The sequence below is a fragment of the Pararhizobium sp. DWP1-1-3 genome (genome assembly GCF_049896125.1).
GTDB lineage: Bacteria > Pseudomonadota > Alphaproteobacteria > Rhizobiales > Rhizobiaceae > Pararhizobium.
Genome location: NZ_JAFCTR010000016.1, coordinates 1 through 112734, shown reverse-complemented (window position 1 = coordinate 112734; position 112734 = coordinate 1). Strand labels below are relative to the sequence as shown.

At 60.9% G+C, this 112734-nt stretch carries 106 protein-coding genes, 1 tRNA gene, 1 pseudogene and 1 riboswitch (1 of these 109 only partly in view); of the genes and pseudogenes, 54 read left to right on the top strand and 54 right to left on the bottom strand.

What is annotated here, in order from left to right; all coding sequences use genetic code 11:
• The 4 genes from pstA to phoB form a co-directional block, all read left to right on the top strand.
• Nucleotides 1–710, top strand: partial view of a phosphate ABC transporter permease PstA gene (pstA, locus tag ACP7BS_RS25030; RefSeq protein ID WP_426229341.1) — the 3' portion only. Its footprint begins 613 nt before the window's first position; only the last 710 of its 1323 coding nucleotides appear in the window; the start codon falls outside the window, past its left edge; the stop codon is at nt 708–710.
• 12 nt (nt 711–722) lie between these two features.
• A complete protein-coding gene (gene pstB / locus ACP7BS_RS25025) occupies nt 723–1538 on the top strand; it encodes a phosphate ABC transporter ATP-binding protein PstB (RefSeq protein ID WP_060636187.1) in 816 nt (271 codons plus the stop codon).
• Nucleotides 1539–1616: 78 nt separating this feature from the next.
• The gene (gene phoU / locus ACP7BS_RS25020) at nt 1617–2327 is read left to right on the top strand and encodes a phosphate signaling complex protein PhoU (protein WP_426124020.1); all 711 of its coding nucleotides are present in this window, start codon (nt 1617–1619) and stop codon (nt 2325–2327) included.
• Nucleotides 2328–2434: 107 nt separating this feature from the next.
• A complete protein-coding gene (phoB, locus tag ACP7BS_RS25015; RefSeq protein WP_062583052.1) occupies nt 2435–3118 on the top strand; it encodes a phosphate regulon transcriptional regulator PhoB in 684 nt (227 codons plus the stop codon).
• 21 nt (nt 3119–3139) lie between these two features.
• Here the strand turns inward: phoB and ACP7BS_RS25010 are convergent, their stop codons facing one another.
• The gene (locus ACP7BS_RS25010) at nt 3140–3520 is read right to left on the bottom strand and encodes a VOC family protein (protein WP_426240272.1); all 381 of its coding nucleotides are present in this window, start codon (nt 3518–3520) and stop codon (nt 3140–3142) included.
• A gap of 6 nt (nt 3521–3526) precedes the next feature.
• On the bottom strand, nt 3527–4060 hold the full coding sequence (locus tag ACP7BS_RS25005) for a GcrA family cell cycle regulator (RefSeq protein ID WP_426229339.1): 534 nt from the start codon (nt 4058–4060) through the stop codon (nt 3527–3529).
• Between the two features lie 433 nt (nt 4061–4493).
• Here ACP7BS_RS25005 and ACP7BS_RS25000 point away from each other — a divergent pair, with 433 nt between their 5' ends.
• The 3 genes from ACP7BS_RS25000 to ACP7BS_RS24990 all read left to right on the top strand — a co-directional run bounded on the left by ACP7BS_RS25000 (nt 4494) and on the right by ACP7BS_RS24990 (nt 7985).
• A complete protein-coding gene (locus ACP7BS_RS25000; protein ID WP_426240257.1) occupies nt 4494–5693 on the top strand; it encodes an aspartate aminotransferase family protein in 1200 nt (399 codons plus the stop codon).
• A gap of 46 nt (nt 5694–5739) precedes the next feature.
• Nucleotides 5740–6657 carry an ornithine carbamoyltransferase gene (argF, locus tag ACP7BS_RS24995; protein ID WP_426229337.1) on the top strand — a complete coding sequence of 306 codons (918 nt, stop codon included), beginning with the start codon at nt 5740–5742 and terminating at the stop codon, nt 6655–6657.
• Nucleotides 6658–6989: 332 nt separating this feature from the next.
• Entirely contained in the window at nt 6990–7985 is a 996-nt protein-coding gene (locus ACP7BS_RS24990; RefSeq protein ID WP_426240256.1) for an Hsp33 family molecular chaperone, read from the top strand.
• Nucleotides 7986–7998: 13 nt separating this feature from the next.
• On the opposite strand, the gene apaG is transcribed toward ACP7BS_RS24990, so the two are convergent.
• On the bottom strand, nt 7999–8391 hold the full coding sequence (gene apaG, locus ACP7BS_RS24985; RefSeq protein ID WP_426229335.1) for a Co2+/Mg2+ efflux protein ApaG: 393 nt from the start codon (nt 8389–8391) through the stop codon (nt 7999–8001).
• Between the two features lie 95 nt (nt 8392–8486).
• On the opposite strand from apaG, the gene ACP7BS_RS24980 reads away from it, so the two are divergent.
• Nucleotides 8487–9098, top strand: coding sequence for a CDP-alcohol phosphatidyltransferase family protein (locus ACP7BS_RS24980; RefSeq protein ID WP_426240255.1), 612 nt, complete (start codon nt 8487–8489; stop codon nt 9096–9098).
• Between the two features lie 12 nt (nt 9099–9110).
• On the opposite strand, the gene ACP7BS_RS24975 is transcribed toward ACP7BS_RS24980, so the two are convergent.
• The gene (locus tag ACP7BS_RS24975) at nt 9111–9521 is read right to left on the bottom strand and encodes a hypothetical protein (RefSeq protein WP_426240254.1); all 411 of its coding nucleotides are present in this window, start codon (nt 9519–9521) and stop codon (nt 9111–9113) included.
• Between the two features lie 202 nt (nt 9522–9723).
• On the bottom strand, nt 9724–10908 hold the full coding sequence (locus ACP7BS_RS24970) for an O-succinylhomoserine sulfhydrylase (RefSeq protein WP_426240253.1): 1185 nt from the start codon (nt 10906–10908) through the stop codon (nt 9724–9726).
• 44 nt (nt 10909–10952) lie between these two features.
• A riboswitch (SAM riboswitch) is annotated at nt 10953–11031 on the bottom strand.
• Between the two features lie 108 nt (nt 11032–11139).
• Here ACP7BS_RS24970 and ACP7BS_RS24965 point away from each other — a divergent pair.
• From ACP7BS_RS24965 to ACP7BS_RS24955, 3 genes are all read left to right on the top strand, one after another.
• Nucleotides 11140–12237, top strand: a complete 1098-nt coding sequence (locus ACP7BS_RS24965; protein WP_426240252.1) for a 2'-deoxycytidine 5'-triphosphate deaminase — start codon at nt 11140–11142, stop codon at nt 12235–12237.
• A 66-nt stretch (nt 12238–12303) separates the two neighbouring features.
• Nucleotides 12304–12377, top strand: a tRNA-Gly gene (locus ACP7BS_RS24960).
• 57 nt (nt 12378–12434) lie between these two features.
• Entirely contained in the window at nt 12435–12719 is a 285-nt protein-coding gene (locus ACP7BS_RS24955; RefSeq protein ID WP_426240251.1) for a hypothetical protein, read from the top strand.
• Nucleotides 12720–12747: 28 nt separating this feature from the next.
• Here ACP7BS_RS24955 and ACP7BS_RS24950 read toward each other — a convergent pair whose 3' ends face one another.
• Nucleotides 12748–14649: a glycosyltransferase gene (locus ACP7BS_RS24950; protein WP_426240250.1), complete on the bottom strand. Its 1902-nt coding sequence runs from the start codon at nt 14647–14649 to the stop codon at nt 12748–12750.
• Nucleotides 14650–14741: 92 nt separating this feature from the next.
• Between ACP7BS_RS24950 and ACP7BS_RS24945 the strand changes: the two genes are divergently transcribed.
• Nucleotides 14742–15614, top strand: a complete 873-nt coding sequence (locus ACP7BS_RS24945) for a transporter substrate-binding domain-containing protein (RefSeq protein ID WP_426240249.1) — start codon at nt 14742–14744, stop codon at nt 15612–15614.
• A 7-nt stretch (nt 15615–15621) separates the two neighbouring features.
• Here the strand turns inward: ACP7BS_RS24945 and ACP7BS_RS24940 are convergent, their stop codons facing one another.
• The 4 genes from ACP7BS_RS24940 to ACP7BS_RS24925 form a co-directional block, all read right to left on the bottom strand.
• Entirely contained in the window at nt 15622–16443 is an 822-nt protein-coding gene (locus ACP7BS_RS24940; RefSeq protein WP_426240248.1) for a sterol desaturase family protein, read from the bottom strand.
• Nucleotides 16444–16533: 90 nt separating this feature from the next.
• A complete protein-coding gene (locus ACP7BS_RS24935; protein ID WP_426229268.1) occupies nt 16534–16944 on the bottom strand; it encodes a tellurite resistance TerB family protein in 411 nt (136 codons plus the stop codon).
• 53 nt (nt 16945–16997) lie between these two features.
• A complete protein-coding gene (locus ACP7BS_RS24930) occupies nt 16998–17858 on the bottom strand; it encodes a thermonuclease family protein (protein WP_426240247.1) in 861 nt (286 codons plus the stop codon).
• Nucleotides 17859–17871: 13 nt separating this feature from the next.
• Nucleotides 17872–18537, bottom strand: coding sequence for a S24 family peptidase (locus tag ACP7BS_RS24925; protein WP_426229266.1), 666 nt, complete (start codon nt 18535–18537; stop codon nt 17872–17874).
• A 227-nt stretch (nt 18538–18764) separates the two neighbouring features.
• Here ACP7BS_RS24925 and ACP7BS_RS24920 point away from each other — a divergent pair, with 227 nt between their 5' ends.
• Both ACP7BS_RS24920 and ACP7BS_RS24915 read left to right on the top strand, forming a co-directional pair.
• Nucleotides 18765–19865: a calcium:proton antiporter gene (locus ACP7BS_RS24920; protein WP_426229265.1), complete on the top strand. Its 1101-nt coding sequence runs from the start codon at nt 18765–18767 to the stop codon at nt 19863–19865.
• Between the two features lie 174 nt (nt 19866–20039).
• On the top strand, nt 20040–20918 hold the full coding sequence (locus tag ACP7BS_RS24915) for a DMT family transporter (RefSeq protein ID WP_426240246.1): 879 nt from the start codon (nt 20040–20042) through the stop codon (nt 20916–20918).
• Here ACP7BS_RS24915 and mntR read toward each other — a convergent pair.
• The gene (mntR, locus tag ACP7BS_RS24910) at nt 20915–21364 is read right to left on the bottom strand and encodes a manganese-binding transcriptional regulator MntR (RefSeq protein ID WP_426240245.1); all 450 of its coding nucleotides are present in this window, start codon (nt 21362–21364) and stop codon (nt 20915–20917) included. The genes ACP7BS_RS24915 and mntR overlap by 4 nt on opposite strands.
• A 219-nt stretch (nt 21365–21583) precedes the next feature.
• On the opposite strand from mntR, the gene ACP7BS_RS24905 reads away from it, so the two are divergent.
• Together ACP7BS_RS24905 and ACP7BS_RS24900 are read left to right on the top strand one after the other, a co-directional pair.
• Nucleotides 21584–22942, top strand: a complete 1359-nt coding sequence (locus tag ACP7BS_RS24905) for an Nramp family divalent metal transporter (RefSeq protein WP_426240244.1) — start codon at nt 21584–21586, stop codon at nt 22940–22942.
• A 246-nt stretch (nt 22943–23188) separates the two neighbouring features.
• The gene (locus ACP7BS_RS24900; RefSeq protein WP_426240243.1) at nt 23189–24265 is read left to right on the top strand and encodes a Tim44 domain-containing protein; all 1077 of its coding nucleotides are present in this window, start codon (nt 23189–23191) and stop codon (nt 24263–24265) included.
• A gap of 49 nt (nt 24266–24314) precedes the next feature.
• Here the strand turns inward: ACP7BS_RS24900 and ACP7BS_RS24895 are convergent, their stop codons facing one another.
• The 9 genes from ACP7BS_RS24895 to ACP7BS_RS24855 all read right to left on the bottom strand — a co-directional run bounded on the left by ACP7BS_RS24895 (nt 24315) and on the right by ACP7BS_RS24855 (nt 33686).
• Nucleotides 24315–24674 carry a hypothetical protein gene (locus ACP7BS_RS24895; protein ID WP_426240242.1) on the bottom strand — a complete coding sequence of 120 codons (360 nt, stop codon included), beginning with the start codon at nt 24672–24674 and terminating at the stop codon, nt 24315–24317.
• Between the two features lie 504 nt (nt 24675–25178).
• Entirely contained in the window at nt 25179–25739 is a 561-nt protein-coding gene (locus ACP7BS_RS24890; RefSeq protein ID WP_426240241.1) for a YdeI/OmpD-associated family protein, read from the bottom strand.
• A gap of 357 nt (nt 25740–26096) precedes the next feature.
• Complete coding sequence (locus ACP7BS_RS24885; RefSeq protein WP_426240271.1) at nt 26097–26387, bottom strand: GIY-YIG nuclease family protein; 291 nt, start codon at nt 26385–26387, stop codon at nt 26097–26099.
• A gap of 387 nt (nt 26388–26774) precedes the next feature.
• Nucleotides 26775–27065, bottom strand: a complete 291-nt coding sequence (locus ACP7BS_RS24880) for a GIY-YIG nuclease family protein (protein ID WP_426240240.1) — start codon at nt 27063–27065, stop codon at nt 26775–26777.
• Between the two features lie 515 nt (nt 27066–27580).
• A complete protein-coding gene (locus ACP7BS_RS24875) occupies nt 27581–29797 on the bottom strand; it encodes an FAD-dependent oxidoreductase (RefSeq protein ID WP_426240239.1) in 2217 nt (738 codons plus the stop codon).
• 187 nt (nt 29798–29984) lie between these two features.
• Nucleotides 29985–31193: an acetyl-CoA C-acetyltransferase gene (locus tag ACP7BS_RS24870; protein ID WP_426229256.1), complete on the bottom strand. Its 1209-nt coding sequence runs from the start codon at nt 31191–31193 to the stop codon at nt 29985–29987.
• Between the two features lie 46 nt (nt 31194–31239).
• Nucleotides 31240–31569 carry a type II toxin-antitoxin system PemK/MazF family toxin gene (locus ACP7BS_RS24865; RefSeq protein ID WP_426229255.1) on the bottom strand — a complete coding sequence of 110 codons (330 nt, stop codon included), beginning with the start codon at nt 31567–31569 and terminating at the stop codon, nt 31240–31242.
• Nucleotides 31569–31829, bottom strand: coding sequence for an AbrB/MazE/SpoVT family DNA-binding domain-containing protein (locus ACP7BS_RS24860; protein ID WP_426229254.1), 261 nt, complete (start codon nt 31827–31829; stop codon nt 31569–31571). Before ACP7BS_RS24860 ends, ACP7BS_RS24865 begins: the two co-directional genes overlap by 1 nt.
• Nucleotides 31830–31889: 60 nt before the next feature.
• Complete coding sequence (locus tag ACP7BS_RS24855; RefSeq protein ID WP_426240238.1) at nt 31890–33686, bottom strand: acyl-CoA dehydrogenase C-terminal domain-containing protein; 1797 nt, start codon at nt 33684–33686, stop codon at nt 31890–31892.
• Between the two features lie 406 nt (nt 33687–34092).
• Between ACP7BS_RS24855 and ACP7BS_RS24850 the strand changes: the two genes are divergently transcribed.
• The 4 genes from ACP7BS_RS24850 (at nt 34093) to ACP7BS_RS24835 (ending at nt 40458) form a co-directional block, all read left to right on the top strand.
• Nucleotides 34093–38139: a peptidoglycan-binding protein gene (locus ACP7BS_RS24850; RefSeq protein WP_426240237.1), complete on the top strand. Its 4047-nt coding sequence runs from the start codon at nt 34093–34095 to the stop codon at nt 38137–38139.
• Between the two features lie 301 nt (nt 38140–38440).
• Nucleotides 38441–39367: a sulfite exporter TauE/SafE family protein gene (locus ACP7BS_RS24845; RefSeq protein WP_426240236.1), complete on the top strand. Its 927-nt coding sequence runs from the start codon at nt 38441–38443 to the stop codon at nt 39365–39367.
• Nucleotides 39367–40155, top strand: a complete 789-nt coding sequence (locus tag ACP7BS_RS24840) for a TIGR02186 family protein (RefSeq protein ID WP_426240235.1) — start codon at nt 39367–39369, stop codon at nt 40153–40155. Before ACP7BS_RS24845 ends, ACP7BS_RS24840 begins: the two co-directional genes overlap by 1 nt.
• A 66-nt stretch (nt 40156–40221) precedes the next feature.
• Nucleotides 40222–40458, top strand: coding sequence for an Lrp/AsnC ligand binding domain-containing protein (locus tag ACP7BS_RS24835; RefSeq protein WP_037104964.1), 237 nt, complete (start codon nt 40222–40224; stop codon nt 40456–40458).
• On the opposite strand, the pseudogene ACP7BS_RS24830 reads toward ACP7BS_RS24835, so the two are convergent.
• Nucleotides 40455–41686 (bottom strand): annotated as a pseudogene (locus ACP7BS_RS24830) (MFS transporter). The gene ACP7BS_RS24835 and the pseudogene ACP7BS_RS24830 overlap by 4 nt on opposite strands.
• Before the next feature lie 97 nt (nt 41687–41783).
• Here ACP7BS_RS24830 and ACP7BS_RS24825 point away from each other — a divergent pair.
• The 3 genes from ACP7BS_RS24825 to ACP7BS_RS24815 all read left to right on the top strand — a co-directional run bounded on the left by ACP7BS_RS24825 (nt 41784) and on the right by ACP7BS_RS24815 (nt 43034).
• Nucleotides 41784–42224: a winged helix-turn-helix transcriptional regulator gene (locus ACP7BS_RS24825; protein ID WP_426123971.1), complete on the top strand. Its 441-nt coding sequence runs from the start codon at nt 41784–41786 to the stop codon at nt 42222–42224.
• Between the two features lie 109 nt (nt 42225–42333).
• Entirely contained in the window at nt 42334–42585 is a 252-nt protein-coding gene (locus tag ACP7BS_RS24820; protein WP_426229247.1) for a type II toxin-antitoxin system Phd/YefM family antitoxin, read from the top strand.
• Nucleotides 42582–43034, top strand: a complete 453-nt coding sequence (locus ACP7BS_RS24815) for a type II toxin-antitoxin system VapC family toxin (protein ID WP_426240234.1) — start codon at nt 42582–42584, stop codon at nt 43032–43034. Before ACP7BS_RS24820 ends, ACP7BS_RS24815 begins: the two co-directional genes overlap by 4 nt.
• Before the next feature lie 34 nt (nt 43035–43068).
• On the opposite strand, the gene ACP7BS_RS24810 is transcribed toward ACP7BS_RS24815, so the two are convergent.
• The gene (locus ACP7BS_RS24810; RefSeq protein WP_426240233.1) at nt 43069–43380 is read right to left on the bottom strand and encodes a type II toxin-antitoxin system RelE/ParE family toxin; all 312 of its coding nucleotides are present in this window, start codon (nt 43378–43380) and stop codon (nt 43069–43071) included.
• A gap of 2 nt (nt 43381–43382) precedes the next feature.
• Nucleotides 43383–43649, bottom strand: coding sequence for a type II toxin-antitoxin system ParD family antitoxin (locus tag ACP7BS_RS24805; protein WP_113318498.1), 267 nt, complete (start codon nt 43647–43649; stop codon nt 43383–43385).
• A gap of 309 nt (nt 43650–43958) precedes the next feature.
• On the opposite strand from ACP7BS_RS24805, the gene ACP7BS_RS24800 reads away from it, so the two are divergent.
• Nucleotides 43959–44525: a dihydrofolate reductase family protein gene (locus ACP7BS_RS24800; protein WP_426240232.1), complete on the top strand. Its 567-nt coding sequence runs from the start codon at nt 43959–43961 to the stop codon at nt 44523–44525.
• Here ACP7BS_RS24800 and ACP7BS_RS24795 read toward each other — a convergent pair.
• The 6 genes from ACP7BS_RS24795 to ACP7BS_RS24770 all read right to left on the bottom strand — a co-directional run bounded on the left by ACP7BS_RS24795 (nt 44522) and on the right by ACP7BS_RS24770 (nt 50001).
• On the bottom strand, nt 44522–44773 hold the full coding sequence (locus ACP7BS_RS24795) for a PilZ domain-containing protein (RefSeq protein WP_426240231.1): 252 nt from the start codon (nt 44771–44773) through the stop codon (nt 44522–44524). The two genes, ACP7BS_RS24800 and ACP7BS_RS24795, sit on opposite strands and share 4 nt — an antisense overlap.
• A 44-nt stretch (nt 44774–44817) precedes the next feature.
• Complete coding sequence (gene pdeM, locus ACP7BS_RS24790; protein WP_426240230.1) at nt 44818–45543, bottom strand: ligase-associated DNA damage response endonuclease PdeM; 726 nt, start codon at nt 45541–45543, stop codon at nt 44818–44820.
• Between the two features lie 42 nt (nt 45544–45585).
• Nucleotides 45586–48120 carry a ligase-associated DNA damage response DEXH box helicase gene (locus ACP7BS_RS24785; protein WP_426240229.1) on the bottom strand — a complete coding sequence of 845 codons (2535 nt, stop codon included), beginning with the start codon at nt 48118–48120 and terminating at the stop codon, nt 45586–45588.
• Nucleotides 48121–48214: 94 nt separating this feature from the next.
• Complete coding sequence (locus tag ACP7BS_RS24780) at nt 48215–48673, bottom strand: GGDEF domain-containing protein (RefSeq protein WP_426240270.1); 459 nt, start codon at nt 48671–48673, stop codon at nt 48215–48217.
• 51 nt (nt 48674–48724) lie between these two features.
• Entirely contained in the window at nt 48725–49417 is a 693-nt protein-coding gene (locus tag ACP7BS_RS24775; protein WP_426240228.1) for a hypothetical protein, read from the bottom strand.
• Nucleotides 49418–49551: 134 nt separating this feature from the next.
• Entirely contained in the window at nt 49552–50001 is a 450-nt protein-coding gene (locus ACP7BS_RS24770) for a VOC family protein (protein WP_426240227.1), read from the bottom strand.
• 52 nt (nt 50002–50053) lie between these two features.
• Between ACP7BS_RS24770 and ACP7BS_RS24765 the strand changes: the two genes are divergently transcribed.
• The gene (locus ACP7BS_RS24765; protein ID WP_426240226.1) at nt 50054–50656 is read left to right on the top strand and encodes a TetR/AcrR family transcriptional regulator; all 603 of its coding nucleotides are present in this window, start codon (nt 50054–50056) and stop codon (nt 50654–50656) included.
• Nucleotides 50657–50668: 12 nt separating this feature from the next.
• Here ACP7BS_RS24765 and ACP7BS_RS24760 read toward each other — a convergent pair whose 3' ends face one another.
• Entirely contained in the window at nt 50669–51310 is a 642-nt protein-coding gene (locus tag ACP7BS_RS24760; protein WP_426229450.1) for a YitT family protein, read from the bottom strand.
• 143 nt (nt 51311–51453) lie between these two features.
• Between ACP7BS_RS24760 and ACP7BS_RS24755 the strand changes: the two genes are divergently transcribed.
• Both ACP7BS_RS24755 and ACP7BS_RS24750 read left to right on the top strand, forming a co-directional pair.
• Complete coding sequence (locus tag ACP7BS_RS24755; protein ID WP_426240225.1) at nt 51454–51954, top strand: RrF2 family transcriptional regulator; 501 nt, start codon at nt 51454–51456, stop codon at nt 51952–51954.
• Between the two features lie 22 nt (nt 51955–51976).
• On the top strand, nt 51977–52438 hold the full coding sequence (locus ACP7BS_RS24750; RefSeq protein WP_426229236.1) for a carboxymuconolactone decarboxylase family protein: 462 nt from the start codon (nt 51977–51979) through the stop codon (nt 52436–52438).
• 152 nt (nt 52439–52590) lie between these two features.
• Here the strand turns inward: ACP7BS_RS24750 and ACP7BS_RS24745 are convergent, their stop codons facing one another.
• Together ACP7BS_RS24745 and ACP7BS_RS24740 are read right to left on the bottom strand one after the other, a co-directional pair.
• Nucleotides 52591–53223 carry a YitT family protein gene (locus tag ACP7BS_RS24745; protein WP_426240224.1) on the bottom strand — a complete coding sequence of 211 codons (633 nt, stop codon included), beginning with the start codon at nt 53221–53223 and terminating at the stop codon, nt 52591–52593.
• 204 nt (nt 53224–53427) lie between these two features.
• Nucleotides 53428–54366 (bottom strand): tetratricopeptide repeat protein, encoded by a 939-nt coding sequence (locus ACP7BS_RS24740; RefSeq protein ID WP_426240269.1) that lies wholly within the window; start codon nt 54364–54366, stop codon nt 53428–53430.
• Between the two features lie 162 nt (nt 54367–54528).
• Between ACP7BS_RS24740 and ACP7BS_RS24735 the strand changes: the two genes are divergently transcribed.
• A complete protein-coding gene (locus tag ACP7BS_RS24735) occupies nt 54529–54795 on the top strand; it encodes a DUF6460 domain-containing protein (protein WP_426123949.1) in 267 nt (88 codons plus the stop codon).
• 1 nt (nt 54796) lies between these two features.
• Nucleotides 54797–55300, top strand: coding sequence for a CAP domain-containing protein (locus tag ACP7BS_RS24730; RefSeq protein WP_426240223.1), 504 nt, complete (start codon nt 54797–54799; stop codon nt 55298–55300).
• On the opposite strand, the gene ACP7BS_RS24725 is transcribed toward ACP7BS_RS24730, so the two are convergent.
• Complete coding sequence (locus ACP7BS_RS24725) at nt 55301–56395, bottom strand: quinone-dependent dihydroorotate dehydrogenase (protein WP_426240222.1); 1095 nt, start codon at nt 56393–56395, stop codon at nt 55301–55303.
• Nucleotides 56392–56739, bottom strand: a complete 348-nt coding sequence (locus tag ACP7BS_RS24720; RefSeq protein WP_426240221.1) for a DUF952 domain-containing protein — start codon at nt 56737–56739, stop codon at nt 56392–56394. Before ACP7BS_RS24720 ends, ACP7BS_RS24725 begins: the two co-directional genes overlap by 4 nt.
• Before the next feature lie 132 nt (nt 56740–56871).
• Here ACP7BS_RS24720 and ACP7BS_RS24715 point away from each other — a divergent pair, with 132 nt between their 5' ends.
• Both ACP7BS_RS24715 and ACP7BS_RS24710 read left to right on the top strand, forming a co-directional pair.
• Nucleotides 56872–57309 (top strand): hypothetical protein, encoded by a 438-nt coding sequence (locus ACP7BS_RS24715; protein WP_426240220.1) that lies wholly within the window; start codon nt 56872–56874, stop codon nt 57307–57309.
• An 84-nt stretch (nt 57310–57393) separates the two neighbouring features.
• Nucleotides 57394–58041, top strand: coding sequence for a response regulator transcription factor (locus tag ACP7BS_RS24710; RefSeq protein WP_426240219.1), 648 nt, complete (start codon nt 57394–57396; stop codon nt 58039–58041).
• A gap of 7 nt (nt 58042–58048) precedes the next feature.
• Here the strand turns inward: ACP7BS_RS24710 and ACP7BS_RS24705 are convergent, their stop codons facing one another.
• The 3 genes from ACP7BS_RS24705 to ACP7BS_RS24695 are packed head-to-tail and all read right to left on the bottom strand — an operon-like array spanning nt 58049 to nt 62313.
• Nucleotides 58049–58402 (bottom strand): helix-turn-helix domain-containing protein, encoded by a 354-nt coding sequence (locus ACP7BS_RS24705; protein ID WP_426240218.1) that lies wholly within the window; start codon nt 58400–58402, stop codon nt 58049–58051.
• Between the two features lie 14 nt (nt 58403–58416).
• A complete protein-coding gene (locus tag ACP7BS_RS24700) occupies nt 58417–58770 on the bottom strand; it encodes a hypothetical protein (RefSeq protein ID WP_426240217.1) in 354 nt (117 codons plus the stop codon).
• Between the two features lie 42 nt (nt 58771–58812).
• A complete protein-coding gene (locus ACP7BS_RS24695; protein ID WP_426240216.1) occupies nt 58813–62313 on the bottom strand; it encodes a PAS domain-containing hybrid sensor histidine kinase/response regulator in 3501 nt (1166 codons plus the stop codon).
• 240 nt (nt 62314–62553) lie between these two features.
• Here ACP7BS_RS24695 and mscL point away from each other — a divergent pair, with 240 nt between their 5' ends.
• From mscL to ACP7BS_RS24660, 7 genes are all read left to right on the top strand, one after another.
• Complete coding sequence (gene mscL / locus ACP7BS_RS24690) at nt 62554–62982, top strand: large conductance mechanosensitive channel protein MscL (RefSeq protein ID WP_426229227.1); 429 nt, start codon at nt 62554–62556, stop codon at nt 62980–62982.
• Nucleotides 62983–63206: 224 nt separating this feature from the next.
• On the top strand, nt 63207–64373 hold the full coding sequence (locus ACP7BS_RS24685) for a pyridoxal phosphate-dependent aminotransferase (RefSeq protein ID WP_426240215.1): 1167 nt from the start codon (nt 63207–63209) through the stop codon (nt 64371–64373).
• Between the two features lie 94 nt (nt 64374–64467).
• On the top strand, nt 64468–65460 hold the full coding sequence (gene galE / locus ACP7BS_RS24680) for a UDP-glucose 4-epimerase GalE (protein ID WP_426229225.1): 993 nt from the start codon (nt 64468–64470) through the stop codon (nt 65458–65460).
• A gap of 308 nt (nt 65461–65768) precedes the next feature.
• Entirely contained in the window at nt 65769–66539 is a 771-nt protein-coding gene (rfbF, locus tag ACP7BS_RS24675) for a glucose-1-phosphate cytidylyltransferase (protein ID WP_426229224.1), read from the top strand.
• Between the two features lie 5 nt (nt 66540–66544).
• Entirely contained in the window at nt 66545–67624 is a 1080-nt protein-coding gene (gene rfbG / locus ACP7BS_RS24670) for a CDP-glucose 4,6-dehydratase (RefSeq protein ID WP_426240214.1), read from the top strand.
• Nucleotides 67621–68184 (top strand): dTDP-4-dehydrorhamnose 3,5-epimerase family protein, encoded by a 564-nt coding sequence (locus ACP7BS_RS24665; RefSeq protein WP_426240213.1) that lies wholly within the window; start codon nt 67621–67623, stop codon nt 68182–68184. The genes rfbG and ACP7BS_RS24665 overlap by 4 nt, the downstream gene beginning before the upstream one ends.
• Nucleotides 68181–69410, top strand: a complete 1230-nt coding sequence (locus tag ACP7BS_RS24660; protein WP_426240212.1) for a methyltransferase domain-containing protein — start codon at nt 68181–68183, stop codon at nt 69408–69410. The genes ACP7BS_RS24665 and ACP7BS_RS24660 overlap by 4 nt, the downstream gene beginning before the upstream one ends.
• Nucleotides 69411–69510: 100 nt before the next feature.
• On the opposite strand, the gene ACP7BS_RS24655 is transcribed toward ACP7BS_RS24660, so the two are convergent.
• Nucleotides 69511–69816: a chorismate mutase family protein gene (locus ACP7BS_RS24655; protein WP_426240211.1), complete on the bottom strand. Its 306-nt coding sequence runs from the start codon at nt 69814–69816 to the stop codon at nt 69511–69513.
• Between the two features lie 172 nt (nt 69817–69988).
• Between ACP7BS_RS24655 and ACP7BS_RS24650 the strand changes: the two genes are divergently transcribed.
• From ACP7BS_RS24650 to ACP7BS_RS24625, 6 genes are all read left to right on the top strand, one after another.
• Nucleotides 69989–71206: a glycosyltransferase family 2 protein gene (locus ACP7BS_RS24650; protein WP_426240210.1), complete on the top strand. Its 1218-nt coding sequence runs from the start codon at nt 69989–69991 to the stop codon at nt 71204–71206.
• A 130-nt stretch (nt 71207–71336) separates the two neighbouring features.
• Nucleotides 71337–72053 (top strand): WbqC family protein, encoded by a 717-nt coding sequence (locus ACP7BS_RS24645; protein WP_426240209.1) that lies wholly within the window; start codon nt 71337–71339, stop codon nt 72051–72053.
• Nucleotides 72050–72775 (top strand): class I SAM-dependent methyltransferase, encoded by a 726-nt coding sequence (locus ACP7BS_RS24640; protein ID WP_426240208.1) that lies wholly within the window; start codon nt 72050–72052, stop codon nt 72773–72775. Before ACP7BS_RS24645 ends, ACP7BS_RS24640 begins: the two co-directional genes overlap by 4 nt.
• Entirely contained in the window at nt 72772–73647 is an 876-nt protein-coding gene (locus tag ACP7BS_RS24635; protein WP_426240207.1) for an NAD-dependent epimerase/dehydratase family protein, read from the top strand. The genes ACP7BS_RS24640 and ACP7BS_RS24635 overlap by 4 nt, the downstream gene beginning before the upstream one ends.
• Nucleotides 73644–74639: an ATP-grasp domain-containing protein gene (locus tag ACP7BS_RS24630; RefSeq protein WP_426240206.1), complete on the top strand. Its 996-nt coding sequence runs from the start codon at nt 73644–73646 to the stop codon at nt 74637–74639. Before ACP7BS_RS24635 ends, ACP7BS_RS24630 begins: the two co-directional genes overlap by 4 nt.
• Complete coding sequence (locus tag ACP7BS_RS24625) at nt 74636–75325, top strand: metallophosphoesterase family protein (RefSeq protein ID WP_426240205.1); 690 nt, start codon at nt 74636–74638, stop codon at nt 75323–75325. Before ACP7BS_RS24630 ends, ACP7BS_RS24625 begins: the two co-directional genes overlap by 4 nt.
• 117 nt (nt 75326–75442) lie before the next feature.
• Here the strand turns inward: ACP7BS_RS24625 and ACP7BS_RS24620 are convergent, their stop codons facing one another.
• From ACP7BS_RS24620 to ACP7BS_RS24575, 10 genes are all read right to left on the bottom strand, one after another.
• Complete coding sequence (locus tag ACP7BS_RS24620) at nt 75443–76207, bottom strand: cephalosporin hydroxylase family protein (RefSeq protein ID WP_426229211.1); 765 nt, start codon at nt 76205–76207, stop codon at nt 75443–75445.
• Between the two features lie 77 nt (nt 76208–76284).
• On the bottom strand, nt 76285–77439 hold the full coding sequence (locus ACP7BS_RS24615) for a DegT/DnrJ/EryC1/StrS family aminotransferase (RefSeq protein ID WP_426240204.1): 1155 nt from the start codon (nt 77437–77439) through the stop codon (nt 76285–76287).
• Nucleotides 77436–78563, bottom strand: a complete 1128-nt coding sequence (locus ACP7BS_RS24610) for a hypothetical protein (protein ID WP_426240203.1) — start codon at nt 78561–78563, stop codon at nt 77436–77438. The genes ACP7BS_RS24615 and ACP7BS_RS24610 overlap by 4 nt, the downstream gene beginning before the upstream one ends.
• 329 nt (nt 78564–78892) lie before the next feature.
• Nucleotides 78893–79897: a cytochrome d ubiquinol oxidase subunit II gene (cydB, locus tag ACP7BS_RS24605; RefSeq protein ID WP_426240202.1), complete on the bottom strand. Its 1005-nt coding sequence runs from the start codon at nt 79895–79897 to the stop codon at nt 78893–78895.
• Nucleotides 79887–81305: a cytochrome ubiquinol oxidase subunit I gene (locus ACP7BS_RS24600; RefSeq protein ID WP_426240201.1), complete on the bottom strand. Its 1419-nt coding sequence runs from the start codon at nt 81303–81305 to the stop codon at nt 79887–79889. Before ACP7BS_RS24600 ends, cydB begins: the two co-directional genes overlap by 11 nt.
• A 539-nt stretch (nt 81306–81844) precedes the next feature.
• Entirely contained in the window at nt 81845–83014 is a 1170-nt protein-coding gene (locus tag ACP7BS_RS24595) for a M20 aminoacylase family protein (RefSeq protein ID WP_426240200.1), read from the bottom strand.
• Nucleotide 83015: 1 nt separating this feature from the next.
• Nucleotides 83016–83855: an ABC transporter permease gene (locus ACP7BS_RS24590; RefSeq protein WP_426229205.1), complete on the bottom strand. Its 840-nt coding sequence runs from the start codon at nt 83853–83855 to the stop codon at nt 83016–83018.
• Nucleotides 83852–84580, bottom strand: a complete 729-nt coding sequence (locus ACP7BS_RS24585) for an ABC transporter permease (RefSeq protein ID WP_426240199.1) — start codon at nt 84578–84580, stop codon at nt 83852–83854. Before ACP7BS_RS24585 ends, ACP7BS_RS24590 begins: the two co-directional genes overlap by 4 nt.
• Nucleotides 84581–84750: 170 nt before the next feature.
• Nucleotides 84751–85533: a transporter substrate-binding domain-containing protein gene (locus tag ACP7BS_RS24580; RefSeq protein ID WP_426229203.1), complete on the bottom strand. Its 783-nt coding sequence runs from the start codon at nt 85531–85533 to the stop codon at nt 84751–84753.
• Between the two features lie 34 nt (nt 85534–85567).
• Complete coding sequence (locus ACP7BS_RS24575; protein ID WP_426229202.1) at nt 85568–86341, bottom strand: ABC transporter ATP-binding protein; 774 nt, start codon at nt 86339–86341, stop codon at nt 85568–85570.
• A 211-nt stretch (nt 86342–86552) separates the two neighbouring features.
• Here ACP7BS_RS24575 and ACP7BS_RS24570 point away from each other — a divergent pair, with 211 nt between their 5' ends.
• The 9 genes from ACP7BS_RS24570 to ACP7BS_RS24530 all read left to right on the top strand — a co-directional run bounded on the left by ACP7BS_RS24570 (nt 86553) and on the right by ACP7BS_RS24530 (nt 96630).
• Nucleotides 86553–87431: a dimethylarginine dimethylaminohydrolase family protein gene (locus tag ACP7BS_RS24570; protein WP_426240198.1), complete on the top strand. Its 879-nt coding sequence runs from the start codon at nt 86553–86555 to the stop codon at nt 87429–87431.
• Nucleotides 87428–88102 carry a TetR family transcriptional regulator C-terminal domain-containing protein gene (locus ACP7BS_RS24565; RefSeq protein ID WP_426240197.1) on the top strand — a complete coding sequence of 225 codons (675 nt, stop codon included), beginning with the start codon at nt 87428–87430 and terminating at the stop codon, nt 88100–88102. The genes ACP7BS_RS24570 and ACP7BS_RS24565 overlap by 4 nt, the downstream gene beginning before the upstream one ends.
• A 15-nt stretch (nt 88103–88117) precedes the next feature.
• The gene (locus ACP7BS_RS24560; protein ID WP_426240196.1) at nt 88118–89308 is read left to right on the top strand and encodes a pyridoxal phosphate-dependent aminotransferase; all 1191 of its coding nucleotides are present in this window, start codon (nt 88118–88120) and stop codon (nt 89306–89308) included.
• Nucleotides 89305–90915 (top strand): 5-guanidino-2-oxopentanoate decarboxylase, encoded by a 1611-nt coding sequence (locus ACP7BS_RS24555; RefSeq protein WP_426240195.1) that lies wholly within the window; start codon nt 89305–89307, stop codon nt 90913–90915. Before ACP7BS_RS24560 ends, ACP7BS_RS24555 begins: the two co-directional genes overlap by 4 nt.
• Nucleotides 90916–91064: 149 nt before the next feature.
• A complete protein-coding gene (locus ACP7BS_RS24550) occupies nt 91065–91493 on the top strand; it encodes a hypothetical protein (protein ID WP_426240194.1) in 429 nt (142 codons plus the stop codon).
• 106 nt (nt 91494–91599) lie between these two features.
• Nucleotides 91600–94131 carry a protein translocase subunit SecD gene (gene secD / locus ACP7BS_RS24545; protein ID WP_426229196.1) on the top strand — a complete coding sequence of 844 codons (2532 nt, stop codon included), beginning with the start codon at nt 91600–91602 and terminating at the stop codon, nt 94129–94131.
• A gap of 500 nt (nt 94132–94631) precedes the next feature.
• The gene (locus tag ACP7BS_RS24540) at nt 94632–94862 is read left to right on the top strand and encodes a hypothetical protein (RefSeq protein ID WP_426229195.1); all 231 of its coding nucleotides are present in this window, start codon (nt 94632–94634) and stop codon (nt 94860–94862) included.
• Nucleotides 94863–95013: 151 nt separating this feature from the next.
• Nucleotides 95014–95478 (top strand): RrF2 family transcriptional regulator, encoded by a 465-nt coding sequence (locus ACP7BS_RS24535; protein WP_426229194.1) that lies wholly within the window; start codon nt 95014–95016, stop codon nt 95476–95478.
• A 141-nt stretch (nt 95479–95619) separates the two neighbouring features.
• Complete coding sequence (locus ACP7BS_RS24530) at nt 95620–96630, top strand: KpsF/GutQ family sugar-phosphate isomerase (RefSeq protein ID WP_426229193.1); 1011 nt, start codon at nt 95620–95622, stop codon at nt 96628–96630.
• A 51-nt stretch (nt 96631–96681) separates the two neighbouring features.
• On the opposite strand, the gene ACP7BS_RS24525 is transcribed toward ACP7BS_RS24530, so the two are convergent.
• The 5 genes from ACP7BS_RS24525 to ACP7BS_RS24505 all read right to left on the bottom strand — a co-directional run bounded on the left by ACP7BS_RS24525 (nt 96682) and on the right by ACP7BS_RS24505 (nt 109571).
• A complete protein-coding gene (locus ACP7BS_RS24525; RefSeq protein WP_426240193.1) occupies nt 96682–97980 on the bottom strand; it encodes a capsule biosynthesis protein in 1299 nt (432 codons plus the stop codon).
• Between the two features lie 31 nt (nt 97981–98011).
• On the bottom strand, nt 98012–99592 hold the full coding sequence (locus tag ACP7BS_RS24520; RefSeq protein ID WP_426240268.1) for an LTA synthase family protein: 1581 nt from the start codon (nt 99590–99592) through the stop codon (nt 98012–98014).
• Nucleotides 99593–99715: 123 nt separating this feature from the next.
• Nucleotides 99716–100516, bottom strand: coding sequence for an SDR family oxidoreductase (locus ACP7BS_RS24515; RefSeq protein WP_426240192.1), 801 nt, complete (start codon nt 100514–100516; stop codon nt 99716–99718).
• Nucleotides 100517–100572: 56 nt separating this feature from the next.
• On the bottom strand, nt 100573–101988 hold the full coding sequence (locus tag ACP7BS_RS24510; protein ID WP_426240191.1) for an aminotransferase class I/II-fold pyridoxal phosphate-dependent enzyme: 1416 nt from the start codon (nt 101986–101988) through the stop codon (nt 100573–100575).
• Nucleotides 101985–109571: a type I polyketide synthase gene (locus ACP7BS_RS24505; protein WP_426240190.1), complete on the bottom strand. Its 7587-nt coding sequence runs from the start codon at nt 109569–109571 to the stop codon at nt 101985–101987. The genes ACP7BS_RS24510 and ACP7BS_RS24505 overlap by 4 nt, the downstream gene beginning before the upstream one ends.
• A gap of 621 nt (nt 109572–110192) precedes the next feature.
• Here ACP7BS_RS24505 and ACP7BS_RS24500 point away from each other — a divergent pair.
• Nucleotides 110193–111359 carry a polysaccharide biosynthesis/export family protein gene (locus ACP7BS_RS24500; protein ID WP_426229188.1) on the top strand — a complete coding sequence of 389 codons (1167 nt, stop codon included), beginning with the start codon at nt 110193–110195 and terminating at the stop codon, nt 111357–111359.
• Nucleotides 111360–111861: 502 nt separating this feature from the next.
• On the opposite strand, the gene rfbA is transcribed toward ACP7BS_RS24500, so the two are convergent.
• A complete protein-coding gene (gene rfbA / locus ACP7BS_RS24495) occupies nt 111862–112728 on the bottom strand; it encodes a glucose-1-phosphate thymidylyltransferase RfbA (protein WP_426240267.1) in 867 nt (288 codons plus the stop codon).
• Nucleotides 112729–112734: the final 6 nt, after the last annotated feature.

Sequence of the window (112734 nt, the reverse complement as noted above, 5' to 3'; positions counted from 1 at the left end):
TCACCTATGGTGCATCGAGCCGTCCTGAAGCTGCCGGTATCGGGGTCGCCGCTCTCGGTTCGCTCTACATGATGCTGATCGTCCTGGTGCTTGCCCTCCCGATCGGCGTTGCAGCATCGATCTATCTGGAAGAGTTCGCACCGAAGAACCGGCTGACCGATCTCATAGAGGTCAACATCAACAACCTCGCGGCCGTTCCGTCCATCGTCTACGGTCTGCTCGGCCTGTCGATCTTCATCAACTTCGCCGGCATGCCCCGTTCGGCTGCCGTCGTGGGTGGTCTGGTGCTGACATTGATGACGCTTCCAACGATCATTATCGCCACCCGTGCAGCCCTGAAGGCGGTTCCGCCATCGATCCGCTCGGCAGCTTTGGGTCTTGGCGCTTCCAAGATGCAGACGATCTTCCACCACGTCCTGCCGCTCGCCATGCCGGGCGTCCTGACAGGCACCATCATCGGTCTGGCGCATGCGCTCGGCGAAACCGCGCCGCTGCTCCTGATCGGCATGGTGGCCTTCGTCGTCGATTATCCGGGCTCGCCGATGGACCCGTCCACTGCTCTGCCGGTCCAGATCTACATGTGGGCCAACGAAGCCGAACGTGCATTTGTCGAACGGACTTCGGGTGCGATCATGATCCTCTTGATCTTCCTCGTCGTCATGAACCTTGGCGCAATCCTGTTGCGGCGTCGCTTTGAGCGGCGCTGGTAGTGAGGTAGAAACATGAACATGATGTCAGAAGCAGCAGTTGAAAAGGCGCTGGACCAGAAAATGAACACTGTTCCCTTCAAGATGATCGGAAAGGACGTTTCGGTTTATTACGGCGAGAAGCGTGCGCTTTTCGATGTGAACCTCAACGTTCGCGAAAACACCGTCACCGCGCTGATCGGCCCGTCGGGCTGCGGCAAGTCGACATTTCTGCGGACGCTCAACCGCATGAACGACACCATCGACAGCTGCCGCGTTACCGGCAAGATCACCCTTGATGACGGCGACATCTACGATCCGAGCATCGACGTGGTGGAACTTCGTGCCCGCGTCGGCATGGTCTTCCAGAAGCCCAACCCGTTCCCAAAGTCGATCTACGAAAACGTCACCTACGGTCCGAAGATCCACGGTCTCGCCCGCACCAAGGCCGAACTCGATCAGATCGTCGAGTCAAGCCTGCAGAAGGCCGGCCTCTGGAACGAGGTGAAGGATCGCCTGCATGAATCCGGCACCGGCCTTTCCGGTGGTCAGCAGCAGCGTCTGTGCATTGCCCGCGCCGTTGCCGTCAGCCCGGAAGTCATCCTGATGGACGAGCCGTGCTCGGCGCTGGATCCGATCGCGACCGCCAAGGTCGAGGAACTGATCCACGAACTGCGCACGAACTACACGATCGTCATCGTCACGCACTCGATGCAGCAGGCCGCCCGCGTTTCGCAGCGCACCGCCATGTTCCACCTCGGCAATCTCGTCGAGGAAAACGACACCGACAAGATGTTCACCAATCCGGACGACCAGCGTACCCAGGATTACATCATGGGCCGCTTCGGCTGAGGACTTAGCTTGCCACCCTGTCATGAGGGCAGGGTGGTGGCCTTCCAACCCGGATTGTGATCGCAAGGAAAAACAATCATGTCTACGCACATTGCTTCCGTCTACGACGAAGATCTGAAGTACCTGACCCGGCGTATCTCCGAGATGGGCGGCCTGGCCGAACAGATGGTGGCCGAATCCGTGCGCGCGCTGGTCAATTCCGACCTGGCGCTTGCCCAGAAGGTCATTTCCGACGACGCCATTCTCGATGAGGCCGAGCGCCAGATCGGCGAAAAAGCAATCGTCACCATCGCCAAGCGCCAGCCGATGGCTGCCGACCTGCGCGAAATCATGGGATCGATCCGCATTGCCGCCGATCTCGAGCGGGTCGGCGATCTCGGCAAGAACAACGCCAAGCGGGTCATCGCCGTATCGACCGCCAGCCTGCCGCGTCAGCTGGCCCGCGGCCTCGAGCATCTGGCCGAGCTTGCGCTCGTTCAGCTCAAGGAAGTGCTCGACGTCTATGCGTCGCGTTCGCCGGAAAAGGCCAACAGCATCCGCGAGCGCGACAATGAGATCGATGCGATCTACACGTCGCTTTTCCGTGAACTGTTGACCTACATGATGGAAGATCCGCGCAACATCACGCCTTGCACGCATCTCTTGTTCTGCGCCAAGAACATCGAGCGCATCGGCGACCACGCCACCAACATCGCCGAAACCATCTACTATATGGCGACCGGCGCGCAGCCTGTCGGCGAGCGACCGAAGGACGATACGGCCAACACGGTCGGCGCGATCGGTAACTGATCACGCGATAAAGTAAGTAAATTCTTACGCACTGATTGCGCGAGCGGCCGCTGGAGCCGCTCGGCAAGCCTTCGGCCATCCGGCCGGGCGCCAAGGAGCTGAACTGAATGTTGCCAAGAATTGCCGTCGTTGAAGATGAAGAGGCGCTCAGCGTCCTCCTCCGATACAATCTTGAGGCCGAAGGGTTTGAAGTCGATACGATCAATCGTGGCGACGAGGCGGAAATGCGCCTGCAGGAACGCCTTCCCGATCTCCTGATCCTCGATTGGATGCTGCCGGGGGTTTCCGGCATCGAACTGTGCCGCCGGCTGCGCCAGCGCTCCGAGACAGAGCGCCTGCCGATCATCATGCTGACGGCACGCGGCGAGGAAAGCGAACGTGTTCGCGGGCTCGCCACCGGCGCCGACGACTATGTGGTCAAGCCGTTCTCGACGCCCGAACTGATGGCGCGGGTCAAGGCGATGCTGCGCCGGGCCAAGCCCGAAGTGCTGTCAACGCTGCTGAAATGCGGCGATATCGAACTCGACCGCGAAACCCATCGCGTCCATCGCAAGACCCGCGAAGTCCGTCTCGGACCGACCGAGTTCCGCCTGCTGGAATTCTTCATGGCCTCGCCCGGCCGTGTCTTTTCGCGCTCGCAGCTTCTGGACGGCGTCTGGGGCCACGACATCTATGTCGATGAGCGCACCGTGGACGTCCATGTCGGACGCCTGCGCAAGGCGCTGAACTTTTCCAACATGCAGGACGTGATCCGCACCGTGCGCGGCGCCGGCTATTCGCTGGAAAGCTGAGCGCCGTACAGGAAAGAACCGTCAGGCACTGCCGAGCGGTTCGCCAATCTCGATGGCGTGACCATCCGGATCATAAAGGCGGAAGACCCTCTGCGCCCAGGCTTGCGTCTCGATGGGGTGGATGAGGTTTACATCGCCGGAAATGCGCTCGAAAAGCGCATCCAATTTATCGTGTTCGAAATAGAGCAGGATATTTTGTCGGCCATAGGGCTCGGGAACGACTGACGGCTGTCCCCAGACCGTCGTTTCCAGGGATTTGCCGTCATGGATGGCAAATCCCGTTTCAAACATAACAAAATTGCCGAAGTCTCGGCTGATCACCAATCCCAGTATCTCGCAATAGAAAGTCTTCGAGATGCCGATATCCCGCACGAACGGGATGGGATTGACGAAACGGCCGATCCGGCCTCAGCGGGCCCGGCGACGCTCGCCGGACGGCTGGTAGGCAAGCTTGGCGTGGAATGTGCAGTAGGGCGATGTGTCCGGGGAATCGTTGCCGCAGAAGTGGAACTCGTCCTTCATCGGATCGCCAATCGGCCACTTGCAGGTGCGGTCGGTAAGCTCGGTCAGGACCAGGCGGCGCGACATCGGAACGACAACGTTATTGCCGGCCGGCGCTGCTTCCTGATCCTCGCTCGCGCCGATTTCCACTTCTTCCTTCATGACGGTTGCACCGGCGGTGCGGGTCACTGTGCGGGTGGCGGTCATGCGCGACGCTGTGTAAGTCGGTGCACGCGGCGCAGCGGACGGTGCTGGACGTTTTGCACGTGCCGTTGCGGTGCTGCCGCCGGCCTTGGCGCGGCCCGGCAGGCAGAGACGGTGGACCTTGCCGATGACGGCGTTACGGCTAACGCCGCCGAGCTGTGCAGCGATCTGGCTCGCGCTCAAGCCTTCGGCCCACAATTTCTTGAGTTTTTCGACCCGCTCGTCAGTCCAATTCATGGTCTTGTCTCCATTCCCAGCGTTGGTGATGGTCGAATCCTCCACCGAGCCCTGGATATGATCCGAGGCTGAAACGCGATAACACTTTTGGTGACTAGGTCCGCCGCATGCGTTCTAGTAATTGTTTCTTAACGTAGAGCCCGGGGGACTCTCTGACAAGAGTCCGGGGAATCTCACCGAATCGATTTCTGAGTTTTCCCCAACTTGCTTGCTATGCGTGGCATTTTTGCAAGGGTATCCGGCTAAAAAAATTGCGTCCGCTGTATAGCCGCGAATTGCCGGAAATCAGGGGCTTTTGTTGACATCGCAGTGCGAAGTGAAGATAGTGCCCCTGCCGCCGAAAGGCGGCATTTTGATTTTTTGCGGGTTGGTCACAGCCCTATCGACGACGCCGATTGTACAATTGCCGTGATGGTTTGAGGAGACATGCGCCATGGCCGATGCCACGCCGCTTTATGACACATATGCACGCGCGCCCCTGCGCTTCGAGCGCGGCGAAGGCGTCTGGCTGATCGCCGAGGACGGTACCCGCTATCTCGATTTTGCTGCCGGTGTGGCGGTTAATTCGCTGGGGCACGCACATCCGCATCTTGTGTCGGCATTGAAGGAGCAGGCAGACAAGGTCTGGCACCTCTCCAACCTTTATGAAGTTCCCGGCCAGGAAAGCCTCAGCCGCCGGCTGACGGAAGCGACGTTCGCCGACAAGGTGTTCTTCACCAATTCCGGTGCAGAAGCGCTGGAATGCGCCATCAAGACGGCGCGGCGCTATCATTTTTCCAAGGGCCAGCCGGAAAAATTCCATATCATCACGTTCGAAGGCGCCTTCCACGGCCGCACGCTGGCGACCATCGCCGCCGGTGGGCAGGCAAAGTACCTGGAAGGTTTCGGCCCGAAGGCGCCGGGCTTCTATCAGGTGCCATTCGGCGACATGGGCGCCCTGAAGGCTGCCATCAGCGAAGAGACCGCTGCGATCCTGATCGAGCCGATCCAGGGCGAGGGCGGTATCCGCACGGTACCGAAGGAATTCATGCAGGAATTGCGTGCCCTTTGCGACGAATACGGCCTGCTGCTCATCCTCGACGAGGTCCAGAGCGGCGTCGGCCGGACCGGCAAGCTGTTTGCGCATGAATGGGCCGGCGTCACCCCGGACATCATGGCGGTCGCCAAGGGCATCGGCGGCGGTTTCCCGCTCGGTGCCTGCCTTGCGACCGAGGACGCGGCGTCCGGCATGGTCGCCGGCACGCATGGCTCGACCTATGGCGGCAATCCGCTGGCCATGGCCGTCGGCAATGCCGTTCTCGATGTCATCCTTGCCGACGATTTCCTGCAGAACGTCCGCGATGTTTCTCTGGTCTTCCGGCAGGGCCTTGCCTCGCTGGCCGATCGTTTCCCCGATGTCATCGAGGAAATCCGCGGCGAAGGCCTGATGCTCGGCATCAAGGCCAAGGTGCCGTCTGCCGATCTGCTGAAGGCCATCCGCGCCGAAAGACTGCTGGCGGTGCCAGCGGGCGAGAATGTCATACGCCTGCTGCCGCCGCTGGTGACGACAGCCGAAGAAGCCCGTGAAGGCCTGGCGCGGCTTGAACGCGCCGCCGAACAGCTGACAACGGAGCGACGACAGGCATCGGCCTGAACGATGCTTCGCTAACACGCTGAAAAAACACAGGACTTTGAATAGAATGGCCGGCACCAGACATTTTCTCGATCTTTCTGCCATGACGACAACCGACTTGCGGTCGATCATCGAGGACGCCCGCGTCCGCAAAGCCGACACCAAGGCCGGAACAGCCGAAAAGCCGCTGGCCGGCAAGATGCTGGCGATGATCTTCGAAAAGCCCTCGACCCGTACCCGCGTGTCCTTCGATGTCGGCATGCGCCAGCTCGGCGGCGAGACGCTGTTTCTGTCCGGTACTGAAATGCAGCTCGGCCGCGCCGAGACCATCGGCGACACGGCCAAGGTCCTGTCCCGCTATGTCGATGCCATCATGATCCGCACCACCGATCACAACCGGCTGCTGGAACTGGCCGAGCATGCCACGGTGCCTGTGATCAACGGCCTGACGGATGCCACGCATCCCTGCCAGATCATGGCCGATATCATGACGTTCGAGGAACATGCAGGCCCGGTCAAGGGTAAGACGATTGCCTGGACCGGCGACGGCAACAACGTGCTGCATTCCTTCATCGAAGGTTCGGCGCGTTTCGGCTACCGCATGAACATGGCCGTGCCGCTCGGCTCGGAGCCTGACGACAAGATCCTCAACTGGGCCCGCAACAATGGCGGCGAGATCAAGCTCTATCACGATGCCGATCAGGCCGTGGACGGCGCCCACTGCGTCGTCACCGATACCTGGGTGTCGATGAACCAGGAACACCGCGCCCGCGGCCACAACGTCTTCCAGCCCTTCCAGGTCAATGCCCAGCTGATGGCGAAGGCCGACAAGGACGCGATTTTCATGCACTGCCTGCCGGCCCATCGCGGCGAAGAGGTGACGGACGAGGTCATCGACGGCAAGCAGTCGGTTGTCTTCGACGAGGCCGAGAACCGTCTGCATGCGCAAAAGTCGGTTCTTGCATGGTGCCTCGGCGCTCTCTAGCGACTGTCGCGCAAAAGTGCCTAGCGGCAAAGCAAACCTGAAAGATCGCGGCGCTTTAGCCGGCTTGCCCGGCATATTGAAAACCGGGTGGTGGCACACGATCTAAGCAACACGTTGAATGACCGGCAGGCGGCACGTCCTCCTTTGCCGGTCATTCGTATTCAGAAATATCCATCCATCCGCGCCGCCGTCCTCCATGGAGGCGGCTGAGCGAACGGCCGTTTTTTCAGGAACGATCTGGACAAAGCGGGCTTGCGCAGGATCAATAGAAAGCATCGGACAGCGACCCGGCCTTCATGGCGGGAAAACGTCCGAGGGCTAGGAGCAGAGTGATGACGGAAGCAGACTTTGGCCTCGGCCAGTTCGATTTTGCCGGCGACGATCATGTCGTGCCCTTTCAGGTAGAAGGCCTCGACGTGCGCGGCCGCGCCGTCCAACTCGGCCCGATGCTGGATGCGATCCTCGAGCGCCACAACTACCCCCTACCGGTCGCCCGTCTCGTTGCCGAAACGGTCGTGCTGACGGTACTTCTCGGCACCTCGCTGAAATTCGAAGGCAAGCTGATCATCCAGACCAAGAGCAATGGCCCGGTCGATCTGGTCGTTGCCGATTTCGCCACGCCGGACCGGGTGCGCGCCTATGCGCGCTACGACGAGGAAGCTCTGAAGATTGCGGAAGAAAATGGCCTGACCCAGCCCCAGCATCTGCTCGGCGAGGGAATCCTTGCCTTCACCATCGATCAGGGCGCACATATGCAGCGCTACCAGGGTATCGTGCCGTTGGACGGCGCCTCGCTGGAAGAGATTGCCGGCGTCTATTTCCGCCAGTCGGAACAGATCCCCACCAAGGTTCGCCTGGGTGTCGCCGAACTGCTCGATCGCGATGAGAACGGCAAGCCACGCCATCGCTGGCGGGCCGGCGGCATGGTCGCGCAGTTTCTGCCGGAAACGCCGGACCGCATGCGCCAGCGGGACCTGCACGGTGGAGATGGCGACGCGACGGATGCCAACGCTGACTTCGAGGTCGATGATCTCTGGGGTGAAGCCAGCGTCATGGTTCAGACAATCGATGCCGACGAACTGACCGATCCGACCGTTGGTACAGAGCGTCTGCTTTACCGGCTGTTCCATGAGCGTGGCGTCAAGGTCTATCCGCCGCAGGCGGTCTACGATAAATGCAGCTGTTCACGCGAGCGGCTGCGCGATGTGCTGGCCGCCCTCAGCCAGGACGATATCGATCATGCGGCGGAGGACGGAATGGTGTCGGTCAGCTGCGAGTTCTGCTCGACGACCTACAGCTTCGAGGCAACGGAAGTGAAGCCGCAGTAAGACGCTGCGGCCGTCAGTTCAGCGTCCGGTTCTGGCCGGGCGAATCCAGCGAGAAGGCGGGGATGGCGACGTTGAAGGACACGCCTTGCGTGGTTTCCATCAAATAGTGGCCGAACATTACCCCTGATGGCGTATCGAGCGGGCAGCCGGAAGAATACTCATAAGTATCGCCGGGGTTGAGAACCGGCTGCTCACCGATGACGCCAGGTCCATTGACCTCGTCCACCTGGCCGTTTTCATCGGTGATATGCCAGTAGCGCGTCATCAGCCGGACCGTCTCGTCGGACAGGTTCGAGATCAGGATCCGGTAACCCCAGACGTACCGGCTGTCATCCGGATCGGATTGCTCCTCCAGATAATAAGGCTCGACGGTCACCTCGATGTCGCGTGTCAGCGCGCGGTACATATGCAAACCCTTTTCAAGTCCATAGGCGATATTCTACAGCAAGATGGTTTCGTCAAGAATAATGGACAGCGTAAACTGTCTGGATAGGGCACAGCATGCTGGACGGTCATCTCAGGAAGCGGCTCGACCCTTGGCTGGATCGTGCAGGTCAAGGTTTGGCGGTGCGCGGTATCGGGGCGGACACGGTTACCATCATGGGTTTCGTGATCGGCCTGGCGGCCGGGATCGCCATTGTTCTCGACGCTTATGTCTGGGCCTTTGTTCTGATCGGCTTAAGCCGGATTTGTGACGGCCTCGACGGCGCCGTCGCCCGGGCGACCCGAAAAACCGATTTCGGCGGTTTCCTCGATATCGTGCTCGATTTTGCCTTCTACGGTCTCATCCCGTTCGCCTTCATCCTGGCCGACCCTTATGAGAACGGCGTTGCCGGTGGGCTCTTGCTGCTGTCATTCTATGTGAATGGCGCCAGCTTCCTCGCATTTTCCATCATGGCTGAAAAACGCGGTCTTACGACGGAGCTGCGCGGCGCGAAGTCGCTCTATTTCACCACCGGTCTTGCCGAGGCGACCGAAACGATCGGCGTCTTCCTGGCCTTCTGCCTGTTTCCACAATGGTTTTGTGAGATCGCGGCGATCTTTGCGCTCGTCTGTTTCTATACGGCCCTGTCGCGCATCATGCTGGCCACTCAGGTTTTTGGTAGAAAGTAATTATGGCGGGGCCTATTGCTTGACGGACTGGGAGGTTAGGTAATCCAAATCTAATCGGGTCAACTGCTGCCGGAGCTTTTTGAGTTTCTGTTTCGCCATTCCTGTTCGGCCAAGCATCAAGCCTGCGGCGATGAAATACCATTCAAAAAACCAGCCAATCGCGCGGATAACGCCGACTAAAGTTACACAGAGCAGGACTGCGATCATAGGCAGAATGATTTTATCGGCCGCCAGTCCGAGTGATCCCCCCGTCACGGCGCCCAGAAATACCAGCATGGAAACGGGTAAAAATACCCAAAAGAATGCGATCATAAGTGGCAAGCATACTGCTGTGAGTGGCAGTCTAATCGCAGTTCTCAGCGCCCACAAATCATGGCGGGTAAAGTGAAATTTGAGGCGATTTTTGATTGGCGCAAACCCCATCCTTGCTCTCCTGATGCCGCAGGGCCACGCTATGGCAAAAAATGGAATTTGGGTATTATGTGGCTAAGCTTCCTGACGAGAAGCGCGCGCATCCCGCTGAATTCAAAACTGAATTTCTATAAATCAGCGCCTGTATACGAGAATATGATTAAGTATACCGGTGCCTCCCCCCAGCCAACCGGTGGGGAGGAGGCAGGATTGATCAGGCCTGAACCGACTTCAGAGCACGGGCGAAATCCTCGATCAGGTCTTCGCTGTCCTCGATCCCCGCCGAGAAGCGCACGGTGCCGGGCGAGATGCCGAGTTCCGCGCGGGCTTCATCGGAAAGGTTCTTGTGCGTTGTCGTTGCCGGATGGGTGATCAGGCTCTTGCTATCGCCGAGATTGTTGGAGATCAGCACCACGTCTAGCGCGTTCTGCAGCGCAAAGGCCGCTTCCTTGCCGCCCTTCAGCTCGAAGCAAACCAGCGTCGAGCCGCCCTTCATCTGCCGGGCGATGATATCGGCCTGCGGATGGTCCTTGCGGCCGGGATAGATCACCTTGGCGACCTGGCTCTGCTCGGCGAGGAAATCGGCGACACGCGACGCGTTTTGGCTCTGCTGGCGCACCCGCAAGGGCAGCGTCTCGATGCCCTTCAACAGCGTCCAGGCATTGAATGGCGAGAGGGCCGGGCCAGTGTGGCGGAAATAGTCGTGCAGGTGCTCGTTGATCCATTCCTTGTCGGACAGGATCACGCCACCGAGGCAACGGCCCTGGCCGTCGATATGCTTGGTGGCGGAGTAGACGACGATATGGGCGCCCAGTTCCAGCGGCTTCTGCAGCAGCGGCGTCGCAAAGACGTTGTCGACGATGACCTTGGCGCCGATCTGATCGGCGATCTTGGCGACGCCTTCGATATCGATCACTTCCAGCGTCGGATTGGTCGGGCTTTCGAGGAAGAACACCTTGGTGTTTGGCTTGACGGCCTTTTCCCAGTTTTCCAGGAAACGCCCGTCGATCAGCGTGAATTCGATGCCGTATTTCGGCGCCAGCGTTTCGACCACCCAGCGGCAGGAGCCGAACAGGGCGCGGGCCGCAACGATATGATCGCCGGCCTTCAGCTGGCAGAGGATTGCGGCGGAAACCGCAGCCATGCCGGATGCGGTGGCGCGCGCATCTTCGGCGCCTTCCAGCATGCACATGCGCTTTTCGAACATGTCGTTGGTCGGGCTGCCGTAGCGGGCGTAGATGAAGCCGTCCGTCTCGCCCTTGAAGCGCGCTTCCGCCGCTTCCGAGCTGTCGTAGACGAAGCCCTGCGTCATGAAGATGGCTTCGGAGGTTTCGCCATGGTTTGAACGGGTCGTGCCGCCGTGAACGAGCTGTGTCGCGGGGCGCCAATTGTTGCTCATCGATTGTCTCTTTCAAAACAAAAAAACCGGCCGCGTAAAGCAAGCCGGTTTCAAACCCGGCCTTTTTAGCTATTTGTTTTACGTGGCTGCAAGCCGACCGGCCAAATCACCACGGGATAAGTCAGTATTTACTGATTAGCCGCGCTTGCGTCAATTCCCGCGAACAAGAAGATATGTCACAGGGACAATTTGGGTTATGACGTGCCGGGTGCGGCAAAGAGGACGATGGAAATGACCAGGGCCACAGGCATTCTAGCCGATCGCGCCATTGCTGCGCTGTTTGATGCGGGACGGTTGAAAAGCGAGGCAAAGCTCGATGCCGACCAGATCCAGCCGGCCAGCCTTGACCTGCGTCTCGGCTCGATCGCCTTTCGTGTGCGCGCCAGCTTCATGCCCGGTCCCGGCCATCTGGTGGCCGACAAGCTCGACCGGTTGAAGCTGCACGTCATCGATCTGTCCGAAGGGGCGGTGCTGGAAACCGGCTGCGTCTACATCGTGCCGCTGATGGAAAGCCTCGATCTTTCACCGGAAATGTCCGCCTCGGCCAATCCGAAAAGCTCGACCGGCCGTCTCGACATCTTTACCCGCGTCATCACCGATCGCGCCCAGGAATTCGACAAGATCCCGGCCGGCTATTCCGGCCCGCTCTATCTCGAAATCAGCCCGCGCACCTTCCCGGTCATTGTCCGGCGCGGCTCGCGCCTGTCGCAGATCCGCTTCCGCATCGGCCATGCGCTGCTCACCGAAACCGAAGTGCTGGCACTGCATGAAAGCGACGTGCTCGTCGCCAGCGACAAGCCCAACGTCTCCGGGGCCGGCATTGCGCTGTCGATCGATCTCAAGGGCACCGGTGCCGATGGCCTGATCGGGTATCGCGGCAAGCACCACACCGCCGTCATCGATGTCGACAAGAAGGCCGAGCACGGCATCTTCGATTTCTGGGAACCGCTCTACAGCCGCGGCCGCGACGAACTGATCCTCGATCCCGACGAGTTCTACATTCTCGTCTCGCGCGAAGCCGTGCATGTGCCGCCGCTCTATGCCGCCGAAATGACGCCGTTCGATCCGCTGGTCGGCGAATTCCGTGTCCATTATGCCGGCTTCTTCGACCCCGGGTTCGGCCACGTCTCGGCCGGCGGCAAGGGCAGCCGCGCCGTGCTGGAAGTCCGCAGTCACGAAGTGCCGTTCATCCTCGAGCATGGCCAGATCGTCGGCCGCCTGGTCTACGAGCACATGATCGAGCGCCCAGAAGGTCTTTACGGCCTCGGTCTCGGTTCCAACTATCAGGCCCAGGGCCTGAAACTCTCCAAGCATTTCCGTTCGGAGTAAATTCCGCCGGAAAAGCGGCTGCCGCCTTGACAGGCAGCCATGCTTGGTGGAAACCTCGGGGGCAAGGCGGGTATGATGTAGTGGTAGCTTGTCAGCTTCCCAAGCTGATCGTGCGGGTTCGATTCCCGCTACCCGCTCCACTTTATTTCAGATATTGCAGGCGTATCCATCTTGAACAAGGAAGCGCCGTTCCGGCCATGGAAAAATCCACAAAGCGCATTCGTTTGGAAGAGGAACGAGATCAGCTCAAGGATGAGTTGGCAAACGAGTTCAAATTTTTCAGCGCCACCAACGAATTCCGCGAGGGGATGCTGCCCGAGATCATCGCGGTCATGACACGATACGACCGGATCGAACATGTCCTGAAGCGTTACCAGGATGAGGTGTTCACGCCGTTGGTTGAGCCGCAACTCGACATTGATGCTCCGCCGGTGGAGGGCGACACGCTGCATTTTCTCGGAAAAAAGCCTCCATCCGAATAGACCCCAGCCGTCCAAACGCCCGGAACCATCAGCTTTCACCGGGGTGGCAGACTGGAAGGTGCGGCGTCTTGTTCCAGGAAAACGGAGCCGTCCGCAACTCTAGCAGGGCCTTCCATGCGGCCAGGGACATAAACAGCCAGTACAAAGGCACGAAAATCCAGCGCCAGCCGACAGCCCGTTTTTCGCGGGCAGTCATCCGGCTTCGCCCAAGTGAGACGAAGACCGCGTAACTGCCGAAAATATTGACGATATCGCAGGTGAAGAGCCAGAAGGTCAGCCAACCCTGCGCATGCGTGCCGTCATCCAGCATCAGCCATGTCAGATAGACAAGGAAGCCGACGATGAAGGGATGGCTGAGGGCGGAAAGCAGCAGTCCGGCGATCAGAATCTGAAAGACGATGAAGGCTGGCCAGCCCATCTCGCAGCTCAGTTGACCGGGCTTGCGCATCAGCACCAGCCATGTCTGCAGCCACCCCTTGAACCAGCGCGTGCGCTGGCCAAGCCAGACGCACCGGGAAGTCGGTGCTTCCTCCAGTGTCGGCTTGAAGATGACGCGCGAACGGTAACCGAGGCGATGCAGCCGCAACCCGAGATCGGCGTCCTCCGTCATGTTGTAGGGATCCCAGCCGCCGATCCGTCTTAGCTCTGCCGTGCGAAAATGATTGGATGTGCCGCCGAGCGGCAACGGCAGGCCGGTTAGGGAAAGCATTGGCAGCAGCCCGCGAAACAGCCCGGCATATTCCAGCGCAAACAAGGCGCTCCACCAGGATTGCTGCGCATTGGTAACGATCAGCGGTGCCTGCAGGCAGATGACATGCTGTGGCGCGGCCGTGAAGGCGGCATGGGCCTCGCGCAATTGTTCGGGATGCGGCCGGTCCTCGGCATCATAGACCGTCACATAGGTACCGCGGACGCCGGGAAGGGCGTAGGCCAGGGCTTTCGGCTTGGTGCGGGGCATGTGGACCGGCACCCGAACGATCTCGTATTCGCGCGCCAGCGGTAAAGCCTCAAGTGCCGCAATGGTTGCGGCATCGTCTTCCTCGCAGATCAGCTTGATGTCGAGCCGCGAGCGTGGCCAGTCGAGTTGGTTGAGCCCATGGATAAGTTGCCCCACCACGCTTTCTTCCCTGTAAAGCGCGACAAGTACCGAATAGACCGGCAGCGGCCCGGCGGTGTCCGGAGGTTCCGCCATCCTCTCCTCGCGTCGTTGCAGCAAGGCGCTGACGAGCGCGTAAAGCCGCACCAGGAAATTGGCCAGGTAAAACAGTGTCAGCACGATATGCAGGATCAGCATGCTGATCAGCGGGACAGCCGCCGCCGCCGCGACCAGGGCACACAGCGCGACGCCGGCGTAAAAACCCTGCTTGCCCCAGAACGTGATGCGGGCGCTGTGGAGCGGCGCGGTCTCGAACAGTGCGCGCGTCACCGCCGAAACCCGCCGGTGGCTGCCGGCTCGCCAGACTGCACGGCGCACCGCCGATGGCGTCGACACGGCGAGCGACGCGCGCAGCAGCGGTGTTCGCTGCAGAAGTGCTGCAAGCCCGGCAAGTCGGCCAAGCGAGGGAACGATCACGGTGACCGGCGGGCGGCTCGCATGATGGACCCGCAGAATTTCCGGCCGGGCGATCTGGGTGTCGAGCCCTTCGATGTCCTGGACGCGGCCCGCATCGATATCGGGCATGAAATCAAGCTTCAGTGTTTCCGCCAGCGCTTCGAAATAGATGGTTTCGTCGATCTCGCCGGATGCGAGCAGTTCGTCCTCGACGGTGGTGCCTTGCGCCTGGGCGAGCTGCATTGCCCGCGCGATCGAAGGTTTGCCGATGCCCATCTGCAGCAGCAGCCGGCCCTCCTGTTTCAGGGCAGGCGCAAATCCTCCCCCTACGGTATCAGGCGGTGTTCGCCCGACCGATGGCCCATTCGCGGTAGCCATACCGGAATTGTCCGGATATTCTCCCAGACACATGAAAACCCCATTGCCGCGCCCCGCAGCAATACCCCTGTCTCATCCCGGGAATAATCATAATGCTACGCGCTTTCCGTGCATCTCTAAAATTTTACGGGATTTTCACGCTTTGCGTGTTGTCGGTTGCATCTTTTCCTGCCGTGTCGCGCGCGGCGGATGGAGTTCATGACTTGCCGCTCCTGTTTGACGCCCGCGAGCGGATTGCAAAGCCGGACTTGAGCGGTCTGGCGCGCCTGCGGTTTCTGACCACCGTGGATTTTCCGCCGTTCAACTTCATCGATCAATCCGGCAAGCTTGCCGGCTTTCATGTGGATCTGGTCCGGGAGATCTGCCGTGAGCTGGAAATCGACGCCAAATGCCAGATCCAGGCCGTGACCTTCGCGGAACTGCAGCCGGCACTGGAGGGCGGGCAGGGGGAGGCCGTCATCGCCGGGATCGGCACCAGCTCGGAACTGCGGCAGCGGTTCGCCTTTTCACGCGCCTTCATGAGGCTTCCCGCCCGGTTTGCGGCCAACCATCAGGTGCTGGGAAATGCTCTTTCCGTGGCGTCTCTGGCGGGAAAGCCGGTTGGTACTGTGTCGGGCACCACGCATGAGGCCATGCTCAAGGCATTTTTTCCGCACCTTGAAGCGCAGCCTTTTCCCAGCCGCGACGCCATGCTGGCAGCACTGAAGCAGGGGAGCGTTGCTGCGGTTTTTTCAGACGCCATGCAATTGTCCTTCTGGACGGCCGGCAGCGATGCCGCTGGTTGCTGCGCGCTGATCGACGGCGCCTATTTCTCGCAGCGCTTTCTGGGTGAGGGTTTGGCGATCATGAACCGCAAGGGCGACTCGGCCCTGACGCAGGCAATCGATCACGCGTTGCTGGAACTGTCCCGCAAGGGTCGGCTGAACGAGATCTATCTGCGCTATTTTCCGGCTGGTATTTACTGAAACCCTGTCAGCCGGTCTTTCGAAACGGCAGCAATAGCGACCAGGATAGCCGCGCCGGCGACGGATTGGGATACTGCGCAAGCCCGATCCGCATAGTCTCCGGCGAATGTTTAGAGCGCTCCCGGTAGGTTGAAAACAGCCGGTCCCAGAGGGAAAGGTTAAAACCGTAATTGGTATCCGTCTCGTCCGGATCGGCGGAATGATGGATGCTGTGCATGTCCGGCGTGACGATGAGGCGGCGCAACAGGCGATCGACGCGGGCGGGGAGTTTCAGATTGGCGTGATTGAACATCGCAGCCCCGTTCAGCACGATCTCGAAGATCAGCACGCTGACCGGCGGTGCGCCGATCGAAAGGATCACAACTGATTTCCACAGGACCGACAGCAGAATTTCCAGCGGGTGGAAACGCAGCGCCGTCGTCAGGTCGAGACCGGTATCGGCATGGTGAACCCGGTGGACGCGCCAGAACAGCGGCACCTTGTGAAAGAGCACATGCTCGACCCAGATAGCGAAATCGAGGACCACGAAGGCGAGGAGACCGCTCACAAGCGATGGCAGCCCGAGCATCGGCAAAAGCCCATATCCATGCGCGTCTGCGTAGAGTGCGACACCGGTGGCGGCGGCCGGAAAGATCATCCGCAGCAACAGCGACGACAGGATCAGGATGGACAGATTGGTAAACCAGCGCCTTGCTTTCAGCGCGCGCATCAGTTCAGGGCGCTCCAGCCGGGGGTGAGCCAGTTCGAGCAGGGCAAGCGACAGGAAGATTGCGGCAAAGAAGGTCAGGCGCCAGGCCGGTTCGCTGATGCCGAATATCTGTACTGTCATATCTGCCCTATGATCGTTTCGCCGATGGCCATTCTAACGCGACGGCGATCAAGGGAAATGCACTTCGGCGTGAAGCGGAAATCTGCCGCCTCACTTGCGGAAGCGGGCCATGGCGCCCCGCTCGATCGCAGCGCAGGTCAGCTTGTCCAGCCCCAGCCGGTCACGCAGCAGTTGCAGCAGCCGGATTTCTTCCTGGCGGATCGAAAGGTCGGCCGCAGCAAGCTCGACCGCCAGCGCATAAGCCGTATCGGAGAGACGCGCCGGAAGGGCTTCGCGCACGACTTCCAGTGCGATGTCCAGTCCTTCCGGTCCGTCGAGAAGGGCCGTGCATTCACGCGCCGCATGGATCAGACGGCCATGGTCGAAACCGTCGAACACGGGCAGGGAGCTGGTCAGCCTGCCGATGCGTTCCATCTCGGTATCGGTCATGGCGGTATCGACGGCCGACATCATCACCATGACGTAGATGAGGGCTTCGTGATGACTCATGGTGTCAGTCATGGCGTATCCGTGTTGCTGTTCCGGTATTGTGAAGTATGAACCGTCGCCGTGGTCTACAAGCCCTGATCGGTCGTATCCGCGCCGGCATTCGCATCTCCGGGTAGCGGTGTTTCGGCCGGCGGCGCCGTGGTTGTGTCGAAAGTTCTGGGATCATCTCCGAAGAAGCCAAGACGGGCCTTGCGGGCAGCTTCCACTTTGCCGGCCAGCGGCGATCCCGCCGGCACTTCCGCCCAGCCGCTTTCGGCGAGCCAGGCGGCAGGATCCGCATTGTTGAGGCGGCAGGTAGTGGTCAAGGTTCCCTGCCAGCTGTTTTTCGTTACGTTGCAGAGGAGTGCACGCGCCCTGATGAAATTGCGCAGTGCTGTTCGCGCGATCACGCCGCATGGCCATGTCCGTCCCGCTTCGCCGCAGACCCGATCCGCCTTTTGCGGGAGAATTCCGTCGAGTTGCAGCAGCCGGCCGCCGAATTGTATCAGGCCTGCCGACAGCGCCACCGGATGGCGCAGCACGGTGGGGAGCGGCTCCGGCCTTGCAACGGGCTGTGACAGCGGCGTACGGGGCTCTATGCGTTCCAGCGGCTGCGCTGTCACGTCTTCTGGAAGGCCGAATTGTTCAGGGGCAATATCGCGTACGGATACGCCATGCGGCTCGATTGCGCCGCTACCATTGCCATCGCCAATATTGGCGGAGCTCTCGGAGGCGGTGACCGGCTGCGCGTCCGCGGTTATGGCGTCGCCACCGAGGTCGGGCACATCGGCGTCGGGCACATCGGCCATGTCAGGTGTTTCGAGCGCGAAGTCCGGCGTGGCAGCGCTTTGCCGCCCTTGAATGGCTGACGCACCGGTCAGCAACAGGGCGACCGTCAGGGCAATTCCGGCGAGGCCGCCGCCGATGGTGAACAGGTGCCGCTTCATCAGGAAAACCGTCCTATTGGCTGGCCCAGATGATACGGGCGATCCATTCGACGTCGCTGAGTTCGAATGTGCGGTTGGGGTGTTCGGGGTTCAGTGACAGCAACTCGATGCTGCGCGGGGTTTGGCGCACCAAAACCTTGGCCATCACCTCGCCTTCGGCGGTCTTGACCACCACCCGGTCGCCGCGGCGGATCTGCGCGCCGGGTTCGACGATCAGCACATCGCCGTCGCGATAGAGCGGCAGCATGCTGTCGCCCTGGATTTCCAGCGCATAGACGCCGACCTTGGTACCGGGAGCGGCTGGAAACTCGACGACATCCCAGCCCTGGCCTGCCGGAAAGCCGCCATCGTCGAAGAAGCCACCCGCGCCTGCCTGGGCAAAACCGAGCAAGGGGATGGAGCCGGTCTGCGGCGGAAAAGCACCCTCCGGCAACGCTCCGGAAGCAGGTTCCGGCCGCAGGAAGTCCATGAACTGGTTGATGGTCGAACCGGTCGCGCCGAGAACCTTGGCGATCGATTCCGTCGACGGCCAGCGCTCGCGGCCATCGGCGGAATGACGCTTGGACTTGTTGAAAGAGGTCGGATCGAGTCCGGCCCGCCGGGCGAGGCCCGAAGGGGATAGCTGATGCCGCTCAGCGAGCGCATCGATGGCACTCCAGATCCTGTCGTGTGAAAACATCGTTGCGCATCCTGCAAGCGGTGAAGCGTGACGCTTTCCTGTGTTCTGGCTTCTTGCTGTCGTGAATATTTGTCCGTGCAGATTAGCCAAAATGCGGCGGGGAGTAAAGTGTGCAAGGAAAATAATCCTGTCTCTTGCCTGCGCAAACGCGCCCGCTCCGATTGAAATACGCCGCGTGCCGCCTATACTTCGCTGCACCTTATTCCGCTGGTTGCGAGGCGCCGCACTTGTTGATCCTTTTGAAGTCCGAAATCCTCTTGGGCGTAGCGCTTGTTTTTGCCGCCGCCGGCTTTCTGTTCGAGCATGCGCTGCTTCAGGCGGGGCAGATGGCAGCCCTTGCCGGTGCCGCCGTGCTGGTCTTTGCCATCGTGCTCGCGTCACTGCGCGTCGCCCATCATGCCGAAGTGCTGGCCGCCAAGGTCGGCGATCCCTATGGCACGATGATCCTGACGCTGTCGGCGGTGCTGGTCGAGGTGATCATCCTGGCGATCATGATGAGCGGCGAAGAGATATCGCCGACCCTGGTGCGCGACACGATCTATTCTGCCGTCATGCTCGACATCAACGGCATTCTCGGGCTCGCAGCCCTGTTGGGCGGCCTGAAACACGGCGAGCAATCCTATAACGACGATTCCAGCCGCACTTACAGCGTCATGATCCTGACGGCGATGGGCATTTCGATGATCGTGCCGGAATTCGTTCCGCAGGCCAAATGGCACTTCTATTCCGCTTTCACCATCGTTGCGATGGTGACGCTCTATGCGGTCTTCCTGAAGATGCAGGTTGGCGTGCACAGCTATTTCTTCAGCTACAGCTATCCCAAGCGCGAACATTCAAAGCGTGAAGGCGTGGAAAACCACACGTCCGAGGATGAACCGGTGGCTGCGTCCATAACCATCCTGATCATCGGCATCATCATCATCGGCGCGCTGGCGGAAATCATGTCGGGCCTTTTGACCGCCGGTCTCAAGGGCAGCGGCGCCCCGCCGATTCTGGCCGCGATCGTCGTGGCGGCCATTTCGGCCTCGCCGGAGATCATGACGGCAATGCGCGCGGCCCTTGCCAACCGGATGCAGGCCGTCGTCAACATTGCGCTCGGCGCCTCGCTTTCGACTGTCATCCTGACGGTGCCGGTGATGGAGGCGATCGCGCTTTATACTGGCCAGCCTTTCATCATGGCGATGACGCCGGTGCAGACGGTGATGGTGACGATCACCCTGATCGTCGCTGCCATCAACCTCAATGACGGCGAAACCAATGCCATCGAGGGCATGACCCATTTCGTGCTGTTCGCCACTTTCGTCATGCTGTCGTTTCTTGGTCTCTGAGGCCGGAGAACCGGGTGGGCTGACGCGCACGTCTGACGGCGGAGCGTCCGGCAGAATTCCCGGCGGCTCCCCCATTTTTCGCCACATGCCGGCCTGTTCTCCCCCTTCCGCCCCGGCGTGCCGCACGATATCACAGGCTGCGCGCGACAAGTGCCGCGCCATCGGGAGCCCTGCGTGAATACCTCCGTCCTTTCTGGCATTGTGCTGACGATCTTTTCCTATTTCCTGTTCACGCTGCAGGATGCCTCGGTCAAATGGCTGGTGGTGGCGCTGCCGGTCTGGCAGATCCTGTTCGTGCGCAGCGTGACGATTTTTGCGATCTGCGCCGCCATCGGCCGTGGCCCGCTGCTTGCCCGCTCGTTGCGCTCGCCGGTTCTCAAGCCGATGATCCTGCGCAACCTGCTTCTGCTGGCCGCCTGGCTGTCCTACTATACGGCCGCGCGCGATCTGGGCCTGGCGGAGCTGACGACGATCTATTATGCGGCGCCGATCCTGATCACCATTCTCGCCGTGCCGATCCTGAAAGAAGATGTGCCGCCGCTTCGCTGGATCGCGGTCATCGTCGGTTTCGCCGGGGTATTGGTGGCGACCGATCCGTTCGGCTCCGGCATGAAACTGTCCTTGCCCGTCTGGCTCGCTCTCCAGGCGGCGGTGTTCTGGGCGTTTTCGACGGTGCTTTTGCGCAAGACCGCGATGCAGGAGGTGACGCTGGTGCAGATGACGCTGTCGAGCGGCTTCTTCATCCTGTTCACCGGCATCGCCGTTGTCGTCACCTGGGTGACGCCAAGCCTTCTGGACCTCGCGCTGATGATCGGCACGGGGCTGATCGCCGGCATCGCGCAATATGCGCTGTTTGAAGGCATGCGCCGGGCGCCGGTCTCCGTGCTGGCGCCGTTCGAATATTCGTCGCTGATCTGGGCCTTCGGACTTGGATTTTTGATCTGGGGCGATGTTCCCGCAACCCAGGTTTTTGCCGGCGCAGCCCTGATCTTTTCCGCCGGCCTGATCATCATTCTGGGCGAACGTTTCGGACGGCGGTTGCGGGCCGGCTAGGCTTTCTTGTCGATGAACCGGCGGAAGGCTTCCAGCGTCTCGACGCTGACATGATGCTCGATGCCTTCGGCATCGATGCGCGCCGTTTCCGGGCTGACGCCAAGGCAACGCAGGAAGGCTTCGACCGTCTGGTGGCGTGCCCGGCTTTCGAGCGCCATCTTCTGGCCGGCCTCGGTCAGGAACACGCCGCGATAGGGCTTTCGCGACACCAGCCCTTCGGCGGCAAGCCGTGCAAGCATCTTGGCAACCGTCGGCTGCGCCACGCCGAGGCGGGCGGCGATATCCACCTGCCGGGCCTCGTTTCCATCCTCGATCAGGTCGGCGATCAGCTCGACATAATCCTCGATCAGCGCGCCTCGCCGTGCTTCGCGGGTCTGCCGGAAGCCCTCGGAATGAATGTCCGCGTCTGGGAGCGGGTCCGTGCGGGGAACGGGGCGGCGCGGCAAGGGTGCGGTATCCTCTCACGTTTCTTCAAGATCGTTTTTTTAAGTTTCATAACACGGGCTTGGATTTTTCATAATGATTTATCCCGTCCTCCACACTCCCTCGCATGTGCCTCTCTGTTTGCTGAAAAAAGCATGATCGATGAAATATAGCCTATTGCATAATGTTTTGCCTTGGCATAGCTTTCGGACAACAGACCATTCCGCATCCGGAGACCGTGCATGTCCAATTCCGAAGCCGCCCTTCCACCGCAAAAAAGCTGGACCTTTTCCAGCCCCAAGGAGGACGCGCGGCCAAGCCTCCCCGAAGTCAATGCCAGCATCGCCGTGCCCTCCGGTGGCGTCTGGTTCCGCCGGATGCTCGCCTTCATGGGGCCGGGTTACATGGTGTCGGTCGGCTACATGGACCCGGGCAACTGGGCGACCGATATCGCCGGCGGTTCGCAGTTCGGCTACACGCTGCTGACGGTCATCCTGCTGTCCAACCTGATGGCGATCCTCCTGCAGGCGCTGGCCGCCCGTCTCGGCATCGCCACCGGCCGCGATCTTGCCCAGGCCTGCCGCGACACCTATTCCAGACCCGTCAACTTCATGCTCTGGCTTGCCTGCGAAGCGGCGATCATCGCCTGCGACCTTGCCGAAGTGATCGGCACGGCGATTGCCCTGCAGCTTCTGTTCGGTATTCCGCTGATCGGCGGCGCGCTGATCACCGCGGCCGATGCCTTCCTGCTTTTGCTTTTGATGAACAAGGGCTTCCGCTATCTCGAGGCGTTCGTCATCGCGCTTTTGATCGTCATCGCCGGCTGCTTCATCGTCCAGATCGCTGCCGCCGCCCCGCCGATCGCCGCAGTCCTGCACGGCTTCCTGCCCTCGACCGAGGTGGTCACCAACCCGGCCATGCTCTACATCGCCATCGGCATCATCGGCGCCACCGTCATGCCGCATAATCTCTATCTGCATTCCTCGATCGTCCAGACCCGCAATTACAAGCGCACCGACGAGGGCAAGCGCGATGCGATCAAGTGGGCGACCACCGACAGCACGATTGCGCTGATGCTGGCGCTGTTCATCAACGCCTCCATCCTGATCATTGCCGCGTCCGTCTTCCACGCCAATGGCCGCACCGACGTGGCCGAGATCGGCCAGGCGTACGAACTGCTGTCGCCGCTGCTTGGTCTCGGCATCGCCTCGACGCTGTTTGCCGTGGCGCTGCTCGCCTCGGGCCTCAACTCGACGGTGACGGCGACGCTGGCCGGCCAGATCGTCATGGAAGGCTTCTTGCGGCTGCGCATTCCGCAATGGGCCCGGCGCCTCATCACCCGCGGCATCGCCATCGTTCCGGTCGTCGTCGTCACCTGGATCTACGGCGAGAAGGGGACCGCCGAACTCTTGGTGTTCAGCCAGGTCATCCTGTCGATGCAGTTGCCCTTCGCGGTCATTCCGCTGGTGCGCTTCGTCTCCGACAAAAAGAAGATGGGCACGTTCGTCATCCCGAAATATGTCGCGGCCCTCGCCTGGATCGTCGCCTCGATCATCGTCGTGCTCAATCTCAAGCTGCTCTACGACACGTTTATCGGCTAAGGCGGATCTGCCAAGCCGGGACGGGGAAAGGCGGCGTGTGTGCCGCCTTTTTCTTTGGGCATTATTATCCGGATTCAACCCGCGGGGATAATTTCCGAGGTGTTTTTCTGCAGTGTCACCCGCATTCGATGGCCGCTTTACCGTGAACTGCGGCGTAAAACCCTTCAATTCGCCGCTCGATGCCCCCATATGGGATGCAAGAGGCGCGCGCTTGCGGGCCGGGAGTGAACGATAGGATTGGGTTTCATGTTGAGAGTTGGACGCGTTCTTGCGACCTTTGCGGTTGCTTCCATGGTGATGCTGACGGTGGTCGATCTGGCTGAGGCCCGGCGCGGCGGCAGCAGCTTCGGCAGCCGCGGCACCCGTACATTCTCCGCACCGCCGGTGACCCGCACGGCGCCGGCGGATGCGACGCCGATCAACCGGACGATGACCCCGCAGAACCAGGCGACGACGCCCGGCGCTGCCGGCCAGCAGAACATGGGCCAGGCGGCCCGTCCCGGCGCCCAGCGTCCGGGCGGCTTCTTCGGCGGCTTCGCAGGCTCGATGCTCGGCGGTCTGGCCCTTGGCGGCCTGATCGGCATGATGATGGGCAACGGCTTTGGCGGCATGGCCGGCATGCTCGGCATGCTCTTGCAGATCGCGCTGATCGGCGGCGCCGTGATGCTCGCCTTGCGCTTCTTCCGCAATCGCCAGACGGCGGCACCGGCCGGCTACGCACCGCGTGGAGCGGGTAGCTCGCCGATGCAGGGTTTTGGCACACAAGGTCAGAACTCGGGCTCCGGTTCGGGCATGCCGTCTTTCAAGATCCCGTCCATCGGCGGCGGCGCGCTTGGTGGAGGTGCTCCCGGTAGGGGCGCAACCGCCGCTGCCCGCCCGGCACAGCCGCGCGTCGCCGATGATACGACCGACGAGATCGGTGTCGGCGGAGAGGATCTCGGCCAGTTCGAGGCGATGCTGAAACAGGTTCAGGCTGCCTACGCCGCCGAGGACTACGCCACGCTGCGCAAGCTGACGACGCCGGAAGCGATGTCGTGGCTGGCCGAAGAGCTGAGCGACAATGCCACCAAGGGCCTGAAGAACGAGGTCCGCGACGTGCACCTGGTGCAGGGCGATGTCGCCGAAGCCTGGAACGAGGGCGGCGATGATTACGCCACCGTCGCCATGCGCTACGAGAGCATCGACGTCACCCGCGACCGCGCCACCGGCCGCGTCGTCGAGGGCGATCCGGACAACCTGGTGGAGACCGTCGAACTCTGGACGTTCCTGCGCAAGCGCGGCGGCGACTGGCAGGTCTCGGCCATCCAGGGCGCGGCGGCCTAAGCGCTGCACTACCACTTCGACCTTCGACCGCCGGCACTGCCGGCGGTTTTCATATGCACTCGGCGTCATCCGGTAAGCCGGCAAGTCTGAACATTTCCCTCAAGGTTGCCGACTGACGCCGCGGCTCCTCGCGGATGCAGGGCGGAAAGCACCGGTGATAGCGGCCGGACGTTGCCTGCGCCTCCGAAAGCAAGCCCCGGCAGGCCTTTGCGCGGCGGCAGGGCGAGAGGCTGCAGGTCTTCCAATAGCCAAGCGAACTGGCGCTGACCTGTAGTATTTTCTGGCACTCCTGCTCCTGCTGGCGCTCCGTCAACCGGTGAAATTCACCCCAGGTGAAGCCGGGGATATAGGGCTTGGCATCGCGTTCCGCCTCGTCGCACTGCTGCTCCTCCTGCGTTCTGATCTTCATCTCGCCTTTCCTTTGCGCATGTTTCTGCGGTCACGCGGCAGTTCTGCCCGTGTTGAAATTCGTGGAGAGCCCACACGAGTGCGGAACCTCATTTTGAGTTTTAGTGCGTGGCTCCGCACTCGCGTGGCCTTCGGCGTTCGTTCGGGGTGTCCGGCCCCTACAGGTGATTGCCTTGCCTCGCTGTATGGCTTTCTTCACGGCATCCTTTCGGGATGCCCGGCCACTTGCACGGCTCAACCGAACCGGACCTGGCGGCCCGGGGGAGGCTTGATAGGCGGCGCTGCCTAAAGGCAGGACCACCATGGCTGTCACCTCCCTGGCCATTGCCGCACGTTACGGGTCAAACCAGGGCGCCGGCCTCCACCTGCCCGCGACCGTCTCGCGAAACACTCCGGCGGCGGAGACGGGAAGAAGTATGGCCGCATTTTTCAGACCGGGGATGAACGGGGATGATTTTTTATCCGAAAAGCCGGGCGCAACGGCATTTGGCGGCAAGGGGAGGCTTTATTCGTCCCCGCTGAGCCGGGCCATGGCTTTCTCGACGCGGGCCAGACGGATTTTTGGCGTGGTGGCTTTCAGGAGCGGCAGGATCAGCGCGTATTGGCCGGTTTTGTCGAGCGCTGCAAACGCGGCGGCAGCTGTCGCATTGCCGCTCAGCGCCGCCGCCAGCTCCTCCGGCAGCCCGGCATTGCGCTGCGGCTCATAGGCCACCGCCCAGCTTCCATCTGCCTTCGCCGCCGCTACCTGCGCAAGACCCGCCGCCTGCATCCGCCCGGCCTCGCTCAACGCCGCCACCCGATCGACATTCAACCGCGACCACGGACTTTTGCCCCGCCGCGGCGAATAGCGCTGCAGATAGGACTTTTCGTCAAACCCCTTCCGCTGACTGTCGATCCAGCCGTAGCAAAGCGCAACATCCAGCGCCTCGCCAATGGTGATCAGCGGCTTTTTGGCGTTTTTCTTGGCAATCAGCAGCCAGATGCCGGGGGACTGGGCGTGGTGGGTGGCAAGCCAGATGTCCCATTCGGCTGGGGTGGTGAAGGCGTGGGGGGTGAGGGCGTCCATGGGGTGGTCCGGGTTGGGGTGTGGCGATTGTATCGCGTGTGCGGGGTATGGCTAGGGGGCTCGTGGCGTCCTAGACATTTGCGATGAGGAGCGCCCCGCGGTCAGTTGGCTGGCGTCGGTGGCTCCCCAAAACTCCGTCATGCCTGTGCTTGTCACAGGCATCCAGCCACCGCGCGTCGGCGCGGTGAGGGAACACCTCAAGAGAAGCGAGTCTTTCGCGCCGCAGACGCGGCGCACTGGATTCCTGTGACGGGCACAGGAATGACGGAGGAGAGGGAGGTGCCTCGACCGACAGAGCCGAGTATGAGGCACCTGCGAGAAGCGATGCTCCGTCCACACCAACCCCAAAGCGTCCTCTCACAACCCATGCAGATAATGCGCGATATCCTCCCAGTTGGGGTTCATCGCCTCGATCAGGTTGAGCTTCCACTGGCGCGGCCATTTCTTGATGGTTTTTTCGCGGGTGATCGCCGTCGTCACCAGGTCATATTCCTCGAACCACACCAGCGTCTTGACGCCGTAGCGGCTGGTAAAACCCTTGGTGAGTTCGTTCTGATGCTCGAACAACCGGCCCGGCAGATCGCTCGTCACGCCGGTATAGAGCGTGCCGTTGCGCTTCGAGGCAAGGATGTAGACGTAGCCTTTCATGGCGGGAAAGGTGCGGCATGGGCGGCGGGCTGGCAAGAGGGTTGGGTGGTCGTTGTTTGGAGGGATGGTGGTTGGCGGCGGCATCATCGAGCGGCTGCGGGCCGCTTTCGGGGGCTGCGGCTTGCGCCCGACAGCCTCCCCACCCTCCGTCATGCCTGTGCCTGTCACAGGCATCCAGCCACCGCGCGTCCGCGCGGTGAGGGGGCGTTCATGTCCGCGGAGAGGAGGAGTCTTTCGCGCCGCAGACACGGCGCACTGGATTCCTGTGACAGGCACAGGAATGACGGAGGAGAGGGAGGTGCCTCGGCCGACAGAGCCGAGTGTGAGGAACGTGCAGGAAGCAATAGCAACGGGATGACGGCGCATTCAGGAAGCACCACCGTCCTCTCACAACCCATGCAGATAATACGCGATATCCTCCCAGTCGGGGTTCATCGCCTCGATCAGGTTGAGCTTCCACTGGCGCGGCCATTTCTTGATGGTATTTTCCCGGGTGATCGCCGTCGTTACCAGATCATACTCCTCGAACCACACCAGCGTCTTGACGCCGTAGCGGCTGGTAAAACCCTTGGTGAGTTCGTTCTGATGCTCGAACAACCGGCCCGGCAGATCGCTCGTCACGCCGGTATAGAGCGTGCCGTTGCGTTTTGAGGCAAGGATGTAAACGTAGCCTTTCATGGCGGGAAAGGTGCGGCATGGGTGGCGAAGTGGCAAGAGGGTTGGGCAGCTGTTGTTTGGAGGGATGGTGCCCACTAGCGGCATCCTCGAGAGACTGCGGACCGCTTTCGAAGGCTGTGGTTTGCACGCGGCAGCCTCCCCACCCTCCGTCATGCCTGTGCCTGTCACAGGCATCCAGCCACCGCGCGTCCGCGCGGTGAGGGGGCTTTCATATGGCGGCAAGGAAAAGGTCTTTGGCGCCGCAGACGCGGCGCACTGGATTCCTGTGACAGGCACAGGAATGACGGGGGAGAGGGAGGTGCCTCGAGCGAAAGAGCGGAGTGTGAGGAACGTGCAGGAAGCGACGGGCAACTGGAGGGAAATACCTGCAAGATAAGGACGGCGTCGCCAGCCACCAGATGCAGAGTGCAGGTCCGTCGCCGCGTTCCACCTCACGATGCAGGATATTTGCTGAGACAGGCCCCGGAGGGCCTGTCTGATGGTTCTGGATGTCGCCGGATATCAGGCGGCTTTTGTCAGGCGGCCTTGGCGGCTGGCGCATAGGGGTCGAACCGGCCGTAGAACGTTTCGCCCTTGGCGGCCATGTCTTTCAGCAGCGGCGTCGGCTGGAAATGGTCGCCGTAAGAAGCGGCCAGCTTTTCGCAGAGTGCCACGAAGGTTTTGACGCCCATGCCGTCGATATAGCTCAGCGTGCCGCCGGTATAGGGGGCAAAGCCAAAGCCGAGGATCGAGCCGACATCGGCTTCGCGCGGGTCGGTGACGATGCCTTCTTCGATGGTGCGGGCGGCCTCTAACGCGATGGTGACGAGGAAGCGCTGCTTGATCGTCTCGACGTCGAAGCTTTCGGCCGGCTTTTGCGGGTAGAGGTCCTTCAGGCCCGGCCAGAGCGACTTCTTGGCCGGCTTGGCCGGATAGTCGTAAAAGCCCTTGCCGTTCTTGCGGCCGCGGCGGTCGAGATCGTCGACCAGTTTGTTGATCAGCGTCATGTGGCGCGGATCGACGGAGCCTTCGCCGAGATCGGCGATCGAGGCCTTGAGGATCTTCTGGGAGAGGTCGATCGCCACTTCGTCGTTGAGCGACAGCGGACCGACCGGCATGCCGGCCATCTTGGCGATGTTCTCGATCATCGCCGCCGGTACGCCCTCGATGAGCATGTCATAAGCTTCGTGGATATAGCGGAAGACGCAGCGGTTGACATAGAAGCCGCGCGTGTCGTTGACGACGATCGGCGTCTTCTTGATCGCAGCGACGAAATCGAGCGCGGTGGCGAGCGCCACGTCGCCGGTTTCCTTGCCGAGGATGACTTCCGTCAGCATCATCTTTTCGACCGGCGAGAAGAAATGGATGCCGATGAACTGGGCCGGGCGCTTGGAATTCTCAGCAAGGCCGGTGATCGGCAGGGTCGAGGTGTTGGAGGCGAAGATGGCGTCGTCGGAGAGCACCGCCTCGACCTTTTCGATGACGTCCTTCTTGACCTGGCGGTCTTCGAACACGGCCTCGACGACGAGCTTGACGTTTTTCAGGTCGTTGTAATCGGCCGACGGGGTGATGCGGGCAAGCAGCGCCGTCGCCTCGTCCTGCGTCAGGCGTCCCTTACCGATGGAATCCTTGACCAGCCCTTCCGAATGGGCCTTGCCCTTCTCAGCAGCTTCGATGTCGCGGTCGATCAGGGTGACCTCGATGCCGGCGGCAGCGGCGACATAGGCGATCGAGGCGCCCATGAAGCCGGCACCGACAACGCCGATCTGCTTGAGGTCCGACTTCGGAATGCCGGCCGGGCGGCGGGCGCCCTTGCCGAGTTCCTGCATCGAGATGAACAGCGAGCGGATCATCGAGAAGGCTTCGGTGGTCTGCAGGATCTCGGTGAAATAGCGCTGCTCGATCTTCAGGCCGGTATCGAAGGGAACCTGCAGGCCTTCATAGACGCATTTGAGGATGGCAAGGCCGCCCGGATAGTTGCCGGACGTCTCGCGGCGCAGGATGGCGGAGGCTGCCGGCCAGAGCTGGGCCGCAGCCGGCGTCCAGATGCCGCCGCCGGGAACCTTGTAGCCCTTTTCGTCCCAGGGCTGGACGGGTTTGAGGCCGTTCTTGATCATCGCCTTGGCGGCATTGACCAGCTCGGCCGGCTCGGCGATCTCGTGGATCAGGCCCATGGCCTTGGCGCGCTGCGGGGTGAGCGACGAACCGGTGGTCATCATCTGCAGGGCGTCCTGCGCATTGGTCAGCCGCGGAACGCGCTGCGTGCCGCCGGCACCCGGGAAGATGCCGACCTTGACCTCGGGAAGGGCAAGCTTCACCGACTTGGAATTTGCGGCGACGCGGCCGTGGCAGGCGAGCGACATTTCGAAGGCGCCGCCCATGCAGGTGCCGTTGATGGCGGACACCCACGGTTTGCCGGAGGTTTCGAGCTTGCGGAACAGGCCGGTCATCTGGCCGGTCAGCTCGAACAGTTTTTGCGCCGCGTTATCCGGATCGAGCTTCTTCTGCTCGGCCTGGAAGGTGAACATGCCCTTGATCATCGACAGGTCGGCGCCGCCGGAAAAGGTCGACTTGCCGGAGGTGAAGACGACGCCCTTGACGGCCTCATCGGCGACGGTCTGGTCGACGATGGCGTCGAGTTCCTTCATCACCTCGACGGTGAAGACGTTCATCGACTTGTCGGGCATGTTCCAGGTGACGAGCGCAATGCCGTCGGCGTCGGTTTCGATGGTGAAATTGGTATAGGTGGTCATGATGGGATTCCTCTCCCTTGAAATCTTGGCTTCGCTCGATGCCGCCGCCGCCTGAAATTGGGGCGATCCGGCCGGGTTGAGCCCCTCCCCCTTGTGGGGAGGGGTTGGGGGAGGGGCTTCCTGCCGTGCGGCGAAAACCCCTCCCGGCCCTTCGGACCACCCTCCCCACAAGGAGGAGGGAAAGACCTCACACCCGCTCGATGATCGTCGCCGTACCCATGCCGGCGCCGATGCAGAGCGTCACCAGCGCGGTCTGCAGGCCGCGGCGTTCCAGTTCGTCGAGCACGGTGCCGAGGATCATCGCGCCGGTGGCGCCGAGCGGGTGGCCCATGGCGATGGCGCCGCCATTGACGTTGATCCTGTCATGGCTGATGTCGAAGGCCTGCATGTAGCGCAAGACGACGGCGGCAAAGGCCTCGTTGAGCTCGAACAGGTCGATATCGGCAATGGTCATGCCGGCCCGCTTCAACAGCTTTTCGGTGACATCGACCGGGCCGGTCAGCATCAGCGCCGGATCGGAGCCGATATTGGCGAAATGCTTGATACGGGCGCGGGGTTTCAGTCCCATGCTCTCGCCGCCGGCCTTGGAACCGACCAGCACGGCCGCCGAGCCATCGACGATCCCGGACGAATTGCCGGCGTGGTGGACGTAGTTGATACGTTCGATTTCCGGATGCGCCTGGATGCCGACGGCATCGAAGCCGCCCATCTCGCCGGGCATCTGGAAGGACGGATTGAGTGACGCGAGGTTCTGCATCGTCGTTGCCGGACGCATATGCTCGTCCTTGGCAAGGATGGTGATGCCGTTCTGGTCTTTTACCGGGATGACCGACTTGTCGAAATAGCCGTTGTCCCAGGAATGACCGGCGCGCTTCTGGCTCTCGACGGCATAGGCATCGACGTCGTCGCGGGAGAAGCCGTATTTGGTGGCGATGAGATCGGCCGAGACGCCCTGCGGCATGAAATAGCCGGGGAAATTGACCGACGGGTCCATGTACCAGGCACCGCCGGACATGCCCATGCCGACGCGCGACATCGATTCCACGCCACCGGCAATGACGATGTCATCGGCACCGGCGGCGATCTTGCCGGCGGCAAAATTGACGGCATCGAGGCCCGAGGCGCAGAAGCGCGAGATCTGCATGCCCGGCGCCTTGTTGGAATAACCGGCCTCGAAGGCGGCGGCCTTGGGGATCACGGCACCGGCCTCGAACACCGGATCGACGCAGCCCATGATGATGTCGTCGACGGTCGACGTATCAAGCCCGTTGCGGTCGCGCAGCGCCTGCAGCACTTTTGCGGCCAGACGCGGCGTCGGCACTTCGTGCAGCGCTCCATCCTTCTTGCCCCGGCCGCGCGGCGTGCGCACGTGGTCGTAAATGAAGACGTCGGTCATTGTTTCATCTCCCTATAGCGCTCGAGGCGCTCTTTATTCGTCAACTCTATTCGAACAGTGCCGAAACCCGGGCCAGAACTTCATCCGTAATGAAGTCCGGTGCCCTTTCAAAAAACCGGCCGCCTCGTGCTTTCATATCGACGGCTCTAATCTGATGACAAAGAATCACACCTGTGGCCTCAGTGCCTGCTCCTGTCAGCGAAACGGCAAATCCGGACGTTCGGGCGAACTGGCCGCCACTCGTAATGGGTGCGACGATTTGGGTGCCGTTTTGGTTGATAAGCCTCGGTGTGAGGACCAAAGCATAACGCGCTTTGGCCTGCTCTCGCCCGCGTGTCGGCTCCAGATCTACAAACCAGATATCGCCCCTGTCCATCAGTCTATGATCTCGTTGCCAACTGACGGCATATCCAGCCATTCTTGTTCTTCGGCCGTTCTTTCAGGCCAAGGGGTCCATTCGGCAATCAACTCCTCCAGTGTGTACTTCGGCCGCGCCCGGGCAACAGCGACGATCTTGCCGTCCTGCGCGGTCACGTCCAGCTTTGTATTGGCCTGAAGCCCGAGCTCTTCGAGGACCGGCTTGGGAACCGTCATCATCACCGATCCGCCCACATTGCGTAATGTCGATACAGCCATTTTCATCTCCATCGGAAAGTTATATCAATGTATAACTTTCCTCGGGTTTTGTCCAAGACCTCAAAACGCCGCCGCATCGAGCGCCATCATCGTGTCGGCACCGGTTTCGATGCGGGCTTTGCGCAGCGCGGTTTCCGGCATGATGCGTTCCATGAAGAATTTGGCGGTGATGAGCTTGTTCTTCAGGTAGGCCTCGCGATCGCCGGCACCCTCGGCCAGTTTTTCCTCTGCCGTCTTGGCGATCTTCGCCCACATATAGCCGAGCACGACGAGGCCGAAGAGGTGCATGTAGTCGGTCGAGCCGGCGCCGGCATTGTCGGGTTTTGCCATAGCGTTGCCCATGAACCACATGGTGGCCGCCTGCAGGTCGTTCAAGCCTTTCTTCAGGCCCTTGGTGTAGACTGCCAGCTTCTCGTCGGACCGGTTTTCCTCGCAGAAATCACCGATCTCCTTGAACAGCGCGGTGATCGCCCGGCCGCCGTTCAGCGCCAGCTTGCGGCCGACGAGGTCAAGCGCCTGGATGCCGTTGGCGCCTTCGTAGATCATCGCGATGCGGGCATCGCGGACATACTGGCTCATGCCGTGTTCTTCGATATAGCCGTGGCCGCCGAAGACCTGCTGGGCCATGACGGCGTGGTCGAAGCCCTTGTCGGTGAGCACGCCCTTGAGGATCGGCGTCATCAAGCCGAGAATATCGTCGGCTGCCTGGCGATCCGCATCATTGTCGCCGCGATGGGCGATGTCGGATTTCAGTGCGGTCCAGAGCGTGAAGGCGCGGCCGGCTTCGTTGAAGGCCTTGATGGTCATCAACGTGCGGCGCACGTCGGGATGGACGATGATCGGGTCGGCCTTCTTGTCCGGTGATTTGACGCCGGAGAGCGAGCGGCCCTGGATACGGTCGCGGGCATAATTGGCGGCGTTCTGATAAGCGACTTCGCTGACCGACAGGCCCTGCAGGCCGACGCCGAGGCGGGCTTCGTTCATCATCACGAACATGGCGTTAAGGCCCTTGTTCTCCGTGCCGATGAGATAGCCGACCGCATCGTCATAGTTCATGACGCAAGTCGAATTGCCGTGGATGCCCATCTTGTGTTCGATGGCGCCGCACGAAACCGTATTGCGGGCGCCAACGGAGCCATCGGCCTCGACATGGAATTTCGGCACGATGAACAGCGAAATGCCCTTCACGCCTTCCGGCGCTCCCTCGATACGGGCAATCACCAGATGGATGATATTGTCGGCCATGTCGTGCTCGCCGGCGGATATGAAGATCTTCTGGCCGGAAATCTTGTAGGAGCCATCGCCCTGCGGCACGGCCTTGGAACGGAGCAGGCCGAGATCGGTGCCGCAATGGGGCTCGGTCAGGTTCATCGTGCCGGTCCAGTCGCCGGCGACCATCTTCGGCAGATAGGTTGCCTTCTGCGCATCGGTGCCGTGGACGAGAATGGCTGCGATGGCGCCCTGGGTGAGGCCGGGATACATGGTCAGCGCCATGTTGGCAGACGACATGTATTCGCCGATCGCGGTGTGAAGCGTGTAGGGCAGGCCCTGGCCGCCGAATTCTTCCGGGACCGAGAGCCCGAGCCAGCCGCCCTCGCGGTACTGGTCGAACGCCTGCTTGAAGCCCTTCGGTGTGGTGACCGTCGCATCGTCGTTGCGCTTGCAGCCTTCCTGGTCGCCGGACAGGTTGACCGGGAACAGCACTTCTTCGGCAAGCTTGGCCGCTTCGCCGACGATCGCCTCGATCATGTCGGGTGTCGCATCGGCAAAGCCGGGAAGGTTGTTGTAGCGCTCGATACCGAGAACGTCGTTGAGAATGAAAAGCGTGTCTTCGACCGGGGCCTTGTAGCTGGGCATGTCTCGTGTTCCTCACCTGTAGCCGTGTCACGGGGCGGCTTCTCCAGCAGCGCTCCATGTAATTTCCATCATGCTACAAAACTTTGACGTGCGCGTAAACGTCAAAGTTTGTGGACGTGGCAAAATTTGATCCATCGCCGGAACCGGAGGGCCGCGTGTGCCGAAATGAATTCGGGAGGTCTCCCGATGCCAGCATGCGCGCAAATCGTTAAAAAATTTTCAGTCAGGTTAACGGCTTATTTACCACGTTTCGTGAAAGTGCGTGTTGAGATGGTCACAGCTGCATTAGTTTTGTCTTCGCGTCCTTGCAGCTCTGTCCGGATCGGTACCGGAACTCCCGGAAGGCGGGGATTTGCCTTTCTGAAGCCCGGATTCCGATCAAGGCCGATGAAAGAGGCGAAGAACGATGAACGGATCGCGATCAAACACTCCACGTCCCGGCGCCCAGTCTTATGGCGACAGGTCGTCTCTCGACGCGCTGAACCGCACGATCGAGGGCTTGGAAGCGCGCATCGAAGGTTTGATGGGAACGGCAAGGCGTGATCAGCGGGGAAGCGTCCCGGCCGAGCGCGATGTCCCGGTGGCTGTCGCCGACCCAATCACTGAAATCATGCAGCGGCAGCGGACGCTGACGGCCACGCGGGAACGCGAAGCTGTCCGGGAACGCGAAGCTGTCCGGGACCGCGACGCCGTCCGGGAACGCGACGCCGTTCGCGAACGTATCCAGCCCCGGGCTGAGCCGCGCACCTATGACGAGCGCGGCGTTCCTTCGTTCCAGTCTCCGGCATTCCAGGCACCCGTTCAGCCGCGTCGCGAGATGCCGGTGGCACCGCCGCTGAGCGAACAGCTGCGCAGCGAAACCTATCGCAGCGAGCCGTTCCGCCGCGAGCCGATCCGCCCAGAAATCACGCGCCCAGAAATCACGCGCCCAGAAAACCTGCGCCCAGAAAACCTGCGCCAGGAAACCATCCGCCATCAGCCGGCCCAGCGACCGGAGCCCGTTCGCAGCGAGCCGCTGCGCTCGGAGCAATACCGCAGCGAAGCGCAACGCCAGGATCCGGCCATGGCCGAGATTGCCCAGGCGCTGGTCGGCCTGCGTCAGGAATTGAAGAAGGACATTGCCGACGGACTGTCGCGCGAGATGACGACGCTGCGCGCCGAAATCCGCGGCATCACCGCCGATGCGGCCCAGGACCTGACGATGGCGGAAGATATCCGCAGCGATCTGCAGCGTCTGTCCGACAGCATCAATCAGCTCGGCCGGCAGGCATCGCCGTCGCAGGCCGATGCGCTCAAGGTCGAGTTCGACGAACTGCGCGTCATGATCGATGGCCTTGCCCGCGAGGATAGCGTGCACCGTATGGAAGCGCGCTGGACCGGTGTCGAAGACCGGATGAATGCCTTCGATGCCAACCGCGACGACGAACTGGTGGCGCTTGCCTACCGGCTTGATGAGATCAAGTCGCAGATCGGCTCGATGAACAGCGGCCCGGCCATTCACGCGCTGGAAGACAAGCTGGTTTCCGTCGCCCAGGCGATCGAAATGATCGGCCGCCATATGCATCCGGACGATCGCCAGATGACATCGCAGTTTGCCGACCTGGACGCGCGTCTCGACGAGATCAGCCGCGCCATCGTTGCCAGCGGCCGTGCTTCCGTTCCAGACAGCGCCGGCGCGACCCGCGTCGAAGGCCGCCTTGCCGACCTTTCCCGCCAGATCGACGGCCTGCAGCGGCCTGCCGACAATGGCGTCGGTTCCCGCATCGAGGCTCTGACGGCCCGTGTCGAGGAATTGGCCAACGAAGAGGCCGCCGTCCGCCTTGAAGAGCGTCTCGAGCAGTTGTCGCAGATGCTCGAACGGTCGCAGAAGGTGTCCTCCCAGCCGGACCTGACCGGATATCTCTCCGATATTTCCCGCAAGATCGACGCGCTTGATCAGGGTTCGGTCAACGACGCGCTCGCCGAGCGTCTCGATGATCTCGCCCGCCGGATCGACCAGCTGGATATGCCGGCCACCTCCCATTCCGGCGATGCGCGTTTCGACCGGCTCGAAGGCCAGCTTTCCGATATTGCCATCCGTCTCGAGGAAACCCACGCAGCGCCCTATGATGATAGCGAGATCCTGCGCAGCCTGCAGGACCAGATCGCCAACCTGTCGAGCCTTGTCAGCCAGCCACGCGAAATGGCCGCGGTCCCCGTCGAGTTCGAAGGCCGGATGAGCGCGCTTGAGGATTATCTGGCGACCAGCGACGAATATATCATCGAGGCAGCCCGCCAGGCGGCCGAGGCGGTGATGGAAGCCTATTCGAAGAACGGCATGGGCCATTCCGCCTCGGGCGGTTCGGATATGGCGGCGATCTCGGCGCTTGCCGACGATCTCAAGGTTCTGGAGGACATGAGCCGCTCGAGCGAGGAGCGCACGGCGCGCACGTTCGAAGCGCTGCACGAAACGCTCGTTCATATCGCCGAAAAGCTGGAGAGGCTGGAAGAGCGCGGTCAGGAACAGGATGCGCCCCGCGCCTTCGGCTCACGCGGCCTCAACAGCCAGCCGCCAATGCCCCACGCCACCCAACCGGTTTTCGAGACGCAGGACGATCCCTTCGCCGAAGCTGATTTTGGACGCCGCTACGAAGAGCTGAAGCGCGACATGCACGGGATCGCCGACGAGGCCGAGCCTGCCAGCCCTTCGCGCGAAGAGGTCGCGGAAGCCGTTGCCGAGCAGGCGGCCGTGCACCAGAGCGATGTAAAGACAGCGCCGGTGCCCGCCGCCAAGCCCAGCCTGCTTGCAGGGCTCACCAAGCGGTTTACCAGCAAGCGCACGGAGCCGGTTCGCGCCGTCGAGCGCCAGGTCATCGACCCGACGCCGTCGATCGATGCGGCCGATGCCATCGAGCCGGATATGGCCAACCAGCTGCTGGAGCCCGGCTCCGGCGTTCCCGATGTGAAGAAGATTCTCGAACGGGTTCGTGCCGGCCAGACCGGCCGCACCGCGCCGCCGAGCGAATCGGACAAGGCTGACTTCATCGCCGCCGCCCGCCGCGCCGCCCAGCAGGCGGCCGAAGAAGTCGATACGATGAACCGTGGCAAGAGCGGCGCCAGCGCCTCGCCGATCGGCGTCTTTTCCCGTCATCGCCGTCCTATCCTCATGGCGGTCGGTGCCGTGCTTCTGGCGATCATGTCCTATCCGCTGGTCAACACGCTGATCCGCGGCGAACAGGCGCCCGTCGAGGCGCCGGTGGCTGCGATCGAACAGCCGGTGACACATGAAGTGCCGGCCGCTGCAGAAACACCGGCAACGGAAAATGTAGCCCCTGCGACGGAGGCTGCCGATAACGACGTCGACCCGCTGACCTCGTTGCAGCCGCAGGCCGAAGACCAGACAACCGGACAGCCGGAAACCCCGCTGTCGGAAACCGTTCAACCGGACGCAAAACTGCCGGACGCCGCCGCGCAGCCCATGCCGGAAACCGGAGCGGTCGGCAGCCGGATGCTGTCGCCGGTCATCGAAGGTTCCGCACCGGAAACGGCAACGGGTCTGAATGCGGCAAAGGACGAGGTCAGCACTGCAGCGGCACAGCCTGCTGCGGGCGAAGCCGCACTGACCGTTCCCGCCGACATCAAGCCCGACGCGCTGGCCGAAGCCGCGAGGAAGGGTGATCCCCTCGCCATGTTCGAAATCGGTGCCGTCTATACCGAAGGCCGTGGCATCAAGGCCGATCTCGTCCAGGCGGCGAAATGGTATCAGCGCGCTGCCGACGCCGGCGTCATTCCGGCCGAATACCGTCTCGCCAGCCTTTATGAAAAAGGCACCGGCGTCAGCCGCGACCTGGTCAAGGCGCGCACGCTCTACCAGCAGGCCGCCGAAAAAGGCAATGCCAGCGCCATGCACAATCTCGCCGTCATGCTGGCAAGCGGCGGCAGTGCCGCTCCCGATTTCGCCGGCGCCGGCAAGTGGTTTGCCATGGCCGCCGATCGCGGCATCCGCGACAGCCAGTTCAACCTCGCCATCCTCTATGCTCGCGGCAACGGGGTAAGCCAGGATCTGGAAGAATCCTACAAGTGGTTTTCGATCGCTGCCCGAGACGGCGACGCCGATGCCGGCCAGAAGCGCGATGAAGTCGGCAAGGCCCTGAAGCCCGACCAGCTGAAAAGCGCCAAGGCGAAATTCGATGCCTGGACGCTGACGCCGCTGGACGCCAAGGCCAATTCGGTCGATGTGCCGGATACCTGGGTCGGCAAGGGCACGAAGACCGCATCGGTCGACATGAAGAAGGCGCTGCGCAACATTCAGGCGATCCTCAACAATAACGGCTTCGACGCCGGCAAGCCGGATGGCGAGATGGGCCAGAAGACCGTCGCCGCGATCAAGGCCTTCCAGAAGTCGATCGACCAGGAGCCGACCGGGCAGATCACCGATGCGCTCGTCAAGGAACTTCTGAAGCGGAACGGCTGAGGCTTTCTGTGGCCATTCGGGCACAGGCCGGCGATTTGACTAGCCATGCCCGGGAACGGCATCCGCGGCCGCAATAATGCCGCAGACCGGCCGGACAAACAAACGGGTTTCTGGTTAGGGTAAAGCCTGCAAAAGATTGACAGGCCTGACCCCGGGGCGCATGACGGAACGACGTTGAATTCGCGATTTTAACAATTGGTTTTCAAGACTGTTTCATTCCTTATCTCCCGTGGTGAATCACTTGCCACTTTGATGTTTTCCGCCCGCCTTGCGGGCTATTGGCATATTTAGAGGTCTGGCCGTGACGGTGTATCTGCCCATTGCAGAGTTGTCGGTGAACATTTTCATCATCCTCGGAATGGGCGCAGCCGTCGGCTTTTTGTCCGGCATGTTCGGTGTCGGCGGCGGCTTCCTGATCACGCCGCTGTTGATCTTCTACAATATCCCGCCCGTCGTTGCCGTCGCCACCGGTGCAAACCAGGTTGTCGCGTCCTCGATCTCCGGGGCCATCACCCATTTCCGGCGCGGCACGATCGATATCAAACTGGGAACCGTGCTGCTCTGCGGCGGTCTGGCGGGGGCGACGGTCGGTCTCTGGCTCTTTTCGCTGCTGCGCCGCATCGGCCAGCTCGATCTGGTGATTTCGCTCGCCTATGTGCTTTTGCTCGGCACCGTCGGCTCCCTGATGCTGTGGGAGAGCATCAACGCTCTGCGCCGTGCCGCCAGGAACGAGACCGTCACGCTGAAGCGGCCGGGTCACCACAACTGGGTGCACCGCCTGCCGCTGAAGATGCGGTTCAAGAAATCCAAGATCTATCTCAGCGTCATTCCGATCGCCTTGCTGGGCTTCTGCATCGGCATCCTGACATCGGTGATGGGCGTCGGCGGCGGCTTCATCATGGTGCCGGCGATGATCTATCTCCTGCGCATCCCGACCAATGTCGTCGTTGGTACGTCGCTGTTCCAGATCATCTTCGTGTCGGCCTATACCGTCATCGTCCAGGCGTCGGCCAACTACACCGTCGATATCGTGCTGGCCTTCGTGCTGATGATTGCCGGCGTCATCGGCGCGCAATATGGCGTGCGGGTGGGGCAGAGGCTGCGCGGCGAGCAGTTGCGGGCGCTTCTGGCGCTTCTGGTTCTGGCCGTCGGCATCCGTCTTGCCATCGAGCTGGTGATCCCGCCAAAGGAAGTCTATTCGATCGTCTCTGCGGGGATCGGTTTCTGATGCGGATCGTCTCGCGCTTCCTCTTTGCCGGTCTCCTGTTTTGTGCGCCGCTTGCCGCACGGGCCGAACCGGTCGATTTCACCGAGAAGCTGGATATCGGCATCTCCACCGACGAGATCGCCATCACGTCGGATTTCCGCGGCGCCGATCTGACGATCTTCGGCGCCATTGACGGTGCCGATCCGGGGCTTCTGGCGCAGGGCAAATACAATATCGTCGTGGCTCTGGAGGGGCCGAAGGAAAACACCACGGTACGGCGCAAGGAGCGTGTCTTCGGCATCTGGATCAACACCAGATCCATGACCTTTGAAAAGGTGCCGGAATCCTATTCCCTGTCGAGCACGCGCGATATCGAGACGATCGCGGCGCCCGGGAACATGAACAATATGGGCATCGGCGTCGATCACATGCCGTTGACGCCGATCGGCTTTATCGGCGATGGCAGCAACCTCACCGAATTCCGCGATGCGTTCCGGCGGCTACGGGAAACCACCGGCGTCTATCAGCGCGATCCCGGCGGCGTGCAGTTCATCAGTTCCAGCCTGTTCAAGGCCTCGTTGCGCCTGCCGGCCGACGTGCCGAACGGATCGCATATCGTCCGCGCCTATCTGTTCCGTGACGGCCTTTTCGTTGCCGCCAAGGCGCTGGAACTGCGTGTCGTCAAGACCGGCCTGGAGCAGGCGATCACCACGGCAGCACATCAACAGCCGTTCCTCTACGGTCTGGTGGCCGTGCTTTTGGCCGTCGTCACCGGTTGGCTGGCCAGCATCGTCTTCCGCAGGGACTAACCGGATGCGGCTTTGCCTCGTCGTGAAAACAGGCTATTTGCGATCGAAACATCAGGAGACTGAGCCATGAAGCCGATTTTCGTCCAGCTGCAATGCGCCCCCGGCAAGACCTACGAAGTCGCCGACGTGATCTACAAGAAGGAGATCGTCTCGGAGATGTATTCGACCAGCGGCGACTACGATCTTCTGATCAAGGTCTATGTCGATGAAGAGCAGGACATCGGCAAGTTCATCAACGACAACATCGCCACCGTGCCGGGCATCAACCGGTCGCTGACGACGCTGACGTTCAACGCGTTCTAGCCCGCCGGGCACTGTTCCAACGGCCGGTTTTCCCGGCGCGGCAGCGTGGCGGCCCAGTAGATGAAGGCGGCGAGGCTGACGGCACTGCCCAGAAGACAGACGCCGGCCCAGCCCGCATGGGCAAAGATGGCCGTCGATGCGATGGCGCCGCTGGCGCTGCCTGCCGAGTAGAACACCATGTAGCCGCCGATGATCCGGCTTTTGGCTTCAGGCCGAATGGCCAGGATCGCACTCTGATTGGTGACGTGGACGGCCTGGATCGCCAGGTCCAGAAGCACGGTGCCGGCGATCAGGGCTGGTATCGACGTGTGAAGCATGGCGATCAGTGCCCAGGAGGCGAGAAGCAGGCCGAGCGCAATCCTGTCGTCCAGTTGCCCAGGCCACGATCAGCCAATCGTCCGGCACCTCCAGCGGCAAGCGCACCGGCGACGCCTGCAAGTCCGAACAGTCCGATGGCCGTGTGCGACATCGCATGCGGTTCGACACTGAGCGGCAGTGCCAGCGATGTCCAGAAAATACTGAAAACGGCAAAGATCAGGAATGCCATGCCGGCCTTTCTGCGCAGCACCGGCTCTTCGATGAACAGCACGGGGATGGAGCGCAGCAGGCTCCAATAGGAGGGCGTCGGCTGGCTTTCGCGATGATCCGGCAGAATGCGGTGGAGCGCGATCGCCATCAGCAGCGTCAGCACTGCCGAGGTCAGATAGACCGACCGCCACCCGCCCACGTCCGACAGCAGACCCGCTATGAAGCGGGCACAGAGGATGCCGATGACCACGCCGCTGGTGACGATGCCGACGGTCCTGCCGCGCGCTGCCGGGGCAGCGAGAACGGCGGCAAAGGCGATCAGCGTCTGAACCAGCACGGACAATAGTCCGACGGCGGCCATGGCCGCCATGAACAGGCCGCCGGTCGGTGCCAGAGCGGCGGCCGCCAGTGCCAAGCAGAGCAGGAGCGATTGCACCGCGATCAGCCGGCGCCGGTCGAGAATGTCTTCAAGCGGCGTGATGAAGATCAGCCCGAGCCCATAGCCGATCTGCGTCACCGTCACGACGATGCCGATGGAGGCCGGGCTGATGCCGAAATCCCCGGCCATCGCCCCGAGCAAGGGCTGGGCGTAATAAACGTTCGCCACGCTCAGGCCGCCCGCCACGGCAAACATCATGGCCATTGCGCCGGAAATCCCGGCCGGGTCATGTCTCGCCGTATCTGTCATTGCACCGCGCATCAATTCTCCTTTCAATTTGGTCTTATAATAAGACCAGTTGCGCCGATGCGAGTCTAGTCCTATTTTAAGACCAGACAGCGAATGCGGAGGGACGATTTTGAAACGCACAAGCCTGACGCAGGCAGAATGTCCGGTTGCCCGCTCGCTGGATGCGATCGGCGACTGGTGGTCGCTGCTGATCGTTCGCGACGCATTCGACGGCATCAGCCGTTTCGGCGAATTCCGCCGCAGCCTCGGCATCGCCAAGGGAATGCTGACGGCGCGGCTGCGCGATCTGGTCGATTGCGGCGTCCTGGAAACGGCACCGGCATCGGATGGCAGCGCCTATCAGGACTATCTGCTGACGGAAAAGGGACGCGCGCTCTTCCCCGTCGTTGTCGCCCTGCGGCAATGGGGCCAGGAGCATCTTTACGCGCCCGGCGAACAGCATTCCGTGCTGGTGGACGTGGCCACCGGGAGCCCGGTGGAGAAACTCGAATTACGCTCGGCCGATGGCAAGCCGCTGGGGTGGAGCGATACGAGGGTTAGGAAGGTTTAGCGGCGGATACTCAGCTGGATTGCCCCGTTTGCCGAGGGGTATTCCGTAGTCTTGATTTCTCGGACTTTTGCGCTCAATGTAGTCACAAATGACCACAAGGAGTGAATGAATGTCGACGGTCAGTCTGCGGGATGCGAAAGCTGGATTTTCGAACCTTGTCGACGAGGCGATCAAAGGCGAGTTCGTGACGATCACGCGCCACGGGAAACCGGTTGCAGCACTTGTCAGTATCGAGGCTGCTGAAGCAGCCAGAAAAGCTATGAACAAGGCGCGGCCGAATTTCGGCGAGTATCTCATGACCTTTCCCGGCGGCGTGGAGCTTGAACGCAGTCCGTCGAAAATGAGAGATATCGATCCGTGAGCGGTTATCTGCTTGACACGAATGTCATCTCGAAATTTGCACCTGACAAACCGGCGCCCTCGGTCGCCTTGATCGCGTGGATGCGTGAGCAAGGCGCGGAAGGCAGACTATTCCTGTCCGCCATGACGATTGCGGAAATTGAAAAGGGGATCAGAAACCTTGAACGGCGCGGCGCCAGCGAAAAGTCGGCGCGGCTTCGGCAGTGGCTGGAGGGGATTGTCTCATCATTCGATGACTGCATCCTGCCGATGGATATTGCAGTTGCAAGGGTCGCCGGAGCAATCGAAGATGAGGCGGACGGACGAGGCCGGCATCCCGGGCTTGGCGATGTCATTATCGCCGCCACGGCAAAGCTACATGGTTTGACGGTCGTCACCGAGAATGTACGGCACTTCGAGCCACTCGATGTGATGGTTGAGCTTCCGGACAATCTGAGTTTCGTAGAATAAGTGGTATAAACTGCTTTAAATCAAAGCCGTGCGTCTAACGCCGCTCGTCGAACATCTCGGCGGTGAAATTCCGGCCGCCGTAGAAAATGCCGAGAATGATGACGGTGTCGGTCTCGACCGCAAATGCGATGCTGACACTGCGCCGATATCCGATGATGCGTAAGCCCGGCATCAGTTCGACACGCTCCGTGCCGCGCTCCGGGAAATCCGACAATTGTGTGCAGAATGTGCGGATGCCCGACACGAAGTTCCAAGCAGTTGTTGGGCCGGCACTTTCTGCAATTGTATCGTAGAGCGCATTCAGCTCTTCCTCCGCCTTCTGATGGAGAAGAACTTTGTAGCGCATGGTCATTTTGACTTGGCAAGCCGAGCTTGATGCCGCCCTTCCAATCTGGAAAAGGCGTCTTCGAGCGAAATGGCTGTCTGCGGGTTTTGGCGGATATCCTCCAGGCGCGACGGGATTTCGTCGCGCAGCCAGCGCTCGCGTGCCGCCTCGAAATCTTCAAGCATCCGCAACCCCGCCCGCACGACTTCGCTGGCATTGTTATAGCGGCCGGATTCAAGTTGTGCCTGGATGAAGCGTTCATAATGCTCGTTCAATGCGAAACTCGCCATCGCTCGTCCTCATGAAAGTGATAATTATTGACAATAATTATCATAATGAGCGCGATGGTAAAAGAGTCAGCGTTCACTCCAGCAGATCGGCAAGCCGAATAAATCCGGTCCACCCCAGCGCGACAAGGTGATCAAAGAGGCCGCGCATGATCAGTCGACGGCAGGCCGCTTGGATGGAGCGATACCCGGGTCGAGAAACCGCAACCGTCTTTCAGGCGCCTTCACGATAACCGATTGCATTTTGCAATCTGTTTGATTAACATCAGGCCGCTTGTGAATTCCAATCTGTTTTGATCGAAGGAGCTTGATATGGGCAAGGTCATCGTCTGGAATCTCGTCACCCTCGACGGCTATTTCGAGGGGGTGAAGAAATGGGATCTCGATTTCCACAGGCAGGCCTGGGGGCCGGAACTGGACGCGTTGAGCAAGGAATTCGGCAAGAAGGCCGAAGCGCTCGTCTTTGGCCGGGTCACCTATGAGGGCATGAAGGCCTATTGGGCGACTGCGGACGACGACACCGAAGTCAAGGCCTACATGAACGCGCTTCCGAAGATCGTCGCCTCGCATACGCTGGAAAAATCGGACTGGAACAACACCCGCGTCGTCAAGAACATCGCGGCCGAGCTTGCGCAACTGAAGCAGGCCACCGACAAGACCATCTACATTTTCGGCAGCGCCGACCTCGTCGCCTCGCTGTTGCAGGGCGATGTGATCGACGAGATCATGCTTTGCGTCGTGCCGGTCCTGCTCGGGCAGGGGACGCCGCTGTTCAAGCCTGCAGACCGGCGCATGCCGCTCAAGCTGCTGGAATCCCGGCCGCTGGAATCCGGCGGAATTATCCTGCGATATGGGGCGGAGAAAGATGAGGCGCGCTAGATGGCAGCGTCGAAACTGACACCCATCTCATTGAGCTTGCGCCATCTGACAGTGCAGTTGTAATTCCTGTCGTCTGCGCACATCAAAAGAAATTCATCGGGGAGCCCGAGGGCATTCTCGACAAGAAGCTTGGCGCCGCTTGCCGAGAGGTTGCGGATCGTGCAGTCGATCGACGAAGATCCGTGATTGAACACGATACGGCCGCTCTTGAGAGCCCGTGTCCTCGGTGAAACGCGTTTCTCCGTCATGCTCAGGCTCTCCGCTACGGTCTTCGCTCCCGGTATTCCTGCGCTCATCCCAGCAAATTGGCAAAGCGTACCGAATAGATCCGGTCCCGCCCCAGCATATGGGCGATGAGGCTCTGGTGGTCGAACAGGCCGCGCATGGCCTGGTGGCGCAAGTCGAGGCCGCCGGTGGTGACGCCGAAGGCGGGCATGATCAGGCGGCGGCCGTCGGTGGCGAAGCAGGCGCGGCGCATGTATTTTTCACGGCGGCGGACGGTGGCGGACGGATGGAGATGGCCGGCGATCTCGCCTGCGGTGGCGTTGAGCCCCGGTTCGTGGCGGAAGATCAATCCGCAATGGATGAGTTCGTCCATCGATGCACCGGGCAGGGCAGTGGTGCCGTCGGGATCGTGGTTGCCGTTGATCCAGATCCATTCGCGGCCGCGCGCCATGGTTTCGATCATGCCGCGAAACAGCCCGGGCATCAGCGCCGAGCCGACCCGGTCGTGAAAATTATCGCCGAGGCTGATGACGGTCTTCGGATTGTGGCGGGAGATCACCGCATCCAGAATGCGCAGTGTCGCCAGCGTATCATAGGGCGGCAGCATCATGCCGCGGCGGGCAAAGGCCGAGCCTTTTTCCAGGTGCAGATCGGAAACGACGAGTGTGCCGAGATCGGGCAGATAGAGACCGCCGAGCGGATCGCAGATGCCGATGACGCCATTGACGACGATACGGGCCGATTGCGCCGGATTGTCCGGGAGGGCGGAGATGGCATGGGCGATGCGGTGCATAGGATTTCCGGCGCGGCGTTGTGTTCAGTCTCTGACCAAGGTTTATGGCGATGCCGTGGCCAGCACGTCCGCAAACAGTTCGTCGGCGGCTTCGGCGAGCAGAAAGTCCTGCGCGTCGCCATTGACCGATTCCCGGCCGATTTCGAGCATGACCGGCACGGCCAGCGGCGAAATACGGCCGAGCGGCCGATGGGTGATATGCCCCTTGATTCGCGACAGCATATCGCCAAGCCGCTCGATTTCCAAAAGTCCGGTGGATGCATCGTTGCGGGTGGCCTCAAGCAGGATGTGATCCGGCTCATGGCTGCGCAGGACGTCATAGATGAGATCGGCGGAAACCGTCACCTGCCGTCCGCTCTTTTCCTTGCCGGGATGGCGCTGGTCGATCAGTCCGGCGATGACGGCGCAGTTGCGAAAAGTGCGTTTGAGCAGAAAACTTTCGTTCAGCCAGGCTTCGAGATCATCGCCCAGCATGTCCTCGTCGAACAGGTCGGCAAGCCACGGCCGGCCGGACGTGAAGGCGTCGCTCAGATCCTCAAGGCCCCAGACGGCCAGCGAATAATCGGTGGCAACGAAGCCAAGCGGCTTCAATCCGGCGCGGTCGAGCCGCCGCGTCAAAAGCATGCCCAGCGTCTGATGGGCCAGCCTGCCCTCGAAGGCGTAGATCACCATGTAATGGCGGCTGCCGCGGGGGAAGGTTTCGATCAGAAGCTCGTCTTCCTTCGGCAGCATCGAGAGGTCTTTTTGCAGGGAAAGCCAGTCGCGCACCTGATCGGGCAGCGTCGCGTGCCGGCTGGGATCGGCAAGCATCTTGCGGACCTGCTGGGCAAGATAGGTCGACAGCGGAAACTTGCCGCCATTGTAGGAGGGTACCTTCGGGTCGAGCTTGAAGCCCTGGCTGACCAGGCATTCGTTTTCGCGGATACCCTCAAAGCGCAGCACCTTGCCGGAAAACAGGAACGTATCGCCCGGCGACAGCATTTCGACGAAATTTTCCTCCATCTTGCCGAGCGGCATGCCGCCACGACCGAGAGCGCCACGGGCATTGTGCTTGACCATCCGCACGTTGAGCATCGGCGATTCGATGATGGTGCCGACATTAAGGCGGTATTGCTGCGCAATCATCGGATTGGACACGCGCCAAAAACCTTCGGGCGTCTTGCGGATCTTTGCGTAGCGTTCGTAGGCGCGCAGCGCATAACCGCCGGTGGCGACGAAATCGACGATGCGCTCGAAGGTTTCCCAGGTCAGATACGCATAGGGTGCTGCACTGGTGATCTCGGCATAGAGCGCCAGCGGGTCGAAGGGCGCAGCGCAGGCCATGCCGAGTACATGCTGGGCAAGCACATCGAGCGCGCCCTTGCCGACCGCGGGCGTGTCCTGCGCGCCGATATAGTTGGCGTCGAGGGCGGCCTGGCATTCCATCACCTCGAAGCGGTTGGCCGGCACCAGGATGGCGCGGCTCGGTTCGTCCATGCGGTGATTGGCGCGGCCGATGCGCTGGGCAAGGCGTGATGCCCCTTTCGGGGCGCCGACATGGATGACCATGTCGACGTCGCCCCAGTCGATGCCGAGATCGAGCGTCGAGGTGGCGACGACGGCGCGCAGACGGTTTTCGGACATGGCCGCCTCGACCTTGCGCCGTTGGCCGACATCGAGCGAGCCGTGATGCAGCGCAATCGGCAGGTTGTCGTCGTTGATGGTCCAGAGATCCTGGAAGACCCGCTCGGCCTGGCTGCGGGTGTTGACGAACAAAAGCGTGGTCTTGGTTTCGCCGATCGCCTTGTAGATATCGCCGATGGCGTAGACTGCGGAATGCCCGGCCCAGGGCACGCGCTCCTCGGTGGACAGGATGGATATTTCCGGCCGGGCGCCGCCGGTGACGGTGATCAGCCCGGCATGATTGTTTTCACCCTCTCTCTGCGGCGCCAGCCAGCGCTGCAGGTCCATCGGATCGGCGACGGTGGCCGACAGGCCGATTGCCTGCATTGTCGGCGCCAGCTGGCGCAGGCGGGCAAGGCCGAGCGAGAGAAGATGGCCGCGCTTGGACGTGACCAGCGAGTGCAACTCGTCGAGCACCACATATTTCAGGTCTTTGAAGAAGCGCTCGGCCTCGCCATTGGCGAGCAGCAGCGCCACCTGTTCCGGCGTGGTCAGAAGAATATCCGGCGGATTGAGCTTCTGGCGCTGACGCTTGGCGGCGGGGGTATCGCCGGTGCGGTTTTCGATGCGGATCGGCAGGCCCATGCCGCCAACCGGCTTCATCAGGTTGCGTTCGATATCGACGGCGAGTGCCTTGAGCGGTGAGATGTAGAGCGTGTGGATGCCGGTGAAGGCCGAGCCCGGCGGGATTTTTCCGCGCTCGGTGAGCGATACCAGCGAAGGCAGGAACCCGGCCAGCGTCTTGCCGGCGCCGGTCGGGGCGATCAGAAGCATGCTTTCGCCGCCCTGGACGCGGGAGAGAAGCTCCAGCTGATGCGCACGCGGCTGCCAGCCCTTTTCTTCGAACCAGCGCAGGAAGGGCGGCGGCAGGAGAATTTGCGTCTTGGCGCGCGGGATGGAATCGATCTGGTTCACATCGGTGAATGTAGTGCAATCGCGGGGGAAAAGAAGCGGGGCAAGACATGCAGTTTGGCTGGTCGCCGGCGGAACCGTATGAAGGGAAGTCCGGTTACGCTGCCTGCCCGGCCTTCGTCGTCTGTGCCGGACGTGTGTTTTGCCGGGGGTCGGAGGCGAGCACGGATGGCGCATCGGCCCGATAAGCCTCGATGCGGTTCCTGCCGCGGCTCTTGGCCCCATACAGCGCCGTGTCGGCGCGGCTCATAAGCTCGTGCAGCGGCAGGCCGGCGCAGGCCACAGCCGTACCGGCGCTGATCGTGACCGGGATATCGGTCTCGCCCACTTTGACTTTCAGCGACTGGACGGCGTTGCGCAGTCTTTCGGCAACGTCCTGCGGATCGAGATTGGATGAAGCGGGCAGATAGAGACCGAACTCCTCACCGCCAAGGCGGGCGAAGATTTCACCGTGGCGCAGGTTCAGCGCCATTTCCCTGGCGGCGGAGGCAAGCACGATATCGCCTGCGGCATGGCCAAACGTGTCGTTGACGCGCTTGAAGTGATCGATGTCGATGATGATGAAAGCGTCGCCTGCAAGCGGTGCGGCGGGTAGCGTCAGGAAGAACTAGCGGCGATTGCGGATCTGCGTCAGCGTATCGGTGTCGAGCAGCGTCGTCAGCATGGCTTCCACTCGTTCCTTGACGAAAACCAGCGAAAACAGAGCTATGGCGAAATGGCAAAGGATGAGCAGGAAGAAGGCGTCGCGCGGATGAAGGGGTGCTGTATCCGGCGCGATCAACCCAGCAACCACGAACACCGACAGGATGACCGCCACGGCAATCGCTGCCGCCAGCGCATATCTGGCCGACAGTTTTTCATGCCGGTCGTCCAGCATAAGCGTCACGGCCGAGGCACCCAGGAACAGGATCGAGCTGCCTTGAAAGATGCTCGTACGCCAAATGCTGTCGCGGTGAAATCCGGTGAGGAGCGCTGTCACGATAAGGCCTGCGGGAATTGCCAGCGCAAACCAGTCCCGTGAGCGCCGATTGTTGTTACCGCTAAGCCTCCTCATTCCAATCCAGAAGACGGCATAGCCAAGGGTGCCGAGCGAAAAGCTCGACAATGCCCACACGGAAAGCTGCAAAGCATGCTTTTCACCGAGGCCTGCAAATGTCGAGGCAACGGCCTGGAGGGTAAAGGCGGCGGCGAGGATGCCGAGCCCGTGACTGCTCGGCGATTGCCAGCGAACATACAGGAAGCAGAGCGCACCAATGAAAAATGACGACTTGTGGAGGAGCAGTACAGTCGCGAGGTCCAAGGCTGGTGTCATCCGCAGGTTATGGGCATATGAGGTGCCGTATAACAGGCATCGATTACCGAATTCTGAAATAGACCCGCAATGCCTCGAAAGGACTGTGCGCGCCGCTTTCATCGCCGCCGTGGCTGCAGAGCTTATGCGGACGCGCCTGCGTTCCAGCGCTTCTGCATTTCCTCCGGCGTCACCTGTTCGATGGTCTGCGACAGCATCCAGCGATGGCCATAGGGGTCGAGAACCTGCGCCACGCGCTCGCCAAAGCTCTGGTCTGCGGCCGGGCGTAACAGCGTCGCTCCGGCGGAAACCGCCTGCGCCACGGCGGCATCGGTCGATACCGTGTCGATATGGAAGGTGACGGGCGAGCCGCCGATCGTGTCGGGCGACAGGGCGCCGAAGTCGGGATATTCATCGGCGAGCATCATCAGCGTCTCGCCGAACCGCAGTTCGGCATGGCCGATGCGGCCGTCCGACGGGTCGGTCATGCGGAAGATCTCTTCGGCACCAAAAGCGCGGCTGTAGAACTCGATGGCCTGGGCTGCATTCTTGACGACGAAATAGGCGCTGACTTTGCGGGCAATACTGGTCATCGGACGCTCCTCCTTGACGGGTGTGTATATTAACGTTACGTATCGTAATGATATGAGTCAAGACCCAAATACACAACCGAAGAAACGCGGACGCCCGCCGAGTGAGGCCGCACAAAGGCGGGCGCTTGAGGCTGCCCATGACATCCTGATGGCGGACGGCTTTGGTCGCCTGACCATCGAGGCGGTGGCGGCGCGCTCAGGCGTCGGCAAGCCGACGATCTATCGCTCCTGGGCGAATGCGCAGGAACTGGCGATGGCTGCATTGCTGGTCAGTCCTTTGCCGCAAGCGGAAGCAAAGGGGGCGACGGCGGACGTCGCGCTCGGTGCGCAGATGCGCGGTCTTGTGACGGCATTCGCCACCACGCGCGGCCGGCAGATCACCATGGCACTGGCGGCGGCAGATCCGGAAAGCGAATTCACCAAGGCATTCCGCAATCAGGTAATCCTGTCGAGCCGCAATGCCGGACGCGTCATTCTCGAGCAGGCGCTGGCCCGGGGCGAGATCGCGCCGCCGATCGATCTGGAGGCCTTGCTCGACATGATCTACGGGCCGGTGTTCTTCCGGCTTCTGGTCGGGCATCGTCCGGTCTCGATAGAATTCGGCGATGCGGTGGTGGCGACCGCCCTGCGTGCCGTTACGCCTTCAGGGGCGTAGCTGCCAGCCTTCTCACATCGCGATATAGCGGTCCTTGCGGTGGTTCATTGCCAGCGTGATGTTCATGACGACGGCACCAGCGATCGAGCAGGCGATGATATAGGGGCTAGCGAGGAAGAACGAGCAGGCGACGATGGCGCCGTCGAAGCCGAGCTGGACAAGGCCGGCGCGCCAGCCGAAACGATCCTGCAGATAAAGCGCCAGAATGCCGATGCCGCCAAGGCTGGCGCGGTGGCGGAACAGGGCGAGCAGGCCCGCCCCAACCACAAGGCCCGCAAACAGCGCGCCGATCAGCGGATCGACATGGGTGATCCCCAGCGCCCGTGGCAGGACTTCGGACATGGCCGATGTCAGGGCGACGGCGATGAAGGTTTTCACCGTGAAAGCCAGGCCCATGCGGCGGAAGGCCAGATAATAGAAGGGCAGGTTCACCACAAAGAAGCAGGCGCCGAAGCTGAAGCCGGTCGCGTAATGGACGAGAAAGGCGATGCCGGGCGTGCCGCCCGTCAAAAGCCCGGCGCTGGAGAACAGCGTGATGCCGAGAACGGCCAGCATGCTGCCGGAGATCACGCCCTGGGCGTCATCGACGATCGAATGCCGCTCGGCGCTTGAGTTCATCAAGGCCGCAAAGGCCGATTTTGCAGGGGTTGCCATCATCGTCACTGTTTCCCGTCGTCCGTATCATGTTCTTCTATCTCCCGATTTTGCGAACGCAAGCTCTGTGATGAATTTCACCGCTTGACGGCTCGAATAATCGTGGATATAAATTATCCACGATAAAAAGCGGAGGTAAGGCGATGAAGCTGGGTGAGGGGGTCGAGCAAGCTATTCACAGCGTTGCGATGCTATCCGGCCTGTCCGAGGGCGGGGTTCTGTCGGCGGCTGCGATCGCCGAGTTTCATGGTGTCTCGACCAGCTATCTGCTCAAGCATCTGCAGTCTCTCTCAGGTGCCGGTATTCTGCATACCGTGCCAGGACCAAAGGGCGGCTACCGGCTGGCACGGCCGGCGGAGAAGATCACGCTGCTCGACATCGTGCTTGCCGTCGAAGGCCCTGCACCGGCCTTCCGCTGCGGCGAAATCCGCCAGCGGGGTCCGAACCCGGTCGGCAATCATCTGTTTTCCAAGCCCTGCAATATCTCGGCCACCATGCTGAGGGCGGAGCGCGTCTACAGGGCGGAACTGGCCAAGACCACGATTGCCGACCTCGGCGTGCAACTCGCCGAAATCGACGATGGATCGATCGCAGCAAGAGGCTGCGCCTTTCTGGAAATCCACGAACGCAAAGCGGCTCGCTGAGCCCTCAACAAAGGACAAGACCATGCACCCGCGTCTCGATATGACAAAAGCATCGCCGGAAGCCTTCAAGGCCGTGTTGGCGCTTGAAAATTACGTGCAGAGTTCCGGCCTGGAGCGCCGCTTCATCCACCTGATCAAGCTGCGCGCCTCGCAGATCAACGGCTGCGCCTATTGCGTCGACATGCACGTCAAGGAATCCCGTCATGACGGCCTAAGCGAGCAGTGGATCAACCTGTTGTGCGTCTGGCGTGAATCACCAGTCTATGACGTTCGCGAGCGGGCTTTGCTCGGCTGGGTCGATGCCGTCACCAACATCGCCCAGACCGGCGCGCCGGATGATGCCTTTACTGCCTTGAAGGAGCACTTCTCGGATGCGGAGATCGCCATCATTACCGTGACGATCGGCGCCATCAACGTCTGGAATCGGCTGGCCGTCAGCTTCCGTTCGCAGCATCCGCTGGACAAGGTGGCAAAGGCCGCGTGAGAAACCTCTTCTCCCCAGCGGGGAGAAGTGCCGAGCGACTGCGAGGCGATGAGGGGGCTTCGGCGAAGCCGAGGCATGCTAAAGCGCTTCAGACGAGCCACCCCCTCATCTGTCCTCCGGACATCTTCTCCCCAGCGGGGAGAAGAGGAAGATCAAAGCGCGATATAGCGGTCGGCGCGGTGGTTGATCGTCAGGAACAGATTGAGCACGACGGCACCAAGCACCGAGTAAAACACGACCGGCGGCGTGGTGACGAAGAAAGCGGCTGCCAGCACGCAGAGATCGATGGCAAGCTGCACCAGACCGGCGCGGATGCCGAAGCGCTCCTGCACATAGATGCCGAGAATGCCGACGCCACCGAGGCTGGCGCGGTGGCGATAGAGCGCCAGAACACCGTAACCCAAAAGCAGACCGCCGAGCAGGGCCGCCCAGGCGGGATGAATGCTGGCAATCTCGAACACCTGGCTTTGCACATTGGTCAGAGCTGAGGTGATGGCGATGGCGATGAAGGTTTTTACCGTGAAGGCCATGCCGAGGCGCTTCCACGACAGATAGAAGAACGGCAGGTTGAGCACGAAGAAGGCAAGACCGAAATTGATGCCGAGCGCATAATGCAAAAGAAAGGCGACGCCGGCGGTGCTGCCTGTCAAAAGTCCGGCACTGGCAAGCACATAGAGACCGAGGGCTGCAACGAGGCTGCCCGAAAAAATGCCCTGCACGTCCTCGACGGGTGTGTGGCGCGTCGCGCTTGTGTTCAAGAAGCCAAGGGCATTGACGATGCTCATGTCGCGATCTCCGAAGACGGCCAGGCGGCGCCCGAGTAAACCTCGAACGGCCGTGAAGGGAATGAATGAAGGTGCAGATGCGCCGGCAGTCCTTCGACCGTGGCGCCTGTGTGCAGTGCAGCAATTATCGGGAATCTGTCCGTCGCAATCAAGTGAAATACGTAAGCAATGCTGACCTATTTCAACTTCGCAACAAAACTGCGTTCACGCCGATCTGCGCGTAAGGAACAGAATGCCGAACACCGGTTTGCCGCCATCATTGCGAATGGCGGTTTTGCTGATCGCGAGAATATCAAGCCCAAAGCGCTTGCAGAGGCTCTGGATATAGGTTTCCGAGTGGGCGTAGCGCAGCGACGGCCGCAGAATAAAATCGCCCTCCACATCGGCATCCTCGACGGAAAAGGCGAACAGGCCGCTGCTGCCCAAGAGTTGCGACGCGATGACGAAGACGCTGTCGAGATTGCCGAGATACATCAAGACGTCGGCGGCGCTGACCAGATCGGCACGGTGGTCCGGCATGTCCGAAAACAGCCCGGAGGTTTCCGGCGGCATCGAAAGGTCGGCTTGCGCCAGACGGTCGTAACAGCCCTTGCCCTCCGCTTTTGCCAGCATGTTGGCGGACAGGTCGAACCCTTCCAGCCGATTCGCCTTGTCGCGGATGCGCTCGCCGAACAGGCCGGTGCCGCAGCCGAGGTCGATCACATTGGCAAACCGCGCTTCGCCCGTGTGGCCGGTAATCAGTGCTGCCAGCTTTTCCGGAACGGTATAATCCAGCTTTTCGACCAGTGCCTTGTCGAAGCGGTCGGCATAGTCGTCGAACAGTTGTGCGACGTAGAGGCTCGACGGCTGATCGGGTGTTTCGGCGCCGCCGAGAAGGGCAAGTTTCAGGCCGGCGCCAAAGATATCGTCCGGGTTGAGGGTGAGAACTTTGCGCAAGGCCGCGATGGCCGCCTCTTTGCGGCCGGATTTCTCCTCATAGTCGGCAAGACGGAACCAGCCGGCCGCCCAATCGGGCACAAGCTCCAGCGCCTGCGTCATCAAATCGGCGGCATCCGCATGATCGCCGCTATCGGCAAGCATATGGGCATATTCGGCGCGGCGGTCGGCGATGAGATCGCCGGAGGAAAGCTGGTTGAGCGACATGGTTCCGGGTCTCGATTGCGCGCCGCCGATCGACGGTCTGGGCTTCACGCGCTTGTCGCGTGGGACTGTAGAAATGGCAAGCGGCGATTTGACGGCAATGTTGACGGCTTGCGGCAGGGGCCATGGCGGCCTATGTGAAGAAAAACAGGAGAATCATGGGCCATGGCCGATGGAGTGAACAGGTTTCTGGGCGATTCGCCCCTTCGGGTGCTCGTCAAGCTGTTGGTGGTCTCGGTCATCGTCGGCTTTGTCATGGCCGTTTTCGGCTGGACACCCTATGGCATCTTCTACACGGTTCGGGATTTCATCCTCGATCTCTGGCATTCCGGCTTCGCAGCCCTTGGCCGCGTCGGCGATTACCTGCTGCTCGGTGCGGCCGTGGTGATCCCGGTCTTCATCATCCTGCGCGTCCTGAGCTACCGGCGGTAACATGCACGATCAGAATTTCACTGCCTCCCGGCGGACGTTCCTGCGGGCCGGTGCCCTGCTTTCGATCGGTATGCTCGCCAGCTGCGGCACGCCCAAGGTGACACCGAGCGGCAATGGCAGCGACCAGACCGATGCCACGCTCGGCTACATCAACGCGCTCAGAAAACAAAAGGGCCTGAAGCCGCTGGCCCGCGATCCGGCGGCAGCGCAAGCGGCCCTGTCGCAGGCTTCCCGCATGGCCAAGGCCGGAAAGATGTCGCACCTGATCGGCATGGGCGACAGTTTCCTGTCGCGCATGAAGGGCGGCGGCGTGGCGCTGCCTGCAGCCGAAAACATCGCCATGGGCCAGGACAGCGCCGAAAAGGCCTATGCCGCCTGGTTCCACTCGCCCAAGCACCTGGAGAACATGCTGGGCCCGAACTATAGTGGCCTCGGCGTCGCCGTGATGCGCAACCCCGCTTCCGGAAACCGGCCCTATTGGGCCATGGTGCTCTCGACCGGCTGATCAGGTTCGGGCGTCTTTGGACGCCCAATAATCCGTCCGGCTGCCGCGGATGTCGCTGATCGAGGTCAGCGCTTCGCGGTCGCAAAGCGCCGACAGGCCGCGGACGATCTTGCCCGGCAGTAGTGGCCCTTCATAGACCATGCAGGAATAGAGCTGGACGAGATTGGCGCCGGCGCGGATTTTTTCCGCCGCCGTTTCGGCCGACGAGACGCCGCCGACGCCGATGATCGGCAGGTCGGGACCGACGCGCTTGCGCATCTTGGCCAGCACGATGGTGGATTTTTCAAACAGAGGCTTGCCGGAAAGACCGCCGCTTTCCTTGGCCTGCCGCTGGTCCTTCAGCCCGTCGCGCGACAGCGTCGTGTTGGAGACGATCAGGCCGTCGAGATGATGGGCCAGCGCCACGGAGGCGATATCGTCCATGCCCTCTTCGGTCAGATCCGGCGCGATCTTCAGGAACACCGGCACGCGGCTACCGGCCTTTTTGGCTTCGTCGTCGCGGGCGGCAAGGACGGCGGCGAGCAGGGCCGCAAGGCTTTCGCGCGCCTGCAGATCGCGCAGGCCCGGCGTGTTCGGCGAGGAGATATTGGCGGTGAAATAGCGGGCGACGCCGTAGAACATGCGGATGCCGGTGACGTAATCGGCGATCCGATCGGCGCTGTCCTTGTTGGCGCCGATATTGACGCCGATCATCGCCTTGCGATCACAGGCCTTGAGGCGCTGGAGTGCGGCCTGATGGCCCTCATTGTTGAAGCCGAGGCGATTGATGACGGCCTGATCCTCGACCAGCCGGAAGATGCGCGGCTTGTCGTTGCCGGCCTGCGGTTTTGGCGTGACGGTGCCGATCTCGGTAAAGCCGAAGCCAAGTCTCAGCAGCGCTTCCGGCACGTCTGCATTCTTGTCGTAACCGGCGGCAAGGCCGATCGGGTTGGCAAAGGCGAGGCCGGCGACGGTCTGCGCCAGGCGGGGGTCTGCGGGGGCGGCGCAGGCCGGAACGAGACCGGTCTTCAGCCCCTTGATCGACAGGCCGTGGGCAGCCTCCGGATCAAGCAGGAAAAGGCCACGACGGGCCAGCGACTGGAAGACGTCGATCATTGGTCAAGCTCCGGGAAGACATGGTTGCCATCAGCGCCGCGCGGCAGCGGCTTTTCCCAGATGGCCGTATCGAGCGGCAAGGCGGCGTAGAGATGCGGAAACAAGGCGCCACCGCGCGATGTCTCGTACACCAGCGCTTGGCCCAGCTTTTCGCCATCGACGGCGACAAGCAGCAGGCCGTCCTGACCGGCGAAATACAGGGCGGCGGTCTGCTTGACCTGATCGGCGGTCGAAAAATGGATGTAACCATCGGTCAGATCGATCGGAGCGCCCTTGAATTCTCCGCTTTCGCGCGCATCCTGCCATAGAGTTGCCGGAACGATTTTGTAGATAATGCTGCGCATGCCGCCGTTTCCTGAAAGCCTGGACGATATCCTTTGCGGGATTGCCGCAATCTTCTGCGAATGTCCACCGGCAAGCGTGACGGGATCCTGATTTTTTGGGATCAGCGGAATTTGTCGAGCAAGGAGAATGCAATGAACAGGATGCTGATGCCGGTAGTAATCCTTGGCGGCGTGTTTGCGGCTTTTGCAGCCCTGGCACAGGAGCCGGCGCCCGGGCGTTATGCCATGCAGAAGACCGATAGTGGCATCGCGCGGCTGGATACGCAGACCGGCGAGGTCTCGCTCTGCCAGGAAAAGAACGGCGACATCGTCTGCCGGATGGCGGCCGACGAGCGCACCGCCTTTGAGCTGGAACTCGATTTGCTGACCAAACGCGTGGAAACTCTGGAAAAGACCGCCTCGGAAGGCCCCTTGGGCATCAAACCAAGGCTTCCGACGAAGGAAGAGATTGACCAGACGATGGGCGTCATGGAAAGAATGATGCGCAGTTTCATGGGAATTGTGAAAGATCTGGAAAGCGAGGAAAAGCCACCGTCCGACAAGACGGAGGACGTGCCTCAGAAGACCTGACCGGATCTGGACGGCACAGCGGACGAATTGGAGGATTTTTCCGCCGTGACGGGCCTTGCGGCCGTGCTCTTGGGAGGGAGCGTCATGACGTCAGGATTGACCATCATCATTGCGGACGATCACCCGCTGTTTCGCGGCGCCATGCGCCAGGCCTTAGCGGGCATGCCCGGCAACCCGGCGATCATCGAGGCCGGTGATTTCACCTCGGCGCGGCAGGCGGCGATCGACAATATGTCGGTCGATCTGATGCTGCTCGATCTGACCATGCCGGGTGTCAGCGGGCTTTCGGGGCTGATTGCGCTTCGGGCCGAATTCCAGAGCCTGCCGGTCATGATCGTTTCTGCCCATGACGACCCGGCGACCATCCAGCGCGCGCTCGAACTCGGCGCCTCGGGTTTCCTCTCCAAATCCGCAGGCATCGACGAAATCCGCCAGGGGATCGATACGGTCATGGCCGGCAATATCTTTACGCCACCGGGCTTTCAGCGCGGCATGGAGCACGAGCCGGAAGTGGCGGCATTGCTGCACCGGCTGCAGACGCTCACCCCGCAGCAATCCCGCGTGCTTGGCATGCTGGCCGAAGGCCTGCTCAACAAGCAGATCGCCTACGAACTCGGGGTCTCCGAGGCGACCATCAAGGCGCATGTCTCGGCGATCCTGTTGAAGCTCAACGTCGATAGCCGCACGCAGGCGGTCATTCAGCTGGGCAAGATTTCGGCTGTGGCTGCGTAGGAGCAGCCTAACGCCCCGTCGCCTGTTTTGCAGGGGCGATATTCGTGTTGATATCGCCGCGCGCCTGGCCCGATTGTTGGATGTCGATGACGATGTCCCTGCCGAGCAGGGACAGCGCGCGCATAAGTCGCCAGACGGAGTAGTCGCCGACATTGCCGTTGACGATTCTTGAGATGTCCGGCTGCTTCAGGTTGGTCAGTTCCGCAGCGGCTTTCTGGCTTAGAACCTTGTCTTCGATGGCAAGAGCAATCTCATTCGACAGCAGAAACTTGACCCTCATTTCCGCAGGGTCGCTATAGCCGCGGTCCTTGAGATAGTTTCCGCTTCCCAATTTGGCCGGTCCGGCTGCAGGGTCCGTCATTGTTTTCACCTATGTCAATTCTCTTCGCTTTTGCCGCGCATCGTAACGTTCGCGTAGCAATGCCCAATTTCCGGCATAAAACTGATCTGCCTGACGTTTTCTCTCCAAGAGCCGAGCAACCTGTTCCGCCGGAATTTCGCCGTCCTTTTTGTGTTGCTGTCGTGGAAGACGCGGAGTTCTTCGATCCCCTTCGCATTTCCCGATAGCGCCTGATGATGCCTGGCAGGCAGGCGTCGAAGGTTCTGTACCGCAGTTATCCGTGCATCGAATGCTTCAACCACTTCCGTCGGTTGGGAAAGGTAATCGTCTTCGACACGCTGCGACAGGAAGATCACCTCTTTAATATCGATTGCATCGTCCGATGTCATAAGCGAACCAATATAGCAAATTCACTATAAAATCAATTTTGTTTATTCCGCCGCTGCCTTCATCGACACCGACAGCTGCGTCAGCCAGGCTCGCATCGAGGCCGGGCGGACGGGTTTGTTTTGCAGGGTGATTCCGTCGCGTTCTGCGCTGGCCCGCACTTCCGGAGAGCGGTCGGCGGTGACCAACAATGATGGGATGTCGGTACCGAAATAGAGCCGGATGGCGCGGATCATGTCGATGCCGGTGCCGTCATCGAGGTGATAGTCGGCAATGATCGCGTCGGGGCGCAGGTCATGGGCGGTCAGGCCCTGCTGCCAGATATCGAGAGAGGGCGTGGTGGTCACATTGCAGCCCCAGCCCTCGAGCAGCAGCTTCATGCCCTCCAGGATCAGCGGCTCGTTGTCGATGCACAGCACACGCAGGCCATGCAGAGGCTCGGCAGTGCGCAGCAGTTCGGACGGCGCAGCCTTGACGCTTCCGGCGGCCGTGCGGTCGATCGGCATCCGCACGCGGAAGCGCGTGCCTTTGCCGGGTTTGGATTGCAGGTCGACGCTGTGGTTGAGAACGCGCGAGATGCGGTCGACGATCGACAGGCCGAGTCCAAGGCCCGCAGCCGTCTTGGCGCCCTCGTCGAGCCGGGCGAATTCCTTGAAAACCGTGCGGAACTTGGACGCCGGGATGCCGATGCCGGAATCGAGCACCTGGATGATCGCATCGCCACCCTCGCGGCGCACGCCAACCAGCACCTTGCCGGTCAGCGTGTATTTGATGGCGTTGGAGACGAGGTTCTGCACCAGGCGGCGCAAGAGATTTGGGTCGGTGCGCACCGTCAGCGATGTCGGCATGACGGTCAGCTTGAGGTTTGCGGCGCGGGCGACCGGTGCGAAATCGGTCTCGATGCGCCGCAAGAGGTCGTTGAGCGGTACGGATTGCAGGCGCGGCTTCATCGCACCGGTATCGAGCCGGGAAATGTCGAGAACGGCGCCGAGAATGGTTTCGACCGATTCCAGCGATGAATCGATGTTCTGCACCAGCACGCTGTTTTCCGATTCGCCGAGACGCTCGACCAGCGAGGACGAATAGAGGCGGGCGGCATTCAGTGGCTGCAGGATATCGTGGCCGGCAGCGGCGAAGAAACGGGTCTTGCCGATATTGGCCTCTTCGGCAGCAGCCCGGGCCTCGGCCACCTCCTTGTTGACGCGGGTGAGTTCGCCGGTGCGTTCGGCAACGCGCAATTCCAGCGTCTCGTTCGCCTGCTTCAGCGCCATGTCTGCCGCAACGCGCTGGGTAATGTCGGTATAGGTGGTGACGATGCCCTTGTCGGGCATGGCATTGGTGCGCACCTCGATGATGCGCGCGCCGCCGGAAAGTTCGAGCAGGAAGGGTTTGTCGAGCGTCAGGAAGTTGGCAATCAACCGCTTGCCGTCGTCCTTGCGGATATCCCCGCGCTGCGTCAGCATCGAGACGATATCCGCCAGCGGGAATCCGACCTGACCGGCGGTTTCCGGCAGGTCGAGCAGCTGGCGGAAGCGGCGGTTCCAGATGATCAGGTTGTTGGAACTATCAAAGACGGCGATGCCCTGATCCATCTGCGACAGCGCCGTCTGCAGCATGTCCTGATTGTATTGCAACGCCTCCGATGCCTGGTCGAGCAGCCAGGCGGTATCCGACGAGGTGTCGTCCAGCCGCTGCAGCACCAGCGACAGGACCAGCCGGGCGGAGGACGAGCCGATGGCGCTGCCAAGCAGCTGTTCGGAAAAATGGATCAACCCCATATCGGCCGGCAGGTGATCCTCCAGCCAGCGGCCCGACTGGCGCTCATAGGTCTGGAAGGAGCGCTGCATCCGTTCCTGGCCGAGATAGCGGGCAATCGTGGTTTTGAGGTCGAGCACGGTGATCTTGGTCTTGCGGCCGCGAAATGCCTTTTCAGTGCGCGATTTGCGGCGGATGAACACGCCTGCCTGTAGCCGCTCCAGCGGTTTTGGTGCCCGGGTGAGCGAGCCGATGACATAAGCGAGCACGTTGACCAGCAGGCTGAGCGCCGAGGCATTGACCAGCGGATCGGCTGCCGGTCCGGAAAAGATGGAGGTGAACGGGAAAAGGAAACCGAGAACGGTTGCCGCGACATGCGAATTGTCCGGTCCGCCGAGGCTCGGCAGAAACAGCAGATAGGCCCAGACGATGAAGCCGAGCGTCATGCCCGCAATCGCGCCTCGGGCGTTTGCCTGGCGCCAGACAAGGCCGCCGAACAAGGCCGGTGCCATTTGAGAGATGGCGGCAAAGGCAAGAAGGCCAAGCGAGGCGAGGCCCGAACTCATGTCGGCGGAGCGGTAGTAGGCGTAACCGAGCAGCAGAACCACGAAGATCGCCGTGCGCCGGACGTTGAGCAATGTGCCGGCCACATCCTGCGAGCCACCGCGGCCCATCAGGTTGCGCCGCAGGAACACCGGCATGATGATATCGTTGGAAATCATGATCGACAGCGCCACGGACGCGACGATGACCATGGCCGTCGCTGCGGAAAACCCGCCGATGAAGGTGATCATGGTCAGGACCGGCATGTCGGCGGCCAGCGGCAGCGTCAGCAGATAAAGGTCGGCATCGCCGCTGCCGGCGAATGTCAGCACGCCGGCAATCGCGACAGGCAGCACGAACAGGTTGATGGCCACGAGGTAGATCGGAAACAGGATGCCTGCGGTGCGCAGGTCCTTTTCCGTGCGGTTCTCGACCACCGTCACATGGAACTGCCGGGGCAGCATGATGATGGCGAAGGAGGACAGAACGATCAGCAGGATCCAGCGCGGCAGCGGCGTCTGGTAGTTCAGCGCCGTCATCACCTGCTGGTTGGCAAGAGCTTTCGCCCACAGGTCGCTCGGGCCGTCGAACAGGAAGAAGATCACATAGATCCCGGCGGTGACCAGAGCCAATAGCTTGACCACTGATTCCATGGCGATTGCCAGGATCAACCCGTCCTGATGCTCGGTCGCATCGGTATGGCGCGTGCCGAAAACGATGGCGAAACAGGCAAGGAAAAGCGTCACCAGTAGCGGCAGGTCGATGAAGTCCTGGCCGGAACCGATGCCATAGCCGCTGGTATCGACCATCGCCGATACCGAACTCGACACGGCCTTGAGCTGCAGCGCTATATAAGGAATGGCGCCGATCAAGGAGATCAGCGCGACGATGGCGGCAACCATCGGGTTCTTGCCGTAGCGCGCGGCGATGAAATCGGCAACCGAGGTCAGTTTCTCAGCCTTGGCGAGCGCGATGATCCGGCGGATGACCGGCAGACCGATGGTGAACATCAGGATAGGGCCGATATAAATGCCGGTGAATTCCAATCCGCGCTCGGCAGCAAGACCGACGCCGCCGAAATAGGTCCAGGATGTGCAATAGATTGCCAGGCTCAAGGCATAGACCAGCGGCCTGCCTCTGCCGGCAGGATCGGTCTTGCGCGCCTTGCGATCGCCATAGCTTGCCACCGCAAACAGCAGCAGCAGATAGGCGAAGGCGGCCCCGAAAATGATCGAGCCCGTGAGCATATCTCCTCCTTGTCCTCCACCAGAGCATAGGACAAGACGGATGCGAAGAAAATCGGCCCGGCCTAAGCCTTAAGTCAAAGAAACCGCAACTCTTTTTCAGGGCTCCGCGACCGATATATGCAAGGCTAATTTCGATTGCGTGATTTACATGATTTTGATTTCGGTTAGCATCCGGCCTGTACCCGGTTGCGTAGGAACAGGCCGCCGCAGCTGGTTTCAGTCTTAGACAAGGAGAGAGTAATGATAAATGAATTCAAGGCGTTTATTGCCCGGGGCAATGTCATGGACCTTGCGGTCGGTATCATCATCGGTGGCGCGTTCACGCTGATCGTCAATTCGCTGGTCAACGACATCATCATGCCGGTCATCGGTGCCATCACGGGCGGCCTGGATTTTTCCAATTTCTTCTTCCCGCTCTCCAGCACAGTAACGGCGACCTCGCTTGCTGCGGCACGCGAGCAGGGCGCAGTCTTTGCCTATGGCAACTTTCTGACCGTGGTGATCAACTTCCTCATTCTCGCCTGGATCATTTTCCTGATGGTCAAGGCCGTCAACAAGATGCGCGTTTCGTTGGAAAAGCAGAAGAACGAAGAGCCGGCAGCACCGCCACCGGTGGACGTTCAGCTTCTCACCGAAATCCGCGATCTCCTGAAAACACAGCGCGTATAAGACGCGTTTCGCGATCGTCAGGCCGGTGTCGATACATCACCAGAATCGATAAATCCGTCACCGAATATCGCGTGATCGTGATGTGAAAAACAGGTAGAAGCGGCGGGCAACTAGAGCGCCGCGCGCCCGATTGGGCGCACAAAAGGTGCTCTAGTATTTTTTAGCTGCGCATAACCGCGAAAATCGGTTCCAATTTTCGGGGTTATGCGCGAGGGAGCCCGCCGATGACCATACTTGCCAGCCTCAGCCCCCGATCGCTTTCTGCCCCTGAAAGCGGCATTGTCGAACTGGTGAATTATGCGCGCGGGCGCGACGGGCTCATTCCGCTCTGGGCGGGCGAGGGCGATCTGCCGACGCCGGATTTCATCTCGCAAGCGGCCCAGGATTCGCTGAAAGCCGGCGAGACCTTCTACACCTGGCAGCGCGGAATCCCGACATTACGCGAGGCGCTGTCGCGCTATTACCAGCGGCATTTCGCCAAAACGCTGTCGCCGGACAATTTCTATGTGACCGGTTCCGGCATGCAGGCCATCAAGCTTGCCATCGAGGCCGTGACCTCGCCGGGCGACGAGATGGTATTCCTGACCCCGGCCTGGCCAAACTTTGCCGCCAGCGCCGAATTGTCCGGCGTGCGTGCCGTCGCCGTGCCGCTGAGCTTCGAGGACGGCAAATGGCAGATCGACATCGGCAAGCTCGAGGCGGCGATCACGGAAAAGACGCGGGCTCTGTTCGTCAATACGCCCTCCAATCCAACCGGCTGGACGGCCACGCATGACGACCTGAAGGCCATTCTGGCACTGGCGCGCAAACATGGTCTTTGGATCATCGCCGACGAGATCTATGCGCTCTATTCCTACAATGGCGATCGCGCCCCGTCCTTCCTCGACGTGATGGAGGAGGACGAGCGCATCCTGTTCGTCAATTCGTTTTCGAAGAACTGGTCGATGACCGGCTGGCGGGCCGGCTGGATCGTGGCGCCGCCGGCGATCGGCCAGGTGCTGGAAAACCTGATCCAGTATTCGACATCGGGCGTAGCCCAGTTCATCCAGGCGGGTGCTGTGGTGGCGCTGGACCAGGGGGATGCGTTCGTCGCGGAAAACGTCGCCAAGGCCGCCCGTTCACGCGACCTTTTGTGCGATGCGCTGATCGCCACCAACCGGGTGCAGACCTTGAAACCGGACGGGGCGATCTACGCCTTCCTGAAGATCGATGGCGTCACCGATGCCCGGCGTGCAGCGCTGGATATCGTCGACAAGACCGGGGTTGGCCTCGCACCCGGCACCGCCTTCGGCGAGGGCGGATCGCTGTTCATGCGTGCCTGTTTTCTGCGTGATCCCAGGCAGATCGCCATCGCTGCCGAACGGCTGGCTGGCTATATCGCCGCACTCTGAACCGCCTTCGGCTGCTGTGCAGCGCACAAAAGTCTTGTGAAACGCGTCGCGAACGGGTTTTATCCCGCTCACTTGAACAGCGCAGGAGCAGGCAATGGCGGTATTGGTAACGGGCGGCGGCGGATATATCGGCAGCCACATGGTCTGGGCATTGCTCGATGCGGGCGAACAGGTCGTCGTCATCGACCGCCTGTCGACCGGCTTTCGCTGGGCAATCGCACCCGAAGCCCGTTTTTACGAAGGCGATATTGCCGACACGGCCCTGATGCAGCAGATCTTTGCCGACAACGACATCGACTCCATCATCCATTTCGCCGGCTCGATCGTCGTGCCGGAATCGGTCGCCGATCCGCTCGGCTATTACGAGAACAACACCGTCAAATCGCGCAGCCTGATCGCCAGCGCGGTCGAGGCGGGTATCCCCTATTTCGTGTTTTCCTCGACGGCTGCCGTCTATGGAACGCCGGACGTGCTCGAACCGGTGACGGAAAGCGTCAACCTTAAGCCGGAATCGCCTTACGGTTCATCGAAGCTGATGACCGAGATCATGCTGCGCGACACCGCGGCCGCACATGCCTTCACCTATACGGCGTTGCGTTATTTCAACGTCGCCGGTGCCGATCCGAAGGGACGCAGCGGCCAATCCTCCGCACTGGCCACCCATCTGATCAAGGTTGCCTGCGCCACCGCGCTTGGCAAACGCCAGTCGATGAGCGTGTTCGGAACCGATTATCCGACCCCGGACGGAACCTGCGTGCGCGACTATATCCATGTCTGGGACCTGGTTCAGGCGCATTTGAAGGCCCTGCAGCGCATGCGCGCCGGTGGCGGGTCGCTGGCGGCCAATTGCGGTTACGGCCACGGCTTTTCCGTGCTCGAAGTGCTCGATGCCGTGCGCCACGTGCACGGCGAAGATTTTCCGGTGACGTTTTCGGAGCGTCGTGCAGGAGACCCGGCGATGATCGTCGCCAATCCGGCGCTGGCCAAGCAGGAGCTTGGATGGGTACCGCAATATGACGATCTGAACGGCATCATCCGCAGTGCGCTGGATTGGGAATTGCATCTGATGCGGAAAAATTCCTTCTAAGATACAGTCGGTTCGGTGTCTTTCTGACGCTGACGTAGGGTCGCCAAGCGCAAAGCCGGGCGACCTCTCCAGTTTGACGACAGTTTCACCCTCTAGGGTACCGGTCAGAATAGACTGACTGGACCCGGAGCATGATGGAGTTTTCGCGCCTTAAAGACCGTATGACTGCAAGGCTTCTGGCATTGCAGTCGAAGGCGGCACATGGGCCTGGTGATGCTCGATCGCGGGCCGGCCGCATTTCTGCTTCCTCTCGCCAAGTCATCGCCGGCACTGCTCGCGATCGTCTTTGCGTCTAACGGGAGGGGCGGATGAAAGCTGTCATTCTTGCCGGCGGCCTGGGGTCGCGCATCGCCGAAGAAACCCATCTGAAGCCGAAGCCGATGATCGAGATCGGTGGACGGCCGATCCTCTGGCATATCATGAAGCTCTACTACGCCCACGGCGTGCGTGATTTCATCATCTGCTGCGGTTTCAAAGGCTATGTGATCAAGGAGTATTTCGCCAATTACGGCCTGCACATGTCGGACATCACCTTCGATCTGTCGCAGAATTCGATCGAATTTCACCGTCAGAGCGCCGAGAATTGGCGCGTCACGTTGGTCGACACGGGCGAAAGCTCGATGACCGGTGGCCGCCTCAAGCGGGTCGCGTCCTACCTCAAGGATGAGGAGGCTTTCTGCTTCACCTATGGCGACGGCGTCAGCAACGTCGATATCGGCAAGACCATTGCCTTCCACAAAACCCACGGCAAGCAGGCGACCGTGACCGCCGTCCGGCCGCCGGCACGCTATGGCGCGCTGCAGCTGGAAGGCACCGAAGTCCAGGGCTTCATCGAAAAGCCGGAAGGCGAAGGCGGTTTCATCAACGGCGGTTTCTTCGTGCTTTCCCCCCGCGTCATCGACCGGATCGAGGCGGATCATTCAAGTTGGGAAGGCGATCCATTGATGGGACTGGCCAGAGAGGGCGAGTTGCAGGCCTATTTCCACGACGGCTTCTGGCAGCCGATGGATACGCTGCGCGACAAGAACCACCTTGAAAGTCTATGGCAGAGCGGCGCCCCGCCGTGGAAGAGCTGGTGATATCTATGACAAACGAATTCTGGCGCGGAAAACGGGTGCTCGTCACCGGCCATACCGGCTTCAAGGGCAGCTGGCTGTCGCTTTGGCTGCGCGAACTGGGCGCCGACGTCTCGGGCCTTTCGCTGGCTCCGCAGACGGAGCCTTCCCTGCATCTGCTGCTCGGCGGCGGCATGGAGGGGCCGGGCATCATCGATATCCGCGATCGCGATGCCGTCACCCATCATGTGCTGAAGACCAAGCCACAGGTCGTCTTTCATCTGGCAGCGCAGGCTTTGGTGCGGGCGGGATACCGCAATCCGGCCGAAACCTACGATATCAACGTCATCGGCACAGCCAATCTGCTCGATGCCCTGCGGGTCTCGGAGGATGTGCGCTCGATCGTCGTGGTGACCACCGACAAGGTCTACCACAATGCCGAGACCGGCCTTGCCTTCATGGAGAGCGATCCGCTCGGCGGCCACGATCCCTACAGCGCCAGCAAGGCGGCAGCGGAGATCGTCGCGGCGAGCTATCGCGCCTCGTTCTTTGCCGCCCGCAAAATCGGTCTTGCCACGGCGCGCGCCGGCAATGTCATCGGCGGCGGTGATTGGGCCGAAGACCGGCTGATCCCGGATGCGGTGCGGGCATGGCAGCGTGGCGAAACATTGCAGGTGCGCCGTCCACGCGCCGTGCGTCCCTGGCAGCACGTGCTTGAGCCACTCGGCGGATATATGAGATTGGCGGAGCGCCTATGGCAGATGCCGGATGGTCCCGAGAGCTACAATTTCGGTCCGGATCACGGCGAGGCCGCCTCCGTCGGCGCCGTGCTGAAAATGGCCGAGCGGCATTTTGGCGGCGGCGCCATGGTTCTCGGCGATGGCACGGATGGTCCGCACGAAGCGGGCTACCTGGTGCTCGACAGTGCCAAGGCACGCGCCGATCTCGGCTACCAGCCGCGCTGGCGGCTAGTGGAAACCGTCAAGCGGACGATGGAGTGGTATAGAGCGCAAGGGCAGGGACAGGCGGCGCTTGACTTGTGCCTCGGCGATATCCGCGATTTTGCCGGACTTGCCACCAAGGACGAACCTTTGCGGGCGGCCGGATGAGCGCGCGGTTCACGGCGCACCAAACGCCGCTCCAGGGGCTTTGCGTCATCCGCCGCAAAACCATGTCGGACGATCGCGGCTTTCTGTCGCGGCTGTTCTGCGAAGAAGACCTTGCGGCCTTCGGCTGGCAGGGGCGCATCGCACAACTGAACGAGACCGGCACGCTCCACAGGGGCACGGTGCGCGGCATGCACTTCCAGATGCCGCCGCATGCCGAGATCAAGCTCGTCACCTGCACCCGTGGCCGCATCCTCGACATCGCCGTCGATATCCGGGCGCACTCGCCGACGTTTCTGCAGCATTTCGCCGTCGAGCTGTCCGAAGACAATGCCTGTTCGCTGCTGATCCCCAAGGGTTTCGCGCATGGCTTTCAGGCGCTGACCGATGCCGTGCGGATGATCTATGCCCATTCAGAGCCTTATGCGGCGTCTTCCGAGGGGGGCCTCAATCCGCAGGACCCCGCACTCGGCATCGACTGGCCTTTGCCGGTCGCCAACCTGTCGCCGCGCGATGCGGCGCATCCTTTGCTGTCGCCGGACTATCGTGGAGTAGCCGCATGAAATGCCGTCACTGCGGATCGACGCATATGGTGCCCTTTCTCGACCTCGGCACCGCGCCGCCGTCGAATTCCTATGTCAATGCCGGTGAACGGCATCTGCCGGAACTCTGGTATCCGCTGGTGATCCGCTGCTGCCAGGAATGCCGCCTGGTGCAGACCGAGGATTTTGCCGATCGCGAGACGTTCTTTTCCTCGAGCTATGCCTATTTCAGCTCGTTTTCGACCTCCTGGCTTGAGCATGCCAAGCGCTATGTCGCCGATATGCAGGCCCGTTTCGGCCTGACCCAAGCCTCCCATATCGTCGAGGTCGCCGCCAATGACGGCTATCTCTTGCAATATGCCAGGGAGCGCGGCATTGGCTGCCTCGGTATCGAACCCACGGCAAGCACTGCTGCGGCTGCGCGGGCGAAGGGTATCGAGATCGTCGAGGAATTCTTCGGCGCGGAACTCGGCGAAAAACTTGCGGCGGAAGGCCGTTCCGCCGATCTGACGGCCGCCAACAATGTGCTCGCCCACGTGCCCGATATCAACGATTTCGTTGCCGGCTTTACGCGGTTGCTGAAGCCAAACGGCGTCGCGACCTTCGAGTTTCCGCACCTGCTGAACATGGTGCGCGAGGCGCAGTTCGACACCGCTTATCACGAACACTATTCCTACCTGTCGCTGACATCCGTCAGCCGCGTCTTTGAAGCCAACGGCCTGTCCGTCTTTGACGTCGAAACGACGCCTTGGCATGGCGGCAGCCTGCGGGTGTTTGCGCAGCGCAGCGACAGCGGCAAACATCCGGTCACCGCGGCCGTGGCGGCAACGCTCGCCGAAGAGCAGGCTGCCGGCATGCTCACGGATGCCTTCTACACGGACTTCCAGGCGGCGGCGCAAACCGTGCGCGATGGCTTCCTGACCTTCCTGATCGACAGCCGGCGGGCCGGCCTGAAAGTCGCAGCCTATGGCGCTGCGGCCAAGGGCAACACGCTGCTCAACTTCTCCGGCGTCAAGCCTGACCTCTTGCCGTTCGTCGTCGACAAGAACCCCGCCAAGCAGGGCCTGCTGCTTCCCGGCAGCCGTATCCCGATTGTCACGGAAGAATTTCTCAAAGCCGAAAAACCGGAAAGAGTGGTGATACTGCCATGGAACCTTCAAGCCGAAATCAGACAGCAACTTTCGTATATCAGCGATTGGGGTGGCAAGTTCGTGACAGCGGTACCGACGCTGACGGTGCATCCATAGCGGACGGCGCCATCGCCGCACTGCCCGAGGCCACGGCCGAGGTGCCAGCCAAGAAAGCCGACACGGCCAGCCTCAAGATTGGTTGAACGCCGGTTTGCGGCTATTGTCCGCTTTCCCCCAGAATGCCCATCTCATGCTCGATCGAATGCTGGATCAGGCGTGCCCAGATATCCTCGTAGAAATCCGGATCGAGCCCCGCCAAGCCGGCGTTGCGGCGGGCATTCAAGCGGACTTCATCGACGCGCGAGGGGATGTCGGCCTTGAGACCTGCCGGTTTCTTGATGGCTGCAGCTCTGCCGATATAGCCCCAGCGCTCCTGGAAGAGCGCCATCAAGGCTTGATCGATACGGTCGATCTCGACGCGGATCTCGGCCATCGAAGCACAGTCTGCCGGGCTTTTCTGCATAAGGGTCTCCGGATACGTCATCACCGCGCTGCTGCATCGCAGGGCCGCATGCGACGGTGCTTACCAAGCCATGCAGCGGCTGGAAAGCCGAAAACCGGACTTATGACCAAAGGGTCGCGGGCAAGCTTCGCAAAAGCCTTCCCGGCTAGTCTGCGGCAAACGGAGAAACTTCATGTTCGCCCAGCCGAAACTGACGATTTGTGTGCCATCGCGTAACCGCCAGCCCTATTTCCAGGAAACGATCAGAAGTCTGCTGGCGAACATGCGCATGGACGTCGAGTATGTTTTCGCCGACAACTCGGATGACCCGTCGATCATGGACGACTTCATGGAGGAGGTTCTTGGCGACCCGCGGGTGAAATATCTGCCTTCGGTGGACCGGGTCTTGCCGATGGTCGAGAATTGGGATCGGAGCGTGGAGGCCGCCACCGGCGAATTCATCTGCATGATTGGCGATGATGATTACGTCGATGTCAATGTTGCCGACCTGATCCGGCGGTCCCAGGCCGAACAGCCGGCGATGGATGTCCTCATTTGGAGCCGCCTGACGTTCAACTGGCCTGGAAACCGGCCGCAGCGTTGTAATGTCGCCGTCAATCTCGACACCGGTGTGTATCGGGTTCCCCGGTCAACGGCCTATCATGAATTCTTTTCCTGGAGGGGCGGCAGCGCGTTCCCCAACATGGCGTTCGGGTTCTATCACGGCGCCGTATCGAAGCAGGTGATGGACAAGATGAAAGCGAAATTCGGCGGCAAATATTGCGAATATCCGGTCGTCGATTTCGAGAATATCTGCAAGGTTCTAGTGACTGCCGAGCACATGGTCTACTCGGGGCGGCCGTTCTCGGTGCTGGGCTCCTGCGCCAAGAGCAATTCGGCGAAGATCAAGACGGTCGATGAGTCCTTGCAGCAGATGGCGATTTTTACCGCCGAGACCGGGCGTGATATCAATAACGACCCGCACATGCAGGATTTCCCCTTTCCCTCCGTCCTCGGACTGACCGCTGCTATCGCACAAGTGCAGCATTGGTTCCTGTCGCGCTACGGCTATAGCCCGATGAAGGGCTGGGAAGCCAATTTTGCTGAAGCCTGCGGCAACAGCTGCAGCATCATGTCGACCTCTGCTGACAACGACCGGACCATCGAAGGCTATCGCGACGTCTTTTCGAAATGGAAGGGCGGCCAATACTTGAAGCATTTCAAGCCGGGCGATTTTGTCGATCCAACAGGAGCGCCCGTCTTCACCGGCATATCGGACGAGCAGCTCTATATCGACGAGGAGATTGGCGGCGTTCAGACGCCGGCGGAGCTCTATCATCTCGTCGCCCAGATGCTTGCGCCGCAGGAGGCAATGGTGCTGAATCTACCCGCGAACTTCAGGGCTGCCTGATGGCGGGATGGCAATGTCTCAGTCAGCCTCGCGAAAGACCCCCTCGGTAGTTTAGCCTTGTCGAATTCTCCGCCGAAGGATCGCATGGAGGTCCTTTCGCAAAACCATCGAGCGATGTCCTGAAGAGATCATGCGCCGGAATATCGTTATTTCACAGTCGATGTACTTTCCCTGGGTGGGTCTGCTGGAGCAGATCCGTCTGGCGGATGTCTTCGTTCATTATGACGACGTTCAATATTCCAAGGGCAGTTTCAGCAATCGTGTCCAGGTGAAGGGCATCAACGGCGTCAGCTGGCTGACGCTGCCGTTGCGCGACTATCATCTCGGCCAGCGGATCGACGAAGTAATGCTGGACGACCGCACCGACTGGCGGAGCAAACATCGCGAAATCCTGCGTCAGTCCTATCTGAAGGCACCGTTTCGCGACGAGATGCTGGGCGTGGTAGATCGCGTTTTCGCGCAGGACGCATCGACGGTCGCCGACATATCCCGTCAGTCGATGCTGGAGCTCGCCGCCTATTTCGGCCTGGACCGGCCGCAGTTCCTCTCATCGCAGACATTGCCGGTGCCAGGCGCAAGCAGCGAACGGGTGTGCGACATCGTCGAGCATCTGCAGGGAACGGTTTACGTCACCGGGCATGGCGCCCGAAACTATCTGAACCATGGGCTGTTCGAGGAGAAAGGCATCTCCGTTGAATACATGCGTTACCAGCGCACGCCCTATCCACAATTGCACGGCGATTTCACCCCATACGTGACCGCATTGGATCTGATCGCCAATTGCGGTTTTGCGGGCGCCGGGCTGATTCATTCGGGAACGATCGGTTGGAAGGAATTCACGCAATGACGACGGAAAATCTCGATGCAGTCTCATCCGAGTATCTGCCGAATGCCGCGACGGCGATCGAGAATGATCTTATTCTCAACTGGTATCCGGAGCGCATCATCCGGCGGTTCGGCTCGGTCGGCTCCATTCTTGAGCTGGGCATCGGCCATGGCTATACGCCGGGTCTTTTCAACGCAGCCTGCGATCGTCATGTGATCATCGAAGGCTCGCAGCTGGTTATCGATCTCTTCAAGGAAAAAAGCCCGGATTTCGCCGGCGAAGTCGTGTTCTCCTATTTCGAGAATTTCGACACGGACGAGCGCTTCGACGTCATCGTCATGGGCTTCATTCTGGAACATGTCGACGATCCGGGCATGTTGCTTGACCGCTTCAAGCGGTTTTTGAAGCCGGGCGGGCGCATCTTCGTCGCGGTTCCCAACGCCAAGTCGATGAACCGGCGGCTTGGTGTCGAGCTTGGCAAGATCGATGATATCTACGATCTCAATGCCAACGACCATGCTCTTGGCCACAAGCGTCAATATTGCCGCGATACGCTGAAGCAGGAAATACAGAGCCACGGCTATGCGGTGAGCCTCGAAGAGGGGATTTACCTCAAGCCGCTGCCGCTGGCCGTCCTCAAGACGTTGCCGGACTTTCAGGAAAATCTCGAGGCGATGTTGCGCGTAGGGGTCGATTTTCCAGACCTGTGCGTTGCGATGCTGATGGAAGCCACCGTGCAATGAAGACTGCCGCCATCATCGGCGCACGGTCCATGCTTGGCAGCCAGTTGATTGAGCGGCTGCAGCAGCGGGGCATCGCGACGGTGACCGTTGGGCGATCCCAGGCGGATGATATTGTTTTCGATCTTATGGCCCCTGTCGCTCAAGTACCCGTTGATGTGACGGCCGACGTTGTTTTCCATTGCGCGGCGAGCTTTGCCGGCGACAATGAGGACGGGCTCCGCCAGAACTTCGCGGCCAATGCGGCAAGCGCGATTGCAGTTGCTGGATTGGTACGGGATTTGAAGGCTACGGCGCTGGTCTACGCCGGATCGGCCTCGTCGGACCAGACATTGGATCCTGCTAATTTCACTTCCTACGGATTGAGCAAGGGCATCGCCGAGCAGGTTTTCGACTGGGCACTGCAAAAGCAGAACATTCGTTTCTGCAGCCTGCGTTTTTCCCAGCTGTTCGATACCGAGGGCCGCTGCTGCGCTCATCAGGCGTGGTTCGGGCGTATCATTGGCTATGCGTCGCAAGGGCAGGATATCCGCATGCCGCGCTCGGATGGGGTTCGCAATTTCCTGCATGTCCGGGATGCGGCCGATCTGATGATCCGCGCCGCCGAACGCGATGTGTCAGGTGTTCTGGATGTCGCTCATCAAGAATCACTGACGATAGAGCAGATTGCCGATATCGCCTTTGATGTCTTCGGGAAGGGCGGCCGCTCCGTCATTGTGCCCGAGAAAACGCCGTTCCGGCCGATCCACTTTCCTGATTCCGCAAAGGCTTTCGAGCGAATGGATTTTCGGCCCGCGATCAGCATGCGCGACGGCATCGCGATGATCCGCGATGCGCAGACGGCGGCAGCTTTTGGACCGATGGACCTGACATGACGATGTTTGAACCGAAGCAGCCAGGAGACGTGATCACCGTCGTGGTCACGGCGGTCGGGGCGCTGATCGGGCAGGGGATCATCCGCTCGCTGCGTTTGTCGGGGCTTTCGGTGCGGGTCATCGGTGTGGATCGCGATCCAAACGGCATCGGGCCTTACTGGTGTGATGCGTTTTTTGCCAAGCCGGTAGTTGACGAGAGTTCGGACGCCTATCTCGACTTCTGGAAAAGCCTGCTGGTCGACGAAGCCATCGATCTCGTCCTGCCAGGGCTTGAACTCGACGTGCTGTTCTTCAGCCGCAACCGGGCAGCGTTCGCCGATCTCGATGCGCGCATCGTCCTCAACGATCCCGGGATTATCGAACTGGCGCAGGACAAATGGGATTTCGGTCTCGAACTGGAGCGGCTCGGTCTGCCAGCCATTCCGGCGTTGCTCGGAGCGGGCTGGACGGAGTGCGTTCGAGAGTTGGGCCTGCCGCTGCTCTTGAAACCCCGTCAGGGCAATGGCTCGCGGGGTATCGCGGTGTTACGCGACGAGGATGATTTCAATTACTGGAGCCGCAAGAGCAGGGACGAATTCCTCATCCAGAAATTCATCGGCAGCGACGAGCAGGAATTCACCGTCGGCGCCTTCGGTTTGGGCGACGGCACGGCGCTTCCGCCGATCATTTTCCGGCGAAAGCTCTCTGTCGCCGGTAATACGCAATATGCCGAGGTTGTCGATCACCCTGTTCTGGTTGACGCAGTGACCCGGCTCGCCGCGCTCTTCAAGCCGGTGGGGCCGACGAACTACCAGTTCCGCATGCACGGCGGGACGCCTTATCTGTTGGAGATCAACCCGCGCTTTTCCAGCAGCACCTCGCTGCGTGCCGCCTTCGGCTATAACGAGGCGGCCATGTCGGTTGAATATTATCTGCTTGGCAAGAGACCGCCGCCACCCGAGATCCGCTCCGGTCGCGGCTGGCGTTATTACGAAGACCTTGTGGTGACATGATCGCGATCATTTCTGACGTTCACGGCAACCTGCCGGCACTGAAGGCGGTGCTGGAAAAGATCGATGCGCTTGGCTGTGAAACGATCATCTCGCTTGGCGACGTCGTTGGCTATTATGCGCAACCGGGCGAATGCGTCGATCTGCTGCGCGATCGCGGTGTCGTCAATATCCTCGGCAATCACGATCACTACATAGTCAGCGGCGAGGGCTGCCCGCGCTCGAAGCTGGTGTCCGATATTACCGAGTACCAGCGCGGCATCATCTCGCCGGAGCAGGTCGCCTGGCTGGCGCAGTCGCGTTCCCATATCATCGACGGTTCGACCTATTTCATCCATGGTGGCTGGCAGGACCCGGTCGATCAGTATCTCTACGCGATTGCAGAGACGGATATTCCCGCAGGGGCCCAGACATTCTTTGCCGGGCATACGCATGTCCAGGTTCTACTCGATGTGAACGGCAAGACGTTCTGCAACCCCGGTGCCGTCGGCCAGCCGCGCGATGGCGATCCGCGCGCTGCGTTTGCGATATTCGAGGAGGGGCGCATCGAGTTGCACCGCGTCGGCTACGACATCGACGAGACTGCATTCCATATGAAGGAGGCCGGGTTTCCGGCCAGATGCTACGAAAATCTCTATATCGGTGCGCAGATCGGCGGCCGGATCGACAAGATCACGCTGGCGGTCTGACTGCGCCGCCGGTCGGGGCGCGGCCCTTTCTCATTCGCAAAACGGTGACACAGACATGCAAAGACCCACGTCTTGCCGTGGCGAAACGCGGGTCTTGAAACCGGAACAGAATGTGTGTCAGGCCGCGTCGGGCAGGCGGACGCAGTATCCGCCCGGCGACGACGCAAGCACGAGCTTGCCGTTGATCACCGGATCGACCTGGAAACGATCGTTTTCCTTGAGATAGTCATTGACCGCGGTCAAAGGATCGTTGCCTCTGAACCAGGATTTCGAGCGCTTTTTCGGGGCTTGGTCTTCGGTCAGATGGCCTGCCGCCGTGTCGGCCACGACGAGATAGCAGCCCGGCGTCACCAGAGCGCCATAGGCACGGCATTCGGCCAGCACGTGACCATAGGAATGGTCGCTGTCGAGAACGACCATGACCCTTGCACCTTCGGGGATCAGATCGCGCACGGCCTGCAAGGTGCTGTCATCGACGGAGCCGCCTTCGATAAGAGCGATGCGGCTCGCCATCGGATGGGTCTCGATCGCCTCGCGGTTATGAGCGCGGATGTCGATATCGACACCGATCACCTTGCCCTTGTCGTTGCCGGTCATCGCCAGCAGGGAGGCCATGAAAATCATCGAGCCGCCGCGCGCGACGCCGGTTTCGATGATGATGTCGGGCCTGGTGTTCCAGACGATTTCCTGCGTTGCCATGATATCGGCCGGCAGCTGGATGATCGGCACGCCCATCCAGCTCCAGAGGTAGGAATAGTCGTAGGTGTCGAGCGCCAGCATCGTGTCGATCGACTGCTTGAAGACCTCTTTGTCCTGGCCAAGCGCCAGGCACATTTCCTGCCGGTGCGCTTCAAATTCCTGGCGATCGTCTTTGGTTGTCATGGGATGTGGTGCCTTTGTCATTCAGGACGGCTATCGAAGGCCACTTGGACGGCGGCGAGTGATGGCCGGCTTTTTTTTCAAGCGGATTTTGCCAGAGGTAGTTCGCCGGCTGCCCGGCTGTCGATCAGGCTGACGATGACGCCGGTGACGCGTTCGATCTCTTCCTCGGTCATGTCATGGTAGCTCGGCAGGTTGATGGCGCGTTCGGGGATATCCCAGGCATGCCGGTTTTCGCGCCGTTCCGGAAACATCGGCAGGCTGGTCAGCGGATGAAAGAACACGCGCGCGTCGATATTGGCGGCGCTGAACGCCTGCTGCAGCATTTCGCGGCTGATGCCGATATCGCGGTCGAACACGGCGGTCGGCATCCAGGCGCCGTTGACGGTACCGGTGTTCTCGGGGTTGAGGCTGATGCTCTGATAGGCTTTCAGTCTTTCGGCATAGCTTGAGAGAATTTCGCGCTTGCGGGCAATCAGGCTCCCGATGCGCTCAAGCTGGGCGCAGCCGAGCGCGGCCTGAATGTTCGACATCTTGTACTTGAAGCCGACATCATCCGGCCAGAACTGCTTTTTCTGGGCGCGGGCGCGGCCGTGATTGCTGAGCGTCAGCACTTTCTCGAACAGCGCGTCGTCGCTGGTGACGAACATGCCGCCTTCGCCGGTTGTCAGTGTCTTGGTGCCGTGGAAGGAGAACGTGCCGAACGTGCCCATCGATCCGGCGCGCCGGCCGTGCCATTCGGAACCGATCGCCTCGGCCGCATCCTCGATGACCGGAATGCCGTGGCGGCGCCCGATCTCAAGAAGGCGCTCCATGTCGCATAGATTGCCATAGATATGCGTGGCGATGATCGCTTTGGTCTTCGGCGTGATATGGCGCTCGACCTCGGCCGGATCGATGCACCAGCTGTCGGGCAGGATATCGACGAAAACCGGGGTAGCGCCGAGATGGACGATAGGTGCAGCCGTGGCGATCCAGTTGGTTTCGGCGAGGATGATTTCGTCGCCATAACCGATGCCAAGCGCTGCAAGGCCCATATGCATGGCGCCGGTGCAGCTCGACGTGGCGATCGCGTGGGCGACACCGAGATGGCGGCGGAAGCCCTCTTCGAACCGGACGATGTAATCGTAGCAGCGGTCGCCCCAGCCATGGGCGGCGGCGTCGGCAGCATAGGCGACTTCCAGCTCGGTAATCGAGGGCTTGGTATAGGAGATTCTCGATGCGGTCTGGTTCATGCCGCTTTCGTGCCCTTGCGATAAAGATCACCACCGCAGATCAGCCCGACCGGGGCCATCATCAGCTTGACCGTCGCGTAAAATTCCCTGGCGTCACGCGCGCCGGCGATGAAACGATCGATCAGCAGCGCGCCGTCATGCAGGCCTCGCCGTTGATCCTTTTGCCGAACCTCATGGAATTCCGGGCGGAACAGTGGTGCGAGATGGCCGCCTTCGAATTCCTTCAGCGCGGCGAAATAGGCGTTGCCCTTGCTCTTGTAAGCCTCGCGGCCGGTTTCCATCATGCAGTCGATCATCAGCGCGCGCACAAAAGCTTCGTTGCCGCCGGACCACGGAGTACCGAGTTCACGCAGAACGTGAAACTGCACCTCTGCCACCGCCCCGGCAATGCCGATGCCGGAATGGAACGGGAAATTCCAAGGATGAAGCGGCTCTTGCGCAACAAACGGTACGACATTGATCGCCGACATCGGCCGGCCGCAGAAGGCCAGTTCATTGGCGAACAAAAGCACCTTGGCCGCCCATTCATATTGCGGCACCGGCGTCGACCAGTCCTGCGGCTCCGGCAGTTGCAACAGTGCATCCAGAAGCGACCGGCGAATGGCGGCGTGGTAGAGGCCAAACGGCATTTTCGGACTGTTGAGGCTGTTTTCCCAATAGAAGAAAGACTTCAACATGATGGTCTTGTCGAGCTTTTCGATGTGGTAATTGGCCGGGATGGCGACCGAGCTTACCTTGCCGGGTTCCGCATGGCGGTCGATCTGGAAGGCGTTCCATGCCAGGGCATCGACACCCGGCGACGTGGTTTCGAGAAAGGCGACCATTGTTGCAAGATCGGTTTCGATGACATCGCCGGGATTGACCAGCGCCACCCAGTCGCCCTTGGCGGCAACAGTCGCATGGCGCCACAGGCGCTGGCGGGTGGTCCCCGCGTCTGCATCGGCAATCACGATTTTTGCAGCGCTGGCAACAAGATCGAGAAGGGCGCCGGAGAGGGCGACATCTGCAGGTTTTGCGATGACGATCTCAAAGTCTGCGCTTTTGTTTTCCAGGAGCAACGTCACCAGCGGCAGGGCGTCCTGCGCGGCGGTTTCCACGGGAATGCAGATCGAGAGTTTGGTCATGGCTTGCCTCGTGACGTCAGCGGTCCTTGCCGAACCGTCACTGCGCGTGGCCAATCCGGAAAATGGTCACATCAGCAGGCAAGTACCTTCTGCGTCGAGGAGGGTGCGGTCCTGTCTCGCAGCGGAAGGCATTGTCTGCTGACGTGTGCTTTAGAGGTAGCGCGGGAAACTTGAGCGAAGCTTTGCATGGAGAGGCGCGCTGCCCGGCGCGCTTCAAGCGCCGAGCGAGAGTTTGATGGCAAAGCCGATGATGGTGACGGTCAGCACGCCGAGAAACCACAAGCCGACGAACCACAGCAGTTTTTTCGGAAGGCTGTTCTCAGCTGGCATCAGTGGTAGCCCTCCTCTGGATCCATCTTTCCGCGAAAGACCCAATAGGCATAGCCGGTATAGATCAGGATGATCGGCACGAGGAAGGCTGCACCCCACAACAGGAAGGCAAGGCTGGAATCCGGCGCCGCCGCATCCCAGATGGTCACCGAAGGTGGCACCATATAGGGGTAGAAGCTGATGCCGATGCCGGCAAAGCCGAGGACGAACAGGCCCAGCGCCGCCAGAAACGGCTGGGCATCGCGCTTGCCGCGGATACCCTTGAGCAGCAGCGCAAAGCAACCGAGTACCAATACCGGTACGATGATGCTGAAGACCGCCGTTGGCCAGCTGAACCAGCGCTCCAGATATTGCGGCCTGAGAAACGGAGTCCACAGGCTGACGATGCCCATCGCAGCGATTGTGGCAAAGCAGGTGCGCAGCGCGATCTTGCGGGCCTTTTCGGCCAGCTCTCCGGTCGTCTTCATGATCAGCCAGGTCGAGCCGAGAAGCGCATAGCCGATCAGGATGGCAAAGCCGGTGGCGATGGAAAACGGCGTCAGCCAATCCCACCACGCCCCGGCATAGGCACGGTTGGCCACGGGGATGCCCTGAACCAGCGCGCCGAGCGCCACCCCTTGCGCGAATGCAGCAACCATCGAGCCGCCGGCAAAGGCCCAGTTCCACAGGAACTCGCCGCGCTTGGTGCGCCAGCGATACTCGAAGGCGACGCCACGGAAGACCAGGCCGAGCACCATCGCGATGATCGGGGCGTAAAGGGCCGACAGGATGACCGAATAGGCGAGCGGAAAGACCGCGAGCAGACCGCCGCCGCCGAGCACCAGCCAGGTTTCGTTGCCGTCCCAGACCGGGGCGACGGAGTTCATCATCACGTCGCGGTCGCGCTTTTCCGGAAAGAACGGGAAGAGAATGCCGATGCCGAGATCGAACCCGTCGAGGATGACATAGGCGAGCACTGCAAAGGCAATGATGGCGGCCCAGATGAAGGGAAGATCAATGGCCATGATGTGTGCTCCCATGGGTGTGTCCGGTCGCCGGCCCGGGCATGATGCCCGAGGTTCTGATCGGCCCGTCGTCGAGATCGGGCATCGGATCGCGCGGCAGGCGCTTCATCAACCGCAGGATATAGAAGGTGCCGGCGCCGAAGACGAAGAAGTAGACGACGATGAAGGCGATCAGCGAGGCGGCGACGGCAGGTGCTGCGATCGGCGAGATCGAATCGGCTGTCAGCAGCTGGCCGTAGATCGTATACGGCTGGCGGCCGACTTCGGTGGTGATCCAGCCGGCGAGCACGGCGACGAAGCCGGCCGGCCCCATCAACACGGCCGCCCGATGCAGCCAGTCGCTGCTGTCGAGCGTGCCCCTCACCCGACACCACAGGCTCCACAAGCCGATGCCGAGCATGGCGAAACCAATGGCGACCATGACACGGAAGGACCAGAAGACCACGGCGACGGGCGGCTCGAGATTGTCCGGGATGGTGTCGAGGCCCGCCAGCGGTGCGTTCAGATCGTGCTTGAGGATCAGGCTGGAAAATTTCGGGATCTCGATCGCATAGTCGATGCGCTTTTCGGCGGTGTTCGGAATGCCGAAAAGGATCAGCGGCGCGCCATTCGGATGGCTGTCGAAATGGCCTTCCATCGCCATGACCTTGACCGGCTGGTGTTCCAGCGTGTTGAGGCCATGGAAGTCCCCGGCCATGATCTGGATCGGCGCGACGATCGTCGCCATCCACATGGCCATCGAGAACATGGTGCGCGAACGCCGGGGTGCCGTATTTTTCAGGAGGTGCCAGGCGCCGACCGCGCCGACCACGAAGGCGGTGGTGAGATAGGCGGCAAGCACCATGTGCACCAGGCGGTAGGGGAAGGACGGATTGAAGACCACCTTCCACCAGTCGAGCGGAATGAACTGTCCGACGTCATTCATGCCGAAGCCGGCGGGCGTCTGCATCCAGGAGTTCACGGCGAGGATCCAGGTGGCCGAAATCAGCGTGCCGAAGGCGACCATGAAGGTGGCGAGGAAATGCAGTTTCGGGCCAACGCGGTGCAGGCCGAACAGCATGACGCCGAGGAAGCCGGCCTCGAGGAAGAAGGCCGTCAGTACCTCATAGCCCATCAACGGCCCGATGACCGGTCCGGCCTTGTCGGAAAAGACGCTCCAGTTGGTGCCGAACTGGTAGGACATGACGATGCCCGAGACGACGCCCATGCCGAAGGCGACGGCAAAGATCGTCCTCCAGAAGTTGAACAGGTCCATGTAGACCTGATCCTTCTTCCACAGCCACAGTGCCTCCAGCACGGCGAGAAAACTCGCAAGACCGATCGAGAAGGCTGGAAAGATGATGTGAAACGATACGGTGAAGGCAAACTGGATGCGAGCAAGCAACGTCGCGTCAAAACTCTCGAACACGGCACAATCCTTTCAAAGGTCTGGCGGCCGTCGGTGTGTCCGATTTCGCTCCGGCGTGTCCCCTGCCTTCGCGGTGTGTCCGGCGCCTGAACCCGTGCGCCATAATCTGCGCTATTGGTGCAAAAGGTCAATGACATCGTTGCAACCATAGTGTCACACTGCGACAATCGCCCACCTGCGGCAAAGTTGCATGCGGTCAAACGAGGCTCTGCAGGTTCATCGGATGCCGGAAGATTTGGCCGGGATTGTCCTTAAAAGAGACATCGATAAAATTTTAGCAATCGGCTTAAGCGGCCCGAAAATTCGACCGGCTATGGTTCTCCTATCGACGATAAGAAACCTGCCGAGCGGTCCGCGTTGCATGATGACAACCGCACCCTTGCCAGGCTTTTATCCAGATGGGCTGCACCGCCGGTCAAAGCTTTGCCGCGCGTGCAGGCCCGAACATTCGACTGATCGCATCTTGCGATAGACGTGCCTACACTGTCCCGACTTGCCGCAGGAATGTCCCTTCCTGCGGCTTTTTCTTTTTTAAGCCGTTATGGCCGGGCGAGATAGGCTTCCGCCAGTTCGGTCCAGAAAGCGGCGCCGATCGGCAGCAGGTCGTCGTTGAAATTGTAGCCGGGGTGATGCAGCGATTTCTCAGTTCCGGTGACGCTGGAGCCAAGGAAGAAATAAGTGCCCGGCCGGTCCTTGATCATATAGGCGAAGTCCTCGCTGCCCATGAAGGCGCGTTCGAGATCGACAACCTTGTCGGCGCCGGCAAAGCGTATGGCGAGATCGCGGACGAAATCGGTTTCCGCCTTGTGGTTGATCGTCGCGTCGTAGCTGCGGTGATAGTCCACGGTTGCCCGCATGCCATAACTTGCCGCCTGGTTTTCGGCGATCAGCCGGATGCGGCGTTCCAGTTCGTCCCGCACCTTCGGATCGAACGAGCGGATGCCGACGACGATCTCGGCGCGCTCCGGAATGATATTGCTGGCCGAGCCGCTGTGGAACGAGCCGACGGTGATGACGGTCGGGTTCATCGGATGGATGTTGCGGGATACGATCGATTGCAGCGCCATGACGATGGAAGCGCCGCAGACGATCGGGTCGGCGGTTTCCTGTGGTTCGGCGCCGTGGCCACCAAGGCCGTGAACGGTGATTTTCGCTTCGTCGACGGCCGCCATGATCGGACCTTCCCTGAGCGCAAACTGGCCGAAGGGCAGGCCGGGCTCGTTGTGGAGCGCAAACACGGCATCACAGGGAAATTTGTCGAACAGGCCCTCGTCCATCATGATCTTGGCGCCACCGAAATTCTCCTCGGCCGGCTGGAAGATCAGATGCACGGTGCCGTCGAAATTCTTGCGTTCGGAGATGGCGCGGGCGGCGCCAAGAAGCATGGTCGTATGGCCGTCGTGGCCGCAGGCATGCATCAGGCCGGGGGTCTTGGAGGCGTAGTCGAGCCCGGTTTCCTCAAGGATCGGCAACGCGTCCATATCGGCGCGGATGCCGATCGAGCGGTTGCTCGTGCCGTTCTTCAGCGTGGCGACGAGGCCGGTCTTGGCCAGGCCCCGGGTGACGGTGTAACCGAGGCCTTCAAGGCAGGTGGCGACGAAATTGGAGGTGCGGACCTCTTCGAGCCCCAGTTCCGGATGGGCATGCAGGTCACGGCGGATGGCGACCAGTTCCGGCATGGAGTTGGTCAGGTTCACGTTCAAGGTCATGTCAGGCACCACGGGTTGGTATGCGATTTTCGAGATAGCGGAAGGCGAAGACAAGAATGGCTGTCAGGCACATATAGATCAGCGCGAGCAGCAGCAGCGGCTCGTAGGTGATGTAGGTATCCTGCCGCACCTTGGAGATGACGGCATAGACGTCGATGACGGTAATGGTGGCGACAAGCGGCGTCGCCTTCAATTGCAGCACGGTCTCGCCGTTCAGCGTCGGCAATGCCCGGTGAATGGCGCGCGGCAGCCAGATGCGGCGAAACAGCGTCCAGCGGCTCATGCCGTAGGCCCGCGCCGCCTCGATCTCGCCAGCCGGAACGCCGGCAAAGGCACCGCGCATGACTTCGCCTTCATAGGCTGCAAAGGAGATGGTCAGCGCTGCGACCCCATAGGGCCAGGATTCGCGCAGGTACGGCCAGAGGAAAGACTGGCGGATGGCCGGAAACTGCGGAAACAGCGAGCCGAGGCCATAATAGAGAAGCCAGAGCTGCAGCAGCAGCGGCGTGCCGCGAACGACGGTGCAAAACGCTTTTGCCAGCGCTTTCAGCGGCCATGGGCCGGTGACCTGGACGAGACCGAGCGGCACGGCCAGAAGAAAGCCGAGGATCGCAGTGCTGAACAGCATCGCCAGCGTGATCATGATGCCATAGCCGAGGCGCGGCAGATATTGCGGGATCCAATCCCAGCGCATGAACCAGACGATGCAGAACACCAGTGCGGCGGCGATCGCCAAAAGAACGATGCGGTGCGGCTTGAAGAAACTTTCGACCGTCGGCAGGTCTTCCGGCGTGATCGCCATGGCGTGGGTGGTAATGTCGGTGGTGGGCGTCTCGCTCATGACTGCTCCACGAAGCCACGCCGGGCCCGGCGCTCGATGATCCTGATGATGACATCAGAGACAAGCGTCAGCATCAGGTAGAGCACGCCGGCCGCACAGAAGAACAGCAGATAGGCCTTGGTGGAGCCGGCCGCCTGGCGGGTGACCAGCGTCAGTTCGGAGAAGCCGACGACGGCGAGCAGCGCGGTATCCTTGGTGGCGATCAGCCAGAGATTGGAAAGTCCGGGAATGGCATAGGGCAGCATGGCGGGCAGGGTCACCCGGGTCATCACCTTATAGGGCGACATGCCGTAGGCGCGCGCCGCCTCGATCTGCCCGGCCGGCACGGCCTTGATGGCGCCGCGCAGCACCTCGGTCGTATAGGCGCCCTGCACCACGCCGATGACGAAGATGCCGGCGACCAGCCCGCTGATATCGACCTGACCGATGCCGACGAGACCAAGCACGTAATTGAGCGCGTCGGTGCCGGCATAATAGAGAAGCAGGATCAGAACCAGCTCCGGTACGGCGCGCACGATCGTCGTGTAGCATTCCATCAGGTCGCGGGTGATCGGGCCGCCATAGAGCTTGCCGCAGGCGCCGCCAATGCCGAGCATCAGTCCGAAGGCATAGCCGCCGATGGCGATCTCGATGGAATTCATCAGGCCGCGCAACAGCACGCCACCCCAGCCGGGCGGTTCAAGTGCCAGCAGGCCCCAGTTTATGAAGGATACAGGATCGGCCATGGGTCCTCTTTATCGGGGGCTCCGCGTCCGCCGCATCACCCCCCCTCTGTCACTGCGTGACATCTCCCCCACAAGGGGGGAGATCATTCTTTTCCCTCGCCGGCTGCAATGTCAGGCAGGCGCAATAGACGCCGAGAGAGGGGGGTGAGCCACCGCAGACGGTTAGTTCATCACTGGCCGTAGACGTCGAAGTCGAAATATTTCTTCGAGAACGTGTCGTAGGTGCCGTTGGCGCGGATGGCCTTGATGGCGGCGTTCAGCTTGCCCTTCAGCTCGTCCTCACCCTTGCGGATGCCGATGCCGACACCGGCGCCGAGAATGGCCGGGTCGTCCTTGACCATGCCCTTCAGGTCGCAGCATTCCTTGCCCTGGTCGCTCTTCAGGAAAGCGCCGAGCGCGATGCTGTCGGCCTGCACCGCATCGAGACGGCCGGCAGCGAGGTCGTTGTTGGCTTCGTCCTGCGTCTGGTATTCCTTCACTGTCGCGCCGTTTTCACCGAAATATTTCGAGGCGTAGACCTGGTGAATGGTCGAAACCTGTACGCCGATCGTCTTGCCCTTCAGGCCTTCCGGCGTGGCTTCGAAGGTTTCGCTCTTCGGACCGATGACGCCGGTCGGGGTGTTGTAATACTTGTCGGAGAAATCGATGGTCTTCAGGCGCTCCTCGGTGATCGACATCGAGCCGATGATCATGTCGATTTTTTTCGAGGTCAGCGCCGGAATGATGCCGTCCCAGGCGACCGGCGTGATGACGCATTCGAGCTTGGCCTCGGCGCAGATGGCCTTCTGGAACTCCACTTCCCAGCCTTCCCAGTTGCCCGATGCGTCCGGCGAGGTGAAGGGCGGATAGGGCTCGGCCGCGAAGCCGACCTTGAGGGGCTCGGCCGCCACGGCACCGGCGGCAACGATGCCCAGAGCGAGCGAGAAGGCGATGGTTTTGAGCGTCTTTTTCATGCTGTTCCCTTTTTTGGTTTTCGTGGTTTTAGTTTCAGTGGATGGAGCTGATGAATTTCTTCAGGCGTTCGGACTTCGGGGCGCCGAAAATCTCGTCCGGGGTTCCCTGCTCGTCGATGACGCCATCGGCCAGGAAGACGATGTGGTTGGCGACGTTGCGGGCAAACTTCATCTCGTGGGTGACGAGGATCATCGTGCGCTTCTCTTTGGCAAGATCGGCGATGACGGTCAGTACTTCGCCGACGAGCTGCGGATCGAGTGCCGAGGTCGGCTCGTCGAACAGCATGACCAGCGGCTGAATGGCGAGCGCCCGGGCAATCGCCGCGCGCTGCTGCTGGCCGCCGGAGAGGAAGGCCGGATAGGCGTCGCGTTTCTCGAACAGGCCGACGCGGCGCAGAAGCGCTTCGCCGGTGGCGGTGGCCTCGTCCTTGGATTTGCCGAGCACATGGATCGGCACTTCGATGACGTTCTGGAGGATGGTCATGTGCTGCCAGAGATTGAAACTCTGGAACACCATGCCGAGCTGGGTGCGCAGGCGCTGCACCTGCTTGCGGTCCGAAGGCATCAGGCCGCCGTGACCGTCTTTCTTCATCACGATGGTTTCGCCATGCACCGTGACCGACCCGGAGGTCGGCAGTTCCAGCATGTTGATACAGCGCAGGAAGGTCGATTTGCCCGAGCCGCTGCCGCCGATGATGGCGATCACGTCGCCCTCATTCGCGGTCAGTGAAACGCCCTTGAGCACTTCGAGCGGCCCGAAACGTTTGTGGAGGTTTGTGACCGCAATCGCCTGGGCTGGTTCCGTCATGAAAAGTCAGTCCTGTCGAGACAGGTCGCCAAATCTGAACGCATGAAAACAGTTCCCCTGTTTGTCTGTCGTGCGGCATTTTTGCCTGTCACGCTGTTCCATGAAACGCATCGTGGCACTTGTGTAGAAATTATTCAACCGTATAATAATTTTCGACGCTGCTTTTTTTGGCAGTCCCGCCAGATGAACAATTTTCCAACAGGAGTAGACGATGACGGCTTATGGTTCGCAGGAGATGTCTGCCAATCTGACACGCGTGCTGATGCGCCGGCCGGGCGACAGCCTTGTTGCCGCCGATCCTGCGAAATGGCACTACGGGCCAACCTTCGATGGCGAAAAGGCCGTGCGCCAATATGCCGAATTCACCCGTCTGGTGGAAAAGTCCGGCGCTGAAATCCTCTGGCTGGAAGACAAGGGCGATGGTCTTGCCGACGCCATGTTCACCCATGATCCCTCTTTGATGTCCGACCGCGGTGCCATCCTCCTGCGCATGGGCAAGCCATTGCGCGAAAAGGAAACGGCACTGCACGAAGCGGCCTACAAGGCGGCCGGTATCCCGATCCTCGGCCGTATCGTTTCGCCGGGAACGGTCGAAGGCGGCGACTGCATCTGGCTCGACGCCGAAACACTGGTCGTCGGCCGTGGCGTGCGCACCAATGAGGAGGGGATCTCCCAGCTCACCACGATGCTGGAACCGCTTGGGATCACCGTGCTTGGTTATGATCTGCCGCTCTGGCATGGCGAGGAAGCCTGCCTGCATCTGATGTCGGTGATGAGCCCGCTGTCGCGCGATCTGGCGCTTGTCTTCGCGCCGCTTTTGCCGGCTTCGTTCTACCAGTTGCTGAAAGAATGGGGCATCACCCTGATCGAAGCGCCGGCTGACGAGTTCCACGCCAGCAATGGCCTCAGCCTCAACGTCCTGCCGGTCCGGCCGAACGAAGTGATCATGGTTGCCGGTTTCCCCAAGACCAAGGCGGCGATGGAAGCGGCTGGGTGCAAGGTCGAGACCTTCGAGGCCGATGCGCTGTGCATCGCCTGCGAGGGCGGCCCGACCTGCCTGACCCGGCCGGTCCTGCGGCGGGCCGCATGAACCGCCGGACGTTCCACCGCGCGCCGGAGGGGGAGCGGCGACAGGAACTGATCGAGGCGACCCTCGATACGATCGCCGAGTTCGGACTGCGCGGTGCGACCGTCCGCCAGATTGCCATCCGGGCCGGCGTCACCGCCGGCCTCGTGCGGCATTATTTCGCCTCCAAGGACCAGATGGTGGAGGAGGCCTATCGCTCGGTTCTCGCCAGCTTCGCCGCCAAGGCATCCGATGTTTCCGGCGATCCGGGCACGCGGCTGAAGCGGTTCATCACGCTCAACCTGACGGCCCCGGTCGCCAATGACCGCAGCCTGTCGCTCTGGGCGTCGTTCATCAGCCAAGTCCGGCTGGATCCGGAGCTTGCGGCGATCCACCGTGAAGGCTATCTCGGTTTCCGCAATGATTTGCAGGGCTTGATCGGCGATTTCCTGAAAGCAGAAGGCCGGTCTTCGGGCGAAGCGGAGTGCCGCCGCCATGCGATTGCCATCAATGGCATGATAGACGGGCTGTGGCTGGAGGCTTGCCTTGCAGGCGAGCTTTTCGAAGAGGCCGAGCTTGTGGCAATCGCAGTGTCGTCGAGCGAAGCCCTGTTGGGATTGCCGTTCGGCAGGGACGAACACGTGGCCGCTTCACAGCAGCTGAGCGCGGCAAGCATGCCGCAAGATTCTGACTGAGGGTAGGAGACCCCTATGCGCTATTCATCGATCACCGACCGTCTGGCCGATCTCGGATCGGAAAAATGGGCGCTGCACATCCGCGCGCGGCAGATGCAGGCAAGCGGCACGGAGGTCATTCAGCTGACCATCGGCGAACCGGACATGCCTGCCGATCCCTCGCTGATCGCCGAGGCGCAGCGGGCGATGAATGCCGGGCGCTACCGCTATTCCAACGGCCGTGGCGAGCCTTCGGTGGTCAACGCGCTGACCGCCCGCTACGCCAAGCGCCGCCCGGATGTGACGGCGGAAAACGTGCTCTGCTTTCCCGGCACGCAGACGGCGCTGTTTTCCGTCATGCTGGGTCTGGTCGAGACCGGTGACGGCGTTTTGGTCGGCGATCCGCTTTATGCCACCTATGATGGGGTCATCCAGTCGACCGGCGCGCATCGCGTCACCGTGCCGTTGAAGCCGGAGCATGGTTTTCACATGCAGGCTGCCGATCTCGAAAAGGCGATCACGCCGAAATGCCGGGTTCTGTTGCTCAACACGCCGCACAATCCGACCGGTGCCGTGCTGACGGCCGCCGAGATCAAGGCCATCGGCGACATTTGCCGCAAGCACGATCTCTGGATCGTCTGCGACGAGGTTTATGAGGAACTGATCTTCAACGGCCCGTTCGCCTCGCCCTTTGACGATCCGGAACTGGCCGAGCGCACGATCGTGGTATCGTCGATCTCCAAGTCGCACGCCGCCCCCGGCTTCCGCAGCGGCTGGGCTGTCGGCCCGGTCGAGTTCTCCAGCCGCCTGTTGCCGGTTTCCGAGACCATGCTGTTCGGCGTCCAGCCCTTCATTGCCGACATGACCGCCTATGCGCTGACCCATGACATCGGCACGTCGGCCGCCATGCGCACGTCCTACAAGACCCGCGCCGATCTGATCGTCGAGGGACTGTCGAATGTGCCGGGTATCGTGCCGCTGCCGCCGGAAGCCGGCATGTTCACGCTGATCGATGTACGCGGCACCGGCCTGACCGGCGAAGCTTTTGCCTGGATGCTTCTGGAGCAGGAGCATGTTGCGGTCATGCCCGGAGCATCGTTCGGCAACGAGGCGACCTCCTTCGTGCGCGTCAGCCTGACGGTTCCGGACACGGTCATTCAGGAAGCCTGCGCCCGGATTACCAAGCTGGCGATCCGGCTTTTGACGCCGAAGGAGCGCCGCGCATGAGCGAAGTCCTGAAAACCGTCGGCGAGGTGCTGGTCGACCTGCTCGAGGCCAATGGCGTCGAGGTCGTGTTCGGCATTCCCGGCGTGCATACGGTCGAGCTCTATCGCGGCCTTGCCGCCTCGAAGATCCGCCACGTGACGCCACGCCATGAGCAGGGTGCTGGCTTCATGGCTGACGGTTATGCCCGCGTCAGCGGCAAGCCCGGCGTAGCCTTGGTGATCACCGGGCCGGGGCTCACCAACACCATCACGGCGATGGCGCAGGCGCGGCAGGATTCGATGCCGATGCTGGTCATTTCCGGCGTCAACCGGCGCGATTCGCTCGGCCATGGCCGTGGACTGCTGCACGAACTGCCTGACCAGCACGGCATGATCAAGACGCTGGCGCTCTATTCGCAGACGTTGCTCAATCCGGCCGATCTCGGGCCTGTGGTCGAGCGCGCCTTTGCGATCCTCACCTCCGGCAGGCCCGGGCCGGTCCATATCGAAATCCCGACGGATGTGATGACGGCCCGGATCACTGCGCCGCCGCTCAGGAAAGCCACGGCAACGCGGCCACGGGCCGACGCCGAGACTTTGCAAAAGGCCGCCATTCTGTGCGGCCATGCCAGCCGTCCTGTGATCCTCTGCGGCGGCGGGGCGATCACGGCGGAAGCGGAAATCCAGGAATTGGCAGAGCGTATCGGCGCGCCGGTTGTCATGACAGTTAACGCGCGTGGCATGCTTGCCGGTCATCCGCTTCGGGTGCCCGCCAGCCCCAGCCTCAAGGCCGTTCGCTCGCTGATCTCCGATGCCGATCTGGTCATCGCGCTTGGCACCGAAATGGGCCAGACCGATTATGACATGTATGCCGATGGCGGTTTTCCGATCCTCGGCAATTTGATTCGCACCGATATCGACGCAGCCCAGCTGGCGCGCGGGCCGCATGCGGCCCTGTCCATCCTGTCGGGCGCCAAGGCGGCGATATCCGGTATTCTGGTGTTCCTGACGGCTCAACCGGCAAGCAGGGGCAAGGAACGGGCGGCGGCAACGCGCAAGGCTGCCATGGCGGAACTGACGGCGAAGATGCGGGCCGAAATCGGAGTCATCGACGCGATTTATCAGGCGCTGCCTGATTGCGTGATCGTCGGCGACAGCACCCAGGCCGTCTATGCCGGCAACCTCTATTGCGATGCGCCGCGGGCAAAGAGCTGGTTCAACTCGGCGACCGGTTTCGGCGCGCTCGGCTATGCGCCGCCGGCGGCCGTCGGCGCGGCCGTCGCCGATCCGGACAAGCCGGTCATCTGCCTTGTCGGCGATGGCGGTATCCAGTTTTCGCTGGCCGAACTGGGATCGGCGGCCGATATCAACGCCAATGTCATCTTCGTCGTCTGGAACAATGACGGTTACCAGGAGATCGAAAGCTTCATGGTCGAGTCCGGCATCACCCCGGAGGGTGTAAAACCATCGGCTCCGGATTTCCTGCTCGCCGCCAGTGCGTACGGCGTACCGGCGGTGCGGCTGTCAAAGGCCGGCGATCTGGGGGCGGCGCTGGCGGATGCGCGCAAACGCGGCGGTCCCTCGTTGATCGAGATCCATCAGACGCGGACGGCAGGCGTCACGGCATAAGCGCTGTGGCGTCGAGGATGTTCAACGGCGCGATGTGATGGTAAGATTTGACTTTGGTAGCGCGCGATGGTTTTTAGGCGCGCTTGTACGCTGAATCGGCGTGCAGTTCGGCGATTTGCTGTAAAAACGGCGCGCCAACGGGAAGGACGATGTCCTCTATGGGCATGAACGGCAACAGCATCGACAGGAACCAGGCAGGCAAGCTTTTTGCCGTGCTGTGGATTCTGGCGGCGGCACTTGCCATGCAGTTCGTCGCGTCGGCGCAAGGACTGTCATCGCGGTTTCTGACGGAGGCAAGTGCCGGCAACGTCGCCGTTCCGGAGGGCGGAGCCTCCGACACGACACTGGCGCGTCATGCCGTTCGTGCTTTTCCAGTTGCCGATCTGCGTTTCCTGGCTGATCGCATCGACGGCAAGTCTTCGCCGGGCGGGCCGGGGCCATTTGTGCTGCCTGCTCCGGTTTTCGTCGCGTCGATCTCTTACGGCAGCATGCCCTCTACCGGTCTTTTGCATGCTGCGATAACGGGCGTGAAGGGTTACACGACCCGCGCTCGCGGACCTCCGGCGTTTTACGCCTGAGACTGCCTGAGGCAGTCTTTTGCGCATCGGCGCAACTTTCCTTGACGCATCACACCCGCCGTCCCAGGCTCTGCCGGATGGGCGCGGGCTATAATGGAACCTCAACATGCGCACTTCGAAATGGGCCGTTCTGGCCTATGTCGCGATTACCCTGTTTGGGATACTCGCGGCGCTGCCCAACATCCTGCCGGCATCCGTCCAGCAGCAATATGCGTCCTTCCTGCCGGTCAAGCCGGTCACGCTCGGCCTTGACCTGAAGGGTGGTTCCCACCTGGTTCTGGAAGTCGATGCCGCCGGCCTGCGTCAGGCGCGTCTCAACACGCTGCTCGACGATATTCGCGGTGTGCTTCGCACCGAGCGGATCCCGACATCGTCTGCCCGTATCGCCGGCGATTCCATCGCCGTCAAGATCGCCGACCAGGCGGATCGCGACAAGGTGATGCCGAAAATCCGGGAGCTGGCGACACCGGCAGGCACCCTCGGTTTCGGTACGGCGAGCTCGGATATCGAGGTCGCGGCGGCAGACGACACCATCACCGTCAAGCTGACGGAAGCCGGCCTCAGCGAACGCATGACGGCCGCCGTCGATCAGAGCCTTGAAATCATCCGCCGCCGCGTCGACCAGGTCGGCGTCGCCGAACCGCTGATCCAGCGTGTCGGTTCCGACCGTATTCTCGTCCAGTTGCCGGGCCTGCAGGACCCGACGCGTCTGCGTCAGCTGCTTGGCTCAACGGCGCAGATGAGCTTCCACATGGTCGATACAACGGTCGATCCAAATACGGCCACGCCGCCGCGCGGCGTCGATATCCTGCCGGGTACCAATGACGGCGCCAAATATGCGGTCGAAAGCCGTGTGGCGATTTCCGGTGAACGTCTCGCCGACGCCAAGGCGGGCTTCAACCAGCAGACCAACGAACCGATCGTTTCCTTCACGTTCGACAGCCAGGGTGCGCGGCAATTTGCCGAAATCACCCGCGACAATGTCGGCCTGCCTTTCGCGATCGTGCTCGACGGCAAGGTCCTGACGGCGCCGCGCATCAACGAACCGATCCCCGGCGGCCAGGGCCAGATCAGCGGCAACTTCACCGCCCAGGAAGCAACCGTTCTTTCGGCACTGCTGCGCTCCGGCGCCCTGCCGGCACCGCTGACCATCATCGAAGAGCGTTCGGTTGGTCCAAACCTCGGCTCCGACTCGATCCGCATGGGTATCTACACCGGTCTTGCCGGCTTTGCCCTCGTCGTCACGCTGATGGTGCTGCTCTACGGCGCCTGGGGCATGATCGCCAATCTCGGCCTTCTGCTGCACACCATCCTCACCATCGGTGTGCTTGGTATGCTCGGTTCGACGCTGACGCTGCCCGGTATCGCCGGTATCATTCTGGGTATCGGCATGGCGGTGGACGCCAACATCCTGATCAACGCCCGTATCCGGGAGGAAACGGAAGGCGGGGCAGGGGCGATGAAGGCGCTCGATATCGGCTTCAACAAGGCCTATGCCACCATCATCGACAGTAACGTCACGACGCTCTCCGGCACCATCCTGCTGTTCATGTTCGGCACCGGTCCGGTTCGCGGTTTCGCGATCACCATGATGCTCGGCATCGTCATCTCGATGTTCACCTCGATCACCGTCGTCCGCCTGGCGATGCGTGAAGTTGTCGTCCGCCGCAAGATGAAGAAACTGGAAATCCCGTCGCTGTTCGGCGGCGTTCCGCATATTCCGAAGATCTCCTTCATGAAGGGCCGCTTCATCGCCATCGGCATGTCGGCCTTCCTGTCGATCAGCTCCGTGGTCCTGTTCTTCCATCCGGGCCTGAACTACGGCATCGACTTCGTCGGCGGTATCCAGGTGGAGGCGACGTCGAAATCCGTGCTCGACCTGCCCAAGCTGCGCGAAGAGCTGGAAGGGCTGAGCCTCGGCGAAGTGGCGCTGCAGGAATTCGGCCAGAACCAGTCGGTTTTGATTCGCGTCCAGCGTCAGCCGGGCAGCGAACAGGAGCAGACCGTTGCCTTGAACAAGATCAAGGATGGCGTGGTCCAGGTCATTCCGGACGTAAGCTTCGAACGCACCGAAGTCGTCGGTCCGACGATCTCGGCCGAACTTGCCCGTTCAGGCTTCCTCGCCGTCGTTCTCGCGATGCTGGCGATCCTGTTCTACATCTGGTGGCGGTTCGAATGGCACTTTGCCGTCGGCGCCATTGCGGTGCTTCTGCTCGACATCACCAAGACGATCGGCTTCTTCGCGCTGACCGGCATCGACTTCAATCTGACCGCCATCGCGGCCCTTTTAACGATGATCGGCTATTCGGTGAACGACAAGGTGGTGGTCTACGACCGCATGCGGGAAAACCTGCGCAAGTACAAGTCGATGCCATTCTCCGACCTGATCGACATGTCGATCAACCAGGTGCTGGCACGATGCATCTTCACTTCGATGGCAACGGCGTTTTCGCTGGTGCCAATGGCGATCTGGGGTGGCGATGCGGTGAAGAGCTTTGCCTGGCCGATGATTTTCGGCGTCATCGTCGCAACGACCTCGTCGATCTATATCGGCGGCCCGATCCTGCTGTTCCTCAGCCGCTGGTGGAAAGACCGCGAAGCAACCCGCGCTCCGGGAACCGAGTTGGCCAAGAGCTGATCGATTTCTCCATGAAAAAAATGAAAGGGCAGCTTCGGCTGCCCTTTTTTTGTCTTACGATGCGCCTACATAACAGCGGTGAACACGATTCGGATTCCGAAAGAAAACTAGATTTTCATTCTACGATCTCCAGTTTCGTGAACAAGCCTTGCTGCATTCGACTGAATCACCGAATGGAATAGTATTATTTTTCGCGGGTAGACAAATTTAATTGACTAAATTTGTGGTCTATCCTATCTTGTGGTTGTTCGCAGATGGCATAGGCCGCAGCGGAGACCTGTAACGCGCCCGGAGAGCATCCAGCCGGGCCTTGCCGAAGGAGAGAGCCATGTCTGACGTTGCCCGCATCGCCACTTTCCGAGGCGCGCATTCCCATTGTCGCACAACGAAAGACCTTTGCATTCGCACCTTCTGGCGAATGTGAATTCCACGCAGTCTTTTCTTTTGAATGTTGCACGATTTGAATGATCCGCGCCGAGGCGCGGTAGGAGCACTATCCCATGAGCAAGCAGGTTATAGAATTCGGCGGTGAAGCTGTCGGTGTCGTCGTCCCGGATGCAGGCCGGTTGAAGTTCGTCGCTGTGAAATATCACGTCTGGGATCTTGATTCGCGCCACTTTCGCTCGGCCGAAGAAGCAAGGGCGGCGGTGCGTCAGTTGATGTCGGCACAGGCTGTCCGCCAGCCGGTGTTGCCGGTTCAGGACACCTCAGCGGTCTATGCGGTCGCATAAGCCACAAATAGGTATGAAAACCGCAGTTTGGCCATCTTTTCACTAAATCGGTATATTGGCACGGCTTCCCATGTGATATGCCGGGTTATGTGATGGCAATCAGCAAATAGGCGCCATTTTCGATGCCTATTTGTGAAAAGAGCGAACTGCGATGCTGACCAAAAAGGGAAAATACGGATTGAAGGCGCTGGTCGATCTGGCGCGGCTTGATCCGGGTGAGACAGCCTTCATCACCGAGATCGCCAGCCGGAACAATATCCCGAAGAAGTTTCTCGATACTATTCTGCTGGAACTGCGAAATGCCGGCATCCTGCGCTCGAAAAAAGGACCCGGCGGCGGTTATTCGCTATCGCGGCCCGCATCCGAAATCCGCATCGGCCAGGTCGTGCGGACGCTGGACGGCCCTCTGGCACCGATCCGCTGTGCCAGCCGTACGGCGTACGAAGTCTGCGACGACTGCAACGATCCGGATACGTGCGAAGTCCGCAGGTCGATGACGACAGTCCGCGATGCCATCGCCGATATTCTCGATACGATGACCCTGGAAGCTTTCGTCGGCAATCCCGGCCAGTTGACTGCCGGGGAAGACGAGATCGTCGCACAGCGGGCAAGCTGACCCCGCAGGTTCCTGTCCTCGACCGCCGGACTTGACGGTCAGGCCTATTGCGCCAATAAGAGGGCAATTCGGCCGTTTTGGCCGATCCGCGAGTGCTCTGGTGATAACGGGATGCCTCGGTGTGGTTTTGGAGTGGCGATCATGGGTCTCAGGCAAATCGATATGAACCCTCCGCAAGAAGGCATTGTCATTGAATCGCTGCGGCGATCGATTGCCACGGCAGTCGATGGTATCAACGCATTTGCAACCCAATTTTCCGCCGATCCAGCGCTTGCGCGCAGCCTGGTTGATGCTGTCGAACTGATCGCAGGCGGCCGTGGCCGCGTGGTCGTTTCCGGGGTTGGCAAGAGTGGCCATATCGGCCGCAAGATCGCTGCGACCATGGCATCGACCGGGACATCCGCCTATTTCGTGCATCCGACCGAAGCCAGCCATGGCGATCTCGGCATGATCACGTCCGAAGATCTGCTCATCCTGCTGTCATGGTCAGGAGAGACCGTCGAGCTTGGAAACATGCTGGCTTACGCCAAACGTTTCAATGTCCCGGTCGTTTCCGTCACGTCCAATCCCGAAAGCCTGCTGGCGCGCAATTCCAGCGTCGCCATCACCCTGCCCAAGGTGCAGGAAGCCTGTCCGCACGGGCTGGCGCCAACCACCTCGGCGATGCTGCAACTGGCTGTGGGTGACGCACTGGCGATTGCGCTTCTCGAACGGCGCGGGTTCTCTGCCCAGGACTTCAAGACCTTCCACCCCGGCGGCAAACTCGGATCGCAGCTGCTTCTCGTTCAGGAACTGGCGCATGACGGCGATGCCATCCCGCTGCTGCCGCTCGGCAGCCCAATGGGCGACGCGGTCATCCAGATGTCCTCGAAAGGCTTTGGCGTTGTCGGAATTACCGGTGAGACGGGCAAACTCGTTGGAGTGATCACCGATGGCGATTTGCGCCGCCATATGTCACAGGACCTTCTGCTCGAAAGCGTCGATACGGTCATGTCGCACAGCCCGCGGGTCATCAAGGGTAGTGTGTTGGCCAGTGCAGCGATGGAAATCATGCAGGCACAAAAGGTGACTGTACTGTTCCTGGTCGATGAGACCGGTGTTCCCAGCGGGATACTTCATATTCACGATCTTTTGCGCGCAGGCGTTGCGTAAGCGGACGCCGACAGGATTTGGTGCGCGGATGACACGCGCCCGGTAGATGGATCAGAAGCGACTTGACGAGCGTTTCGCCGGCTTCTGTCTCGGAGGCGGATCGACAAATCCGCCGGGCTTGTTCACGGAACGCTCGTGTAGTCTCTGCGCAATCGCCTCCGCGCCGCCATTCGTCCCGGCGGCGGAGTAGAAATTTCCCCTGACCTGGATTGCCGCCGCGAGCAAACGGAAAAAAGCAGCCCGGATCGTTTCCTCCGGCGGCCTTGGCGCGCCCCAGAACTGATCCAGTTCCGCCTGATCGCTGAGTTTTGCGATGTTGAAAACAGCCGCGCCCAAAACCTTGACGGGTTTGCCGATTTGCAGGGCATGAAGCCCCACTGTGGAATTGACCGTGACGGTGCCTGCCGCCCGGCCCAAGAGCGCACCCAGATCACCGCCGTCCAGGAATTGTATGCGCCGATCGATGCCGAGCCGGGTTGCCAGTCCGGCCACATAGGTTTGCCAATCGATAAGCCCGTTGTCGAGAGGATGGACCTTGACGACGAGACGCGCCTCGCTCGGTGCATAGTTCGCGAAAGAGGTGAGAACCTCGGTGATCGCCTCGCGCTGGTCATTGTAAGGAGAGTGCGCCCGCAGCTGAAAGTCGGTTTGCAGTTGCAGCGGGAAAACGAAAAACGGGGTAGCGCCGGCCAGAAGGTTGTCGATGAGCGCGGTTGCCGCCCGCTTTCTACGCCTGCCGCCAGCCAGACGCATCACCCATCCGGCATATTCGGCCAGTGGATGGGACAGAGCATGGCGGTGATAGTGCGGGAACAGAAACCACAGGAAGACATTCGGCAGATTGTAGAGAAGGTCGTATCCAGCTTCGGCCGCAAAACTCTGGGTATATCGTCTCGTCCAATCGGGCTCGGCAAGCGGCCGGGCCGCTTCGATGATCTGTCCGGGGTCTGCGGGAAAATGCGAATTGGACGACATCCCATCGCGTTCAAGCGTCAACCAGTCCGGCCGCAGATAGCCCATCTCGACAACCGAAATCTCGACAGCGCGCTCTCTGGCGGCGCCAATGGCTATCTGATGGTAGGGACGCTCTTCTCCCAACAGGATGAGATCGGTGACCGCATGCCAATCCATGAATGAGGCGACATAGGCGTGCCACTCATCGCCACCGCGGCCGCGGAAATTGTGGCCGCCCTTGCGCCGCCAGAAGATTTGGTCGCCCGGATTGAGGTTGATCCGCAGGCAGTGATGGCCTCTGGCCTCCAGCCGGCCGGCGATCTTGGCGAAGATCGGCGAGGATGGTCCCTGCAGGAAAAGGAACACGCGCCGCTCCGACGTTTTTGGCAAAGCCATCGTCACAGGTCCTTGAACAACGGCGCCGGCACTATCGCAAATCATCCTTTTGCAGATTGGCATGTTTCAGCATGGCTTCCAGCAGCTTCCAGGGTTCTTCGTTACGCGGAAACGACGGCGCATTCTGCGGCTTACGTGCGGCTGCCAGGGGCACGATGAAATAGTCGGTGCGGGGATCGGGGAAAGGATCCGCGAAGGATTTCAGCAGGGGTGCGTGGTCGCCGTAGAAAACCAGCCAGACGGGGCGGTCGAGCTTGTTCAGATGATCGACAAGTTCACCCAGCGCCTTGTCGGATTGCTGGAGAATTTCGAGATAGATCGCAATGGGGTCGTCCACTCCTTCGACGCGGTTGGGCTCCCAAGGTCCATGGTTGGCCATCGAGGCGACGAACAGGAAATTGCCCTTTTCGTCCGTCTGGCTTTCCACGGCGGCAATGACTTTGCGGGTCAGGGCCGTATCCGAAACATAGGGGCCATCGCGGACCGGATCATGATCGAATTCATCGAGCATGGTCATCTTTTCAAAGCCCAGCTGCGGCATGGCTTTATGGCGAAGAAAGAACGTCCGGTCATACGGGTGCATGAAATGCGTGCTCCAGCCCGCATTCTTCAGCTTCGTCGGCCAGACCACGTCGGTATAGTGGCTCGCCCGCAGATAGGGATAGCTTGCATCGATATGCAGGTCGTCGGGAACAAGCCCGCTCAACACGGCAAATTCCGTGCGGAGCGTATAGCCGCCCTCGAAAACCGTGGCGAGGCGGCCCCATTGGATGGCGAGCTTCTGCAGCCGGTCGATGTTTGGCAGCTTGACGCTATCGACACCGCAGTGGCGCATGTCGATGAACGATTCCGACTGCCAGACGATGACCAGGGGCGCCTTATTGTCGGCGTCGTGGCCGATCAGATCCTGGACTGCGGCGAAGAAACGTTCGGACAGTTCCGCAATGATCTTTTCACGCCGGCGGCCAAGCCAGAGGATGAAATGGAAGATCACCGAAGCAAAGGTGCCGAAGCGGATCGTGCTCACCTTGACGTTCGGCACGCCGACGAGATGCTGGACGAAATCCGCCACTGGCCGGTTGACAGGGCCGTAGAATAGCAGAACCCACGGCAAGTCCGCGACCAGGATCGCGGCGATGATCCAGCCGAACGTATGGCTCTCCGGCAGAATGTTCGGCTCGAAATACATGTAGAGGCCGGAGACGCCGAAGACATACAGGAAGGCGACGATCCAGAAAACGATGTTGAGCGAGTTGGCGTAGAAGATCGACTTGTACTTGAAGACGTCGGCAACCAGGGCAATGTCTGAAAAGACCAGAGGTTCGCGAATGAACTTGAACTTGGCCCGGGATATGCCGGTGAAGATGACGAAGAAGCTCATCGTACCGGCGCTCGCGTAGAGAGGGCGCCAGGAGATCGAGAAGAAGCCCGCGAACACGAGCGCTATGATCGGCAGCCGCGAGAGGATATCGACGGCGGCACGCCGGCGGCTGAATGGCGGCCGGTGCTTTCGGCGCTCGCGTGCGGGCAGGGCAAATTTATCCGTGTAAAGGATGACGGCACAGGCCAGCGCGTAGCAGAAAAAGGTCAGCGTTACCGGATGGTAGTGCATGTGGAGCGACGTCAACGCCAAACGGATACCTTCGATCTTTCATGGCCGCCGACGCGTCATGCACCGCCGCGACAGAGCGACACTTAAATCCTATTGGCGGCGGATACAAGCAACTATGGCTGTTCAGCGCCGCCCGCCGAGCCGCTGAATGCCTCTGTCGAACCACCAGTTGAGAACCGGCTTCACCGCCGAGCCGAAGCGTCCCAGCGCCCACAGCGTCCAGCCGAAAAATACCTCGAATTGGCCCTTGTCGATCGCCCGTGCGATCCGGAGTGCAACAGTGGCGGACGACCAGGGAGCAATGCGCCCCATGATCACAGTTGCTTCAAGCGGCCGATGTTCCAATTCGCGGGAAAATTGCGGCGTTTCGGTATCCGGCGGGAAGCAGACGGAAACGTTGACCCCATGCGGCTTTGCCTCCGAGCGGAGAGCATCAGCAAAACCATGCAGGGCGAACTTCGAGGCGCAATAGGCGGTGTAGCCGTAAATACCGATCAAGCCTGCGCCGGAAGAAATCAGCATGATCCTGCCGGAGCGCCGTTCTGTCATGGCGGCATAGACGGCGCGCACCGCGTGGATGCTGCCGAATAGGTTTGTCTGAACCTGCCGATGGAAGGCCGCTGACGACAGCGCATCGAACCGTCCGGGTTCGACGATCCCCGCAGACGTGATCAGGATGTCACAGGGGCCGAAGGCATCTTCGCATCTGCGGATTGCCGCCAATGTCTGGTCTTCGTCGGCAACGTCGGCACTTTCGATCCGGATCGATGGTTCGTGCCCGTGTCTTGCAAGTTCCGTCATCGCCGCTTCAAGCGCCGGCAGGGAGCGTGCTAGAAGCGATATGCGTGCGCCGCGCGCGGCGTAGAGACGCGCCAGCGCCAGGCCGATGCCGCTCGAACCGCCTGTGATGATCACATGAGTCATGCCGCAAAACCGGTTCGGTTCATGGGTATTGGCCTGGCTGTTTCGGGAGAGCGACTTTACCGGGAGGCGAGCATCTTCATCATCTGCTGGACATCGATCGATGCGAGACCGAAATTCCGCTCGGTAAGATCCTTGAGTTTTTCAGCCGTCATCGCCACTGTCTGGCGGATCTGTTCCTCGGTATGTTCGCTGGTGATGAAGAACCGCAAACGCGCCATCCCTTCCGGAACCGCCGGATGAATGATCGGCAGTGCGTTGATGCCGGCGGCAAGGAGATCGTTCGACAGCTGCACCGCGCGCAGCGAATCGCCGACCAGAACCGGAACCACGGAAAAGCCTGCGCTCAGACCCGTATCGAGGCCGGCTTCCTGGGCAAGCTTGAGGAAAAGCGCGCCGTTGCGTCTCAAGGCAGCGACACGCTCCGGCTCGCCTTCCAGAATGTCGAGGCTCGCAATAGCCGATGCAGTCAGGACCGGCGCGAGGCCGACGCTGTAGACGAAACCGCCAGCTGTCGCCTTCAGCACCGCTGCGAGAGCACCGCTACCGGCAATATAGCCGCCGCAGCTCGAAGTCGTCTTGGAAAGCGTTCCCATCCAGATATCGACCTGACGCGGATCGATACCGAAATGCTCGAACGTGCCTTTGCCGCGCTTTCCGAGGATGCCGAGGGAATGGGCCTCATCGACCATCAGCCAGAAGCCATATTCGGTCTTCAGCTTCACGATGGCCGGCAGGTTGGCGATATCGCCATCCATCGAATAGACGCCCTCGACGATTACCAGGATACGGCGATAGTCGCCCGCAACCGTGCGCAGCACGTGTTCCAGGTCGTTTGCATCATTATGCTTGAACAGACGCCGCGTGGCGCCCGACAGCTTGATGCCGGCAAGCGCGCTGTTGTGAATGAACTCGTCATGCACCACGAGGTCCTTCGGACCCATCAGGCAACTGATCGCCGCAACATTGGTCAGATAGCCGCTGACGAAACAGACCGACGCCTCGACGCCGTAGAAGGCGGCAATGCGCTCTTCGAGTTCTGCGTGGGCCGGACGTTCGCCTGCCACCAGCCGGCTGGCGGATGCCGAGATACCGAACGTGTTGATGGTGTCGCGGGCCTGGGCGAGAACATGCGGATGCCGGTTGAGGCCGAGATAATCATAGGATGCGAAGTTGATCAGCTTGCGTCCGTCGATCACCGTCGTTGCGCCGGCTGCCGTCTGGTGTGCGCGGTAGAACGGGTTGTCGATGCCCAGCTGCTCGCTGGCGATCTTCTGGGTCTGGACCTGCTTGTACTCCGGCAAATCCTCGAACCGCGTCTGCTTGCGCCTGACCTGCGGAGGAACGTCGCGTTCGGAACGAGCCATGCGGTTGCGTTCCGACGACTGATGCGTGTTGCGCATCTTGTCCAGAAGGTTTTCCTTCAGGCTGCTGTTCATCTTCGAAACGTTGTTGCGTTCCTCGTTATCGCTCATTGGCTGGCCGCCTTCTCCGTACCGTTGCCGGTATGGCGCTGAGCGAGCTCGTTGACGATCTTGTTGTCGCCGGGCTCGCTGTCTTCGTCGCTGCCGTGATCCCGCTTGCTGACCTTGTCATAAAGCTTGCGCGCAACATCGCCAACTGTCGTCGTATCGGCGACACCGCTCAGCGGCATATCGAAGCCGGTATTCTGCTGGAAGCTGATCCCCAGTTCAACGGCCATCAGGCTGTCGAGGCCGATTTCCTTGAGGATCTTGTTGCGTGAGATCGTATCCTTCGACACGCGCAGGATGGCGGCAATCTCGCTGGCCACCAGGTCATAGAGAATGTCTTCGGCTTCCTGGGGAGACTTTCCATCGATCATCGCCACGAGATCCATGGTCGTGCCATCGCTGCCTGTGGTGTGCTGGTCAGCCGTCCGCAGGATGACCTCGAATAGGGCATTGCGAACAACCGGCAGACTGCGCGCCGCCGCCCAATCAAGTTCGGAAACCATCGCCACTGCGGCATCCACCGTGCCCGGATCGGAGCGGATATAGCTCTCGACCTGATTAAGGGCAGCCTGCGCCTTCAGGGCCGTCTTGCCGATGCGCTTGGAGAGCAGATCGTTGACGTCGGTATTCTGTGCCAGATAGCCCTTGTCGGCGATCGCGCCGAAGCCGATCGCCAGGCCCGGTAGCCCCTCAAGCCGGCGAGCGCGGGCAAGGCCTTCGAGATAGCCGTTGGCAGCCACATAGTTGGCCTGGCCGGGATTGCCGACCAATGTCGTTGCCGAGGAGAACATGATGAAGTGTTCGAGCGCGTCCGTGCGCGTCAACCGGTCGAGAACGGCGGCTCCCTGCGCCTTCACGTCGATGACCGGACGGTTGCGTTCGCGGTTGAGATTGTTGATCAATGCGTCGTCGAGAACCATCGCCGCGTGAACGACGGTCTTTAGGGGACCGATCTGGCGAAGTGTTTTCAAAAGCGCGTCCGCAGCCGCCTCGTCGGTCACGTCGCAGGCATGGATGGTCGCCGAAACGCCCATGTTTTCCCAGCGCTTGACCGCTTCGAGGGTCTCGAGATCGGCGATACCGCGCCGGGTGGCGAGCGCGACATTGCGCGCGCCCTTTTCGACCAGCCAGTTGGCAGCGGCAAGACCGAAGCCGCCGATACCGCCAACGACCAGATGGACGCCGAGGCTATCGACCGACATGCGGGCGGCTGGCCGCTTCGCGACCTCATCGCGTCCGGCAACGGGCGGCAGCACGACGATCTTGCCGATATGGCCAGCGTTCTGCATCAGCCGGAAAGCGTTGCCGATTTCGTCAAACCCGAACGCACGGTAGGGAAGCGGTACCAGCTTGCCTTCTTCGAACAGCGCACCGATTTCGGTGAAAATCCGCTTCGTCAGATCAGGCGCATTGACCAGCAGCTGGTCGGCGTCGATACCGAAATAGCTGATGTTGCGGCGGAACGGACGCAGGCCGATTTTGCTGTCGGCGTAATAGTCGCGCTTGCCCAGTTCGAGGAAGCGGCCGAACGGCTTTACCAGCGACAGGCTCTGTTCCATGGCTTCGGCAAACAGCGAATTCAGGACCAGGTCGACGCCTTCGCCGCCGGTGACACCGAGGATGTCGTTGACGAAGGCCAGCGAGCGCGAATCAAAGACGTGATCGGCGCCGAGCATCTTCAGGAAACGGCGCTTTTCGCGCGTTCCCGCCGTGGCGATGACTTTCGCCCCGGCGAGCTTGGCAACCTGCAAGGCTGCAAGGCCGACACCGCCGGCGGCGCCGTGGATCAGGATCGTTTCGCCGGCTCGGATGCGGCCAAGCTCGATCATTGCGTAATAGGCGGTGAGGAAGGCAACCGGAACGGTCGCCGCCGCAACGGGGCTGACGGTTTCGGGCAGTCTGGCGACGCCGGAACGTGACACAACCACATGTGTGGAAAAGGCTGCGGGTGCGATCGCCATCACGGCATCGCCGACCGAAAGGTCGCGGACGCTGCTGCCGATGGCGACGACGTGACCAGAAAGCTCCATGCCGATCGTCGCTCCGGCAAAGCCGTCTTCAAGCGCTTCTTCCGGCAGAAGTCCCATCGCCCACATCACGTCGCGGAAGTTCAGGCCGGTTGCAGCGACCGCAACGACGACATCGTCCGGACCTGCTTGAGGGATTTCAGACTGTTCCCAGGCAATGCTGCCGACCTGAGAACTCACACGCTGGCGAATGGTCGCAGCCTTGAAATCGGTCGTCTTGCGCAATGTTTGTTCGACCGGTCCCGGAACGGCACGGATTTCCGAAAGGATACCGCTTTTTCGGTCAAGCAGCCATTCGCGGTTTCCGCTGGTATCGCCGAGCATCGAAATCGCAGCGGCAAGCTGATTGCCGGCTTCGGCCTTGGGTCCGGTGAAATCAAGCGAATGAATATCGAGGAAATCATACTCGTTCTGCAGCACACGGGCGAATGCCCAAAGGCCGCTATTGACGCTTGAGCCGGAGACATCCTTGTCGCGCGCACTCAAAGTGACGGGCGCGCCACCTGGAGCAGCGATCACGAGGCAGGGCCGCTGATCGGCGGATGGCTCCGCATGGGCATGATATTGGCGAAGTGCCTCCGCGAACGCACTGAGCGACAGGACGCGATTTTGCAGAGCGGCCGAATCCTGGCTACGGTCCGTCGCGGTCGGCGAAGACAGATAGACCGCCCGTACCGGCTTCTCTTGCAATCCCGCGATCGCCTCGGCGATCTTATTCTTGTCCGTCTCAAAATCGCCCGTCAATCGTACATGGACAAGCGGTGCCTGAATGGCATCCTTGCCCGACGGCAGTTTGTTCTGCAGGCTCGAAACACTGCCTTCATGCAGGACCAGCACAGGCTTGGCAATCTCTGCAGGCTGCGCGTCGGCAGCCTGGGCGGCATCGGTAAACAGACCGCCTTGCGCTTCGACGGCAATGATATTTCCGTGCGACAATTCGCGGTCTTCGACCGAGATCTCGCGCAGGCCCAGATCGGTCAGATCTTTCTGCCATTGCGTCACCGTCGCCAGCTTGCCGATCGGAAATTCGACGGCCTGGGTGCGGGCAAACCAGCTCTCGGTCAGTCCGAAAGCAAAGTCGCTGAACACGGTCGGCGCATTGGTGGCGGCGACAAGCGCCCCGTTTTCCCGCAGGCTGACGCGCAGTGCATTGCGAATAGCGCCATCTTCATCGATCAGCGTGAAAATCGTATCCGAGGCGCTGACGACGAGATCGAAAGCCGGAAGGGTCGCGAACGCATCCTTTTTCAGGACTCTCACATGGGCGTCTTCCTCGAACGCGATCTCCAGGTTGCGCTGGGCATTTTCGCGCGGTTCGACAACGATCAGGCTGGCATTGTATCTTGCCGCCAGCGTTGAAAGCCTGCGGGTAAACCCGGCAGAGATGGTGCCTGCCTCGACGATCCGCAAACCGGTCTTGCCGTTTTTGCCGGTGAGCGCCTTTTCGACCGCCGCAAGGACCAGATCCATACGCTGACGGGTGGATTCGGAATGAACAGTCTGGTGATCGAGCGTTGCATCGCTGATGAAGCCCTGCGGCTTGCTTGCTGCATCGTTCTCGTTGCCCGATATCTCCGAGGCGAAAAGGCTGTCGATGCGGTCAAGCGCTTCAGCGTAGGAATTGTTGATCAGCACAGCTTCCACGGCGCGCTCCGAGCGCTCGCCATAGAGTTCCTTGAGGATGTCGCCGACGGGAGGAAGCGAGAATTCGGTGGCGATCTTCCAGCTGCCTGCCTTGTGTTCGCACAAGCCCGCGTCTTCCAGAACATAGAGACAATTGGAAAGGAAGCAGCGGAACGCAAAATCGCCGGGAAGCGACCGTGTATCGACCTTGGCGGTGCCCTTGCCAAGCTTCAGTGCGATTTCGTGGCAGGCACGATAGATCGCCGCGTTGAACAGAAGCGTCGTGTTGTCGATGCCGGTCTCGTCCGGTGCGGCAAGCAGCGGCAAAGGCAGCGCATGCGAACGTCCGAGCGTCGCGAGCGGTGCAGTGCGGTCGGAAGGCACGGCCTCGTAATGGAAGGACAGCATGTCCAGTGTCTTGTGCTGGCGCAGATAGGTGCGGCGGAAGCGGCAGTCGTCAAACGCTGCAATGACTTCGCCGCCCTTGCCGAAGAAACGGAACTTCGCCTTGATCGAGTTGGCGCTGATGCGCTCGATTTCGACCAGGGCCCGCTTGACGGTCAGGCCGGAATTCGTCAGGCGCACGGAGCCGAAGCGCACTGGAATATAGGGCGCTCCGCCGGCTTCGCCGGTAAAGCGGTCAAACAGCGCCACCAGGCCATGGAAGGTCGCGTCCACGGAAATTGGATTGAGGCTGTAGCTGACGAAGGGGTTGCCTGTTTTTTCAGGCTCCCTCAGCTCGACGTCGATGAAACGGTCGCCATAACAGACGGCCTTGGCCATCAACTGGAAGCGCGGGCCGTAATCGAGACCGAACTGACGCGCAGTCTCATAGGCTTTTGCAGGCGTCACGCTGGCCGTTTTTTCAAGGCCGGCAAAGGCATTGCCTGCGGGCATCGCGTCGGTTGGGATCGGTTTGCGGCTTCTCGCCACCGCGTGCACCGCCCAGTCGTCTTCCGAAAGACGCTCACGCGAGCGGATTTCGATATCGCCGGTTTCGGGCGACAGGATGGTGGAAAGCTCCATCATCCGGTTGTCGGCAAGCTCCAGCGGCCGCACGATCTCCAAATTGGTGATGTCGACCTCTGTGGTGCCATAGTATTGCTGTGCAGCCGAAATGGCGATCTCGATGAAACCGCTGCCCGGCAGAATAGCCTTGCCATCGACGATATGCTCGGCAAGATCGGGAAACAGATGCGCATCGACATGGTTTTTCCAGCTGCCGCTGTTCAAATCGGCGCGCCAGCCTGCGAGCGTATAGGGCGTCTTGGAGCCACGGCCAAACAGGTCGGCGGCGTCGCTGGTTGATGCCGGGCGCAACTCGGTCTGTTCGAACGGCAGGTCCGGAAGGCGGATGAAGGCATTGCGCTTCCCGAACAGACGCGCTTCGTCGAAGGCTGCACCATGGGCAATCGCCCGCGCCATGGCGCGGGAGATGGGATCCTGGCCTTTTTCGCCGCCATCGCGCAGCAAGGTCGCAACGACCGTGCCAGGGATCGACGCTTGCTTGACCGTCTCCTTGAGATAGGACGATAGGATCGGCCGTGGCGAAATTTCGATGAACAGGCTGCAGCCAAGTTCGATAGCGGCTTGGGTCGCGGCCTGGAAGCGAACCGGTTCGCGGACGTTCTTCCACCAATAATCCGGATCAAGCTGCGTGCCATCCATCCGCTCGCCGGTGACGGTGGACAGATATGCAAGTTCGGATTTGCGCGGCGCGATATCCGGAATATCGGCGAGGAAGGCTTTCTTGGCCCGATCGATGATCGGGTGATGGAACGGATAGTTGATATCGAGAATCTGGACGGGGATCTTCGCCTTGCGGGCGGCGTCGCGGAAGGCGGAAACCTCGTGTGCAGGGCCGGAAATCGTTACCGAATTGTGGGCGTTGATAGCCGCGACGCAGACCTGCTCAAGTCCGCGTGATTTGGCGAAAGCATTTGCAGCGTCTTCACCGAGCATGGCGGCGGCCATCGTGCCCTGACCAGCCAGGAGATCCTGGTGCAGCGAGCGCTTGGCGACGATCGAGACAGCATCGACCAGCGACAGGGCGCCCGCAGCGTAGGCCGCAGCGATTTCGCCGACCGAGTGACCGAACACGGCCGTCGGCTTGATGCCCATGGCGACAAGCGAATCCGACAGCGCCGCCTGGACCGCAAACAAGAGCGGCTGGGCGAACTTCGTGTCGGACAGCTTCTTGTCCAAATCCGGATCTGTCAGCAAATCGGTGAGCACGATGTCCGAATGGAACTTGAACAGCGCACTCACCGAGGTGAAGCACTGACGGAAATGAAGGTTTTCGCGGAAGGCCTCGACACCCATGCCAGCCCATTGCGAGCCGTTGCCGGAGAAGACGAAGGCAACCTTCGCATCCTTCGTCACTGCTTCGCCGGTTTCGCCGATATCGGACGCTGGCTTTTCGAGGTGGCTGGCAATGGCGCGGATAATGTCTTCCGGATGGTCGCTGCGTGCCGCAAAACGGTGGCGCATCTGCGTGCGGTTGACACCTGACGCTGCGATGACGGCGCGGGCTTCGTCCTTGGAGGTTTTGGCGAACGTCGATTTGTACGACTTCAGCAATTCATCAAGGCTGTGTGCAGTATGGGCACTTGCCATGAAAACATGGCCGGTGGCGTTGTTGCGGCTGCGTTCGTCCTGAACGGGATCCGGATCGCTGATGACGACGTGGGCATTGGCGCCGCCAAAGCCGAAGGAGTTGATACCAGCCAGGCGCGCACGCTTGCCGCGCAGCAATTCGATCGGGTTTGCGGTCACGCGGACGTTCAACCCGTCGAAATCGATGTTCTCATTCGGCGTTTCGAAATGCAGCGATGCCGGCAGGTAGTTGTTTTCAAGCGCCATGACGGCCTTGAGCATGCCGAACAGGCCGGATGCTGGCTCGGTATGGCCGATATTCGATTTGATCGAGCCGATCGGTACCGGCGCGCGCCGCTTGGCGCCGATCACCGTGCCGATCGACCAAACTTCGGACGGATCGCCGACCTTGGTGCCCGTCCCGTGGCCTTCGACGAAGGCGACCTGGTTGGAATCGATATTATTGCCTTCATAGATGGCGCGCAGCAGATTGGCCTGGGCTTCGCGTGACGGCAGGGAAATGCCGTTGGTCCGCCCGGCGGAATTGACACCTGTGGCAACGATCTTGGCGTAGCTGCGGTCCTTTTCCTGCCGTGCCCTGTCGGAACGGCGCAGAACGAACACGACGCCGCCCTCGGCGCGGACATAACCGGCGCCGTCATTATCGTAGGCACGGCAGAGCCCTTCCGGGGACAGCATGCGCGCCTGCGCAAATCCGACGAACGGAAGCGGGTGGGCAAGGACATTGATGCCGCCAACGATGGCCGTGTCAATTTCACCGGCGTTCAACGCGCGCATCGCCTGGTCGAGCGCAACCAGCGACGAGGAACAGGCGGTATCGACCGTCATGCTCGGGCCGCTCAGGCCGAAAATATGGGAAATACGGTTGGAAACGATCGAGAGCGTGTTTCCGGTCATGAAATACGGACCGGCGGCAGCCGGATCCTCGACGGTCAGGTTGGCGTGGTCGAGGCTCGATGCACCGATATAGACGCCGACATTTTCGCCATGCAGAGACGGGATGGAAATATTGGCATCTTCCAGCGCGCGCCAGGCCAATTGCAACAAAACCCGCTGCTGCGGGTCCATGTGCATGGCTTCGCGCTGCGACATGCCGAAGGCTGCCGGATCAAAATCATAGATACTTTCGAGCACGCCCGCGGCGAAGGAGTAGGTCTTGCCGGGATTGCCGATGACGGGATGCCAAAAGCGTGCAAGGTCCCAACGATCGGACGGAATACGCGTGACCGTGCATTTGCCCTGGCGCAAAATTCGAAACAACGCCTGCGGCGAATTCGCTCCAGGGGCGAGACATGCGCGCCCTATGATTTCAACTGTCATATTTTCTCGAACGTTTTAGATTGCTGTGAGTTATCTTGCTGATTGCACTTGATACGCGAAAAAGCAATTGGAACTTCTTCATCAGGTCCGCGGATGATGGCATCGTTTCTGTGGTGCCGACTATATTAGCATTAATTTTAGATCATGTTCGCGAGGTTTCAACCCTCGCCTTTGAACATACACGGGGTCTGTGGCGGCCCAAGACAATTATCAAGTCAACACGTAACCGTTGTGGAGACCTGTTGCCGGAAAGGCGCACTGCGCATTATTGCGCAGATGGGCAATGAATGGCTTTGCCGGGGCAACGATGTCTTTCCCGTTTGAGCGGGACGAACCGGACACGTCGGGAGCGGTTGCGCACTGGGTTCCGGCAGGGTTGGTGATCTGACAGCCTTCAAGATCTGCAGCGGACCCCCGGCCGGGGTACAGGGTTGCCCGAAGGCGCGGCAACCACGGCCATACTGTTGCCGATTAGCATTAGTGAAATCATTAAACTCTTTGACATAAATCTGATCCAGAAGGGAACAGCGTTGCGCTCTTGATCGGGAGCCCTTGCTAAGCTAGTCATGCTGGCGAAATCCCGTGAGACACCTTGGCGATCAAGGCTGAAAGTTGAAGTGAATGCCACCTTTTATCCGATTTTTACTCCTGTCAGGTGCAGCGTCGTCCATTCTGGTGTTGTCATCCTGTAGCGGCCTTCCAGGATCCGGGCCTAGCGTCGGTACGATTCAGTCAGGCGCAAAGGCAACGGAAACGCCGTATGTCCTGGTACAGGTAACGCAGGCTGTCGCGGATTCGCTGTCACGCGTACAGGAACGGCCGCTGTCGGCTGCCTTCGGCGCGGCACGGCGGCAAAGCTCGTCGCGCATCGGCATCGGCGACGCGGTGACCGTCTCGATATGGGAAGCCTCGGAAAACGGGCTGTTCTCGGCAGGTTCCAGCCAGCAGGGCAACGCCCAGATTCCAGTGCAGCTTGTTTCGGAAAATGGCACGATCTCGGTTCCGTATGCGGGAACCATCAAGGTTGCGGGTCAGAGCCCTGAAGCTGTGAAGATTACGATCGAGAAGGCTTTGAGCCGGATGGCCGTCGAGCCGCAGGTGCTCGTCAACGTCGTCAAGAACAACTCGAACACCGTGACGGTGACCGGTGAGGTTGCTGCCAGCGGGCGCATTCCGTTGACCCCGGGTGGCGAGCGCTTGCTCGATATCATCGCGACCGCAGGCGGCCCTCGAATGGAACTGCATCAACTGGCCGTGCAGATCACGCGTGGCATGAAAACCGAAACCATCCCGATGGAACAGCTGATTTCGGATCCGCGTGAGAATATCTACGTCCAGTCCAACGACGTCGTCACTCTTATCCGGCAGCCGCGGAGTTTCACTGTTTTCGGGGCGACGACTGCCAACGCTTCCGTTCAGTTCGACGAGTCGCAACTCTACCTGAACCAGGGCCTGGCCAAGGTTGGTGGCCTTAACGACGAAAGAGCAAACGCCAAGGGTGTCTTCGTCTATCGCCAGGAACCGGTCGAACTCGTCCGCGCATTTGCCCCAAACGCCCGGTCGATGCATGCCGACGGAACCGTCAATGTCATCTATCAAGTTGATTTGAAGGATCCGAGCGGCTTCTTCGTCCTGAAGAACTTCAAAATCAAGAACCGCGACCTGATCTACATCGCCAACTCGTCCCTCGCCGAAATCAGGAAATTCTCGACACTCGTGAGCACGACCGTGGCGCCGGTAGCACAGGGTGCATCCTTTGCGGCCAATATCAACGATTTGGGTAATTAAGCTCAGTAGCCGTGGATTGATGCGGCAGGAGCAGATTGAGGATTGCGGCTAGGAGGGGAAGCGCGTCGATTGCATCGGGTCGCGGCTCCCTCCACATTTCGTTGTCTCCTGCGGGCACAGCATTTTCCTGGTGCACCATTCACCGAAGTTTACGCTTCAAACGAATAGGGACACGGTTTCGCTGGCGTTTGCCGCCGCCCTGAGACTGCAGCCATTTTGAGGGATCGACAGTGGCACGCCTTCGACGAGCGTGAACGCCGAGACTTGCGAGAACGGCACATTCTCGAAACCGTCTCCCAACCCGTGAACAGCGGCGGAGCTCTGTGCGACACATCCCCGGCCATGTTCAAAAGGAAAGCAGCCTGCCGCCGGCTGGATTTGGGCCAACCGGTCAAGCCAAGTGCCCGCGTTCCCTATAGACTTGCCATCGTCCGGAGCGACCAAAACGCTGGAATATGACGTCTAAACGCGACGCTAGTGCCGACCGTCGATCGCGAGGGACTCAATCCTCGGCCAGCCTCAGCAGGTATTTGCCGTAGGCGGTCTTGGAATACAGGTTTCCATACTCGATCAGCTTGTCGCGGGAGATCCAGTCGTTGAGATAGGCGATTTCCTCGATGCAGGCCACGCTGGTGCCTTGGCGGTGCTGGATCGTGCGGACAAATTCTGCTGCCTCGAGCAGGCTGTCATGTGTTCCGGTGTCGAGCCAGGCATAGCCGCGCGACATGCGTTCGACGAAGAGGCTTCCCGCTTCCATATAGAGGCGATTGATATCGGTGATCTCATATTCGCCGCGCGCCGAGGGCTTCAGGTTGCGGGCATAGTCTACGACCTTGTTGTCGTAGAAATAGAGACCGGTCACCGCCATGCTGGATTTCGGCTTTGACGGCTTTTCCTCGAGCGAAAGCGCTTTTCCCGTCGCGTCGAGTTCGACAACGCCGTAACGCTCCGGATCGGTAACCTCATAGGCAAACACGGTTGCACCGATCTTGCGCTCACGCGCATTCGCCAAAAGCTCGCTGATGCCAGCGCCGAAGAAAATGTTGTCACCCAGGACCAGCGCGACATGATCACTGCCGATGAAATCTGCTCCGATCGTGAAGGCTTGCGCCAGGCCATCGGGGCTTGGCTGCTCCGCATAGGAAATATTGAGCCCCCAGCGTGAGCCGTCCTCGAAAAGGCGCCGGTAGCTTTCAATATATTCCGGCGAGGAAATGATCAGGATATCGCGGATATTCGCCAGCATCAGCACCGAAAGCGGGTAGTATATCATCGGTTTGTCGTAGATCGGGATCAACTGCTTGTTGACGGCAAGCGTTGCCGGATGAAGTCGCGTTCCGGACCCGCCGGCAAGGATAATACCCTTCATAAAATT

Excerpts from the sequence above, each read along its gene's own strand:
- ACP7BS_RS24935 (WP_426229268.1), bottom strand. The coding sequence starts at position 16,944 with ATGACTGACACCATGAGTCATCACGAAGCCCTCATCTACGTCATGGTG.
- ACP7BS_RS24895 (WP_426240242.1), bottom strand. The coding sequence starts at position 24,674 with ATGAAGATCAGAACGCAGGAGGAGCAGCAGTGCGACGAGGCGGAACGC.
- ACP7BS_RS24835 (WP_037104964.1), top strand. The coding sequence starts at position 40,222 with ATGAAGCCGATTTTCGTCCAGCTGCAATGCGCCCCCGGCAAGACCTAC.
- ACP7BS_RS24860 (WP_426229254.1), bottom strand. The coding sequence starts at position 31,829 with ATGGCTGTATCGACATTACGCAATGTGGGCGGATCGGTGATGATGACG.
- secD (WP_426229196.1), top strand. The coding sequence starts at position 91,600 with ATGCGCACTTCGAAATGGGCCGTTCTGGCCTATGTCGCGATTACCCTG.
- mscL (WP_426229227.1), top strand. The coding sequence starts at position 62,554 with ATGATAAATGAATTCAAGGCGTTTATTGCCCGGGGCAATGTCATGGAC.
- ACP7BS_RS24560 (WP_426240196.1), top strand. The coding sequence starts at position 88,118 with ATGCGCTATTCATCGATCACCGACCGTCTGGCCGATCTCGGATCGGAA.
- ACP7BS_RS24990 (WP_426240256.1), top strand. The coding sequence starts at position 6,990 with ATGACGGAAGCAGACTTTGGCCTCGGCCAGTTCGATTTTGCCGGCGAC.
- ACP7BS_RS24665 (WP_426240213.1), top strand. The coding sequence starts at position 67,621 with ATGAGCGCGCGGTTCACGGCGCACCAAACGCCGCTCCAGGGGCTTTGC.
- ACP7BS_RS24505 (WP_426240190.1), bottom strand. The coding sequence starts at position 109,571 with ATGACAGTTGAAATCATAGGGCGCGCATGTCTCGCCCCTGGAGCGAAT.
- ACP7BS_RS24610 (WP_426240203.1), bottom strand. The coding sequence starts at position 78,563 with ATGACCAAACTCTCGATCTGCATTCCCGTGGAAACCGCCGCGCAGGAC.
- ACP7BS_RS24715 (WP_426240220.1), top strand. The coding sequence starts at position 56,872 with ATGAACAGGATGCTGATGCCGGTAGTAATCCTTGGCGGCGTGTTTGCG.
- ACP7BS_RS24660 (WP_426240212.1), top strand. The coding sequence starts at position 68,181 with ATGAAATGCCGTCACTGCGGATCGACGCATATGGTGCCCTTTCTCGAC.
- ACP7BS_RS24520 (WP_426240268.1), bottom strand. The coding sequence starts at position 99,592 with ATGCACTACCATCCGGTAACGCTGACCTTTTTCTGCTACGCGCTGGCC.
- pdeM (WP_426240230.1), bottom strand. The coding sequence starts at position 45,543 with ATGCACCGCATCGCCCATGCCATCTCCGCCCTCCCGGACAATCCGGCG.
- ACP7BS_RS24655 (WP_426240211.1), bottom strand. The coding sequence starts at position 69,816 with ATGCAGAAAAGCCCGGCAGACTGTGCTTCGATGGCCGAGATCCGCGTC.
- ACP7BS_RS24755 (WP_426240225.1), top strand. The coding sequence starts at position 51,454 with ATGAAGCTGGGTGAGGGGGTCGAGCAAGCTATTCACAGCGTTGCGATG.
- ACP7BS_RS24975 (WP_426240254.1), bottom strand. The coding sequence starts at position 9,521 with ATGGGGTTTGCGCCAATCAAAAATCGCCTCAAATTTCACTTTACCCGC.
- ACP7BS_RS24890 (WP_426240241.1), bottom strand. The coding sequence starts at position 25,739 with ATGGACGCCCTCACCCCCCACGCCTTCACCACCCCAGCCGAATGGGAC.
- ACP7BS_RS24535 (WP_426229194.1), top strand. The coding sequence starts at position 95,014 with ATGCTGACCAAAAAGGGAAAATACGGATTGAAGGCGCTGGTCGATCTG.
- ACP7BS_RS24725 (WP_426240222.1), bottom strand. The coding sequence starts at position 56,395 with ATGATCGACGTCTTCCAGTCGCTGGCCCGTCGTGGCCTTTTCCTGCTT.
- ACP7BS_RS24515 (WP_426240192.1), bottom strand. The coding sequence starts at position 100,516 with ATGACTCATGTGATCATCACAGGCGGTTCGAGCGGCATCGGCCTGGCG.
- ACP7BS_RS24710 (WP_426240219.1), top strand. The coding sequence starts at position 57,394 with ATGACGTCAGGATTGACCATCATCATTGCGGACGATCACCCGCTGTTT.
- ACP7BS_RS24705 (WP_426240218.1), bottom strand. The coding sequence starts at position 58,402 with ATGACGGACCCTGCAGCCGGACCGGCCAAATTGGGAAGCGGAAACTAT.
- ACP7BS_RS24805 (WP_113318498.1), bottom strand. The coding sequence starts at position 43,649 with ATGGCGAGTTTCGCATTGAACGAGCATTATGAACGCTTCATCCAGGCA.
- ACP7BS_RS24590 (WP_426229205.1), bottom strand. The coding sequence starts at position 83,855 with ATGAGCGAGACGCCCACCACCGACATTACCACCCACGCCATGGCGATC.
- ACP7BS_RS24735 (WP_426123949.1), top strand. The coding sequence starts at position 54,529 with ATGGCCGATGGAGTGAACAGGTTTCTGGGCGATTCGCCCCTTCGGGTG.
- ACP7BS_RS24550 (WP_426240194.1), top strand. The coding sequence starts at position 91,065 with ATGTCCTCTATGGGCATGAACGGCAACAGCATCGACAGGAACCAGGCA.
- cydB (WP_426240202.1), bottom strand. The coding sequence starts at position 79,897 with ATGGCCATTGATCTTCCCTTCATCTGGGCCGCCATCATTGCCTTTGCA.
- ACP7BS_RS24820 (WP_426229247.1), top strand. The coding sequence starts at position 42,334 with ATGTCGACGGTCAGTCTGCGGGATGCGAAAGCTGGATTTTCGAACCTT.
- ACP7BS_RS24900 (WP_426240243.1), top strand. The coding sequence starts at position 23,189 with ATGTTGAGAGTTGGACGCGTTCTTGCGACCTTTGCGGTTGCTTCCATG.
- ACP7BS_RS24635 (WP_426240207.1), top strand. The coding sequence starts at position 72,772 with ATGAAGACTGCCGCCATCATCGGCGCACGGTCCATGCTTGGCAGCCAG.
- ACP7BS_RS24595 (WP_426240200.1), bottom strand. The coding sequence starts at position 83,014 with ATGACCTTGAACGTGAACCTGACCAACTCCATGCCGGAACTGGTCGCC.
- argF (WP_426229337.1), top strand. The coding sequence starts at position 5,740 with ATGGCCGGCACCAGACATTTTCTCGATCTTTCTGCCATGACGACAACC.
- ACP7BS_RS24570 (WP_426240198.1), top strand. The coding sequence starts at position 86,553 with ATGACGGCTTATGGTTCGCAGGAGATGTCTGCCAATCTGACACGCGTG.
- ACP7BS_RS24840 (WP_426240235.1), top strand. The coding sequence starts at position 39,367 with ATGCGGATCGTCTCGCGCTTCCTCTTTGCCGGTCTCCTGTTTTGTGCG.
- ACP7BS_RS24530 (WP_426229193.1), top strand. The coding sequence starts at position 95,620 with ATGGGTCTCAGGCAAATCGATATGAACCCTCCGCAAGAAGGCATTGTC.
- phoU (WP_426124020.1), top strand. The coding sequence starts at position 1,617 with ATGTCTACGCACATTGCTTCCGTCTACGACGAAGATCTGAAGTACCTG.
- ACP7BS_RS24905 (WP_426240244.1), top strand. The coding sequence starts at position 21,584 with ATGTCCAATTCCGAAGCCGCCCTTCCACCGCAAAAAAGCTGGACCTTT.
- ACP7BS_RS24565 (WP_426240197.1), top strand. The coding sequence starts at position 87,428 with ATGAACCGCCGGACGTTCCACCGCGCGCCGGAGGGGGAGCGGCGACAG.
- ACP7BS_RS24745 (WP_426240224.1), bottom strand. The coding sequence starts at position 53,223 with ATGAGCATCGTCAATGCCCTTGGCTTCTTGAACACAAGCGCGACGCGC.
- ACP7BS_RS24500 (WP_426229188.1), top strand. The coding sequence starts at position 110,193 with ATGCCACCTTTTATCCGATTTTTACTCCTGTCAGGTGCAGCGTCGTCC.
- ACP7BS_RS24925 (WP_426229266.1), bottom strand. The coding sequence starts at position 18,537 with ATGTTTTCACACGACAGGATCTGGAGTGCCATCGATGCGCTCGCTGAG.
- ACP7BS_RS24630 (WP_426240206.1), top strand. The coding sequence starts at position 73,644 with ATGACGATGTTTGAACCGAAGCAGCCAGGAGACGTGATCACCGTCGTG.
- ACP7BS_RS24865 (WP_426229255.1), bottom strand. The coding sequence starts at position 31,569 with ATGGACAGGGGCGATATCTGGTTTGTAGATCTGGAGCCGACACGCGGG.
- ACP7BS_RS24855 (WP_426240238.1), bottom strand. The coding sequence starts at position 33,686 with ATGCCCAGCTACAAGGCCCCGGTCGAAGACACGCTTTTCATTCTCAAC.
- rfbG (WP_426240214.1), top strand. The coding sequence starts at position 66,545 with ATGACAAACGAATTCTGGCGCGGAAAACGGGTGCTCGTCACCGGCCAT.
- ACP7BS_RS24510 (WP_426240191.1), bottom strand. The coding sequence starts at position 101,988 with ATGAGCGATAACGAGGAACGCAACAACGTTTCGAAGATGAACAGCAGC.
- ACP7BS_RS24945 (WP_426240249.1), top strand. The coding sequence starts at position 14,742 with ATGCTACGCGCTTTCCGTGCATCTCTAAAATTTTACGGGATTTTCACG.
- ACP7BS_RS24885 (WP_426240271.1), bottom strand. The coding sequence starts at position 26,387 with ATGAAAGGCTACGTCTACATCCTTGCCTCGAAGCGCAACGGCACGCTC.
- ACP7BS_RS24625 (WP_426240205.1), top strand. The coding sequence starts at position 74,636 with ATGATCGCGATCATTTCTGACGTTCACGGCAACCTGCCGGCACTGAAG.
- ACP7BS_RS24965 (WP_426240252.1), top strand. The coding sequence starts at position 11,140 with ATGACCAGGGCCACAGGCATTCTAGCCGATCGCGCCATTGCTGCGCTG.
- ACP7BS_RS24955 (WP_426240251.1), top strand. The coding sequence starts at position 12,435 with ATGGAAAAATCCACAAAGCGCATTCGTTTGGAAGAGGAACGAGATCAG.
- ACP7BS_RS24700 (WP_426240217.1), bottom strand. The coding sequence starts at position 58,770 with ATGACATCGGACGATGCAATCGATATTAAAGAGGTGATCTTCCTGTCG.
- ACP7BS_RS25000 (WP_426240257.1), top strand. The coding sequence starts at position 4,494 with ATGGCCGATGCCACGCCGCTTTATGACACATATGCACGCGCGCCCCTG.
- ACP7BS_RS24580 (WP_426229203.1), bottom strand. The coding sequence starts at position 85,533 with ATGAAAAAGACGCTCAAAACCATCGCCTTCTCGCTCGCTCTGGGCATC.
- ACP7BS_RS24640 (WP_426240208.1), top strand. The coding sequence starts at position 72,050 with ATGACGACGGAAAATCTCGATGCAGTCTCATCCGAGTATCTGCCGAAT.
- ACP7BS_RS24645 (WP_426240209.1), top strand. The coding sequence starts at position 71,337 with ATGCGCCGGAATATCGTTATTTCACAGTCGATGTACTTTCCCTGGGTG.
- ACP7BS_RS24875 (WP_426240239.1), bottom strand. The coding sequence starts at position 29,797 with ATGACCACCTATACCAATTTCACCATCGAAACCGACGCCGACGGCATT.
- ACP7BS_RS25005 (WP_426229339.1), bottom strand. The coding sequence starts at position 4,060 with ATGAATTGGACTGACGAGCGGGTCGAAAAACTCAAGAAATTGTGGGCC.
- ACP7BS_RS24740 (WP_426240269.1), bottom strand. The coding sequence starts at position 54,366 with ATGTCGCTCAACCAGCTTTCCTCCGGCGATCTCATCGCCGACCGCCGC.
- rfbF (WP_426229224.1), top strand. The coding sequence starts at position 65,769 with ATGAAAGCTGTCATTCTTGCCGGCGGCCTGGGGTCGCGCATCGCCGAA.
- ACP7BS_RS24930 (WP_426240247.1), bottom strand. The coding sequence starts at position 17,858 with ATGAAGCGGCACCTGTTCACCATCGGCGGCGGCCTCGCCGGAATTGCC.
- phoB (WP_062583052.1), top strand. The coding sequence starts at position 2,435 with ATGTTGCCAAGAATTGCCGTCGTTGAAGATGAAGAGGCGCTCAGCGTC.
- ACP7BS_RS24850 (WP_426240237.1), top strand. The coding sequence starts at position 34,093 with ATGAACGGATCGCGATCAAACACTCCACGTCCCGGCGCCCAGTCTTAT.
- ACP7BS_RS24555 (WP_426240195.1), top strand. The coding sequence starts at position 89,305 with ATGAGCGAAGTCCTGAAAACCGTCGGCGAGGTGCTGGTCGACCTGCTC.
- ACP7BS_RS24620 (WP_426229211.1), bottom strand. The coding sequence starts at position 76,207 with ATGACAACCAAAGACGATCGCCAGGAATTTGAAGCGCACCGGCAGGAA.
- ACP7BS_RS24695 (WP_426240216.1), bottom strand. The coding sequence starts at position 62,313 with ATGCTCACGGGCTCGATCATTTTCGGGGCCGCCTTCGCCTATCTGCTG.
- ACP7BS_RS24880 (WP_426240240.1), bottom strand. The coding sequence starts at position 27,065 with ATGAAAGGCTACGTTTACATCCTTGCCTCAAAACGCAACGGCACGCTC.
- ACP7BS_RS24940 (WP_426240248.1), bottom strand. The coding sequence starts at position 16,443 with ATGACAGTACAGATATTCGGCATCAGCGAACCGGCCTGGCGCCTGACC.
- ACP7BS_RS24750 (WP_426229236.1), top strand. The coding sequence starts at position 51,977 with ATGCACCCGCGTCTCGATATGACAAAAGCATCGCCGGAAGCCTTCAAG.
- ACP7BS_RS24730 (WP_426240223.1), top strand. The coding sequence starts at position 54,797 with ATGCACGATCAGAATTTCACTGCCTCCCGGCGGACGTTCCTGCGGGCC.
- ACP7BS_RS24760 (WP_426229450.1), bottom strand. The coding sequence starts at position 51,310 with ATGGCAACCCCTGCAAAATCGGCCTTTGCGGCCTTGATGAACTCAAGC.
- ACP7BS_RS24525 (WP_426240193.1), bottom strand. The coding sequence starts at position 97,980 with ATGGCTTTGCCAAAAACGTCGGAGCGGCGCGTGTTCCTTTTCCTGCAG.
- ACP7BS_RS24970 (WP_426240253.1), bottom strand. The coding sequence starts at position 10,908 with ATGAGCAACAATTGGCGCCCCGCGACACAGCTCGTTCACGGCGGCACG.
- ACP7BS_RS24950 (WP_426240250.1), bottom strand. The coding sequence starts at position 14,649 with ATGGCTACCGCGAATGGGCCATCGGTCGGGCGAACACCGCCTGATACC.
- ACP7BS_RS24980 (WP_426240255.1), top strand. The coding sequence starts at position 8,487 with ATGCTGGACGGTCATCTCAGGAAGCGGCTCGACCCTTGGCTGGATCGT.
- galE (WP_426229225.1), top strand. The coding sequence starts at position 64,468 with ATGGCGGTATTGGTAACGGGCGGCGGCGGATATATCGGCAGCCACATG.
- ACP7BS_RS24765 (WP_426240226.1), top strand. The coding sequence starts at position 50,054 with ATGAGTCAAGACCCAAATACACAACCGAAGAAACGCGGACGCCCGCCG.
- rfbA (WP_426240267.1), bottom strand. The coding sequence starts at position 112,728 with ATGAAGGGTATTATCCTTGCCGGCGGGTCCGGAACGCGACTTCATCCG.
- ACP7BS_RS24720 (WP_426240221.1), bottom strand. The coding sequence starts at position 56,739 with ATGCGCAGCATTATCTACAAAATCGTTCCGGCAACTCTATGGCAGGAT.
- ACP7BS_RS24685 (WP_426240215.1), top strand. The coding sequence starts at position 63,207 with ATGACCATACTTGCCAGCCTCAGCCCCCGATCGCTTTCTGCCCCTGAA.
- ACP7BS_RS24575 (WP_426229202.1), bottom strand. The coding sequence starts at position 86,341 with ATGACGGAACCAGCCCAGGCGATTGCGGTCACAAACCTCCACAAACGT.
- ACP7BS_RS24795 (WP_426240231.1), bottom strand. The coding sequence starts at position 44,773 with ATGACGGAGAAACGCGTTTCACCGAGGACACGGGCTCTCAAGAGCGGC.
- ACP7BS_RS24810 (WP_426240233.1), bottom strand. The coding sequence starts at position 43,380 with ATGCGCTACAAAGTTCTTCTCCATCAGAAGGCGGAGGAAGAGCTGAAT.
- apaG (WP_426229335.1), bottom strand. The coding sequence starts at position 8,391 with ATGTACCGCGCGCTGACACGCGACATCGAGGTGACCGTCGAGCCTTAT.
- ACP7BS_RS24615 (WP_426240204.1), bottom strand. The coding sequence starts at position 77,439 with ATGAACCAGACCGCATCGAGAATCTCCTATACCAAGCCCTCGATTACC.
- ACP7BS_RS24585 (WP_426240199.1), bottom strand. The coding sequence starts at position 84,580 with ATGGCCGATCCTGTATCCTTCATAAACTGGGGCCTGCTGGCACTTGAA.
- ACP7BS_RS24770 (WP_426240227.1), bottom strand. The coding sequence starts at position 50,001 with ATGACCAGTATTGCCCGCAAAGTCAGCGCCTATTTCGTCGTCAAGAAT.
- ACP7BS_RS24800 (WP_426240232.1), top strand. The coding sequence starts at position 43,959 with ATGGGCAAGGTCATCGTCTGGAATCTCGTCACCCTCGACGGCTATTTC.
- ACP7BS_RS24540 (WP_426229195.1), top strand. The coding sequence starts at position 94,632 with ATGAGCAAGCAGGTTATAGAATTCGGCGGTGAAGCTGTCGGTGTCGTC.
- ACP7BS_RS24650 (WP_426240210.1), top strand. The coding sequence starts at position 69,989 with ATGTTCGCCCAGCCGAAACTGACGATTTGTGTGCCATCGCGTAACCGC.
- ACP7BS_RS24870 (WP_426229256.1), bottom strand. The coding sequence starts at position 31,193 with ATGACCGACGTCTTCATTTACGACCACGTGCGCACGCCGCGCGGCCGG.
- pstB (WP_060636187.1), top strand. The coding sequence starts at position 723 with ATGAACATGATGTCAGAAGCAGCAGTTGAAAAGGCGCTGGACCAGAAA.